This is a genomic window from Martinezella tropici, assembly GCF_008370325.1.
Taxonomy (GTDB): domain Bacteria; phylum Pseudomonadota; class Alphaproteobacteria; order Rhizobiales; family Rhizobiaceae; genus Rhizobium; species Rhizobium tropici_B.
Genome location: NZ_VNIP01000001.1, coordinates 112,739 through 226,489, shown reverse-complemented (window position 1 = coordinate 226,489; position 113,751 = coordinate 112,739). Strand labels below are relative to the sequence as shown.

At 61.1% G+C, this 113,751-nt stretch carries 111 protein-coding genes and 1 tRNA gene (2 of these 112 only partly in view); 58 read left to right on the top strand and 54 right to left on the bottom strand.

The window, feature by feature from the left end; all coding sequences use genetic code 11:
* On the top strand, positions 1-856 hold the 3' portion of the coding sequence (guaA, locus tag FP026_RS01115) for a glutamine-hydrolyzing GMP synthase (protein ID WP_149632804.1). Its footprint begins 707 nt before the window's first position; only the last 856 of its 1,563 coding nucleotides appear in the window; its start codon lies off the left edge, out of view; its stop codon occupies positions 854-856.
* A gap of 243 nt (positions 857-1,099) precedes the next feature.
* Here guaA and FP026_RS01110 read toward each other — a convergent pair whose 3' ends face one another.
* The gene (locus tag FP026_RS01110) at positions 1,100-2,005 is read right to left on the bottom strand and encodes a LysR substrate-binding domain-containing protein (protein ID WP_149632803.1); all 906 of its coding nucleotides are present in this window, start codon (positions 2,003-2,005) and stop codon (positions 1,100-1,102) included.
* Positions 2,006-2,128: 123 nt separating this feature from the next.
* On the opposite strand from FP026_RS01110, the gene FP026_RS01105 reads away from it, so the two are divergent.
* The 3 genes from FP026_RS01105 (at position 2,129) to FP026_RS01095 (ending at position 5,094) form a co-directional block, all read left to right on the top strand.
* On the top strand, positions 2,129-2,551 hold the full coding sequence (locus tag FP026_RS01105) for a DoxX family protein (RefSeq protein ID WP_149632802.1): 423 nt from the start codon (positions 2,129-2,131) through the stop codon (positions 2,549-2,551).
* A gap of 45 nt (positions 2,552-2,596) precedes the next feature.
* Entirely contained in the window at positions 2,597-3,469 is an 873-nt protein-coding gene (locus tag FP026_RS01100; RefSeq protein WP_149632801.1) for an NmrA family NAD(P)-binding protein, read from the top strand.
* Between the two features lie 422 nt (positions 3,470-3,891).
* Positions 3,892-5,094, top strand: coding sequence for a lipase family protein (locus FP026_RS01095; RefSeq protein WP_149632800.1), 1,203 nt, complete (start codon positions 3,892-3,894; stop codon positions 5,092-5,094).
* A 41-nt stretch (positions 5,095-5,135) separates the two neighbouring features.
* Here the strand turns inward: FP026_RS01095 and FP026_RS01090 are convergent, their stop codons facing one another.
* Positions 5,136-6,005, bottom strand: a complete 870-nt coding sequence (locus FP026_RS01090) for an SDR family oxidoreductase (RefSeq protein ID WP_149632799.1) — start codon at positions 6,003-6,005, stop codon at positions 5,136-5,138.
* 106 nt (positions 6,006-6,111) lie between these two features.
* Between FP026_RS01090 and FP026_RS01085 the strand changes: the two genes are divergently transcribed.
* Complete coding sequence (locus tag FP026_RS01085; protein ID WP_149632798.1) at positions 6,112-7,005, top strand: LysR family transcriptional regulator; 894 nt, start codon at positions 6,112-6,114, stop codon at positions 7,003-7,005.
* A 185-nt stretch (positions 7,006-7,190) separates the two neighbouring features.
* Here the strand turns inward: FP026_RS01085 and FP026_RS01080 are convergent, their stop codons facing one another.
* Positions 7,191-7,790 carry an NADPH-dependent F420 reductase gene (locus tag FP026_RS01080; RefSeq protein WP_149632797.1) on the bottom strand — a complete coding sequence of 200 codons (600 nt, stop codon included), beginning with the start codon at positions 7,788-7,790 and terminating at the stop codon, positions 7,191-7,193.
* A 41-nt stretch (positions 7,791-7,831) separates the two neighbouring features.
* Positions 7,832-8,566: an SDR family NAD(P)-dependent oxidoreductase gene (locus FP026_RS01075; RefSeq protein WP_149632796.1), complete on the bottom strand. Its 735-nt coding sequence runs from the start codon at positions 8,564-8,566 to the stop codon at positions 7,832-7,834.
* A gap of 268 nt (positions 8,567-8,834) precedes the next feature.
* Here FP026_RS01075 and FP026_RS01070 point away from each other — a divergent pair, with 268 nt between their 5' ends.
* Positions 8,835-9,731: a LysR family transcriptional regulator gene (locus FP026_RS01070; RefSeq protein ID WP_149632795.1), complete on the top strand. Its 897-nt coding sequence runs from the start codon at positions 8,835-8,837 to the stop codon at positions 9,729-9,731.
* A 316-nt stretch (positions 9,732-10,047) separates the two neighbouring features.
* On the opposite strand, the gene FP026_RS01065 is transcribed toward FP026_RS01070, so the two are convergent.
* From FP026_RS01065 to FP026_RS01050, 4 genes are all read right to left on the bottom strand, one after another.
* Positions 10,048-10,491 (bottom strand): DUF3224 domain-containing protein, encoded by a 444-nt coding sequence (locus FP026_RS01065; RefSeq protein WP_188112465.1) that lies wholly within the window; start codon positions 10,489-10,491, stop codon positions 10,048-10,050.
* Between the two features lie 85 nt (positions 10,492-10,576).
* Entirely contained in the window at positions 10,577-11,269 is a 693-nt protein-coding gene (locus FP026_RS01060; protein WP_149632793.1) for a DUF899 family protein, read from the bottom strand.
* A 149-nt stretch (positions 11,270-11,418) separates the two neighbouring features.
* Entirely contained in the window at positions 11,419-11,859 is a 441-nt protein-coding gene (locus FP026_RS01055) for a hypothetical protein (RefSeq protein WP_149632792.1), read from the bottom strand.
* A 231-nt stretch (positions 11,860-12,090) separates the two neighbouring features.
* Complete coding sequence (locus FP026_RS01050; protein ID WP_149632791.1) at positions 12,091-13,002, bottom strand: LysR family transcriptional regulator; 912 nt, start codon at positions 13,000-13,002, stop codon at positions 12,091-12,093.
* Positions 13,003-13,133: 131 nt separating this feature from the next.
* Between FP026_RS01050 and FP026_RS01045 the strand changes: the two genes are divergently transcribed.
* From FP026_RS01045 to FP026_RS01035, 3 genes are all read left to right on the top strand, one after another.
* Positions 13,134-13,475: a hypothetical protein gene (locus FP026_RS01045; RefSeq protein WP_188112464.1), complete on the top strand. Its 342-nt coding sequence runs from the start codon at positions 13,134-13,136 to the stop codon at positions 13,473-13,475.
* Positions 13,476-13,523: 48 nt separating this feature from the next.
* The gene (locus tag FP026_RS01040; protein ID WP_149632790.1) at positions 13,524-14,027 is read left to right on the top strand and encodes a hypothetical protein; all 504 of its coding nucleotides are present in this window, start codon (positions 13,524-13,526) and stop codon (positions 14,025-14,027) included.
* Positions 14,028-14,161: 134 nt separating this feature from the next.
* Positions 14,162-14,713, top strand: coding sequence for a GNAT family N-acetyltransferase (locus tag FP026_RS01035; protein ID WP_149632789.1), 552 nt, complete (start codon positions 14,162-14,164; stop codon positions 14,711-14,713).
* A gap of 36 nt (positions 14,714-14,749) precedes the next feature.
* Here the strand turns inward: FP026_RS01035 and FP026_RS01030 are convergent, their stop codons facing one another.
* Positions 14,750-15,313: a methylated-DNA--[protein]-cysteine S-methyltransferase gene (locus FP026_RS01030; RefSeq protein ID WP_149632788.1), complete on the bottom strand. Its 564-nt coding sequence runs from the start codon at positions 15,311-15,313 to the stop codon at positions 14,750-14,752.
* Between the two features lie 139 nt (positions 15,314-15,452).
* Positions 15,453-15,590 (bottom strand): hypothetical protein, encoded by a 138-nt coding sequence (locus FP026_RS30070; protein ID WP_188112463.1) that lies wholly within the window; start codon positions 15,588-15,590, stop codon positions 15,453-15,455.
* A 171-nt stretch (positions 15,591-15,761) separates the two neighbouring features.
* On the opposite strand from FP026_RS30070, the gene FP026_RS01025 reads away from it, so the two are divergent.
* Positions 15,762-16,436: a 2'-5' RNA ligase family protein gene (locus tag FP026_RS01025; RefSeq protein WP_348642296.1), complete on the top strand. Its 675-nt coding sequence runs from the start codon at positions 15,762-15,764 to the stop codon at positions 16,434-16,436.
* A gap of 9 nt (positions 16,437-16,445) precedes the next feature.
* Here the strand turns inward: FP026_RS01025 and FP026_RS01020 are convergent, their stop codons facing one another.
* Together FP026_RS01020 and FP026_RS01015 are read right to left on the bottom strand one after the other, a co-directional pair.
* Complete coding sequence (locus tag FP026_RS01020) at positions 16,446-18,083, bottom strand: SulP family inorganic anion transporter (protein WP_149632786.1); 1,638 nt, start codon at positions 18,081-18,083, stop codon at positions 16,446-16,448.
* A 103-nt stretch (positions 18,084-18,186) separates the two neighbouring features.
* Positions 18,187-19,101 (bottom strand): LysR family transcriptional regulator, encoded by a 915-nt coding sequence (locus tag FP026_RS01015; protein WP_246665201.1) that lies wholly within the window; start codon positions 19,099-19,101, stop codon positions 18,187-18,189.
* Between the two features lie 58 nt (positions 19,102-19,159).
* On the opposite strand from FP026_RS01015, the gene FP026_RS01010 reads away from it, so the two are divergent.
* The 3 genes from FP026_RS01010 (at position 19,160) to FP026_RS01000 (ending at position 22,752) form a co-directional block, all read left to right on the top strand.
* Positions 19,160-20,134: a quinone oxidoreductase family protein gene (locus tag FP026_RS01010; protein WP_149632785.1), complete on the top strand. Its 975-nt coding sequence runs from the start codon at positions 19,160-19,162 to the stop codon at positions 20,132-20,134.
* A gap of 260 nt (positions 20,135-20,394) precedes the next feature.
* A complete protein-coding gene (locus FP026_RS01005; protein ID WP_149632784.1) occupies positions 20,395-21,576 on the top strand; it encodes an MFS transporter in 1,182 nt (393 codons plus the stop codon).
* Positions 21,577-21,690: 114 nt separating this feature from the next.
* Complete coding sequence (locus FP026_RS01000; protein WP_149632783.1) at positions 21,691-22,752, top strand: M14 family zinc carboxypeptidase; 1,062 nt, start codon at positions 21,691-21,693, stop codon at positions 22,750-22,752.
* A 290-nt stretch (positions 22,753-23,042) separates the two neighbouring features.
* Here the strand turns inward: FP026_RS01000 and FP026_RS00995 are convergent, their stop codons facing one another.
* Positions 23,043-23,564, bottom strand: coding sequence for a MarR family winged helix-turn-helix transcriptional regulator (locus tag FP026_RS00995; RefSeq protein ID WP_149632782.1), 522 nt, complete (start codon positions 23,562-23,564; stop codon positions 23,043-23,045).
* Positions 23,565-23,718: 154 nt separating this feature from the next.
* Between FP026_RS00995 and FP026_RS00990 the strand changes: the two genes are divergently transcribed.
* The 3 genes from FP026_RS00990 to FP026_RS00980 all read left to right on the top strand — a co-directional run bounded on the left by FP026_RS00990 (position 23,719) and on the right by FP026_RS00980 (position 25,908).
* Positions 23,719-24,075, top strand: a complete 357-nt coding sequence (locus FP026_RS00990; RefSeq protein ID WP_149632781.1) for an ArsC family reductase — start codon at positions 23,719-23,721, stop codon at positions 24,073-24,075.
* Between the two features lie 9 nt (positions 24,076-24,084).
* A complete protein-coding gene (gene ybaK / locus FP026_RS00985) occupies positions 24,085-24,558 on the top strand; it encodes a Cys-tRNA(Pro) deacylase (RefSeq protein WP_149632780.1) in 474 nt (157 codons plus the stop codon).
* Between the two features lie 96 nt (positions 24,559-24,654).
* Positions 24,655-25,908, top strand: coding sequence for an aminopeptidase (locus FP026_RS00980; RefSeq protein WP_149632779.1), 1,254 nt, complete (start codon positions 24,655-24,657; stop codon positions 25,906-25,908).
* Between the two features lie 74 nt (positions 25,909-25,982).
* On the opposite strand, the gene FP026_RS00975 is transcribed toward FP026_RS00980, so the two are convergent.
* Together FP026_RS00975 and xseA are read right to left on the bottom strand one after the other, a co-directional pair.
* Positions 25,983-26,573, bottom strand: coding sequence for an NAD(P)H-dependent oxidoreductase (locus FP026_RS00975; RefSeq protein WP_149632778.1), 591 nt, complete (start codon positions 26,571-26,573; stop codon positions 25,983-25,985).
* The gene (xseA, locus tag FP026_RS00970) at positions 26,573-28,183 is read right to left on the bottom strand and encodes an exodeoxyribonuclease VII large subunit (RefSeq protein WP_149632777.1); all 1,611 of its coding nucleotides are present in this window, start codon (positions 28,181-28,183) and stop codon (positions 26,573-26,575) included. Before xseA ends, FP026_RS00975 begins: the two co-directional genes overlap by 1 nt.
* A 237-nt stretch (positions 28,184-28,420) precedes the next feature.
* Here xseA and FP026_RS00965 point away from each other — a divergent pair, with 237 nt between their 5' ends.
* Positions 28,421-28,648 carry a homogentisate export protein gene (locus FP026_RS00965; protein WP_149632776.1) on the top strand — a complete coding sequence of 76 codons (228 nt, stop codon included), beginning with the start codon at positions 28,421-28,423 and terminating at the stop codon, positions 28,646-28,648.
* 79 nt (positions 28,649-28,727) lie between these two features.
* Here the strand turns inward: FP026_RS00965 and FP026_RS00960 are convergent, their stop codons facing one another.
* Positions 28,728-30,581 (bottom strand): hypothetical protein, encoded by a 1,854-nt coding sequence (locus FP026_RS00960; RefSeq protein WP_246665200.1) that lies wholly within the window; start codon positions 30,579-30,581, stop codon positions 28,728-28,730.
* Positions 30,582-30,808: 227 nt separating this feature from the next.
* Between FP026_RS00960 and FP026_RS00955 the strand changes: the two genes are divergently transcribed.
* Both FP026_RS00955 and FP026_RS00950 read left to right on the top strand, forming a co-directional pair.
* Positions 30,809-31,822 carry a glycosyltransferase gene (locus FP026_RS00955; RefSeq protein ID WP_149632775.1) on the top strand — a complete coding sequence of 338 codons (1,014 nt, stop codon included), beginning with the start codon at positions 30,809-30,811 and terminating at the stop codon, positions 31,820-31,822.
* Complete coding sequence (locus FP026_RS00950) at positions 31,819-32,205, top strand: GtrA family protein (RefSeq protein WP_149632774.1); 387 nt, start codon at positions 31,819-31,821, stop codon at positions 32,203-32,205. The genes FP026_RS00955 and FP026_RS00950 overlap by 4 nt, the downstream gene beginning before the upstream one ends.
* A gap of 66 nt (positions 32,206-32,271) precedes the next feature.
* Here the strand turns inward: FP026_RS00950 and FP026_RS00945 are convergent, their stop codons facing one another.
* Positions 32,272-33,258: a Gfo/Idh/MocA family protein gene (locus FP026_RS00945; RefSeq protein WP_149632773.1), complete on the bottom strand. Its 987-nt coding sequence runs from the start codon at positions 33,256-33,258 to the stop codon at positions 32,272-32,274.
* A gap of 316 nt (positions 33,259-33,574) precedes the next feature.
* Between FP026_RS00945 and FP026_RS00940 the strand changes: the two genes are divergently transcribed.
* The 4 genes from FP026_RS00940 to FP026_RS00925 all read left to right on the top strand — a co-directional run bounded on the left by FP026_RS00940 (position 33,575) and on the right by FP026_RS00925 (position 36,652).
* Positions 33,575-34,144 carry an isochorismatase family protein gene (locus FP026_RS00940; RefSeq protein ID WP_149632772.1) on the top strand — a complete coding sequence of 190 codons (570 nt, stop codon included), beginning with the start codon at positions 33,575-33,577 and terminating at the stop codon, positions 34,142-34,144.
* Positions 34,141-35,139, top strand: coding sequence for a GlxA family transcriptional regulator (locus FP026_RS00935; RefSeq protein WP_149632771.1), 999 nt, complete (start codon positions 34,141-34,143; stop codon positions 35,137-35,139). The genes FP026_RS00940 and FP026_RS00935 overlap by 4 nt, the downstream gene beginning before the upstream one ends.
* A 104-nt stretch (positions 35,140-35,243) precedes the next feature.
* On the top strand, positions 35,244-36,194 hold the full coding sequence (locus FP026_RS00930) for an aldo/keto reductase (RefSeq protein ID WP_149632770.1): 951 nt from the start codon (positions 35,244-35,246) through the stop codon (positions 36,192-36,194).
* 14 nt (positions 36,195-36,208) lie between these two features.
* Positions 36,209-36,652, top strand: a complete 444-nt coding sequence (locus FP026_RS00925) for a GNAT family N-acetyltransferase (RefSeq protein ID WP_149632769.1) — start codon at positions 36,209-36,211, stop codon at positions 36,650-36,652.
* On the opposite strand, the gene FP026_RS00920 is transcribed toward FP026_RS00925, so the two are convergent.
* Together FP026_RS00920 and FP026_RS00915 are read right to left on the bottom strand one after the other, a co-directional pair.
* Positions 36,642-37,259 (bottom strand): hypothetical protein, encoded by a 618-nt coding sequence (locus FP026_RS00920; RefSeq protein ID WP_149632768.1) that lies wholly within the window; start codon positions 37,257-37,259, stop codon positions 36,642-36,644. The genes FP026_RS00925 and FP026_RS00920 overlap by 11 nt on opposite strands.
* Before the next feature lie 82 nt (positions 37,260-37,341).
* Positions 37,342-38,235 (bottom strand): LysR family transcriptional regulator, encoded by an 894-nt coding sequence (locus FP026_RS00915; protein ID WP_149632767.1) that lies wholly within the window; start codon positions 38,233-38,235, stop codon positions 37,342-37,344.
* Between the two features lie 127 nt (positions 38,236-38,362).
* Here FP026_RS00915 and FP026_RS00910 point away from each other — a divergent pair, with 127 nt between their 5' ends.
* From FP026_RS00910 to FP026_RS00895, 4 genes are all read left to right on the top strand, one after another.
* A complete protein-coding gene (locus FP026_RS00910) occupies positions 38,363-39,358 on the top strand; it encodes an aldo/keto reductase (RefSeq protein ID WP_149632766.1) in 996 nt (331 codons plus the stop codon).
* 255 nt (positions 39,359-39,613) lie between these two features.
* Positions 39,614-45,136, top strand: a complete 5,523-nt coding sequence (locus FP026_RS00905) for an alpha-2-macroglobulin family protein (RefSeq protein ID WP_149632765.1) — start codon at positions 39,614-39,616, stop codon at positions 45,134-45,136.
* 9 nt (positions 45,137-45,145) lie between these two features.
* Complete coding sequence (pbpC, locus tag FP026_RS00900; RefSeq protein WP_149632764.1) at positions 45,146-47,233, top strand: penicillin-binding protein 1C; 2,088 nt, start codon at positions 45,146-45,148, stop codon at positions 47,231-47,233.
* Between the two features lie 77 nt (positions 47,234-47,310).
* Complete coding sequence (locus tag FP026_RS00895) at positions 47,311-47,670, top strand: nuclear transport factor 2 family protein (protein ID WP_149632763.1); 360 nt, start codon at positions 47,311-47,313, stop codon at positions 47,668-47,670.
* Positions 47,671-47,914: 244 nt separating this feature from the next.
* On the opposite strand, the gene pheT is transcribed toward FP026_RS00895, so the two are convergent.
* From pheT to infC, 5 genes are all read right to left on the bottom strand, one after another.
* The gene (pheT, locus tag FP026_RS00890) at positions 47,915-50,338 is read right to left on the bottom strand and encodes a phenylalanine--tRNA ligase subunit beta (RefSeq protein WP_149632762.1); all 2,424 of its coding nucleotides are present in this window, start codon (positions 50,336-50,338) and stop codon (positions 47,915-47,917) included.
* Positions 50,339-50,354: 16 nt separating this feature from the next.
* A complete protein-coding gene (gene pheS / locus FP026_RS00885) occupies positions 50,355-51,437 on the bottom strand; it encodes a phenylalanine--tRNA ligase subunit alpha (protein WP_149632761.1) in 1,083 nt (360 codons plus the stop codon).
* Positions 51,438-51,762: 325 nt separating this feature from the next.
* A complete protein-coding gene (gene rplT, locus FP026_RS00875; RefSeq protein ID WP_149632760.1) occupies positions 51,763-52,167 on the bottom strand; it encodes a 50S ribosomal protein L20 in 405 nt (134 codons plus the stop codon).
* Positions 52,168-52,204: 37 nt separating this feature from the next.
* Positions 52,205-52,408, bottom strand: a complete 204-nt coding sequence (gene rpmI, locus FP026_RS00870) for a 50S ribosomal protein L35 (RefSeq protein ID WP_012759782.1) — start codon at positions 52,406-52,408, stop codon at positions 52,205-52,207.
* Between the two features lie 320 nt (positions 52,409-52,728).
* Positions 52,729-53,265: a translation initiation factor IF-3 gene (gene infC, locus FP026_RS00860; protein WP_181476247.1), complete on the bottom strand. Its 537-nt coding sequence runs from the start codon at positions 53,263-53,265 to the stop codon at positions 52,729-52,731.
* A gap of 277 nt (positions 53,266-53,542) precedes the next feature.
* On the opposite strand from infC, the gene FP026_RS00855 reads away from it, so the two are divergent.
* Together FP026_RS00855 and FP026_RS00850 are read left to right on the top strand one after the other, a co-directional pair.
* On the top strand, positions 53,543-54,355 hold the full coding sequence (locus FP026_RS00855; RefSeq protein ID WP_149632758.1) for an alpha/beta hydrolase: 813 nt from the start codon (positions 53,543-53,545) through the stop codon (positions 54,353-54,355).
* Between the two features lie 235 nt (positions 54,356-54,590).
* Positions 54,591-55,190: a transglutaminase-like cysteine peptidase gene (locus FP026_RS00850; protein ID WP_149632757.1), complete on the top strand. Its 600-nt coding sequence runs from the start codon at positions 54,591-54,593 to the stop codon at positions 55,188-55,190.
* Between the two features lie 122 nt (positions 55,191-55,312).
* Here the strand turns inward: FP026_RS00850 and FP026_RS00845 are convergent, their stop codons facing one another.
* Together FP026_RS00845 and mbfA are read right to left on the bottom strand one after the other, a co-directional pair.
* Positions 55,313-55,498 (bottom strand): hypothetical protein, encoded by a 186-nt coding sequence (locus FP026_RS00845; protein WP_149632756.1) that lies wholly within the window; start codon positions 55,496-55,498, stop codon positions 55,313-55,315.
* A 145-nt stretch (positions 55,499-55,643) separates the two neighbouring features.
* Entirely contained in the window at positions 55,644-56,627 is a 984-nt protein-coding gene (gene mbfA, locus FP026_RS00840) for an iron exporter MbfA (protein ID WP_112343533.1), read from the bottom strand.
* 258 nt (positions 56,628-56,885) lie between these two features.
* Between mbfA and FP026_RS00835 the strand changes: the two genes are divergently transcribed.
* Positions 56,886-57,353, top strand: coding sequence for a group III truncated hemoglobin (locus FP026_RS00835; protein ID WP_149632755.1), 468 nt, complete (start codon positions 56,886-56,888; stop codon positions 57,351-57,353).
* 16 nt (positions 57,354-57,369) lie between these two features.
* Positions 57,370-58,335, top strand: coding sequence for a CDP-diacylglycerol diphosphatase (locus tag FP026_RS00830; RefSeq protein ID WP_246665199.1), 966 nt, complete (start codon positions 57,370-57,372; stop codon positions 58,333-58,335).
* 291 nt (positions 58,336-58,626) lie between these two features.
* On the opposite strand, the gene FP026_RS00825 is transcribed toward FP026_RS00830, so the two are convergent.
* The gene (locus tag FP026_RS00825) at positions 58,627-59,541 is read right to left on the bottom strand and encodes an EamA family transporter (protein ID WP_188112462.1); all 915 of its coding nucleotides are present in this window, start codon (positions 59,539-59,541) and stop codon (positions 58,627-58,629) included.
* A gap of 96 nt (positions 59,542-59,637) precedes the next feature.
* On the bottom strand, positions 59,638-60,663 hold the full coding sequence (locus FP026_RS00820) for a histone deacetylase family protein (protein WP_149632754.1): 1,026 nt from the start codon (positions 60,661-60,663) through the stop codon (positions 59,638-59,640).
* Between the two features lie 317 nt (positions 60,664-60,980).
* Here FP026_RS00820 and FP026_RS00815 point away from each other — a divergent pair, with 317 nt between their 5' ends.
* Entirely contained in the window at positions 60,981-61,187 is a 207-nt protein-coding gene (locus FP026_RS00815) for an HAD-IA family hydrolase (protein WP_149633130.1), read from the top strand.
* A 10-nt stretch (positions 61,188-61,197) separates the two neighbouring features.
* Here the strand turns inward: FP026_RS00815 and FP026_RS00810 are convergent, their stop codons facing one another.
* Both FP026_RS00810 and FP026_RS00805 read right to left on the bottom strand, forming a co-directional pair.
* Positions 61,198-61,719 (bottom strand): GNAT family N-acetyltransferase, encoded by a 522-nt coding sequence (locus FP026_RS00810; protein WP_149632753.1) that lies wholly within the window; start codon positions 61,717-61,719, stop codon positions 61,198-61,200.
* Positions 61,720-61,737: 18 nt separating this feature from the next.
* Positions 61,738-62,310, bottom strand: coding sequence for a helix-turn-helix domain-containing protein (locus FP026_RS00805; RefSeq protein ID WP_149632752.1), 573 nt, complete (start codon positions 62,308-62,310; stop codon positions 61,738-61,740).
* Between the two features lie 171 nt (positions 62,311-62,481).
* On the opposite strand from FP026_RS00805, the gene lepA reads away from it, so the two are divergent.
* From lepA to FP026_RS00790, 3 genes are read left to right on the top strand one after another with little or no spacing between them, the layout of a single operon-like run.
* Entirely contained in the window at positions 62,482-64,314 is a 1,833-nt protein-coding gene (gene lepA / locus FP026_RS00800) for a translation elongation factor 4 (protein WP_149632751.1), read from the top strand.
* Positions 64,315-64,373: 59 nt separating this feature from the next.
* Positions 64,374-64,604 carry a type II toxin-antitoxin system CcdA family antitoxin gene (locus FP026_RS00795; protein WP_112508970.1) on the top strand — a complete coding sequence of 77 codons (231 nt, stop codon included), beginning with the start codon at positions 64,374-64,376 and terminating at the stop codon, positions 64,602-64,604.
* Entirely contained in the window at positions 64,604-64,903 is a 300-nt protein-coding gene (locus FP026_RS00790) for a CcdB family protein (protein ID WP_149632750.1), read from the top strand. Before FP026_RS00795 ends, FP026_RS00790 begins: the two co-directional genes overlap by 1 nt.
* Positions 64,904-64,905: 2 nt before the next feature.
* Here FP026_RS00790 and FP026_RS00785 read toward each other — a convergent pair whose 3' ends face one another.
* Positions 64,906-65,361 carry a GFA family protein gene (locus FP026_RS00785; RefSeq protein WP_149632749.1) on the bottom strand — a complete coding sequence of 152 codons (456 nt, stop codon included), beginning with the start codon at positions 65,359-65,361 and terminating at the stop codon, positions 64,906-64,908.
* Positions 65,362-65,455: 94 nt separating this feature from the next.
* Positions 65,456-66,190 (bottom strand): type 1 glutamine amidotransferase, encoded by a 735-nt coding sequence (locus FP026_RS00780; RefSeq protein ID WP_149632748.1) that lies wholly within the window; start codon positions 66,188-66,190, stop codon positions 65,456-65,458.
* Positions 66,191-66,413: 223 nt separating this feature from the next.
* Between FP026_RS00780 and FP026_RS00770 the strand changes: the two genes are divergently transcribed.
* Positions 66,414-66,707: a SelT/SelW/SelH family protein gene (locus FP026_RS00770; protein WP_149632746.1), complete on the top strand. Its 294-nt coding sequence runs from the start codon at positions 66,414-66,416 to the stop codon at positions 66,705-66,707.
* A 24-nt stretch (positions 66,708-66,731) separates the two neighbouring features.
* Here the strand turns inward: FP026_RS00770 and FP026_RS00765 are convergent, their stop codons facing one another.
* Positions 66,732-67,172 carry a BA14K family protein gene (locus tag FP026_RS00765; protein ID WP_149632745.1) on the bottom strand — a complete coding sequence of 147 codons (441 nt, stop codon included), beginning with the start codon at positions 67,170-67,172 and terminating at the stop codon, positions 66,732-66,734.
* A gap of 189 nt (positions 67,173-67,361) precedes the next feature.
* On the opposite strand from FP026_RS00765, the gene FP026_RS00760 reads away from it, so the two are divergent.
* Complete coding sequence (locus tag FP026_RS00760) at positions 67,362-68,783, top strand: phosphomannomutase (RefSeq protein WP_188112477.1); 1,422 nt, start codon at positions 67,362-67,364, stop codon at positions 68,781-68,783.
* A gap of 92 nt (positions 68,784-68,875) precedes the next feature.
* Positions 68,876-68,962, top strand: a tRNA-Leu gene (locus FP026_RS00755).
* A gap of 354 nt (positions 68,963-69,316) precedes the next feature.
* On the opposite strand, the gene FP026_RS00750 is transcribed toward FP026_RS00755, so the two are convergent.
* Positions 69,317-70,336 (bottom strand): phosphatase PAP2 family protein, encoded by a 1,020-nt coding sequence (locus tag FP026_RS00750; protein ID WP_149632743.1) that lies wholly within the window; start codon positions 70,334-70,336, stop codon positions 69,317-69,319.
* 206 nt (positions 70,337-70,542) lie between these two features.
* Between FP026_RS00750 and FP026_RS30710 the strand changes: the two genes are divergently transcribed.
* On the top strand, positions 70,543-70,671 hold the full coding sequence (locus tag FP026_RS30710) for a hypothetical protein (protein WP_281024439.1): 129 nt from the start codon (positions 70,543-70,545) through the stop codon (positions 70,669-70,671).
* A 48-nt stretch (positions 70,672-70,719) separates the two neighbouring features.
* On the opposite strand, the gene FP026_RS00745 is transcribed toward FP026_RS30710, so the two are convergent.
* Entirely contained in the window at positions 70,720-70,986 is a 267-nt protein-coding gene (locus FP026_RS00745; RefSeq protein WP_149632742.1) for a DUF982 domain-containing protein, read from the bottom strand.
* 381 nt (positions 70,987-71,367) lie between these two features.
* Between FP026_RS00745 and FP026_RS00740 the strand changes: the two genes are divergently transcribed.
* Complete coding sequence (locus FP026_RS00740; protein WP_149632741.1) at positions 71,368-71,550, top strand: hypothetical protein; 183 nt, start codon at positions 71,368-71,370, stop codon at positions 71,548-71,550.
* 123 nt (positions 71,551-71,673) lie between these two features.
* Here FP026_RS00740 and FP026_RS00735 read toward each other — a convergent pair whose 3' ends face one another.
* From FP026_RS00735 to FP026_RS00725, 3 genes are all read right to left on the bottom strand, one after another.
* Positions 71,674-73,593, bottom strand: a complete 1,920-nt coding sequence (locus FP026_RS00735) for a beta-N-acetylhexosaminidase (protein ID WP_149632740.1) — start codon at positions 73,591-73,593, stop codon at positions 71,674-71,676.
* 138 nt (positions 73,594-73,731) lie between these two features.
* Positions 73,732-74,508: an SDR family oxidoreductase gene (locus tag FP026_RS00730; protein WP_149632739.1), complete on the bottom strand. Its 777-nt coding sequence runs from the start codon at positions 74,506-74,508 to the stop codon at positions 73,732-73,734.
* A gap of 173 nt (positions 74,509-74,681) precedes the next feature.
* The gene (locus FP026_RS00725) at positions 74,682-75,545 is read right to left on the bottom strand and encodes a MurR/RpiR family transcriptional regulator (RefSeq protein WP_149632738.1); all 864 of its coding nucleotides are present in this window, start codon (positions 75,543-75,545) and stop codon (positions 74,682-74,684) included.
* 273 nt (positions 75,546-75,818) lie between these two features.
* On the opposite strand from FP026_RS00725, the gene FP026_RS00720 reads away from it, so the two are divergent.
* From FP026_RS00720 to FP026_RS00710, 3 genes are read left to right on the top strand one after another with little or no spacing between them, the layout of a single operon-like run.
* Positions 75,819-76,304, top strand: coding sequence for a hypothetical protein (locus FP026_RS00720; RefSeq protein WP_149632737.1), 486 nt, complete (start codon positions 75,819-75,821; stop codon positions 76,302-76,304).
* An 11-nt stretch (positions 76,305-76,315) separates the two neighbouring features.
* The gene (locus FP026_RS00715) at positions 76,316-77,791 is read left to right on the top strand and encodes a M81 family metallopeptidase (protein ID WP_149632736.1); all 1,476 of its coding nucleotides are present in this window, start codon (positions 76,316-76,318) and stop codon (positions 77,789-77,791) included.
* A gap of 1 nt (position 77,792) precedes the next feature.
* On the top strand, positions 77,793-78,908 hold the full coding sequence (locus tag FP026_RS00710; protein WP_188112461.1) for a D-TA family PLP-dependent enzyme: 1,116 nt from the start codon (positions 77,793-77,795) through the stop codon (positions 78,906-78,908).
* A 44-nt stretch (positions 78,909-78,952) separates the two neighbouring features.
* Here the strand turns inward: FP026_RS00710 and FP026_RS00705 are convergent, their stop codons facing one another.
* From FP026_RS00705 to FP026_RS00680, 6 genes are all read right to left on the bottom strand, one after another.
* On the bottom strand, positions 78,953-80,086 hold the full coding sequence (locus FP026_RS00705; protein WP_149632735.1) for an ABC transporter ATP-binding protein: 1,134 nt from the start codon (positions 80,084-80,086) through the stop codon (positions 78,953-78,955).
* 85 nt (positions 80,087-80,171) lie between these two features.
* Complete coding sequence (locus FP026_RS00700) at positions 80,172-81,401, bottom strand: extracellular solute-binding protein (RefSeq protein ID WP_149632734.1); 1,230 nt, start codon at positions 81,399-81,401, stop codon at positions 80,172-80,174.
* A 36-nt stretch (positions 81,402-81,437) separates the two neighbouring features.
* The gene (locus FP026_RS00695) at positions 81,438-82,295 is read right to left on the bottom strand and encodes a carbohydrate ABC transporter permease (RefSeq protein ID WP_149632733.1); all 858 of its coding nucleotides are present in this window, start codon (positions 82,293-82,295) and stop codon (positions 81,438-81,440) included.
* Positions 82,292-83,176: a carbohydrate ABC transporter permease gene (locus FP026_RS00690; RefSeq protein WP_149632732.1), complete on the bottom strand. Its 885-nt coding sequence runs from the start codon at positions 83,174-83,176 to the stop codon at positions 82,292-82,294. Before FP026_RS00690 ends, FP026_RS00695 begins: the two co-directional genes overlap by 4 nt.
* A gap of 13 nt (positions 83,177-83,189) precedes the next feature.
* Entirely contained in the window at positions 83,190-84,347 is a 1,158-nt protein-coding gene (locus FP026_RS00685) for a Gfo/Idh/MocA family protein (protein ID WP_149632731.1), read from the bottom strand.
* Positions 84,348-84,543: 196 nt separating this feature from the next.
* Positions 84,544-84,876 carry a hypothetical protein gene (locus FP026_RS00680; RefSeq protein ID WP_149632730.1) on the bottom strand — a complete coding sequence of 111 codons (333 nt, stop codon included), beginning with the start codon at positions 84,874-84,876 and terminating at the stop codon, positions 84,544-84,546.
* A gap of 257 nt (positions 84,877-85,133) precedes the next feature.
* On the opposite strand from FP026_RS00680, the gene FP026_RS00675 reads away from it, so the two are divergent.
* Positions 85,134-86,000, top strand: coding sequence for a glycosyltransferase family 25 protein (locus tag FP026_RS00675; protein WP_188112460.1), 867 nt, complete (start codon positions 85,134-85,136; stop codon positions 85,998-86,000).
* A gap of 40 nt (positions 86,001-86,040) precedes the next feature.
* On the opposite strand, the gene FP026_RS00670 is transcribed toward FP026_RS00675, so the two are convergent.
* Both FP026_RS00670 and FP026_RS00665 read right to left on the bottom strand, forming a co-directional pair.
* Positions 86,041-88,023 carry a polysaccharide biosynthesis protein gene (locus FP026_RS00670; protein WP_149632729.1) on the bottom strand — a complete coding sequence of 661 codons (1,983 nt, stop codon included), beginning with the start codon at positions 88,021-88,023 and terminating at the stop codon, positions 86,041-86,043.
* Positions 88,024-88,235: 212 nt separating this feature from the next.
* Positions 88,236-89,906 (bottom strand): GumC family protein, encoded by a 1,671-nt coding sequence (locus FP026_RS00665; protein ID WP_149632728.1) that lies wholly within the window; start codon positions 89,904-89,906, stop codon positions 88,236-88,238.
* Between the two features lie 192 nt (positions 89,907-90,098).
* Between FP026_RS00665 and FP026_RS00660 the strand changes: the two genes are divergently transcribed.
* The 12 genes from FP026_RS00660 to FP026_RS00605 all read left to right on the top strand — a co-directional run bounded on the left by FP026_RS00660 (position 90,099) and on the right by FP026_RS00605 (position 105,370).
* Positions 90,099-91,181 (top strand): glycoside hydrolase family 5 protein, encoded by a 1,083-nt coding sequence (locus FP026_RS00660; RefSeq protein WP_149632727.1) that lies wholly within the window; start codon positions 90,099-90,101, stop codon positions 91,179-91,181.
* A 105-nt stretch (positions 91,182-91,286) separates the two neighbouring features.
* Entirely contained in the window at positions 91,287-92,531 is a 1,245-nt protein-coding gene (locus FP026_RS00655; protein ID WP_149632726.1) for a hypothetical protein, read from the top strand.
* A 38-nt stretch (positions 92,532-92,569) separates the two neighbouring features.
* Positions 92,570-93,595, top strand: coding sequence for an acyltransferase family protein (locus FP026_RS00650; RefSeq protein ID WP_149632725.1), 1,026 nt, complete (start codon positions 92,570-92,572; stop codon positions 93,593-93,595).
* 212 nt (positions 93,596-93,807) lie between these two features.
* Positions 93,808-94,692 carry a formyltetrahydrofolate deformylase gene (purU, locus tag FP026_RS00645; RefSeq protein WP_149632724.1) on the top strand — a complete coding sequence of 295 codons (885 nt, stop codon included), beginning with the start codon at positions 93,808-93,810 and terminating at the stop codon, positions 94,690-94,692.
* 100 nt (positions 94,693-94,792) lie between these two features.
* Entirely contained in the window at positions 94,793-95,344 is a 552-nt protein-coding gene (locus tag FP026_RS00640) for a hypothetical protein (RefSeq protein ID WP_149632723.1), read from the top strand.
* A gap of 135 nt (positions 95,345-95,479) precedes the next feature.
* Positions 95,480-98,407: an aminotransferase gene (locus tag FP026_RS00635; RefSeq protein WP_149632722.1), complete on the top strand. Its 2,928-nt coding sequence runs from the start codon at positions 95,480-95,482 to the stop codon at positions 98,405-98,407.
* 512 nt (positions 98,408-98,919) lie between these two features.
* Entirely contained in the window at positions 98,920-99,114 is a 195-nt protein-coding gene (locus tag FP026_RS00630; RefSeq protein ID WP_112511403.1) for a hypothetical protein, read from the top strand.
* Positions 99,115-99,406: 292 nt separating this feature from the next.
* Complete coding sequence (locus tag FP026_RS00625) at positions 99,407-100,396, top strand: P1 family peptidase (RefSeq protein ID WP_149632721.1); 990 nt, start codon at positions 99,407-99,409, stop codon at positions 100,394-100,396.
* Between the two features lie 125 nt (positions 100,397-100,521).
* On the top strand, positions 100,522-102,051 hold the full coding sequence (locus tag FP026_RS00620; protein WP_149632720.1) for an ABC transporter substrate-binding protein: 1,530 nt from the start codon (positions 100,522-100,524) through the stop codon (positions 102,049-102,051).
* A gap of 87 nt (positions 102,052-102,138) precedes the next feature.
* Entirely contained in the window at positions 102,139-103,092 is a 954-nt protein-coding gene (locus FP026_RS00615; protein WP_149632719.1) for an ABC transporter permease, read from the top strand.
* Positions 103,089-103,955 (top strand): ABC transporter permease, encoded by an 867-nt coding sequence (locus FP026_RS00610; RefSeq protein WP_149632718.1) that lies wholly within the window; start codon positions 103,089-103,091, stop codon positions 103,953-103,955. Before FP026_RS00615 ends, FP026_RS00610 begins: the two co-directional genes overlap by 4 nt.
* A 23-nt stretch (positions 103,956-103,978) precedes the next feature.
* Entirely contained in the window at positions 103,979-105,370 is a 1,392-nt protein-coding gene (locus FP026_RS00605) for an amidase (protein WP_149632717.1), read from the top strand.
* A 21-nt stretch (positions 105,371-105,391) separates the two neighbouring features.
* Here FP026_RS00605 and FP026_RS00600 read toward each other — a convergent pair whose 3' ends face one another.
* A complete protein-coding gene (locus tag FP026_RS00600) occupies positions 105,392-105,871 on the bottom strand; it encodes an Lrp/AsnC family transcriptional regulator (RefSeq protein WP_149632716.1) in 480 nt (159 codons plus the stop codon).
* 124 nt (positions 105,872-105,995) lie between these two features.
* Between FP026_RS00600 and FP026_RS00595 the strand changes: the two genes are divergently transcribed.
* Complete coding sequence (locus FP026_RS00595) at positions 105,996-106,961, top strand: DMT family transporter (RefSeq protein ID WP_149632715.1); 966 nt, start codon at positions 105,996-105,998, stop codon at positions 106,959-106,961.
* A gap of 23 nt (positions 106,962-106,984) precedes the next feature.
* Here FP026_RS00595 and FP026_RS00590 read toward each other — a convergent pair whose 3' ends face one another.
* From FP026_RS00590 to FP026_RS00575, 4 genes are all read right to left on the bottom strand, one after another.
* Positions 106,985-107,224: a hypothetical protein gene (locus FP026_RS00590; protein WP_149632714.1), complete on the bottom strand. Its 240-nt coding sequence runs from the start codon at positions 107,222-107,224 to the stop codon at positions 106,985-106,987.
* 137 nt (positions 107,225-107,361) lie between these two features.
* Positions 107,362-108,216 (bottom strand): NlpC/P60 family protein, encoded by an 855-nt coding sequence (locus tag FP026_RS00585; protein WP_149632713.1) that lies wholly within the window; start codon positions 108,214-108,216, stop codon positions 107,362-107,364.
* A 16-nt stretch (positions 108,217-108,232) separates the two neighbouring features.
* Positions 108,233-108,577 carry a MarR family transcriptional regulator gene (locus FP026_RS00580; RefSeq protein WP_149632712.1) on the bottom strand — a complete coding sequence of 115 codons (345 nt, stop codon included), beginning with the start codon at positions 108,575-108,577 and terminating at the stop codon, positions 108,233-108,235.
* 372 nt (positions 108,578-108,949) lie between these two features.
* The gene (locus FP026_RS00575) at positions 108,950-110,341 is read right to left on the bottom strand and encodes a leucyl aminopeptidase family protein (protein WP_149632711.1); all 1,392 of its coding nucleotides are present in this window, start codon (positions 110,339-110,341) and stop codon (positions 108,950-108,952) included.
* A 166-nt stretch (positions 110,342-110,507) separates the two neighbouring features.
* On the opposite strand from FP026_RS00575, the gene FP026_RS00570 reads away from it, so the two are divergent.
* A complete protein-coding gene (locus FP026_RS00570) occupies positions 110,508-111,335 on the top strand; it encodes a tetratricopeptide repeat protein (RefSeq protein WP_149632710.1) in 828 nt (275 codons plus the stop codon).
* Positions 111,336-111,369: 34 nt separating this feature from the next.
* On the opposite strand, the gene FP026_RS00565 is transcribed toward FP026_RS00570, so the two are convergent.
* The 3 genes from FP026_RS00565 to FP026_RS00555 all read right to left on the bottom strand — a co-directional run.
* Entirely contained in the window at positions 111,370-112,014 is a 645-nt protein-coding gene (locus FP026_RS00565) for a LysE family translocator (protein WP_149632709.1), read from the bottom strand.
* Between the two features lie 142 nt (positions 112,015-112,156).
* On the bottom strand, positions 112,157-113,134 hold the full coding sequence (locus tag FP026_RS00560) for a type II secretion system F family protein (protein WP_149632708.1): 978 nt from the start codon (positions 113,132-113,134) through the stop codon (positions 112,157-112,159).
* A gap of 21 nt (positions 113,135-113,155) precedes the next feature.
* Positions 113,156-113,751 carry the 3' portion of a type II secretion system F family protein gene (locus FP026_RS00555; protein WP_149632707.1) on the bottom strand. 412 nt of this gene lie beyond the right edge of the window, so the window shows 596 of its 1,008 coding nt (coding positions 413-1,008); the start codon falls outside the window, past its right edge — the gene reads right to left on this strand; its stop codon occupies positions 113,156-113,158.

The following is a 113,751-nucleotide window of genomic DNA, read 5'->3' as shown; positions in this document are numbered from 1 at the left end:
CGTCGCCGCGCTGCTGATCCACGAGGCGGTCGGCGATCAGCTGACCTGCATCCTCGTCGACCACGGCCTGATGCGCAAGGACGAGGCGGCGGGTGTCGTCGCCATGTTCCGTGAGCACTACAATCTGCATCTGATCCATGTCGATGCTTCCGACCGTTTCATCGGCGAGCTGGAGGGTGTTTCCGATCCCGAGACCAAGCGCAAGATCATCGGCCGCCTCTTCATCGAGACCTTCGAGGAAGAGGCCAAGAAGCTCGGCGGCGCCGATTTCCTTGGCCAGGGCACGCTCTATCCCGATGTCATCGAGAGCGTTTCCTTCACCGGCGGCCCCTCGGTCACCATCAAATCGCACCATAATGTCGGCGGCCTGCCGGAGCGCATGAAGATGCAGCTCGTCGAGCCGCTGCGCGAACTCTTCAAGGACGAAGTGCGCGCGCTCGGCAAGGAGCTCGGCCTGCCCGATAGCTTCATCGGCCGCCACCCCTTCCCCGGCCCGGGCCTCGCCATCCGCTGCCCCGGCGGCATCACCCGCGAGAAGCTGGAAATCCTGCGCGAAGCCGATGCCATCTATCTCGACGAAATCCGCAAGGCCGGCCTCTACGACGCCATCTGGCAGGCTTTCGCTGTGCTCTTGCCGGTCCAGACCGTCGGCGTCATGGGCGATGGCCGCACCTACGAATTCGTCTGCGCGCTGCGCGCCGTCACCTCCGTCGACGGCATGACGGCGGATTTCTATCACTACGACATGGAATTCCTCGGCCGCGCCGCGACCCGCATCATCAACGAAGTCCGCGGCATCAACCGCGTGGTCTACGACGTCACGTCGAAGCCGCCGGGCACGATCGAGTGGGAGTGAGGGGGAAGGGGCGGCGGCAGCGTAGTTTGGGCGGGATTTTCGCTGCCGTGCTGCTATTCTGTTGACCCTTCGTCACTGGCTCGGAGGCTCTTCCATGTTCTCGGGCGGCTTGCAGAACCGATCTGCGTGCAATCTGCGGAGTATGTAAAGTGCCTTCAATGGGTGGCAAGGCTGTGGCGTAGAATGGCGTGCAAATCGGCGGGTCTGGTTTGCGCCCTCCCTCGGACGAAGATATTCGTCTCGCTATTCCAGATACGGCGCCAGCACATCTTCGATCCATTTCATGAATGCGCGGACTCGGCGCGACAGATTGTTCCGATGTGCTACAACGAGGGACGCGGCGATCGCCCGGCGACGAAAATCGGGCATGATCTCCACAAGCGCTCCACTCTCCAAGTATTGCCCAATCCCTAGGAGTGGCGCCTGAATCAGGCCAAGGCCGGCAAGGGCAGCGGCTTCGTAGGTCTGCGCGCTGTTGACATGTAGCGCACCTGGCAAGTGAAGCGTCGCGTAGCTGTCGCCGTCCGGATATTCCCATCCAATGGGTTTTGCGCCCAGCATCGTCGAAAAATGAACTGTCCGATGTTCCTGACGCTGGAGATCTTCTAGCGATCGGGGGACGCCATGGCAGGCCAGATAGGCGGGACTGGCGGCGTTGACCATGCGCAACACGCCCAACGGGCGAGCAATGAGCGTCTCGTCCCGGATGGGACCAAGCCGCAACACGCAGTCGAACCCCTCTTGAACCAGATCGACTTGCCGATCCGTACTCGACAGCTCCAGCTCCAACCCGGGGTGAGCCGCCATGAAATCCGGCAAGGCCGGCACGATCGTTGTGCGCGCCACCTCGGTCGGAAGATCGACCCGCAAACGCCCGCGAAGCGCCACCCGATCGCTTGCGAACATCGAGTGTAGGTCATCGACTTCAGCAAGCAGGTCGCGGGCGCGGGCATGAAATGCGCGGCCGTCCTCCGTCAACTGCACGCTGCGCGTCGTCCGATGCAAGAGCCTGACACCGACATCTTCTTCCAGCTTCCGGACCGCCGTTGAGGCCCTTCCCTTTCGGATGCCCAGGCTATCGGCTGCGCGGGTGAAGCTTCCCATTTCCGCTACCGTTATGAAAATGAGGATGGGTTCGAGATTCTGCATTTTCGTACCTCGGTATTGTTCCTCGTAGAGAGAACGGTGAGTTCGTTTTCACCTCGTTTATCATATTCAAGGCACACAGTAAGTTAAGCTCCGAATATGTGATCCCCCAGCGGAGAATGACAAATGTCCGAGACTATGAAGCTGCATCGGGTGCCAGAAGCTACGAACTTGCATCCCGCCGCGTGGGCGGGCCGGATAATGAGCATGTTTGTCGTTGTCGTTCTGGTGGCAGACGGCGCTATTCAGCTTTTCGCGCCAGCACAGATCGCGAGCATGTTGCAGGAAACCGGGTTTGCGATGGACCTGACCCGTATCGTGGGTCCAATCATACTTGTCTGCGCCATCCTTTACGCCATCCCGGCAACCGCCGTTCTCGGCGCGATCCTGGTGACGGGCTTTCTGGGAGGTGCCATCTGCGCCCATGTGCGCATCGGGGAGTTGGGGACGCCGCCGGAAATCATTTCCGTGCTTCTGGGCGCGTTGACATGGGGCGGCCTCTATCTGCGCGATCCCCGTATCCGGGCCATTCTGCCGCTCATCCATTGAATCAACGGGGGCATTGTTCTGTCCCTAAAAATCAGGAGAAAACGCATGTTTTTGGTAATGGGAATCACGGGAAAAGTGGGCGGCGCAACGGCAGAACATCTATTGGCCCACGGCAAGGAGGTACGCGCGCTCGTCCGCAATCGCGAAAAGGCGGCTAACTGGGCGAGCCGGGGCGTGGAACTGGTAGACGGCGATTGGAATGACTCGGCAGCCATCGAGCAGGCGCTCAAGGGCGTCGAAGGTGCTTTTGTTATGTTGCCGGCTGTCTGGGCGCCCTCGCCCGATTACAAGGAAGCAAAGGGCGTGATTGCGAACTATGTCGAGGCGCTCACCAAGGCAGCGCCGCCGCGGGTGGTTGCGCTTTCGTCGATGGGTGCGAACCGAACCAGCGGGCTCGGAATGATCACGGCCTTATCGCTTCTGGAGCAAGGCTTTCGAAACCTGAAATCCCCGGTCACCTTTGTGCGCGCTGGCGGATTCTTCGAAAACTTCCTCTACGGCTTGCAGGTCGCCAAGGGCGGAACGCTACCGGTCTACTACAATCCGACAAACCGGAAATCGACCATGGTCGCGACGAACGACATCGGCGCGGAGGTTGCAGCCCTTTTGAGCGGGCCAGCCTGGTCAGGGCAGCGCGTGACCGAGCTTGGTTCGATGGTCAGCGCGGATGAAGTCGCGGAGCAATTGGGTGAAGTCCTGAATCTCGACGTGAAAGCCTTTGCAGTCCCGCGTGCAAAGTGGGCCGAAGCGTTTGAGCAGTTCGGCATTCCGAAGGGCCACACCGGACCTGCCGAAGAAATGTTTGAGGCAGTGAATGCAGGATGGATGGACCTCGGAGCCGAGGGTACGGAGCACGTAGTGGGTACGACGCCCGCACGCGATGTATTCGCGGCGGCCCAGAAGGCCGCCAAGGCGTAAGTCGGGGACGGATCAGGCATGAGACGGGGACTGCCTGCTTCCGTGTATCGTTCAGGCTCTTGCCAGCCGTGACGGTCTTTTGCCGATGGGACTGATCGTGAAGGCATGTCTAAGAAGGTCGAAAATCGATCAATCGGTGCCGATAGTCGCCGAAATTTCCCTTTGAAATCAAGAGCGAAAATTTCTGACGGATCTTCGACACAATTCTTCGTCGTGCGCGGAGAAAATTTGCGTCGGTGGATCAATGCGTTACCATGGCTTAGAACAATCGAGTGGGAGTGAGGGAATACCGGATACTCTGGCGCACGCTAAAGGGGAAATAACGCAGGAGAATTATGCGCGCGTGGAGCCGTCCACACATACCCTCGCATCCGTGATACAGGCGAAGTATCCTAGGTATTCGTTCTTACGAGGAGGTGATCGTGCTTTCAAAAGGTATTGCCGCCTTGGCGATCGCCCTCGCCCTGCAGCCGTCGGTAGCGCAAGCTCGGCCAGGGTCGCTGATCTCAGCAGCGCGGATGGCGGACGCGCCGGCCAGTTTCCAGGCGTGGCGGATCCGCTACGAAACAACAGATGCCTCCGGGCGACGGACTGAGGCGACAGGCGTTCTAGTCTCGCCGCGCGGCAGCGCTGGTCGTCTGAAGCGCGACGTTATGGCCTGGGCTCACCCAACCGTCGGCATCGCCGAGGCGTGTGCGCCGTCCGCGCAACCCAATGTCCTTGAGACAATTCCAAACCTCGCCGGCCTGATTGCGCAGGGGTGGGTGGTGGTGGCGACGGACTATCCGGGCCTCGGGACGCCAGGACCGAACGCGTACCTGGTGGGCGAGGCTGAAGCCCGGTCGCTCCTTGACTCGGTGCGAGCGGCTCAGGGCCTGGCGCAAGTTGGGGCTGGAAGGCGCTTCGGAGTCTGGGGACTGTCGCAGGGCGCACACGCGGCACTCTTCACCGGCGAAGTTTCGAAGCGCTATGCGCCCGAGCTTGAGATCGTCGGTGTGGCGGCCGCTGCGCCTCCAACCGACCTCTCCGCCAACCTAGGCGGCGGCGTCAACCCGACCGTGCGGGCTGCGCTGACGGCGTTTGCGGCGCAGAGCTGGTCCGAAGTCTACGATGTCGACCTCTCCATAATCGCGCGTCCCGTCGCGCAACGCGTCATCCGGCGCCTTGCCGGCCGGTGCTCGAGTCCCGATCCGGCATTGCGGACCAAGATCGAGGTGCTGCGGCTGCGTCGCCAACTTCGCGATGTCGACCTCACCCTCATCGACCCGTGGCGCGGCCTGCTGCGCCGGAACTCTGCGGGGAGCGTCTCTGCTGGCGCGCCGCTACTGATCGCCCAGAGCGCGGGCGACCAAGTCGTGGCGCCCGCGGTCACCCGCAACTTCGTCGCTCGTGCGTGCAGTCGCGGCGAGAAGGTGCTGTTTGTGGCCGCCGGTGACGGTCCGCACGCTACGACAGCCAGTGTGACGGCGGCACAGACCATCTCATGGTTCGCAGGCCGGTTTGCCGGAAACCGGCGGCAGGAACAGGCGCGCGTCGCGCCTTCAGTTCAGACCTTTCCAGACCCGCCAGCGGATCAACGTGATTTCGCCGGCGGGTTCACTGGCACGATGGCGACCGATAGATAATGATGGTCTGCGGGGCGGGACGGGGTTGAGCTGCCAGATCCTCAGTCCACGGCAGCAATCTTGGTGGCAAACGCCCGGTAGGAGTGCAGCGGGCGGCCGAGGATTATGGTCAGTCGCTCGACGTCGCCAATCTCGGGGATCATGCCGTCGCTGACGTAGCGTTCCGCCATCAGGCGCATCTCATAGGCGGTCCACTTCGGCATGAAGCTTGCCATGTTCTGCTCGAATCCGCTGGGATCGTCGCCGCCGTAGACAACGGGGCGGCCGAGCAGGTCCGACCAGATCTTGGCCACAACCGGGCCGGTCAGCGTATCGGGACCGACCAGATTGATCGTTTCGATTGGCAGCTTGCCGGGAGCCCGGTCACGACGGATCAGCTCGATGGCGGCAACCTCAGCGATATCGCGGGCGTCCACCATGGCGACGCCTTTGCTGCCGATCGGCATCGGATAGACGCCGTGGTTGAGGATCACGTCCTTGATCATCAGCTCATTGTCGATGAAGTAGGTCGGGCGCAGGATGGTGGCGCTGAAGCCCATCTGCAAGAGCATGCGTTCGGCGCCGAACTTCACGGCGAAGTGCGGCACGTTCACCGCGCGATCGGCTTCGAACACGGAGAGATAGACGACGCGTTCGACGCCTGCCTCGCGGGCGATGTTGAGCGCGATGATCGCCTGGGCGAATTCGTCGCCGGTGACGGCGTTGAGCAAGAAGAGTGTGCCCACGCCCTTGAAGGCGCTGCGCAGGGCATCGATGTCGAGCAGATCGCCCTGAGCGACTTCGACGCCGGCCGGGACATTGGCCTTCGAGGGATCGCGGGTGAGCACGCGGACCCTTGCACCGCGCTTGACGAGTTGATCGACGACGTGGTGGCCGACGCGGCCGGTGGCGCCTGTAACGAGAATGGTCATTGCGGTTACTCCGGTTGGGGTGTTCAGTTGACAGTCATCAATTTAATGATCCACATTGATCTCGATAGACGCTCTATTTGGACTCACTGTCTCGTTGGTGGAACACATGGATCTGCTCGCTCTCGCCGATTTCAATCTGGTCGCCCGCCATGGCGGGTTCGGAAGGGCTGCGCGTGCAGCCGGCCGTCCGAAGGCAACCTTGTCGCGGCGGGTGGCCGAGCTGGAGGCAAGTCTCGACCTGCGCCTGTTCGAGCGCGGCGCACGGACGCTGAAGCTGACGGAGGAGGGGCGCGCACTCTTCGAGCGAACGGGCACGCTGCTGACGGAACTTGACGAAACGGCGAAGGCTATCGCTTCAGGTGGACATAGCCCCCGAGGCCGGTTGCGGATCAGTGCGCCCTTGCTGTTCTCGCAGACGGCGTTGGGAAAGCTTGCAGCAGGATTTGTCCGGAAATATCCCGAAGTTCAGCTTGAGATCACGACGGAAGACCGAGCCGTCGACATGATCGAGGAAGCCTATGATGTGGTCATACGCGTGAATCCGGAGCCGGATGAAAGCCTTGTCGGGCGCGTCTTCCTTCACGATAGGCTTGTCGTCGTGGCAAGCCCCGAGCTGCCGCGCCCGGCAGGCAGCAATGCCGTTCCCTCTGTCTCCCGTGGGGCGATGGCCCAGGCTGAAACATGGGAGGTCACAAGCTCAGCGGGAAAATTTCGCCTTGAGGCAAGGCCGGTTCTAAGCGTTTCCTCGTTCATCATGGTTCGCGATGCCGTCCGCGCCGGCGCGGGCGCGGCGCGTCTACCCCTATCGCTTGCCGGCCCCGATCTGGCCACAGGCCGATTGATCAGCTGGGGCGAAGTGGAAGGATTTCAGACCGCCCTTTGGGCGCTCTATCCGACCCGGCGGCTACTCAGCCCGCGCGTGTCGGCATTTCTCGACTATCTTAAGGAAGCTTTCCCTCGAGGAACACCTGACGAACTTGCCGCCTATATCGAACGATGAGCGGAGGCCCGGCCGTGGAGGCTGGTGAAACGGCTGCTGCGTCCCCCGCTCTTCGAACGGCGCCTATACGCCGTCAGGCCCAATCTTCGCGACTTTGTGGCCTTCAAATATTCGGTCGCGCGCTGCTCGAAGACGTCAGCGCGCAACCAGTTCTCGGCGTCGATCACACGGTCGTGGATCGATTATTACTGCTCCTTCTTGAATAAATCCTGGAAGATGAGCTGGCCCCAGGTGCGGCCGCGTGCGTGCACTAGCGCGCCGCCCTCGTTGAGCCTTCCCAGCTTGACGGGTGCGAACCCGAGTTGTTTGGCCAAGGCTGCCACGGGAGCGATCGCGTCCTCGTCGTCGCTCGACAGAAAGACGACCCGGTGGCCGCCCTCGACGACCGGATCGGCAGCCAGAGTGGCCGCAACCAAATGATTGAACCCTTTGACAAGCTTGGCACCGGTGAACGCCTTCGCGACGAAGGCGGAGGACGGGAGACCGTCCAGCTCTTCAGGGACTGGAAACGCGTTCGTCGCGTCGATGACTGTCTTGCCTTTCCAGCTCGGCAGGGCCTTCGCAACCTCCCGATGCTCCCCGAACGGGACCGCCAAGATGATCGTGTCGGCCTCGAGTGCATCCCGCAGCGACTTGGCGACGACCATAGGTCCAATCGCCTGAGCCTGCGGCGCCAACGCCTCGGGTGGCCGGCGGCTCGCAACAGTTACGTCGATGTTTTTACGGGCGAAGGCGTGGGCGAGGGCCTGGCCTATCCTACCGAATCCTATAATCGCATAGCTCATAGTGCTTCTCCAATCCGTGGTGATATTGATTCCCCGGCCTTTCAGATGGCCGAGAAGCCGCCGTCGACAGACAATTCCAGCCCATTCACGAAGCTCGAATCGTCTGAAGCAAGAAACAGCGCGGCCGTCGCAATTTCCTCAGGACGCCCCATCTTTCCCCGCGGGATCAGGGATTCGAACATCTGCTTCGCCTCCTCGGTGAGAACCTGGTCCTGCATCGGTGTGGCGATCGGCCCCGGGTGCAGCACGTTCACCCGGATATTCCTGCCCTTCAGCTCGTTGAGCCACCCGCGTGCGAATGCGTGCAACGCCGCCTTGCTCGCCGCATATACGCTGTAACCAGGAAAACCTTTGAGCGAAGCAACTGATCCGGTCATGAAGATCGATCCGCCATCGTTGAACAGCGGCAACGCCTTCTGCACCGTGAACAGCGTGCCGCGTGTATTCAGGCCGAAAGTCGCATCGAAATGCTGCTCGGTAATCTCGCCCAGCGGGACGGCTTCGCCCGTGCCGGCGCTCGCATACAGGATGTCGATTTTGCCCTTTTCCCGCTTGACCGTATCAAACAGGCGGTCGAGGTCGTCGAGATTGGCCGCGTCGCCACGCACGCCGGTCACGTTCCGGCCGATCAGCTTGACAGCCTCGTCCAGCGCCTCCTGTTTACGGCCTGTGATGAAAACATAGGCGCCTTCTTCAACGAACCGCTTGGCGCTCGCCAGCGCCATGCCGCTCGAGCCACCCGTGATGACCGCAACCTTACCTTCAAGCTTTCCCATGACTTCTCCTTTCGTGGTGTCGGGACAGCATCTGCCCCCGAGAACCTCGAAATGGGTCCGCCGGCGTCAGTTGTTGAGTGCGGAAGCGCGCACATCGGTGGTGCAAAATCGATCCGGCTGGACGACTGACGCCAGCCGCGACGATCGGTGTCCGCCGTTCGGAATTGGGCCGCGCTAGTCGACATAAGCTATGATGAGCCCACCCACTGCTGTACGATGCCTTAGTTACGGGCTTTGGAAGGCGCACCGCATGGTGCCGGATTGCACCATGATCGACTGGGATGACATTCGCTATTTTCTTGCCGTGGCGCGCGGAGGCTCAGTGCGGGCTGCCGCCGAGGGCCTCGGGGTATATCACTCGACCGTGCTGCGACGCATCGCACAGCTTGAGGAACGCCTCGGGGCGCAGATGTTCGAAAAGCTGCCTTCGGGCTACCGCCTGACGGCTGCGGGTGAGGAGGTCCTCGAGCTCGCGAACCAGATGGAAGCGTCGTCGCACCAGCTGGAGACGCGCGTCTTCGGTCGGGACCAGAGCGTGCGCGGGCTTCTACGAGTGACGTTGGCTCCGACCCTTGCGACACATCTGCTCATGCCGGACCTCGCCGATTTCGCGCGTCTGCATCCGGACATCGAGGTGGACATCGTGTCGTCCGGCGAGCTGGCAAATCTGACCAACCGAGAGGCCGATGTCGCGATCCGCGTCGTCTATGACCGCAAAACCCTGCCGCTCAATCTTCACGGCCTGAAGGGACCGGAGCTGTTCGGCGGCGTCTACATGTCCCGCGATCGACTGGCCGCATGGCGTGCGGGCGCGCCTGATCCCATCCGGTGGATCGTCATAAGCATTCATGGGGTACCGGACTGGGTCAGCGAGGGTGAGGTTCGCACGACGGGGGTTCCGTTCAGGACAGCGGACCCCGAGGCGCAGATCGTTGCTGTCCGACAAGGGCTCGGGATCACGACACTGCCGTGCTTCGTCGGAGATGCCGACCCCCTACTGGTGAGGGTGCCAGGCACCGATCTGCACATGTACGGAACGCTCTGGCTTCTCACACAGGGCGAGACACGCAAGACGAAGCGCGTGCAGCTCTTCACGGAGTTCATATCCAGCAAGCTCGCCGCTTACGCTCCGCTTCTCGCGGGGCTGGCCTTATCGCGCGACTGATGCGCAGCAAGTCGCCGATAATGGTAGACAGCCGCGTGACGGTCTTTTTTGAGAACTGCCGGTACGGCTCGGTCGGCGGTCGTCAGAAGGAGGATGGCTTTTCCCAGGCCGCCTCTTTGCCTCGCTGATTCACGAGCTCGTGTGTCATGACGCATGGGTGGTTTGAGCCACCGCTGGCGTGCTCGGATCTGCCCACATTGAAAATCGCAATCGTAGACTGATATCGTCCAATCCGGCCAATTTCCCTCGAATCGATTGTCACCCGACATGCCGTTCTACCATACCAAGGAAAACGACCTCGACTTCGCCGATGGCATCATTCGAACCAATAATCCAGCGTTCCGTCGGACCCTTTTCCAAAGTGTCCTTCAAAGCCGCCCTCGCCGCGCAGCCCGGAAAGATCACCTGTCCCCGATCCGGGAACGACAAACCACGCTGCCTTGATCTTGCCGTTCTCGACGATTTCCGAGCCTTGAAGCACGAAGGTGCCGTGGCGTCCGCCCAGTCTCCCACGGAAACGCTGCACGCTGACGAGGCTGGCGGATCGATCGGCACCGAGGACCTGCAAAGCCCGAACCGTTGATTCGCCATCGATATCTCCAGTGAAAGTTTCGGTCAGGCGGACCTCCACCAACGCCGGACTTGCGGTGCGGTCGTAAGGCTTGGCGTCGGAGTCCTGAACGGTGATCTTCGTCCTGGCCATTGTGCGCGCAAGCACCCGAGATTGCCCGATCGGATCAACAGAGTCCCGGCCGTTCATTTGCGCTTCCCTTTCACAATGTCGCCGTGGCATGACGAAACGTTATCCCCCTCAAAACAATCGAGCGGGAGCAGGCGCACGGTGTTCAATAGCTCAGCTTTGGGTACCAGTCCGTGCCGCGACCGGCGGGTGTGAGGTCGAGGATCGACCACAACGACGCGATGTCGGGCGCGTCTCGCGGGTCCTGCCCCGGATCGGCCATTTCATTCGTCATCCCGCTTGCCCAGAACAGCCGAACCTTGTGGCTGTCTCGCTTGAATACGACCAGCGCCGGATTCTCGCTGCCGTCCTCGTTGATGAGCCCGAGATCGTTGGCGTAGTCGTCGCCAACGGTTTGCACGAAATCGAGGTCTTGCCACCCGCGTTCGGCCGCAAAGGCAAGCTGACGTTCGACTGGCGAGCGGCCCAGGATTTTTAGCGCGACCCGCTGCTTGATGTCGGCCGCATTGCCGTTCACCGCACCGAGCCAGTTGGTGCACATCGGGCATGGCCGCTCGCGCTGCGGCCCATACATCCAGAAATAGGTCACCAACGCATCGTGTTTGCCGAACAGCTCTATCAAGCTGACCTCCGCGCCATTTGCCTCTTTGAATCGGTAGTTCTTATCGATCACTGGGCCGGGCGGCAGCGCGCGGCGCTGCTCGGTTACTCTCGTAAGATGACGGCGGAGCTCTATCTCCTCGGCCAGCAGCGCTTCACGCGCTTCGCGAAATTCGGAACTTTCGCCTGGAAATGGCGTCTTGGCTTTTTGGGCGAGTGCGGCGGCAGGTGTCAACATGTGGACCTCCGTGATGCATTTCAATCACTGAGCTTCAAACGATCCGGTGGGGATCAGGTTCCGGAATGAATATGAGATTCCTTGGAAGTGCCCGATCGCCAAATCAAGCGAATCGGGCACAGCCAAAGAATGACGAACGGGTTGGCGCCTTACTTCACGGTGATGCTCATACCGCTAATATCGGCGTTGACCTGCAGGCCGACTTGCCGGCCCGTCAGCTCGAGCTGGGCGCCCTTGTCATTGGTCATGACGATCATCTGGGCACCTTTGCCGATCGCGCCGCCGCCGCCCGCTGCACCGTAGACGCCGCTGACATCCCGGGCGCGACGAATGTGGCGCACGGTACCGCTGAAATAGGTCTTGGAAGCACCGAAGGCGAGGCCGCCCGAGATGCCGCCGATCGAGACGGGATAGCGCCGGCCATGGAAGGTCAGCGTACCCTCCCCTCCGGAGCCACCAACAAAGAAAGCCGCCTTGTAGACGGCAAAACGGATCGTGCCACTATCGGCATGCGCGGCGCTGGCAAAGCCAATCCCCGCGGCGGCGATGGCGGCAACCGCGACTGAACGAAATCCAGACGAAATCTTCATGATGAGATGTCCCTTAAGAACGCCGCTTACCCAGCCGGCCGGGAACGACATCAGCGTCGTATCAAAGTTAAAGATAAACGATCTCGCACGACCTTTAGTTCCAAAGCAAGGTAATAACAAAGCGTTAGAACCTATCTAAATAGCAGGGCGGAAACGGGGGCAACGGCACTGCCTTCCACCCAGGAAGACACCGAATATTGCATGACGTCTTCCTTTCTCGATGCACGCAGCCTAAGACTTGCGGCGTTTGACGTGGTCGACGAAGGCCCGCAATTTCGGCATCATTTGATGGCGGCTGGGATAGTACAGAAACATGCCCGGCGCCATGGGTGCGAATGGCTCCAGAACACGCTCGAGCTTGCCTGCTTTGACCAGGCTGGCGGCGATCGGCTCGGGCACTTGCGCGAGCCCCATATCTTCCGCCGCCGCACCAAGAATGGTGGGAAAATCGTGCGCGATCAGCGGGCCCGAGACGATCGCTTCGATCGACTTGTTGTTGTCAACAAAGGACCAAGGCGCGATCGACGCGTTTGAGCGGCGCATGCGCAAGCATGCATGCTGGCGCAGATCGTCGATATGCTCGGGCCTTCCCTGCCGGCGCAGATATTCGGGGCTGCCGACGACCACGAGGGGGAAAGGCGGGGTCAGCCGAACCGCAACCATGTCCGCGGCGATGAACTGGCCGAACCGGACGCCGGCATCAAACCCTTCGGCGGCGATATCGACCAGGTCCGCGCTTGCCGCGATCTCCACCTCGATCTCGGGATAGGCCTGGCAAAAGGATGCGATCAGCGGCTCCAGCAGGATCGGCACCACCGCCTGCGGCACCGTGAGGCGCAATAGTCCGGCGGGCCGCTGACCAAGGTCGCGCGCGCCATGGCTTGCGGCGACAAGCTCCTCGAACGCAGGCTTTGCACGCGCGTGAAATCGCTCGCCGGCCTCGCTCAGGCCGACACTGCGTGTCGTGCGGATGAAAAGTGCCGCGCCGATACGCGTCTCGAGCGTCCGCACCGCCTGGCTGACTGCCGATGGCGTTACCCCGAGCTCCGCGGCCGCTTTGCGAAAACTGCGGTGCTGGGCAACACTCAGGAAGGCCTCGACGCCATCGAGTGCACCCTGCCTGACTGTGAAGTTCTGCTTCATAACTCGTCGACATTATCGAGAATAGTCGCTCGTGAAAAGCAACCATATGTTTGAGTTGTAAATCAGGACGTCGCCGAAACGAGACCGTGAAAACGATCTGTAGCCGACCCACTCTCACAGGAGCTGCTTCCATGACCCATCCAACCCCTGCTCAGACACAGGCCATCTCGCCCGCAACCACCGGGATAATGATCATCCTTACCGTGAAGGCGGACGTCACACGCGAACAAGTCATGACCGTCATGCCCGCTGAAATCCAGCAGACGGTACTGCTCTATCTCAGCGGAAAGATTCGCGAATGGTATTCGCGGGGCGACGGGCGCGGAGCCATCTTCCTGCTGGATTCCAGGGATGTCGCCGAGGCGCAGGCGATCATGGAGGACCTGCCCCTAGCCAGGCAAAATCTCATGGACCACGAATACATCGCAATCGGCCCGCTTTGGCCGCTCCGCTTGCTCATGGCCAATCCCTGAGCACCCGCAGATATCGAAACATATCCACAAACATAAGGGAATCCGAGCATGCCACCGGACTTCAATCTTCCATTCGTTCTCAGCGTTGCCGGCGCCTTCCTGACAAGTTGGGTGGTGGCTTACGTCTATGTCTGGCCAGCGGTTCGTGCAATGCCGCGCCGTGAGGCGCTGAGACTTCTCGCGGCTTTCCATGCGTTCAGGTTCCTGGGGATGAACTTTCTGGTATCCGGATTCGTATCGCCTGAATTGAGCCCGGATTTCGCCAATCAGGTCGCATGGGGCGATCTCATCGCCGCTGTTCTCGCGCTCGTTTCAATGGCCGCAGTTTCCTGGCGGTGGCCGATCGCGGTTCCGATTGTCTGGATATTCAATATCTGGGGAACCATGGATCTTCTGAACGCCTATTACATGGGCATAACAAGGATCGGAAATCCCGGCCTCTTTGGCGCCGGCATTTATATACCTGCGCTTTACGTGCCGTTGCTGCTCGCCAACCATGGCCTCGCCTTCGCAATTCTATGGCAGAAAAGAGCATTGGAACAAGCGGCATGACGCGACGGAGGACCGCGATTCGGCCACTACGCCTTACTGGATTTCGTGTATGAATAAAAATAACCGGAAGGGCGCAAGGTCTAGCCGGATGTCTGCAGCAGATTTCCCAACGCCTAACCCAAAGAGTGACCTGAATGAAACCCACGCTCTCGCCGCCGCGACTGGAAACCGAACGGCTCATTCTCACGGCGCATACGCTCGATGATTTCGAACCGCTTGCCGGCATGTGGAGCGATCCTCTGGTCGTGAAGCATATTTTCGGCAATGTCGTATCCACTTCTAGGGAGTCATGGATGCGGATGCTGTCCTATCACGGCCTCTGGCCGCTGCTGGGACATGGCTATTGGGCAATCCGCGAGAAATCGTCAGGCCGATATGCCGGCGATCTCGGTTTTGCCGATTTTCATCGGATGATGGAGCCGGCGATCAAGGGCATTCCCGAGGCCGGCTGGGCATTGGCGGCGTGGGCACACGGCAAGGGCTTTGCCACAGAGGCGCTTGCCGCTGCCCTTGCCTGGCTCGACGAGCAGCCGCGATTTAATCGCAGCGTCTGCCTGATCTCGCCCGATAACAGGGCCTCGATCCGAGTCGCCGAAAAGGCGGGCTATCGCGATCCGAGACCCACCCGCTTGAACGACAAGGACACGTTGTTGTTTTCCCGCGCCCGCCGGGCAGCGGAAGGATAGAACGAGCCGGACCAGATCATTCGTCCGGCTGGACGCTTAAAATCCAAGCGACTGCTGCACCGGCTTCGGCGGCGCGAGCTGGACGCCCTCCAGCTCCAGCATGCGCGCCTTGGCATTCGAGCCGCCGGGCGCCGAAAAGCCGCCGATCTTGCCGCCGGCCGCCAGAACACGATGGCAGGGAATGATCAGCGCCACCGGATTCTTGGCCATGGCCTGGCCGACATCCCGCGCGGCCTCAGGCCCCGCGCCAAGCTGCTTGGCCAGCGTCCCGTAGGTGGTGGTATGCCCCCAGCCGACCTGACGGGCAGCATCGTAGATCTGCTTGAAAAACGCATCCTGCTCGCCAAGGTCGAGCGTGACGCCCGAGAAGTCGATCTCCTCGCCCGCGAAATAGCGCTTCACCTTGGCGACCACCTCCGCCACCTCGGGCGTCGGCGTGCCTGGCTGCGCATTCGACAGGCGGCGCCGCAGCAGGCGCTCGGTCGCTCCGGCATCCTTCGTCGGCAATTGAAAGCGCAGGACGCCGACATCGCTCCACGCGATGCCGCAAAAGCCACCGGCGGTTTCGAAGATCAGGTAATTCTGCCTTGTCTCACTCATGACGAAAGCTCCTGTGTTTCCACTTGTCATGAAAATCGTCCTCGGAAGCGTCGAATTCAACCCGATTCTTGCGAAGATCGGCAATTGCCACTGTTTTAGTGACCGCGGAGCGACCGTGAGACCTTAGCTGGCAGGCGTATCAATATCCGCCGCCGGCCGGAGAGGAATTCTGTGTCATGCCGCTGCCGGAACCGCTGCCACCGGTCGTGGAACAAGAAGCGATACCGAGGCCAATGAGTGCGAGAAACAGGGCGGTGAAGACTGATCTGGTGAACATGGCTGACATTCCTTGTTGGCGAGAATGGGCACGAAAGCCCGAACCTGGAATGAACGGATCAAGCCGACCTTTTATTCGATCGCATTTTTGAAATGAGATCCGCTCGTCGTTGGGATCGCGAATCTGACAAATGTTCCCTATTTGTTCTTGATTTAGCGATTGCGCTGTCCTATGCTCCTGATAATCCAAAACAGGAGGAGGCAAAGCGATCGAGCTTTGAAGCGACCCATGAAGAACAATGGGCAACTCTCGCTCTATTTCAGCGGCGGATCGTGTAGCCGGACATCAACGCCAATCGATCAATGGCCAATCAGCGAACTCTATTTCGCTGTCCTTCCCGATCCGGAAACCGCAGCACGGAGTTTCAAGCTCGCGGGCAACTTCCATCGGCAATACCGTTCTTTCGCCAAACCACGACGCGCTGATCTCCTTCATGTGACACTCTTTACGATTGGCTCGTTTCGCTGCTTGCCCGAGGAGATGGCGTTTGCAGCGATGGAAGCTGCCTCGAGGGTTAGGAAGCCATCCTGCCCCGTGGTTTTCGATCGGGCCGTCGGTTTCGGCAATGGCGATAATCGCCCGCTTGTTCTATGGAACAAGGATGGGAACGCCGAACTCAAGGCGATCTACCAAGAATTGGTCGATGCCATGCGGCTCACCGGGATTACGCCGGCGAAAGAAAAGCCTGTCGAACCGCATATGACGCTGCTCTATCATGGGCAGCTCGTTCCCGACATCATGCTTGAGGAACCCGTGAGCTGGACAGCGAAAGACTTCGTCCTCATCAACAGCCTACAGGGTCAATCAATCCACCAGCATCTTTGCTATTGGACGCTGCGCGACTGAGAGGGACGTTCAGGCCTTTGGCCCGCGGCCATCCATCACCGCCGCCACGGCATCGTCGACGCTGAAGCTGCAGCGGTGCTCGACGTCGGCAACACCTGCGGCCGTCATGAGATCGCGAACGCGGTCATGCACGCGGGCAAACTGGACGCGCAGACCCCTGCGCTGCATGGCGCTGTCGAACTCCATCAGGGCGTCCATTGCCGTGCTGTCGATATCGGAGCTTTCTTCCAGGCTGAGGATAATCGCCCGCAAGCCGGTTTCGCCACGGCTGCCCGACAGGATCTCGCCGAAGATCGTATCGGCATTGCCGAAAAACAGGGTTTCGCCCGGGCGCCAGATGGCAATGCCGGGTATTTCGGAGGCATCGTCATGCCTGCCGACATCGATGAAGTCATGGCTGTTGTTCAGCCGACCCAGGCGCGCCACATGCGGCGAAGTCAGGCGATGCATCATGGCGGCGAGCGAGAGTGCGATCGCCAGCAGCATGCCGTTGAGGACGCCGAAGGCCAGCACGCCGACAGCGGCACCCAGCGCCACATAGAAATCGCGATGCAGGCGGCGCAGGCGCAGGATCGGGCCGGGGTCGAGCGCATGGGTCAGAGCCGCGATTACCACGGCGGCCAGCACCGGCTCGGGCAGAAGCGCAACGAGCGGCCCGGCGCAGGCAATCAGGATCGCAAGACCGATCGCGGCAAAGACGGTGGTCGCCCGCGTCTTCGCCCCCGCCGCCTCGCTGGCGAAGCCGGCGGAAAAACCCGCACCGACCGGCATGCCCTGGACGACGGCGCTGGCAATATTGGCGGCACCGAGCGCACCAAGCTCGCGGTTGACCTCCAGCGTCTCGCCGTAGCGCAGCGCCAAGGCCCGCATCGTGCCCCAGGATTCGGCAAAGAGGATGAGGACGAGCGGCACGGTGAACTGCACCAGGCGTGAATAGGCGGCCCAGCCGGCATCCGGCAGCGACGGCCATTGCGGCAGGATCTCGATAGGGCCGACCAGCTTGACGCCGTAGCCCTCCAGGCCAAAGAGGTAGGAGGCGAGGATGCCGGCGGCGAGCACGAGGAAGGCGCCGGGAACGCCCGGCAGCCGCTTCAGCAGCAACAATGCCGCCAGCGCGACGACGCCGACGGCAACGCTGATCGGATTCCATTGCAGGACCGCGCCGAAGAGCGCTGCCGCATAGGTGAGAATGTTCGAACCCTGCACGGGTACGCCGACCAGGATCGGCAGCTGGTGCAGGATGATGGTGATTGCCAGTCCCAGCGCGAAGCCCCGCAGCACCGGCCGTGAAATAAAGCCGGTGATGCCGCCGAGGCGCAATGCGCCGGCAACGACGAACAGAATGCCGGCAAGCATCACGGCAACAGTGGCAAGGCCCGCCTTGACCGTGGCATCGCCCGGAACCACCGCCAATGTCGCGGCGAGAATGGCGGCCGACGAGGATGTGGGAGAGACGATGGCAAACCGGCTGCGGCCGAATATGGCATAGACCAGGCATCCGGCAATGCCGGCAAGAATGGCCCGATGCGGCGGCAAGCCGGCAATGCCTGCGTAAGCGACCGCTTCAGGCAGCATCAGGCCTGCAACCGATATGCCCGCGACGAGATCCGCCCTGTCCATCACGAACCAACTGCCCAGCTTCGTCATCGATCACCGACCGTAGGTATGGCCCATCCATCTATGGCCACTCATCTATGGATAGAGATTCGCCGCCGGGCTGCAACAGGAAAATACAAGTCGGAACCTGGCCTTAGGCAGCTGTCTCCGCGCCGCCGCGTAACGGGCAGCTTCGACCGATGATGTCGCTGACGAAATCCATCACCGCGCGGATGGCCGGCGAACGGCGCAGATCAGGATAGGTAACCAGCCAGAGGTCTCGCGTGGGTGATGGAACAGCGACCGGCAGGCGCGTCAGCCCCGCTTCGCTATCGCCCAGAAAGGCTGGAAGCGCTACGACGCCGAGGCCGGCGCGGGCTGCCTCTAGCTGGCCGAAGACATCGGTGGCGCGAAATACGATCGGGCGGCCTTCCAGCAGGCTGCGAAGCCAGGTCTGCTGCGTCAGATGCTCCATTGCCGCATCGTAGCCGATGAAGACCCACTCCTCCTCGCGCCTTTGCGCCACGGTCGGAATGGCGTAAAGGCCGAAGCGCATGACGCCGATACGCCGAACCAAGAGATCGCTCTCTTCCGGCCGCGTCATACGCACGGCGATATCGGCCTCTCCGTAGTTGAGCGCGGCGCGGCGGGTGACGCCGGCAATCGTCAGGGTGATGTCCGGATGCTCTTCACGAAAGAGTGCCGCTTTCGGGGCGAGAAGATGGGCGGCGATCGATGGCGGCGCGCTGACCTTGACCGCGGCGGAAAGCCCGGCGACGGCGCTCTTCGAATAGCGCCTGATCGCTTCGACATTTTCCTCCATTCCCGCCACCAGTTCGGCAATGGCGCGGCCGTCGGCCGTCAGGGGCGAGGTGCGCGGCCGCCGATCGATCAGGCGCAGATCAAGCGAGCGCTCCAGCGCGGCAATACGGCGGCCAACCGTTGCGTGATCCACGCCAAGCTCCCGCGCCGCCGCGGAAAGCGAGCCGGTTCGTGCCAGGGCGGCAAAGTGAAGAAGGTCCTGCCAGTCGATCATCGGTGCATTATTGCACAGATACGGTGAGTTCATACCGAATTTATTCATGTCGATGTTTATGGTCAAAGATCTCCTGAAAGGAGACTTCCGCATGCCCCTAGCGATTGCCATTACCGGCCCCGGCGGCCCTGAAGCCATGAAAGCCGTCGATCTCCCCGTCACAGAGCCAGGTCCCGGCCAGGTCCGGATCCACCAAAGCATCTCAGGCGTCAACTTCGTCGATATCTATGTCCGTTCCGGGCTCTATCCGCTGCCGCCGGGCCAGAGCGTGCTCGGCTTCGAAGGCGCCGGCGTCGTCGAGGCCCTTGGCCCCGGTGTCAGCGAGCTGAAGGCGGGCGACCGCGTCGCCTATATCGGCCATCCACTCGGCAGCTATGCCGAGGTGCGCACGCTATCGGCCGCCCGGCTGGTGAAACTGCCCAATGGCGTCAGCGAGCGCGTCGCCGGCAGTACCATGCTGCGCGGACTGACGGCGCATATGGTGCTGCAAAAGGTCTATCCCGTGAAAGCAGGCGAATGGGTGTTGGTTCACGCCGGAGCGGGCGGCCTCGGCCAGCTTGTCACGCGCCTTGCCAAGCGGATCGGCGCGAACGTCATCGCGACGGTCGGTTCCGAAGCCAAGGCTGGTTTCGCCTACGAGGCCGGAGCCGACGTGGTTCTCCTGCACACATCCGAGGATTGGGTCGTGGAAACGCGCCGCATCGCCGATCGCCGTGGCGTGCATCTTGCCGTAGATGGGATCGGCGGCACCATGCTGTCGCAGACGTTTGCCGCTGTTCGTCCTTTCGGAATGGTCGCAAGCCTCGGTCAGGCGGCCGGGCCCATCCCGCCGATCCAGATAGAAGAGCTGACCGCTCCCCGCGCGATCGGCCTGTCTCGCCCGAGCGTGCTGACCTATGCCAACGATCCCGAGCTCTATCGCCAAGGCACGACCGCGCTGATGGCGGCTCTGCAGGACGGGCTCATCAACCCGATCGGCGCCGAATACAAGCTGAAGGATGCGGCGAAAGCTCATGCCGATCTCGAGGCGGGACGAACGACGGCGAGTGTCGTCTTGACGATGTAAGGCCTTTCAAGCGGGGCCTGCAAACCGGCCCCGCTTTCCCAATGCTCGGCTTCGGTTCCCACGCACAATCGATTCATCCCGTCAATCGCTTTTGCTGCAAGGCAGCAATTCGTTGACCACGCCCGCTTTTGCCTGATACCGGTTATTTGTGGCGATGCACGGCCCTCCGGCCGCCACCGTCATGGCTATCCGATACCAAACCCCGTTCCTTCGTGGCAAACAGCATGGATATCGTTATCGATGTCCGCAGGCGATATCCCGTGAACACTGCCTCTCAGACCATCCGGTCCACCTCCACCCTATCCCTGCTCTCGATCGTCGCGCTGACATTCTTCGGCTATGCCGCCATCGGTCTTCCGCTCGCGGTTCTGCCGACCTATGTCGATAGCGGCCTCGGCTTCGGCGTCGTCTGGGCCGGCATCGCCGTCAGCACGCAATATGTGGCAACCATCCTCAGCCGGGCGCAAGTGGGGCGGCTCTGCGATCAATATGGGCCGCGCCGTTCGGTCTTTCTCGGGTTCCTCGCTTACGGGCTTTCCGGCGCGCTGACGATCGCCTCTACGTTTACGGTCCACGTTCCGATGGCGAGCCTTGCCCTTCTGCTGGCCGGCCGGCTGGCGCTCGGCATCGGCGAAAGCTGGGTGAGCACCGCTGCGATCACCTGGGCGATCGGCCTGATGGGATCGCGCGAAACCGTCCGCATCATCTCGTGGAACGGCATCGCCACCTATGGCGGCATTGCACTCGCCGCTCCGTTCGGCGCCTGGCTGCAGGGGCAATATGGCTTCTTCACCATCGGCGTCGTCACCATTATCCTTGCCGTTGCCGGGTTCCTGCTGGCACAGACCCGTCCGCCCGTTCCGGGCGTGAAGGAAAAGGGCATCGGCACGGGTCAGGTTCTCAGCCGCGTCGCGCCGTACGGCGTCGCGCTTGCGCTTGCCTCGAGCGGCTTCGGCGTCGTCATGGCCTTCGTCGCGCTGTTCTTCCATAGCCGCAACTGGGACGGCGCTTCGTTCGCCCTGAGTGCTTTCGGCCTCACCTTCATGGGCGTGCGTCTGGGCCTCGCGCAGGCAGTCGCCCGCTTCGGCGGTTTGCCGCTGGTGCGCATCTCGCTCGTCATTGAGATCATCGGCTTGGCAACGCTTGCCCTTGCACCCTCACCGACCGTTGCCATCATCGGCGCGGCCCTGGCCGGCGCGGGCTTCGCGCCCGTTTTCCCAGCACTCGGCAATGAGGCGATGGAGCGCATCCCGCCGCAGAACCGTGGCGTCGCACTCGGGCTCTATTCGATCTTTCTCGATGTCTCGCTCGGCTCGACCGGACCGATCGCGGGCCTTTTTGCCGATCATCTCGGCTATGCCGCCCCCTTCTCCTTCGGCGTCGGTGCGGTCCTGCTCAGCCTGATCCTGAGTTTCTGCCTGCGCAGAAACCGCAATCTCTGAAGCCGTTTTCACCGTTCACCCCAATCCTGATTCCGGCGCGCAACGACAAACGGTTGCGGTCTGCGGGCAAGACTTGGTAAGCGTCTTTCACCATTATCCGCAGGAGGCCCGCCCATGAACGTCACCGAAATCGTCATCGAAGGCGATACTGCGGGGATCGCCTGGCGATTGCCGGTTCTGCATTTTGCCGGCAACAAGGCGGATGCGCCGAAGATCTACATTCAGGCGGCATTGCATGCCGGTGAGCTGCCCGGCACGGCCTTGGTGCATTTCCTGTGCGAGCGTCTGCGGCAAGCGGAAGCGGCAGGCGCGATTGTGAGCGATATCGTCATCGTGCCGCATGCCAATCCCATCGGCGCGGCGCAATCGCACTTCGGCGAGATGCAGGGCCGCTTCGATCTGGGCTCGCGCACCAATTTCAACCGTGATTTCCCGCTGATCTCGCTTCGCGACCGCGATCTCCTCATCGAAAACCTGGAACGCTATCCAGCCGTCGACCGGCTGAAACGTCAGCTGATCCACATGGCGCTTGGTGCCGATCTAGTGATCGATCTCCACTGCGACGATGAATCCCTGCAATATGCCTATATCGACGAAGCCTTCTGGCCGGAGGCTTCCGATCTTGCCGCAGCGCTGAAGATGGATGCTGTTTTGCTGTCTGATGGCGAAAGCTCGGCTTTCGAGGAGGCCGTGAGCTTCGCCTGGAAATACGAAGTGCCCGGTGAAAAGAAGGCAAGGCTGCCGGGCAAGCTTTCGGTGACGGTCGAGTTGCGCGGCACCCGCGATGTCTATCCCGAGATGGCAAAGGAAGATGCCGAAGGGCTCTGGCGCTTCTTGGCCGCGCGCGGCGCAGTGCAGGACGAAAGCGTGACGCTCGCCGCGTTCGATGGCCCGGCCGTGCCGCTCGACAATGTCGAGATGATCCGCGCACCACAAGCCGGCACCGTGCTTTTCCATCGCAATATCGGCGAGCGGGTCGAAGAAGGCGATCTGCTGGCGACCATCATCACCAAGCCCGGCATGCCCGATGGGACCATCGATGTCCACGCACCGCAGGCGGGCTTGATCGTGACCCGCGTCTCCGACCGGCTGGTGCGTCGTCGCGGCGACCTGATGAAGATCGGCGCTGATAAGCCGAGTTCGGTTGCCCGCAAACCAGGAACACTTGAGGATTGATTTCCTCTAGCGGCGATCGATCACCTTGCAGCGCATGGTGAAGGCGATCGCCGCTGATTCCCTGAGAAGAATGCCTAAGCGACCAATGTGATATAGCGCGCTTGCAAGAGTAGCACGACAGATACCCATTAGCCGGGCAAGAATTGAACGATTTTCCATCACGATCATGCCTCCGATCGAATTGATGCAGGCAATGTTCAGATCATCGAAGGCAGCAACTACCGTCCTTCGAAATATATGTATGCAGTGTGCATATATATTATGATGATGTCAAGACCCCTATCCCGGGCCTATGTCATGAAGGCAATCGGGCAGCGATCCTGGTCGCAGGCGCCCTGATCGCAAACGCGGCAGACCACGTCCTGGTCATCGCCGAGATCGACCAAGGCCGGCAGCAGCTTTTCGACCAAGTGGCCAAACTGCCCCCTCTCCTCTGGGCCTAACACGTCAAAAGCCCGATGGATGACGGCCCGGCGGGCGGAGAGGCTTCTGTCAAAGAGCAGGCGGCCGTTCTCCGTCAATTGCAGTGCGCGGGCACGCTTGTCACCCTCGACACCGCCCGCACGCAGCACGAGACCGGACGCCACCAGCTGATCGACCAGGCGCACCGTGGCGGAATGGGAAAGCGCGATCATTCGGCGTAGGGTCTCGATCGTCAGCCCCGGTTCGGTCCCGATTTGAACGATTGCGGCGGTCGCGCTCGGGCCAAGGCCGGTTTCATCGACAAAGGCCTTTTCCATCTTGTCCACCAGAGCAAGGCTCATGGCGCCAAAGAGGTTTTCCAGCCGCAATATTTCCTTGTCCGTCGCCATGCTCCAACCCGCGCCATAAATATGCATGTTGCATATTTATGCGATTATCGCTGGCAACTGCAACGGGCGAGAGAACCGCTTCCCCATCCGAGCGGCTTTCATCCGCCTTTATCCGCATGCTATGCGCTATCAGACAGCAAAAGACGGATTCGCCATGACGATCACCATTTACGGCATCAAGAACTGCGACACGATGAAGAAGGCCCGCACCTGGCTCGAAAGCCATGGCATTGCCTATGATTTCCACGACTACAAGGCCGTCGGCATCGATCGGGATCATCTGGAGCGCTGGACGAAAGACGCCGGCTGGGAAGTCGTGCTCAACCGCGCCGGCACCACCTTCAAGGCGCTGCCGGAAGCGGATCGCATCGACCTTTCGAAGGACAAGGCTATTCAGCTAATGATGGCGCAGCCCTCTATGATCAAGCGCCCGGTGCTGGAAGCGGACGGCAAATTGCTGGTTGGATTCAAACCGGATATTTATGCAGCCGCATTCGGCAAGGCCGCCTAGAGATAAGCCATGTCCAAGACCACCCGCGCGACGCAAGTGCTGACCCAGGCGAAAGTCGCCTTCACGGTGCATGCCTATGATTACGATCCGAATGCGGAGCGTGTCGGCCTGCAGGCGGCGGAAGCACTCGGCGAAGAGCCGCATCGCGTACTGAAGACGCTGATGGCGGAGGTGGACGGCAAGCCGGTCTGCGCCGTCGTACCCTCCGACCACGAAGTCAGCATGAAGAAACTCGCTGTAGCCTTCGGCGGCAAGTCGGCGGCCATGATGAAGCCTGTCGATGCCGAGCGCCTGACGGGCTATCATGTCGGCGGCATCAGCCCCTTTGGCCAGAAGAAGCTCGTCCCCACGGCGATCGAGGCGCAGGCGATGACCGAGGCCTATGTCTATATCAATGGCGGCCAACGCGGTCTGCAGGTGCGGTTGAATCCACAGGATGCATTGGTTGCCCTGAAGGCCAAAGCTGCGCCGCTGATTGCCTGACGATCTTTCAAAGTCGGACAAACCGCCTTCAATTTTGCCGCAAACCGGTCTAAGTCTTCAGACCATTCTTTCGATATCAGCCAAGCAGGTTTCGTCATGACATCAGCCTCCCCCAACCATTATCCCGTCGATCACGCCAAGCTGGAAAAGCTTGCGGAAGTAGCCGTAAGGGTCGGGTTGCAGCTGCAGGCAGGCCAGGATCTGCTGATGACGGCGCCGGTGGCGGCGATGCCGCTGGTGCGGCTGATCACGCGTGAGGCCTACAAGGCCGGCGCCGGCCTCGTCTCCACCTTCTATTCGGACGAAGAGACGACGCTTGCCCGTTACGAATACGGCCAGGATGTAAGCTTCGACCGTGCAGCGACATGGCTTTACGAGGGCATGGCCAAGGCTTTCTCCAACAATACGGCCCGCCTCGCCATCGCCGGCGACAATCCGATGCTGCTTTCCAACCAGGACCCGAACAAGGTGGCGCGCGCCAACCGCGCCAATTCGGCCGCCTACAAACCGGCGCTGGAAAAGATCTCGAATTTCGACACCAACTGGAACATCGTCTCCTATCCCAACGCCTCCTGGGCGAAGCTGGTCTTCCCGAACGATCCGGAAGCAATCGCGGTCGCCAAGCTCGCCAAGGCGATCTTCTCGGCCTCGCGTGTCGACGTCGAAGATCCGATCGCGGCATGGGCGGAGCACAATGCCAATCTGCACAAGCGTTCGGCCTGGATGAACGGCCAGCGCTTCGCCGCCTTGCATTTCCAGGGACCGGGCACGGATCTGACCATCGGCCTGGCGGATGGCCATGAATGGCACGGCGGCGCTTCCACGGCCAAGAACGGCATCACCTGCAACCCGAACATCCCGACCGAAGAGGTCTTCACCACGCCGCATGCGCTGCGCGTCGAGGGCCATGTCTCATCGACGAAGCCGCTGTCGCATCAGGGCACGCTGATCGACAATATCCAGGTGCGCTTCGAAGGCGGCCGGATCATCGAAGCCAAGGCGACGCGTGGCGAGGAAGTGCTGAACAAGGTGCTCGACACCGACGAAGGTGCGCGCCGGCTCGGCGAAGTGGCGCTGGTGCCGCATTCCTCACCGATTTCGGCGAGCGGCATCCTGTTCTACAACACGCTCTTCGACGAAAACGCCTCCTGCCATATCGCGCTCGGCCAGTGCTATTCCAAGTGCTTCGTCAATGGAGCCACGCTCAGCCAGGAACAGATCAAGGCGCAGGGCGGCAATTCCAGCCTGATCCATATCGATTGGATGATCGGCTCCGACAAGGTCGATATCGATGGCATCAATGTGGATGGCTCGCGCGTGCCCGTCATGCGCAAGGGCGAGTGGGTGTAAGGACGCTTGGACATTCGAATGCGATCGCGCCGCGGTATTCTCGCCGCGGCATATTTTTGGCTAGAAGCGTAGAATCAGATCGCCGCCAGGGCTTTCCTGATACGGGCGAGATGGGCCTTGCGTCCGGCTTCGGTGACGCGGTCCATATCGTGCAGCGCCAGCATGCGGAAATTCAGCCGCTTGGCGCAGAAGGCGGCGATGCCGCGCTTCAATAGGCGCCGCACCGGATTGCCCATATAGAGATGCACGATCCACCACGGCGAGCCGGTCGTCGTCAGCGCCCAGAACAGGCGGATATTGGTGAGCTGCGGCACGATGCGCCCGCCGGCGGGATCGTGAGTGAAGGCAACGCCGGGCGCAAAGGCGCGATCGAAGAAGCCCTTGAGAATGGCCGGAAAATTGAACCACCATTGCGGAAAGACCAGGATCAGTCCCTCGGCCGCTCGTAACCGCGCGACGATGGCATCAACATCGGACGTATCATAGGGCTGGTCGAAATAACCGCGCCGCTCGGCCTGCGAAAGACGGGGATCGAAGCCCTCGCGATAGAGATCGAGCAGATCGACCTCATGCCCGCCGGCGGCAAGCGTCTCCTTCACAGCCTTCGCCACGGCGGCGGCGAAGCTGTCTTCCAACGGATGGGCCAGCACGAGCAGGATGCGCATCAGAAGAGGCTTCCCTGTTTCGGCGGAGCAGCAGGCTCGGCCGGCTTGGCCGCGCGCTTCTTCGCAGGCGGAGTGCCTGACGCGGATGAAGACGGCGGGGTAGCATCATCGCCGGTGACCGCGCCAACGCGACCATCCGCGAATTCGATCGAGATGGCAGCGCCCGTCGAAAGCGCGGCCGCCAGCGAAACCGGGCGGTCGTCTTCGTCGCGCACGACGGCATATCCGCGCTTCAGGACATTCTTGTAGGAGAGCGACTGCAGAATTCGCTCCTGTGCAGTAAGCTCGCTGCGCGCTCGGGTCAGCTGATGACGGATGGCGGTATCGGCGTGGCGGACGAGGCTGCCAAGGCGGTCGCGAGCCCTCCCCGTCTGCGCTTCGAGACGCGATGGCAGCGTGGCGAAGACGGCATCGGCCCGTTCGATACGGGCACGGGAACGGTCGAGCATACGCTCGATGGTCCGCTCCGCACGGGTCATGCGCTCACCCAATTGCTGGCGGCGCTCGGCGATCCGGTTCGACAGGATATCCGGCCGCAGCTGCGAGGCCATACGCTCGAAGGAGCGACGCTTGTTCAGCGTGTTCAGCTCCAGCCCGCGGCCGAGGCCGGCGGCCGCCTCATCGAAACGGCGGCGCGGCAAAGCCAGGATCTGGTCGAGCGAAGGCAGGGCACGCAGCAGCGCGCGCACCGCCTGCCGCCGCTGGTCCATCTGTCTCGTCATTCCGCCCTGCAGCCTAGCGGCAAGGCTAGCAAGCTGCGCCTCCAGCTCGGCCTTGACCGGAACGGCTATTTCGGCAGCACCCGTCGGCGTCGGAGCCCGCACGTCGGCGGCATAGTCGATCAGCGTCCAATCGGTCTCGTGGCCCACGGCCGAGATCAACGGAATATCGCTGCCTGCAGCGGCGCGCACCACGGCCTCGTCGTTGAAGCTCCAGAGATCCTCGAGGCTGCCGCCGCCGCGCGCGACGATCAGCACGTCGGGCCGCGGGATCGGGCCACCGGGCGCAAATTCATTGAAGCCGCGTATGGCGTTCGCCACCTCGTCGCCCGAGCCCTCCCCTTGCACTTTCACCGGCCAGACCAGCACATGCACGGGGAAGCGATCGGAGATACGGTGCAGAATATCGCGAATGACGGCGCCCGTCGGGGAGGTGACGACGCCGATCACTTTCGGCATAAAGGGAAGCCGGCGCTTGCGCTCGGGATCGAAAAGGCCTTCGGCGCCCAGCTTGCGCTTACGCTCCTCCAGCAGCGCCATCAGCGCGCCCGCGCCGGCAGGCTCCAGCGTCTCGATGACGATCTGATATTTCGACGAGCCCGGAAAGGTCGTGACCTTACCGGTCGCAATGACCTCCATCCCCTCCTCGGGGCGGAATTTCAGCTTGGAAAATGTGCCCTTCCAGATCACCGCATCGATGCGCGCCCGGTCATCCTTCAGCGAGAAATAGGCGTGTCCCGAGGAATGCGGCCCGCGATAGCCGGAGATTTCCCCGCGCACGCGCACCTGATCGAACGCATTCTCGACCGTGCGCTTAATCGATCCGGACAATTCCGAGACGGAGTATTCCGTCAGGTTCGAAGGCGAATCATTCTCAAAAAAGCTGCTCATGTCCTCCTTCTACCCGATGTCGCGGTAAATGCGGAGCATGATGCATACCCCTTAAGCCTGAATCGATCGAAGGAACGGATTGTGCGCATACTTGAGGTGCCTCCGCCTCCTTGCGTGTCCCATAAAGAGTTCGGAGCTTATCGCTTCATCAAACGTTAACCCTGCTGACAAAGCCTTTCTTAGCCATCCATGCGTAAACCTGTGCAAACTGATTCTTGGTAAAGAGGATATGGAGCGATGATATTCGCGACCGCCACGATCATCGGAATTGTCGCCGGCCTGCAGCGCACGACGATCGGCGCGCTGCTCGGCGTGGCACTGGTGAGCATCGCCTTCATGGCAGCGGTCGCGATGTCAATCGTTCCGCCGCCGCTGACGACGCTGTTCATCGCGCTCGGCGGCTACAATCTCGGCTTCATCGGCTATCTGATTACGGCCGACATGATGGAGCAACGCCGCGCCTAAAGCGTGTAGCGACTTCCTGTCTGAAATGACGCGAAATGGAGCGGTCTAGAGATACCGCGAAAAGTTGAACAGCTCCAACTCAATCCTGCGGCTTGACGCGGTACAACTGCACATCCGATTCCGTCGGCGCCGCAATCGGCTCCAGGTAAACAGGGACACGCCCGGCGCTCAGCTGGGCATAAAATCCCTTCGGCGCCCGCTCGCTTATAAGTTCCACCTGCGGATCACCCTTGCAGAAGGCGACAATCGTCACCTTTGCCTCACGCAAAAGCGCTTCTGCGTGTTTCGGCTCCGCAAGGCCGATATGCAGCTCGGCCAGCATCCCGTCGGGATCGCGATGATAGGGGCCGGAGAGGGCGCGATGGGGCGTGAAGCGCAAGATCGGCGCTCCCATGTTAGAGGCTGCGGCGACGACCCCGGGCTCAAGTCCCGCGATCGGTGCCAAGGCCTCCCGTGAGGCGCAATTGGCAGCCTCCTCCGCCTTGGCCGGTGTCGCGACCGTAAAGCCGTTGATGATCCCCTTGCTCGCAAGCGCGCCGCCCACGGCCCAGACTGCCGGAACGGAAGCCAATATCGTCACTGCGTAAAGTAGAACGGAGCGCAGATTTCTGGTATCGGCCATGTAGCTTTTCCGCAGCTCGGCGATCGCCAACGCCAATGGCGGGATGGCCAGCAGATTGGCAAATTCTGCGCCGCGCACCTGCACCAGCGTAATCATCCAATTGATCGCGATCAGAGCCATCAGCATTGCATGGAGGCTCGCACGATTGCCCCGCAGGATACGAGCTGCACAAATGAGCATCGCCAGCAGACCGGTCGCATAGAAGGCACCGAGCGTATCGGGCTGCCTGTGGGCCACCGAGATGATCGACTGCGCCTCGGTCACCCTGCTGAGCCAGAAATCCATGAGCATGGGGTCGAGATCGGCAAGCGGATTGCGCAGGCATTGCTGCGCGAGCGCAACCGTCGTGGCGAACACGAACGCGCCATTGACCGCGAGAATTGCAATGCGCCACGGCCGCGACAGACGGCTGGCAAAGAGGGACGACAGGAGAAGCCCGACGCAGCCGGCGCTGGTGATGGCATAAAAGCCAAGCGAGAGATTGTCGCAGGTAACAGTCGAATAGAGGCGCGGCGGCACCAGCGAGAAAAAAGCGGCGCTGACGGCAATCGTCAGCGTCAGGGCAAAAGCCTTCGCAGCGGGTGCGAAGTCTTCACCCTTCCAGGCCCACAGGCAGGCAACCGACATGCAGGCAACGGCGACGAAGGGTGTGGTCTCCGCGCCGATGCCGAGCTGGACGGCAAGGGCGATGGCGGCGATGGCGAAGTTGCGCGGCCGATAGGTCTCATCGGCGAGCATGGCGACCGTGAGGGCGACGAGGCCGAGCTGAACATTGTCGTGATCGATGGAGCCCGGCACGAAGCGCGGCGAGATGACCACGAACAAGGAGGTCAGGATCAGCGAGAAATGCATGCCTTCCGCGCCGGCAATGCGACGGCCCGCAAGGCCCATGAAGAACATCAACGGCAGGATGAGCGTCAGCGGCCAGACGGTCAGTGCCGCCGCTTCGGCGCCTTCCGGCGAGACGAACATCCGGAAGAAGAGGATGAGGCTTGCAATCGGCAAATCGATGAAACGCGACCAATGCATCAGCGTACCGCCCTCGAGGCCGAGGCGGTACTGCATCATGTCGAACCAGCCTTGGCCGGCGAGGAAATCGCGCACTTCGACGAGACGCATCGCATCGTCATTGTCGGGGCCCACATAGTCCGTCAGGTGACGATGAATGACGAGCTGCGCGATGATGATGACGACGGCATAGATGAGCGCAACCAAGGCAGGATGAGACCAGTGCCGTGGCGCCGTCTTCTCTGCCGCTCCGGCTGCCTCGGGCGGCATTGCCAAGCTCTGCGCCATATCGATGAACCCCATGCTGGAATTATATTCGAGGCGATACGCTAGCGGCTGCGCATCAAAAAACAGTAAAGCGCCTGTGAGCCGCCGAATTCTTCACGATAATGTTTTTCGCGGAGCCGGGATCCCGCCATTTTTATTGCGCAGCCATAGGGTCTTATTAACAGCCAGCGGGATAAGCTCTCGTCCGGATCGTCCATCAGGCCTGAACTTGACTTTACGCGTAGGAACAACCGGCCAAGACCATGTGGAATGAGAAGCTGAGCATCGCCGTCCTTCTGCCTTGCTACAACGAGGCCGCGACGATCGGAGACGTCGTGCGCGGTTTCCGCAAGGCGCTGCCGCAGGCGACGGTCTACGTCTACGACAACAATTCGACCGACGGCACGGCGCTGCACGCGATGCTCGCGGGCGCGACCGTCGTGCGCGAGCGCCGGCAGGGTAAGGGGCATGTGGTGCGGCGCATGTTCGCCGATATCGAGGCCGACATCTACGTCATGGCCGATGGCGACGGCACCTATGCGCCGGAAGACGCCGAAGAGCTGATCCGCACGCTGCTGACTGAGGGATCCGACATGGTGGTCGGCACCCGCCGCAACGTTCATAGCGATGCCGGACGGCAAGGTCATGCCTTCGGCAACCGCATCTTCAACTGGCTCTATCGTACCATTTTCGGGGCCGATTTCACCGACATCTTCTCCGGCTACCGCGCCTTTTCGCGCCGCTTCGTCAAGAGTTTTCCGGCCGTGTCAGGCGGCTTCGAGATCGAGACTGAAATGTCGGTGCATGCGTCGCGGCTGAAGCTGCCCGTCAGCGAACTGGAGCTCGAATACGGCCGGCGGCCGGAAGGATCGCACTCGAAGCTTTCCACCTTCCGCGACGGCTGGAAAATCCTGTGGATGTTCGCAATGCTGATGAAGGAAACGCGGCCTTTCGCTTTCTTCGGCATCCTGAGCGCCGTTGCCATGGAGCTCAGCATCGGTTTCGGCATTCCGGTCCTTGTCGAGTATTTCGAAACCGGGATGGTGACGCGCATGCCGAGCTGGGTGCTCTCCGTGGCGCTGACGATGATCGCCTTCATGCTGTTCACGGCCGGTTTGATCCTCGATTCGGTCGCCCGCGCCCGCGCCGAACAGCTGCGCATCCACTATATGAGCCTCGCCAAGCCGGCGGCGCGCGAAAACGGCGACGATCAGACGGTCTATATGGCGGAACTTGAAAAACCGGCAAGCCGGAAGAAAAGGGCCAAGGCTGCATGAAGAAGCTCTTTCGCTTCCTGATCGCCGGCGGTGTCGGCTTCGTCGTCGATGCCGGCGTGTTGCATCTGTTGCTGTGGTTCACGCCTTTCGGCCCCTTCGTCGGCCGGGCCATCTCGATCCCGAGTGCGCTGCTTGCCACCTGGTTTATCAACCGCAACTTCACCTTCGGCCGGTCCCATCGGTCGCTGGCGGCTGAAGGCTTCCGCTACGGTTCGGTCGGCCTGACCTCGGCCCTCTTGAACTATGCCCTGTTCAGCTCGCTGCTGATGGCGGAGCCGGCGCTGCGGCCCATCATCGCCCTGACGCTTGCTTCGGCGGCGGCAACGGCGTTCAGCTTCTTCGGCTATTCACGCTTCGTCTTCCGCCACCGGCAAAACTCTTGACGCAATTCCAGGAAAAGTGCCTAGCGGTTTTCCGTCCGGAATTGCGTAAGAAAATAAGGAAGCCTATCAGACCGGCTCCCAGCCATCCTTCTCGCTGGCGCGGTAGATGGCGTCGATGACCTTCTGGTTGAGCTTCGAGCTTTCCAGGGACACGACTTCCGCACCCTGACCGAGCGCGGCGGATGCGAAGGCCTCCGCCTCGCGCCTGTACTGGCGGCTGTCGGGGAAACGGAAGATCTGCGATTCCGAATGGCCGCGATTGGTCAGTTCCAGCTCTTCCGCTCCGTAGCGATCGGCATTGAAGGGCGACTTCACCTCGATGAAGCCCTCGGTGCCGTGGAAGACCATGACTTGCCGATTGGCCATCTGCGTCGAGATGTAGAAGGTCAGTTCGAAATCGCCGAAGTCTGCCTTGACGCTGGAATAGATGTCGGTGCCGAATTCCGGGTCACGCTCCGTCACCGCCTGAATGCGCAGAGGCTCGCGGCCGGTAACGAAACGGGTACTGATCGTCGGGTAGACGCCGATATCCGGCAGGCCGCCGCCGCCAAGCGCCGGAATATTGCGCATGTTGCCGGCATCGCGATTGAAATAGGTGAAGGCGCCCTGGATGTGGCGCAGGCGGCCGATGGCGCCATCGGCAAGCAGCGAGCGAACCTTCCGCCAGACCGGCGCGTAGGTGACCATATAGGCTTCCGTCACCAGCACCTTGTTGCGGTCGCGGGCGGCGATCAGGCTGTCGATCTCATCCGCCTTGAGCGCGATCGGCTTTTCGCACAGCACATGCTTGCCGGCATCGGCAGCCTTGATCGTCCATTCGACATGCTGAGAGGTCGGCAGGGGGATATAGACGGCGTCGATCGTGTCGGAGGCGAGCATCTCCTCATAGGAGCCGAAGGCATGCGGCACGGAGAAGCGGTCGGCCATCTGCCGGGCGCGGGCGAGATCGCGGCTGGCGATCGCCGTCACGACGCAGTTTTCCGCATCCTGAATGGCGGGCACGACCAGATCGCGGCCGATCTTCGCGGTCGACAGAATTCCGAAACGCAGCATGATCTTTCTCCTGAAGCATCGTCCCGAAGCAGACGGCCGCATGGCGATGATCGCGACATGGCCTTTCCGGCGGGATCCTTTGTGAACATGGGTGGGTCGAGCGAAACGGGCCATTTCGCTCTGGACGAAACCAGCGCCAACTTATTCGGCCCTTGCCGATGGCGCAACGCCCGAGGCGGCCCGCGAGTGCGAACGCAAGAGCATGACGACCATCATGCCATGTCCATATTTGTCCTCTTTCTGTCTGTCAGATGGCTTTCGAAGCTTTCAAGCGACGCCTAATCTCGGCTATCCTTCAAGCACAGGAGATACGAAAATGTCCCATGCGGATACCGCACTGCTCGTCATCGATGTCCAAGAATCCTTTCGCCAGCGCCCCTATTGGCGAGCGGACGATCTGCCAGCCTTCGCCAGCCGCCTGCAGGCCCTGATCGACGGCGCCAAGGCGAAAGGCATTCCCGTCGTCCAAATTTTCCATGTCGAGGACGGCGACGCGCATTTCAGCCTCAAGAGCGGCTTCGTTCGCAAGCTCGATGGAATCTCGCTGGAGGCCGATGCCGTATTCCACAAGCGCCGCCATTCGGCGCTCGTCGGCTCGGGCCTTGATGTCTGGCTGGTGGCAAACGGCATCCGCAAGGTGATCGTTTCAGGCATTCGCACGGAACAATGCTGCGAGACGACGACCCGGCACGCATCCGACCTCGGCTATGATGTCGACTACGTCACCGAGGCGACGCTGACCTTCCCGATGACGCATGCCTCGGGCACGGTGTTCAGCGCCGACGATATCAAGAAGCGCAGCGAACTGGTGCTGTCTGGCCGTTTCGCCCGCATCGCAACCGTCGAAGAGGCGCTTACGGGCGCATCGATCCGGAGTGCCGCATGACCCAAAGCGATCGGCGCCTCCATCGGCGGATCATTCCCGTCTACGTCCTCCTGCCGCCCTATACGCTGCTGATGGATGTGGCCGGGCCGGTGGAGGTGTTGCGTCGCGCCAATATCGAACAGGACGATGTCCTGTTCGATTATCAATTCGTCGCCGCCCAACCATCGCAGACGACCTCGGTCGGGCTGACGCTTGCCGATCTCCAGCCATTGCCTGATCGCATTCCCGATGGCGCCTATGTCATCCTATCCGGCAGCGTCACGCCGCCTGACGATGCCGAGGATATCGAACCGGAGCTCGTCACGCTTGCGAGCTGGCTCAAAGACGCGATCCGTCCGGGCATCACCCTCGTCACCATCTGCTCCGGAGCGGTACTCGCCGCCCGGGCCGGCCTGATGGACGGTTACGCCTGCACCACGCATGCAGCCTGCCTCGACGAAGTCCGGGAATTTGCTCCGACGGCCAGGGTTCTCGACAATCGGCTCTATGTCGAGGACCGGGACCGCTATTCGAGCGCCGGCATCACGACAGGCACCGACCTGATGCTGCATCTCGCTTCCAAGCTGACCTCACCGGTGACGGCGCTAACCATTGCCCGGCACATGGTGGTCTACATGCGCAGAACCGGCGCCGAACCGCAGCTCTCGCCCTGGCTCAGCGGCCGCAACCATGTGCATCCCGCCATCCATCGCGTTCAGGATGCGATCATGGCCGATCCGGCCCATGGCTGGTCGCTTTCCGAGCTTGCCGGCATCGGCGCAATGAGCGCGCGGCATATTTCGCGGCTGTTTCAGGAGCATGCCGGCCTGTCAGTAACGGCCTATGTCAATCTGATGCGCGTTACGCTCGCGCGTGACGTGCTTGCCAATTCGCGGCTGGATATGGAGCGCGTGGCGGAAAAATCGGGCTTCGCCTCTCCGCGGCATATGCGGCGCGTCTGGTCGAAATATAACGCGCTGCCACCGAGCCACTATCGGCGCTCGGCCACCGAATAAAGAAATCGTTAGTGGCCTTCGCGACGAAAGGCCGGTAGCCTGCCTTGTCTCTCCCCTCCGGCGCCCTTCGCCGGTCCGCCTCTCAAGTGACTTGGAGAAATATCATGGACATGCGCAAGCTTGGACGAACCGATCTGTTTGTGGCCCCCATCGTGTTCGGCGGCAATGTCTTCGGCTGGACGGCCGATGAGAAAACCTCCTACGCACTGCTCGACTCCTTCTTCGACGCCGGCTTCAACACGATCGACACGGCCGATGTCTATTCCCGCTGGGTTCCCGGCAACAAGGGCGGCGATTCCGAGGAGATTATCGGCAAGTGGCTGAAGCAGGGCCGCGTTTCGCGCGACAAGGCGATCATCATCACCAAGGTCGGATCGGAGATGGGTCCGGGCAAGAAGGGCCTCAAGGCCGATTACATCATCGAAGCCGCCGAAGCCTCGCTAAAGCGACTGCAGACCGATCACATCGATCTCTATCTGTCGCACTGGCCCGACCCCGAAACGCCGCATGAGGAATCGCTTGCCGCCTATGCGAAGCTGAAGGAGCAGGGCAAGATCCGCCATGTCGGCTGCTCGAACCTCGATGCGACCCAGCTCCAGGCCTCGCTGGATGCCGCCGCTAAGGCCGGCTTGCCGAGATACGACGTACTTCAGCCCGAATATAATCTCTACGCCCGCGACAGCTTCGAGGGACCGCTGGCGGATCTCTGCGTCAAAGAAGACATCGGTGTCATCACCTATTTCAGCCTCGCCGCCGGTTTTCTGACCGGCAAATACCGCACCAAGGCGGATACGGAAGGGCGGGCGCGCGAGAACCGGGTTGCCGCCTATCTCGACGACAAGGGCCTGCGCATTCTCGCGGCGCTCGACAAGGTCGCTGCCGAAACCGGCGCAAAGCCCGCCGAGATCGCGCTTGCCTGGCTGCTGCGCAAGCGCGGCGTCACGGCTCCAATCGCCAGCGCGACTAGCCTCAGCCAACTCGACGCGCTAATCAATTCGGCGAAGCTTTCGCTTTCCGATGACGCCATGCGCCTGCTCGATGAAGCCGGCCAGTAGATAGAGGCCGGCCGATGACCGTGACGATCCGAGACGCCAGACCCGACGACGAAGCGTGCTGGCGCGCGCTATGGGACGGCTATCTGGCCTTCTACGGCGTCACTGTCGCGCCCGACATCACCGATGCGACCTGGCGCCGGGTCTTCGATCCGGCGTCGGCGATCTTCATGCGCGTTGCCGAGGTCGATGGCGAGGTGAAGGGGTTCACCCTCAGCCTTACGCATGAGGGCACATGGGTGCGCGCACCGGACTGCTATCTGGAAGACCTGTTTGTCGATGAAAGCGCTCGGGGCCGCGGCGTCGGCCGGGCACTCTTGGACGATCTCGTCGCACTCTGCAAGAAGAACGGCTGGGCTCGCCTTTACTGGCATACCGAAGAAGGCAATGCGACCGCCCGCAAGCTCTATGACAGCTACGTCGAGAGCGACGGGCATATTCGCTATCGCATCAGCTTCTGAGCTTCGGGAAACCCTCATAATGGGCGGAGTGATCGCCCTCCCAGTTGGCCATGCCCGGCTTGGTCAGCATGCCGCGCGGACCGACAAAGCTCTGGATGGTCCGCTTCGGGCGCTCGTGCCACTGGATGTTGAAAGCCCATAGTTTCGGGAAGAAGCAAAGCGACGCGTAGGGCAGATGATCGTGGATCCACCAGGCAAGCTTCTGCCAATCCCCCTCATGGCTGTGGTGATCGATCAGCCAGGGCACAACGATGCAGACCGCCGCGCCCATGCAGCCGTCGAGATCGCGCATGTCCCAGATGTGGTGCGCGGCGGTGTGGGGATTGGTCGAGCAGTTCAACCCGTTCTTGTTGCCGAAGGCGTTGACTTCGGGCGAACGATAGCCGGAGCGGATATGTAGCCGGCCAAAGGTCGCCTCCAACGGCTCCAGCAATTCCTCGCAAAGCCTGCGGCCGGACTCGATCGCCAGATCCGGATCCTCGGGGAGATTGGGAATGCGATAGAAATCTGATATTTCCGAGTGCAGGAAATCGCGAAAGAAGAAGTTCTTCGACAGCCTGACGCGGCCGAGATCCTCGAGCCCCTTCATCGATCCCGGTTTTCTCATCGCGGCAACCCCCTTCTCAAATCATCGATCAATCGAGACGAGTTATGGCATTGCCGCCACCCGATTTCTGTCAGCAGTCGCTTCAAGGCCCCGTATATTTGAAGAAATCGATAAAGGCTCTGAGCGCCGGACGCATCTGCCGGCGGCTTGGATAATAGATGCAGAAGCCCGGATAGGGCGGACACCAATCCTCGAGCACGCGGATGAGCTTGCCTTCGGCCAGTTCCTGCCGCACGCGAATGTCGAAGAGATAGGCGAGCCCGGCGCCATTGAGAGCGGCCAAAACGCCTAAGCGATCCTCGATTACGATCAGAGGGCCATCGACGGCAACGATCAGCTCGCGGCCATCCTTCTCGAACTCCCAGCGATAAATCGAGCCATCGGTGAATCGCCGCTTGATGCAACGATGATGGACGAGATCGCGCGGATGCAGCGGCTTCGGATGTTTTTCGAAATAGGCCGGGGAGCCGGCAATCACGGTGCGGATGTCGGGGCAGACCTTCACCGCGATCATATCCCCCTCGATACTCTCCTCCAGCCGGATGCCGGCATCGTAGCCCTCCTTGACGATATCGCTGAAGCCGTCCTCGTTGGCGATTTCGAGCGTGATATCGGGATAGGTATTGAGGAAATCACCGATGCGCGGCGCCATCAGCAGATCGGAGGCAAAACGCGGCGCGGTGATGCGGAGATTGCCGGCCGGGCGGCCGCGGGTCGCAAGCGTATCCTCCAGCGCGATATCGATTTCCTCCAGGGCCGGCGCCAGCCGTTGCAATAGCGCCTGCCCCTCCTCGGTCGGGAGCACGCTGCGCGTGGTGCGGGCAAGCAGCCGCACGCCGAGGCTTTCCTCAAGGCTGGAGACGGCGTGGCTGACTGCCGATGGCGCGATCGACAATTCCTTGCCGGCTGCACGAAAGCTGCGATGGGCGGCGACGGCGGCAAAAACCGCAAGCTGAGAGAGTTGTGTCCTGTTCATTGATCTAAATTATAGAACAACCTATAAGGATTTGCATGGATTTTCATTCATTGTCCGGAACCTTAATTTGAGCATGTCGGCAGCGGAAGTGACCGCCGCCGCTCCATAAGCTCAAAAGGAATAGATCATGAAAACCCGCAGGCTTGGTAAGGATCTCACCGTTTCCGCCGTCGGACTCGGCTGCATGGGCATGAGCTTCGCCTATGGCCCGACGGACGAGGACGAATCCGTCAAAACGCTGCATCGCGCTGTCGATCTCGGCGTAACCTTCTTTGACACCGCCGAAACCTATGGCCCCTTCACCAACGAAGAGCTGCTCGGCCGCGCGCTGAAGCCCGTTCGCGATCGCGTGGTCATCGCCACGAAATTCGGCTTCAAGCTCGATCATACGAAATCGGGCCTCGCCGCCATGTTCGGCGTCGATAGCCGGCCCGAACATGTGAAGGAAGTCGCTGAAGCTTCGCTGAAACGGCTCGGCACCGATGTCATCGACCTCTTCTACCAGCATCGCGTCGATCCGAACGTGCCGATCGAAGACACGGTCGGCGCCATGGCAGAGCTGGTGAGAGAGGGCAAGGTGCGGGCGCTCGGCCTTTCCGAAGCCGGCTCCGCCACCATCCGCCGCGCCCATGCGGTGCATCCGATCGCCGCCCTGCAGAGCGAATACTCGCTGTGGAGCCGCGATCCGGAAGAAGATGTGCTTGCCACCTGCCGCGAACTCGGCATCGGCTTCGTGCCCTACAGCCCGCTCGGCCGCGGCTTCCTGACCGGCGCGATCCAAAAGACGAACGATCTTGCCGCCGACGATTTCCGCCGCTCGCTGCCACGCTTCCAGAGCGAAAATTTCGATGCCAACGCGGCTCTCGTCGCAAGACTTCAGGCGCTGGCCGAAGAAAAGGGAGTCACGGCAGCACAACTGGCGCTCGCATGGGTGCTGCGTCAGGGCGAGGACATCGTGCCGATTCCCGGAGCGCGCAAGCTGCACCATCTCGAGCAGAATGCAGCGGCTGCCGATATCGCGCTGTCGCCGCAAGAGGTGAAGGAACTCGGCGGCATCATCTCGCCCGAAACGGTGGCCGGCAAGCGGTATACCGATGCCTCCCTGGCGATGACGAATATATGACAAATGGGCCACTCCTTCCGCCCACGCGAAGACATCGGCCGTAAAGGCCGGTGTCATTTTGGGACCGAAAAGAAAAATGAAGCATCACCGAGGGGCGCGCCGAACATGCGAATCGCCTGAATTGCAGGCTTTTTCAAACTTCTAGGTTGATCGTCATAGGCGCGAAGCTCAAGCAGAAGCTCGACGCTCGGTTGACAAACGGGTCCGAAATTTGAAGATTGCCGCCATCAAAAACGGACAGCGTTGGGGGGACTTATGTCTAAGCGCGCGTTTCTCGGCTTCTCTGCTTTTCTTCTCGCCACTTTCGCCTCTCTGAACCCTTCCGCCGCCGCCGACGTCAAGCGCCAGGTGGTGACCACGAAGGACGGCGATTACTTCGGTTTCGATCTGCGCACCGAGCAGAACGTGACGCTGGACCAGTGCTCCGCCTCCTGCATCGGCGATAAGTCCTGCAAGGCCTTCACCTACAATCCGAAGGTGAAGTGGTGCTTCATGAAGTCGGACTTCAACCAGCTCAACAGTTTCCCCGGCGCGATCGCCGGCAAGATCGTCGAGACGGCCGCCACCACCGAACCGGATATCGGCGCTGCCCCTGCCCTTTCCTTCCTCTCCGACAATTTCGTCCAGAGCGCGCGCGATGCAAAGAACACGCTGACGCTCGGCAATGAGCTGAAGGGCCAGGGCGTCGAAAGCCTGATCGCGCTCGGCCGCATCGAGCTGACCTCCGGCAACGTCAACGATGCCCTGAACGCCTTCCAGGGCGCACTTTCGCTCAATCCCGACAATGGCGATCTGTGGATCGAGATGGCGCGCGCCGCCAATACGATCACGAACGATACCTCCGTCGCCACGCGCGCCGCCTATGCCGCGCTCAACGGCTACCAGCTGACCCGCACGACGAGCAGCCGTGCCGATGCTCTCGCGGTGCTTGCCGAGGCTTTGAAGAATGCGCAGAACTATCGCCCGGCGCTCAATGCCTACAAGGCAAGCCTCGGGCTCACCAGCTCCGCCGCTGTCCAGGCCGCCTATAACGATCTTCTGGCACGCCAGGGCTTCCGCGTCACGGGCAATACGCTCGACAACGACAATGCCTCGCCCCGTGCCTGCGTGCAGTTCTCCGAAAAGCTGGTAAAGAGCGGCACCGACTACACCCCCTTCGTTACCGTCAATGGCGCCGCGGCGAAGGGCGTCGATGCCAAGGACAACCAGATCTGCGTCGAGGGCCTGGAATTCGGCCAGCACTACCGTATTTCGCTGCGCGCCGGCCTGCCCTCCTCCGTGGATGAGAACCTCGCCTCGCAGGTCAATGTCGACGTCTACGTCAAGGATCGTACGGCTTCGCTGCGCTTCACGGGCGACAATTTCGTCCTGCCTTCGACCGCACGCCGCGGTATTCCGATCGTTTCGGTCAATGCCACCACGGCCAATCTCAAGCTCTACCGCATCGGCGACCGCAATATCGCGCAGCTTCTGAACAATTCGCAGTTCCTGACGCAGGTGGACAGCTACAGCGCCCAGACCATCCAGGACACCAATGGCGAGCTGGTCTGGCAGGGCTCCATCGAGATCAAACAGGAACTCAACAAGGAAGTCGCGACCAGCTTCCCGGTGGACGAGGCGCTGCCGAAGCGCAAACCCGGCGTCTATGTGCTGACGGCGGTTGCACCCGACAGCGGCGGCCACGAATGGGACCCGCAGGCGACGCAGTGGTTCGTCGTTTCCGATATTGGCGTCACCACCTATGCCGGCACCGACGGGCTGAATGTTTTCGCCCGCTCGCTCGGCAGCGCCAAGCCGCTTGCCGGCATTCAGCTGCAACTTCTCGCCAAGAACAACGAAATCCTGGGGACCGCCAAGACCGACGACAACGGCCGCGCCGTCTTCAGCGCCGGCCTGATGCGCGGCACGGCTGGCATGACGCCGGCCGTCATCACAGCTGAGAATGGCGACCAGGATTATGTCTTCCTCGACATGACGCGCGCCGGCTTCGATCTTTCCGACCGCGGCGTATCAGGCAGAACCGCGCCCGGCGCGATCGATCTGCTGACCTGGACCGAGCGGGGCATCTACCGCGCCGGCGAGACCGTGCATGCGTCCGCCCTTGCCCGCGATGTCAGCTCGACGGCGGTCGATAACCTGCCGCTCACCTTCGTCTTCCTGCGCCCGGATGGCGTCGAGGACCGCCGCATCGTCACCGACGGCGGCAAGCTCGGCGGCTACAATGTCGACCTGCCGCTGCAGCAGACCTCGATGCGCGGCACCTGGACGATGAATATCTATACCGACCCGAAGGGTTCCTCCATCGGCTCGCAGACCTTCCTCGTCGACGACTTCGTCCCGGATCGCATTGAATTCGACATGAAGAGCGACGCCAAGGAAATCGAAGTCGGCCAGCCGACGCCGGTCAATGTCGATGGACGCTATCTCTATGGTGCGCCGGCCGCCGGCCTCACTCTGGAAGGCGAAGTGACGCTGAAGCCGACGCGCCAGAGCGACGCCTACAAGGGCTATCAGTTCGGCCTCGCCGACGAGGGTGCCGGCAAGGCAAACGCAAATAATGACGACGACGACAGCAGCGGCGGCGACAGCAAGGCCGAGAGCACGCAGGTACCGCTCGAAGACCTGCAGGCACTGGACGAAAACGGCAAGACCACCTTCAACGTCACGATCAACGACACGCCCTCAACCACGCAGCTGCTGAACGCCAACATCACCGTACGCATGCAGGAAGCCGGCGGCCGCGCCGTCGAGCGCTCGCTGACCCTTCCCGTCAAGGCAGACGGTCCGCGCATCGGCATCAAGCCGGAATTCGATGGCGATCTCGGCGAAAATTCCGTCGGCAACTTCCATGTCATCGCCGTCGACGCCAACGGCCAGAAGCAGGCCATGCAGGGCCTGACCTGGAAGCTGCTGAGCGTCGAGCGCAATTATCAATGGTATCGCGACGGCAGCAGCTGGAAATACGAGCCGATCATGTCCACCAAGCAGGTGGCGGTCGGCACGATCAACGCGACGACAGACGGCGCGGCGATTTCCATGCCTGTCACCTGGGGCCGCTACCGGCTCGAAGTCTCCACGGCCGATGCGAACGGCCCGGAATCGAGCGTCGAATTCAACGCCGGCTGGTATGTCGCCTCCACCTCGACGGAAACGCCGGATGCGCTTGAGATCGCGCTCGATAAGGAAAGCTATCATGTCGGCGATACCGCCAAGCTGAAGGTCACCTCGCGCTATGCCGGCCAGCTGATGGTCACCGCCGGCTCGGAAACGCTGATTTCGGTCACCAATGCCGATATCGGCGCCAATGGCGGCGAAGTCGATATCCCCGTCACAGCCGACTGGGGTGCCGGCACTTATCTGACCGCGACCCTCTTCCGCCCCGGCGAAGCCCAGGAAAGCCGTATGCCGATGCGCGCTATCGGCATCAAGTGGGCGCCGGTCGATCCCGGCGAGCGCAAGCTGCAGATCAAGATCGACGCCCCGCAGAAGACGCTGCCGCGCCAGCCGCTGAACATTGGCCTGCAGGTTTCAGGCGCAGGCGCCAATGAGGACGCCTATGTCACGATCGCCGCAGTCGATGTCGGCATCCTCAATCTCACGCGCTACCAGCCGCCGGCACCGGACGACTGGTATTACGGCCAGCGTCAGCTCGGCCTTGAAATCCGCGATATCTACGGTCGCCTCATCGATGGCTCGCTCGGCGCGACCGGCAAGCTGCGCACCGGCGGCGACGGAGGGCAGGCAGCTCTGCAGGCAAGCCCACCGAAGGAAAAGCTGATCGCCTTCTTCTCCGGCCCCGTCAAGCTCGATGCCAATGGCAAGGCGAATGTCAGCTTCGACATTCCGCAGTTCAACGGCACGGCACGGCTGATGGCAGTCGCTTGGTCGAAGGCCGGCGTCGGCCACGCGACACAGGACGTGATCATCCGCGATCCCGTCGTCATCACCGCAAGCCTGCCGAAGTTCCTGGCACCTGGGGACAAGGCCAACCTTCGTCTCGATGTCGCCAACACCGACGCCCCCGCCGGCGAGTACGCGCTCGCGGTCACCGGCAACAGCGCCGTGACCGTGGACGCAAGCGCCACCCAGCAGAAGATCAACCTGCAGACCGGCGGCAAATACAATATCACGCTGCCGCTGACCGGCGGACAGCCGGGCGACGGCACGGTTTCGATCAAGCTGTCGAATGCATCGGGCATGTCGCTCGATCAATCGGTCGATATCCCGGTTCGCCCGGCGCAGCTTCCGGTCACCGAACGGCGTGTCATCGCGCTTGCCCCTGGCAAGAGCCTGACCGTCAATGCCGATCTTCTCGCCGACAGCGTGCTGCCCGGCGCCTCGGTCAGCGTCAATGTCAGCCGCTCCAGCGCCTTCGACGTGCCGGCGCTGCTGATGAGCCTCAGCCGCTATCCCTATGGCTGCGCGGAACAGACGGCGAGCAGCGCCATGCCGCTGCTCTACTTCAGCGACATGGCGATCAAGAACGGGCTTGCTGACGATACCGATATCCGCAAGCGCGTGCAGGACGCCATCTATCGCGAAATGTCCTACCAGTCCTCGACCGGCAGTTTCGGCCTCTGGAGCCCTGGCTCTGGCGATCTCTGGCTAGACGCCTACGTGACCGACTTCCTGACCCGCGCCCGCGAGCAGAAATACAACGTGCCGGATCAGGCCATGGTGCAGGCGCTGGAAAACCTTCAGAATGCGCTGAGTGCCAATACCAACGTCAAGGATAACGGCAACGAAATCGCCTATGCGCTCTATGTGCTGGCGCGCAACAAGAAGGCCTCGATCAGCGATCTGCGCTACTACGCCGACACGATGCTGAACGACTTCCCGACGCCCTTGTCCAAGGCACATCTGGCCGCGGCTCTCGCGCTTTACGGAGATGCACAGCGCTCGCGCAACATCTTCTTGGACTCGTTGCAGATGTCGCAGAAGGCGGCGGTCACCAAGGTCAGCTTCGTCCGCTCGGATTACGGCTCGTCGCTGCGCGACGGTGCCGCCGTGCTGGCGCTCGCCGCCGAAAGCCGCCCAGTGCCGCCGATCATTCCCGAACTCGCCAGCGTCGTCGCCAAGGACTGGCAGACCAAGACATATACCAGCACGCAGGAACAGACCTGGATGCTGCTTGCTGCCCGTGCCCTGCAGAATGGCGACGATGGCCTGACACTCGATGTCAATGGTGCTGCCCATAGCGGCACCTACATGGCGCAGATGTCAGGCGATGCGCTGATGGGCCATCCGCTGACCGTTACCAACACGACGCGCCAGCCGCTTTCGGCTGCGGTGACCACCGTCGCGGCTCCGGTTGCGCCGCTGCCGGCCGGCGGCAACGGTTTCAAGATCGAGCGCAAATACTACACGCTCGATGGCGAAGAGGCGAATGTCAGCCAGGCACAGCAGAACGAACGCTATGTCGTCGTACTGCATGTGACCGAGGACAATGACTGGCCTCAGCGCCTTCTCGTGACCGATCTCCTGCCCGCCGGCTTCGAGATCGACAATCCGAGCATCGTCAACAGCGCACAGTTGTCGAACTTCGACTGGCTCAGCGAAATTCAGCCGGCCCATGTCGAATTCCGCAACGACCGCTTCGTCGCCGCCTTCGACCAGGGCTCAGGCGCAGACCGTGACATGACCTTCGCCTATGTCGTGCGCGCCGTTACCCCCGGCGTCTACGATCATCCGGCCGCAAGCGTCGAGGACATGTATCGTCCGCAGTTCTCGGCCCGCACGGCGATGGGCCGCATGGAGGTGCTGGGCGCCCAGCAGTAAGAAGCAGAAATGAAAGCGCGGTGGAAAATTGCGATCGGCCTTGGAGCCACTGCCGTCACAGTGGTGGCGCTGGTCTTCGGCCTTGCGGCCGCGGACCGCGCCTATCCGCCGCCGCTCGACAATGCCCATGTCGTTTCGGCCGAGGTGCTCGACGCCAATGGCGATCTCCTGCGCGCCTTCGCCACGCCCGAGGGGCGCTGGCGGCTGAAGACCGGTGTTGCCGATGTCGATCCGCAATTTCTGCGCATGCTGGTCGCCTATGAGGACCGGCGCTTCTACGATCACCACGGCGTCGATCCCATGGCAATCGGACGCGCCTTTCTGCAGCTCATCACGCATGGTCGCATCGTCTCCGGAGGTTCGACGCTCTCCATGCAGGTGGCGCGCCTGATCGAGCCGCGCAGCGAGCGCTCGATGACGGCGAAGCTTCTGCAGGTCATCCGCGCCATCCAGATCGAGCGGCGGCTCACCAAGGAACAGATCCTCGATCTCTATCTCACGCACGCGCCTTACGGCGGCAATCTGGAAGGGGTCCGCGCCGCGAGCCTTGCCTATTTCGGCAAGGAGCCGCGGCATTTGACCGTCGCGCAGGCGGGCCTGCTCGTCGCGCTGCCGCAGCTGCCGGAAAAGCGCCGGCCGGACCGCAACCTCGTTGCCGCCCAGGCCGCCCGCCACCGCGTGCTCGAGCGCGCGGCCGTCGCTACCATCATCGGCGAAGGCGAAGCAGAACGCGCTTCGCTATCCTCTATTCCGGCTCAGCGGCGGCAGCTGCCGGCCTATGCCGCTCATTTGGCCGAGTTGGCGCTCCGCAAGCAACCCGGCGTCATCAGGCACAAGACAACGCTGAGGCGCGATGTTCAGCAGGGTCTGGAAGCCATTGCGGATGCCGCTGCAAAACGGCTCGGGCCGAAGGTGTCGGTGGCCATGATCATGGCTGACGCCAAGACGGGCGAGATCATCGGCGAAGTCGGCTCGGCCAATTATTTCGATTCCTCCCGCACGGGCTGGATCGACATGACCCGCGTGCTGCGATCGCCCGGCTCGACTCTAAAGCCCTTCATCTACGGCCTCGCCTTCGAACAGGGCTATGTGGCGCAGGAAACGATCATCGAGGATCGCCCCGCCGATTTCTACGGCTATCGCCCGCGCAATTTCGACATGAGCTACCAGGGCGATGTCAGCGTGCGCCAGGCGCTGCAGCTGTCGCTCAACGTGCCGGCCGTGCGCCTGCTCGATGCCGTTGGGCCGACCCGGCTGCTGGTGCGTTTCCGCCGCGCCGAGGTGAAGCCGAAGCTGCCGCCGAACGAGGCGCCTGGCCTTGCGATCGGCCTCGGCGGTGTCGGCGTGACGCTGAAGGATCTCGTGCAGCTCTATGCCGGACTTGCCAATCGCGGCAAGGCGATGCGGATCGGCGATGGCGTTCAGGACGAGCCAGGACCGATCGACGGCGAACCGCTGATGGAGCCGATCGCGGTGTGGAACATCACCGACATTCTCTCGGACATCATCGCGCCGCGCGGCAGCAAGCAGCTCGGCATCGCCTACAAGACCGGAACCAGCTACGGCAATCGCGATGCCTGGTCGATCGGCTATGACGGTGCGCATGTGCTCGGCGTCTGGGTCGGCCGCCCGGACAATGGCGCCGTGCCGGGGCTGGCGGGCTATGTTTCGGCCGCGCCCATCCTGTTCGAGGCCTTCGCCAAATCGGGCGTTGCCATAACCCCCTTTCCTTCCGCTCCTATGGGCGCGGTGCGCATCGCTCCGACCGAGCTGCCGATCAGCCAGCGGCGCTTTTCCGTGACCGCCGCCGGGCTGCTGGCGGCGTCCAGCCGCGAGCCGGCGCCGCAGATCGTCTATCCGCCGGAAGGCGCGCGCGTCGATCTCGGCGCAAGCAGCGGCAGCAACGAGATCATGCCGCTGGCGCTGAAGCTGCAGGGCGGACGGGCGCCATTCCGATGGCTCGCCAACGGCAAACCGCTGCCCGACATGTCGCGCCGCCGCACCAATCAGTGGACGCCCGACGGCGCGGGCTATTCGACGCTGACCGTCATCGATGCGGCGGGACGCGCGGCAAGCGTGCGGGTTTTCGTGGAATAGGTCGATTTCAGGCGCGAGTTTTGCGAGCCAGACCCACCTGTGATAGTTTATCGGATACTCAAACGAGGAATGACGAGATGTCGGAAGAGCAGGCAATCCGTGCGGTTGTTCATCTCTATGTCGATGGCATGGCATTCGCGAACGAGCCGGCGCTGCGCAAGGCGTTCCATCCGCGGGCTGATATCATCGGCAATTATCAAGGCGCGGTGGAATGGATGACGCGGGATGAATTCATTGCCGCCATCGTCGAGCAAGGCAGCGCCCCGCCGGACACGATACCGCTGATGGAGATCGAGCTGATCGACATCGAAGGCGATGCGGCCAGCGTCAAGGTCGTCGACGAATTCGCCGGCATGCGGTTTTCGGATTATCTTTCCCTGCTGAAGATCGACGGGCGGTGGAGCGTGGTGAACAAGGTGTATCACCTGCATCGGTAGATGATGCGACACTGAGTATGCCGAGCCTCTGATACCCCCTCTGTCGCTGTCGCGACATCTCCCCCACAAGGGGGGAGATTGGTGGGAGTATGCCGCTCATCCTCGTTAAAGCAGAAACCTCGGTTTCAACAGATGCGATGTCAACTTGAGGCGAAAGAGCGCCGCGAGTTACCAATCTCCCCCATGTGCGGGAGATGTCGCGAGAGCGACAGAGGGGTGCTGCACCCTCCGCGAATTCAGCAGCTTACCCTCTCAGTACCCCACCCGTCGATTTCGTGACATTCGCCACGATCTTCTGCGTGAGCGCCTCGAAATCCTCATCGGTCAGCGTGCGTTCGGCCGGCTGGATCTGAACCTCGATGGCGATGGACTTCTTGCCTTCGCCAAGCGATGCGCCCTCGAAGATGTCGAAGACGTTGACGCCGGTGACCAGCTTGCGGTCGGCGCCGACGGCAGCGCGGACGACGGCGCCGGCTTCCACCGACTTATCGACCACGAAGGCGAAGTCGCGCTTGACGGCCTGGAAGGGAGAAAGCTCCAGCGCCGGTTTGGTGCGGGTCGCCTTCTTCTTCGGCTCGGGCATGGCATCGACATAGACTTCGAAGCCGGCGAGAGCGCCGGAGACATCAAGCGCTTCCAGCGTCTTCGGATGGAATTCGCCGAAATAGCCGAGCACGACCTTCGGCCCCATCTTGATGGTGCCGGAACGGCCAGGGTGATACCAGGCGGGGCCGCCCTGCTCGATCTGGATATTGCCCATCGGCAGGCCGCAGGCCTCGATGACAGCCAGAGCATCGGCCTTGGCATCGAAGACATCGACGGGCTTGCCGCCGCCCTTGGCGGCGTTCGACCACATGCGGCCGGCGCCGACAAGCGTTGCCGTACCGCGACGGATACCGCCGGCGACGCGACGCTGGCCTTCGGGCGTGTCGTTCTCATAGGTGCCGGAGACTTCGAAGATCGCGACGTCGCCATAGCCCTTGTCGGCATTGCGCTGCGCGGCCGACAGCAGCCCGGGCAGCAGCGAGGGGCGCATGTCGGACATGTCCGATGCGATCGGATTGGCAAGCTTCAGCGCGTTGGAGCCGCCGCCGAAGAGCTTGGCCTGGTCTTCGGAAATGAAGGACCACGTGACGGCTTCGAGCATGCCGCGCGAGGCGAGCGCCCGCTTGGCAGCGCGGGTGCGGATCTGCAGCGTCGTCAGGATCTTGCCGTTGACGGCGGCATGGCTGGCGAGCGGCTGCGGCTTGATGTTGTCGACGCCGTGAATGCGCATGATCTCTTCGACGAGATCGGCCTTGCCATCGACATCCGGGCGCCAGGAGGGAACGGCGACGGAGACACGCTCGCCCGAGCCGGAAACCGAGAAGCCGAGCTTCGTCAGGATGGATTTGCTCTCATCGGCCGAGACTTCGAGGCCGGTCAGGCGCTTGACCTCCGACAACGGGAAATCGACGACCTTGGCCTCATAGCCCTTGTAGCCTTCGACGCGAGCCTTGGCGGCTGTGCCGCCACAGCTGGTCAATACCAGCTCGGTCGTACGTTCAAGGCCGGGCACCATATATTCCGGATCGACGCCGCGCTCGAAGCGATAACGCGCATCGGTGATGATGCCGAGGCTGCGGCCGCTCTTGGCGATGTTCATCGGATCCCAGAGGGCCGACTCGATCAGTACGTCCGTGGTGTTCTCGTCGCAGCCGGAATGCTCGCCGCCCATGATGCCGCCGATCGACTCGACGCCGTTGTCATCGGAGATGACGACATTGCTGGGGTTGAGCTTGTATTCGCGCTCGTCGAGCGCCAGCACGGTTTCGCCATCCCTGGCGCGGCGCACCATGAGATTGCCCTTGACCTTGGCGGCGTCGAAGACGTGCATCGGCCGGCCTTGATCGAAGGTCATGTAGTTGGTGATATCGACCAGCGCGCTGATGGGGCGAAGGCCGATGGCGAGCAGCCGCTGCTGCATCCACTTCGGGCTCGGGCCGTTCTTGACGCCGCGCACGAGGCGCAGCGCAAAGCCGGGGCAAAGGCGCGCATCATCCAGATCGATCTTGAGCTCGGTCGTCGTTTCGCCTTCGATCGCGAAGGAGGGCGTGCTGCGCGGCTTCAACGTGCCGAGGCCGGAGGCGGCGAGATCGCGGGCAATGCCGTAGACGCCGGTGCAATCCGGGCGGTTCGGCGTCAGGTTGATCTCGATCATCGGATCGTCAAGCCCGGCATAGGCGGCAAAGCTCGTACCGATGGGCGCATCTTCCGGAAGGTCGATGATGCCGTCATGGCTGTCGGAGATTTCCAGCTCCTTTTCCGAGCACATCATGCCACGGCTCTCGACGCCGCGGATGTTGCCGATCGCAAGCGTCACGTCGATGCCGGGGACATAGGTGCCGGGGGCCGCGAAGGCACCGACGAGCCCGGCGCGCGCATTCGGAGCGCCGCAGACGACCTGAATGGGCGCACCGCTGCCGGTATCGACCATCAGCACCTTCAGGCGATCGGCCTGCGGATGCTTTTCGGCAGAGAGAACCTTGGCGATGACGAAGGGCTTGAACGCCGCCTTGTCGTCGACCTCTTCCACTTCCAGCCCGATCATTGTCAGGCGGGCGCAAATCTCATCGAGCGTGGCGTCGGTTTCCAGATGCTCTTTCAGCCAGGAGAGTGTGAATTTCATGTGTTTCATCCCTTCCTTACGCGCTCAGGCCGCCGAACAGGGTCGGCATGTCGAGCGGGCGGAAGCCATAGTGGTTCATCCAGCGGACATCGGCATTGAAGAAGTCGCGCAGGTCGGGCATGCCGTATTTCAGCATGGCGATGCGGTCGAGGCCCATGCCCCAGGCAAACCCCTGGTATTCGTCCGGATCGAGGCCGCCATAGCGCAGCACATTCGGATGCACCATGCCGCAGCCGAGGATTTCCATCCAGTCGGTGCCTTCGCCGAACTTGACGATCGGGCCAGAGCGGTCGCACTGGATATCGACCTCGAAGGAGGGCTCCGTGAACGGGAAGAAAGACGGGCGGAAGCGCATCGTCACATTGTCGACCTCGAAGAAGGTCTTGCAGAATTCTTCGAGCACCCAGCGGATATTGGCGACGTTGGCCGTCTTGTCGATGACGAGACCTTCGACCTGATGGAACATCGGCGAATGCGTGGCGTCGCTGTCCTGACGGTAGGTCTTGCCGGGGATGATGATGCGGATCGGCGGCTTTTGCGCTTCCATGGTGCGTATCTGCACCGGCGAAGTGTGCGTGCGCAGCACCTTGCGCTCGCCCTTTTCATCCGGCTGGAAGAAGAAGGTGTCGTGCATCTCGCGGGCCGGGTGCCCTTCCGGGAAGTTCAGCGCCGTGAAGTTATAGTAGTCGGTCTCGACATCGGGACCTTCGGCGATCGAAAAGCCCATGTCGCCGAAGATGGCGGTGATCTCGTCGACGATCTGGCTGATCGGGTGAATGCGGCCGCGCTCGGCCGGCGAGGAACGGACTGGCAGGCTGACATCGACGGTTTCGGCTTTCAGCTTCGCCTCGATCGCCGCGTCGCGTAGCGCGCCCTTGCGTTCATTGATCGCGTCAGCGACGGAATTCTTCAAGGCGTTGATCGCAGCACCGCGCGTCTGCCGTTCTTCCGGCGACATCGAGCCCAGCGTCTTCAACAGTTCCGAAACCGAGCCCTTCTTGCCGAGCGCGGCGACCCTGATAGCCTCGATCGACTGCTCGTCGGTCGCAGCCGCCACTTCGGCCATAAGTTGGGTTTCAAGCGTTACGAGTTCCGTCATCTGGTCCTGCCTTGCGGACCACGGCCATCGGGCACTCAGTCCACGGAATAATTGGTAAACGCATGCATCAGAAAGCTTGTGGCAACGATGAAGCGCTGGAGATCACTACCCATGTGCACGCAGCCAATCAACCGGGCAAATGACAAAAACACGCCGAGAATGCGGTCCTTGGCACTTCCCGCCCGACGAGCGACCCGTTTTTCGGGTCTCGCCCAACAGGACAGCCTGACACGGTGGAAAAGCGTATGCTGCAAAACACAAAACCCGCGCCGGTTTCGCCAGCGCGGGTTTCATAATGAATTTACGAAAGACGTGCGAGGCAGCGTTAGTTAACGGCTGCTTCGAACTCGTTCTTCGTGCCAGCTTCCTTGAGGTATTCGAGAGCCTTCTTCGAAGCAGCAACGAGTGCACCGAAAGCTTCCGGCTCATGGATTGCCATGTCGGAGAGAACCTTGCGGTCGACTTCGATGCCAGCCTTGTTCAGACCGTCGATGAAGCGGCCGTAAGTCAGGCCGAATTCGCGGACGGCAGCGTTGATACGCTGGATCCAGAGGGCGCGGAAGTTGCGCTTGTTGACCTTGCGGTCGCGGTAAGCGTACTGCTTCGAACGGTCGACGGCGGCCTTGGCGGTACGGATGGTGTTCTTGCGGCGGCCGTAGAAGCCCTTGGCTGCCTTCAGAACCTTCTTGTGCTTGGCGTGGGCGGTAACGCCTCTTTTTACGCGTGCCATGTCATGATCTCCTTAGTCTATAGCGTTACGAATAGTCTTAGAGACCGTTCGGCAAGTAGTTCTTGATAACCTTACGGCCATCTGGTTCTGCGAGAACCATGGTGCCGCGGGCATCGCGAATGAACTTGTTGCTACGCTTGATCATGCCGTGGCGCTTGCCAGCAGCGGCTGCCTTGACCTTGCCGGAGGCGGTGATCTTGAACCGCTTCTTGGCAGAGGACTTCGTCTTCATCTTGGGCATTTTGCTACTCCTTCGATGCTTCCTGGCGCGCTTTTTTTCTAAAAGCCTTCCCACAGGTCCGGACAGGCCGGGCTGTAACAAGGTGCCGGAGCGTTTGTTGTTGAACTGCGGATCCGGTGACGAACCGCTCCGCCAGCATTCTGAACTGCCACGGCATGCCCTGCCGGTCAGTTCGGACGCGCGCTTATAACCGCACTTGCCTCAGAGTGCAACGGGCCGAGCGCGTGAATCTTTTCAGATCGATGACAACGCGCAACCGCACCGCAAAAAGGAAAAGCCGCCCAATGGGACGGCTCCGACCTCTTATTTCAACCTGCGCCTCACTTGGGCGCAAGTACCATCATCATCTGGCGGCCTTCGAGCTTGGGTTCGGCTTCGACCTTGGCGATCTCGAGCGTATCTTCCTTGACCTGCTGAAGAAGCTTCATACCGAGTTCCTGGTGAGCCATTTCGCGGCCACGGAACTTCAAGGTCACCTTCACCTTATCGCCTTCCTCGAAGAAACGGCCGATCGCCTTCATCTTCACCTCATAATCATGGGTGTCGATGTTCGGGCGCATCTTGATTTCTTTGACTTCGACGATCTTCTGCTTCTTGCGCGCTTCGGCGGCCTTCTTCTGGTTGGCGTATTTCAGCTTACCCAGGTCGAGGATCTTGCACACAGGCGCATCAGCATTGGGGGAAATTTCCACCAGATCGAGACCGGCCTCCTCTGCCATTCTCAATGCCTGGTCGATCGGCACAACGCCCAAATTCTGGCCGTCAGCTGTAATGAGCTGAACTTTGGGAACGCGAATTTCCCTGTTGGAACGTGGCCCGTCCTTTACGGGCGCATCGGTTTTAAAGGGTCTGCGAATGGTCGTATTCTCCACGAATTGTTTCGGATAGCTGCAGCCTCTCACTCCCCGTCGGCGCAACTGACGGAAATGTCGTAAAAGCTGTGTTGAAGTCAATAGCATGACAGCAGGAAAAAAGCACCTCCCGCGTGTCAGGAGAGTGTCACGGGAGCGCAGATGCGCCAAGGACACAGTATCGTTCCCGAATAATATAGAAACCCTTGCGCAAAGATCGAGGATTTTTCGGGTCACGCAAACGCGAATCTGTTCTATAGGGCAGAAAATCCGGGAGTTTTTCATGTCCGAGACAGCCGCAGCCATCCAACCGACCCTTCTTCCCGTTGGTACGGGCGAGAACGAACGCCAGATCGCCGTCGTCCAGCGTGCTGCCGGCAAGGGTGCCAAGAACGTCAGCTTCGTCTGGCTCTCCGGCTATCGATCCGACATGAGCGGCACCAAGGCGGTGGAGCTGGATGCGCTGGCGGCGCGACTGGGGCTCGGCTGCATCCGCTTCGACTATTCCGGCCACGGCCAATCCGGCGGCAAGTTTACCGACGGCACGATTTCGCGCTGGCTGGAAGAGGCGCTTGCCGTCATCGACCATACGAAGCCGAATAAGATCGTTCTTGTCGGCTCGTCGATGGGCGGCTGGATCGCGCTGCGGCTCATCCAGGAATTGCGCAAGCGCAAGAAGGCGGCCGCCGTTGCCGGCCTAGTGCTGATAGCACCCGCTCCGGACTTCACCATCGATCTCATCGAACCCAATCTTTCCGAGGTGGAGCGGCGATCGCTGGAGGAACGCGGCTATTTCGAGGAGCCTTCGGAATATAGCCCCGAGCCGAACATCTTCACCCGCGCCCTTATCGAGGACGGCCGCACCCATCGTGTGCTGACCGGCATCGTCGAGACCGGCTGCCCGGTACACATATTGCAGGGCATGCAGGATGCCGACGTGCCCTTCGCGCATTCGTTAAAGCTCGTCGAGCACCTGCCGGCAGACGATGTGGTGTTAACGCTTGTGCGCGATGGCGACCATCGACTGTCGCGCCCCCAGGATCTGGAACGCATGCTGACCGTCGCCCAAACCTTGGCTCTGCATAATACGCCATAATAACAAGCAGATACGAGCGAAATACCTCAAGCGCCGCATCGCTGCCGGGGCTATATCTGCGCGCGCTTCCATAATCATAAGAGGCATGGAATTGTGGCAACTATCCTCTGGATTGTGCCGAAATTAACCATGTGAGCCGGTTCCGGCGTTAACACTTAAGTAACGATTGACTTCCCACGTCCCCCTACATTAACAATTTGTTAACAAATGCAGGGACGATACAAGGATAGTGGGCGTGCGTATTAAGGGCGTATTGATTGCCTTCGCTGCTATAGTTGCGATGTCGTCGTCGGCTGTGCCGGCGCCTCAGCAGAGCGCGTCGATGACGGTTGGCAACGTGACCTCCCAGCCGATCGGGCACTACGATTTCTGCCAGAGACATGCCGACGAATGCGGCCCGACCCGCAATGCCGGTCCCCTCGACATGAACGCCGCCTCATGGGCGCTGGTCAGCCAGATCAATCTGCGCGTCAACAAGACCATCCAACCGGCAACGGATATGGAAGTCTATGGCCAGGAAGAATATTGGGAATATCCGAAGACCGCCGGCGATTGCGAGGATTTTGCCCTGCTGAAGCGCAAGCTCCTGATACAGAGCGGCATTTCCGCCTCGAACCTGCTGATGACGGTCGTGCGCAAGCCGGATGGCGAGGGCCATGCGGTGCTGACCCTGCGTACCAAGCAGGGCGATTATATCCTCGACAACCTCGAGGACCAGATCAAGGTCTGGAACAAGACCCCTTATTCCTACCTGAAGCGTCAAGCGAGCTTCAATGCCGGGCGCTGGGTTACCATCGAAAACGGCAACGACGTTCTGGTCGGCGCCGTCAAGTAAGCGTAAAAGCAAATTGCATCACGCAGCAAGGCCGGCCCATCGGACCGGCCCTTCGCTTTTCATCATGTGGTAAGAACACTCCCTACCCTGCGGTAGGGACGAATTAGCTGTCACCACGAACGTCAACTGTTCTTATGGCTCTGCTGGCCTGCCTTGACGTGTTGCTCGTGGGTGCCGCCGCGGGAGCCGCCAGAGTGCTGCTCGCGAGTGTTGGTGGACGAAGCATTCCTGGTGTTGTTCTCCATATTCTTGTGGCTCTGCTGGCCAGCCTTCACATGCTGCTCGTGGGTTCCACCTTGGTTTGCCATTGGATCGTCTCCTTTGGTTTGCTGACGAGGCCAAGAGCGGCCTCGTGTTGCTAACCGACGGCGGCGGCAGGCGTTCCGAATTTTAACATTTCGTGAAGATGGATTATCTCCGCCCTACCCAAGGAGACAAAAGATCACCCATACCTCACCCATTCCCGATCAGAATGCCGGCCCCAAGCACGAGCGAGCCGCCAAGGACGACCTGGAAGGCCGCGCGCAGGAACGGCGTTTCCATATATCTGTTCTGGATGAAGGCGATGGCCCACAGCTCGAAGAAGACGACGACGGCGGCGGTGATCGTCGCGGTCCAGAAGTGCGGGATGAGATAGGGAAGCGCATGGCCGAGACCGCCAATCGCCGTCATGATGCCGCAGGCAAGGCCACGCTTGATCGGCGAGCCGCGGCCGGAAATCTTGCCGTCGTCATGTGCCGCCTCGGTGAAACCCATGGAGATGCCGGCGCCGACAGACGCCGAAAGACCGACGAGAAAGGTCTGCCATGTCTGCTGCGTGGCGAAGGCGGCGGCGAAGATCGGCGCGAGCGTCGAGACGGAGCCATCCATCAGGCCGGCAAGGCCCGGCTGCACATAGGTCAGCACGAACTGACGGCGCGCCTGAGCATCCTCCTCCTGCTTGACCGTCTCCGGCGTGTGCTTGTCGCCGAGCATGCGGGCAACATCTTCATGCCCCTGCTCGGCCAGCGCCAGATCGCCGAGAAGCTGGCGTGTCGAGGCATCGGAAACCTGCTTGGCGGCTTCGACATAGAAATGATAGGCCTGCTGCTCCATCGCCTCGGCCTCATCGCGCATGGCATCGAGCGAGAGGTTCTTGCGCAGCCAATCCGGCTTGCGCTCGTAGAATCCTCGGACGTGCTCGCGCCGGATGAGCGGAATACGCTCGCCGAAACGCTGGCGATGCATGTCGATCAGTGTCTTGCGATGTGTATCCTCGACCTCGGCCATATCCTCGAAAACCTTGGCCGACTCGGGGAAATTGGGGCGCAGGATATCGGCATAGGCGAGATAGATGCGCGAATCGTCCTCTTCGGCAGCGATGGCGATGGCGAGGATCTCCTGCTCGGACAGGGAGGTAAAGGAACGTTTCGACGGGCGGAATAAGCCTAACAGCATCAGAGCAGCCTCATAAATTTAGAATTATTCTAATTTTAAATTGTGCCATTACGCCGGTCAAGCGCGCAGGCGCCATAAGGAGCGTAAATCGTGTCGGAGAATTCGCGGGCTGCGGCGAAAGTCCACGGTCAAAAGCGAGATGATTTTGACAGAATGCCGCAACGCTTGCATGACGGCTTGGTTATGACAGCGAATTGCATACATAGGGGAGCGAAAGCTGGTCGCCGCGATATCCCGCCGGCGCGCCCGGAGACGATTATGGAACAGGAACTACAGGCCCGTACTGCGCATCTTGCCGGCATCCGCGAAAAGGCCGAGGCGGAAATGGCTCGCATGGGCATCGACACCGCATTCATCGACAGGCTAGTCGATACATTCTATGGCCGCGTGCAGGCGCATCCGCAGCTCGGGCCGGTCTTCGACGGACGGCTTGCCGGGCGCTGGCCCGATCATATGGAAAAGATGAAGCGCTTCTGGTCGTCGATCGCTTTCAAGAACGGCGCCTATGGCGGCAAGCCGGTACAGGCGCATCTCGGCGTCGAAGGCATGGCCGCCGAGCTTTTTCCGGAATGGCTGGCGCTTTTCTCGCAGACGCTTGCCGATATCGCACCTTCCGCTGAGGCAAGGGACTGGTTCATGGCGACGGCCGAACGCATTGCCAAGAGCCTGACGCTCTCGCTCTTCTATAATCCGGCACTGGATGATCCCGCGAGGAAGACCGTTTAAGGCACTTCGCGGACAAATGCGCGGCTCGACGATGCCGCCGACCACGGTGACATCGTTATGGCAAGTTTGCGCCATAGCCGGGCCATCGCGGTATTTCAAGTTCAACATTTTCTGTTTTGCCAGACAGGGCTTCTGGAAATATCAGTGTGTTAATAAGATAAACCGTCATGAGAAGCAGGTTTTCGGGAATGATCGGCTCGTCAGCAGGAAATCGAAATCACACATGAAGCACCGGCTTGTCGTTCTCTCTATCTCTCTCGGCATCGCCGTCGTCATCATGAGCTCGTTCGCCAGCCGCTCCGCTCTGGGGCTGGTCGTCAAGGCCTGCGAGGTCAACTCCGCCCTGACCGGATCACCGTATCCATGCCTCAAGATAGTTCAGGCTAAGGACCTGTTGTCTTCCTACGTCGTTCTTCGCGAGCCGGCAGACAAAGAGCGAACCATTCTTGCGCCGTTGGCCGATGTGCCCGGCATCGAAGATCCCCGACTTCTTGCGGCGGACGCACCGAACTATTTCGATGCCGCTTGGAAAGAGCAAGCCGACGGACTGGGCCTGCATACCTGGAAAGAGTCGCCCCAGAATTTTGCCCTGGCGATAAATGCTGCCAATTGGCGCACCCAGGATCGGCTTCATATCCACATGGGGTGCGAGACGTCCCGCTTTCGCACGTTGCTGAAGACCCATGCGACAGAGATTGGAAGCAGCCGGTTTACAAACTTGAGGACGAAGGCCGGTTGGTGGGCTACATTCCAGACCGCCGATGACCTTTCGAATTTGAACCCGTTGAAGCTTGTCGCGGACGGTGTGGATGGTGCCCGCTCGAATATGAAAAACGTCGTGGTCGGCGTCTTCGGCTCGACATCGCCAGATGGGCAGCATGGCTTCTATATTCTGGCGAGAATCATGGGAGCAAACAAAGTCCGCGGGTCCGCAGAGGATATGATCGATCCCAAGTGTGCACTGGACGATGCGGCACGATAGGGATGGGCGAGCTTTTTGGATTTGAGTTCGTGGAGAGGGCCTACACCCCCCTCTGTCCCTTTCGGGACATCTCCCCCACAAGGGGGGAGATTGTTGGGAGTATGTGGCACGCTCATCCAAATCTAAAAGGTTCAGCGTCTATAGCTTCGATATTTGATTGGGGCGGGAGGATTCCGCGAGTTACCAATCTCCCCCCTTGTGGGGGAGATGTCACGAAGTGACAGAGGGGGGTGAAGAGGCTCGGCATACTCAGTAACCAACCAATCGACCGACAAACCAACCCGCCGCCAATCAGCCTTTCGCAGCAAAAACCGTTGCCCCGATGCTGGCGGAAACGACGAGCGCCGTGCCGAACATCTGCGATGGCGTCATCGGTTGCGCCAGGATGACGAAGCCGGCGAAGGCGCCGATGGCGGGCTCGAGGCTCATAAGGATGCCGAAGGATGAGGTGGGCATGCGCCGCAGCGCCACCATTTCCAGCACATAGGGAAGCAGCGGAACGAGCAGCGCCAGCCCGGCTATTTCGAGGAGGCCGAAACCTGTCAGGTGTGGAACGGCGGAGGCATAGCCGAAGGGGGTCGAAACAACAGCGGCAACCAGCAGCGACATGGAAAGCCCTTCCAGCCCCTGGAAGGCATTGCCGACCTTCTTCGTCAACAGGATATAGCAGGCCCATCCCGCCCCTGCACCGATGGCAAAGAGGATACCGGGGAGATTGCCGACCCACTCTTCGCCATCATAGGCCAGCAGCAGGACGCCGACAGCCGCGAAGACGGGCCAGAGAAGCTGGCGGCTCAGCCCCAAGCCGAGGGTTGCGACCAGCAGCGGCCCGAGAAACTCGATGGCGACGGCAAGACCCAGCGGAATGCGTGCAATCGCCGAGAAAAAGGAAGCCGTCATAAACGCCGATACGGAGCCAAGCGCCAGCACGCCGAGCCATTGCGAGCGGCTGTAGCTCATGATCTTCGGGCGGACGATGAGCGCCAGTGCAATGGACGCGAAGACGAGCCGCAGCCAGGTCGCACCGGCCGGCCCATAGGCGTTGATGATCGGAGCCGACAGGGCCGAGCCGAATTGGATTGACGACATGGACATGACGCACATCAGCACGCCGGCGGCAATGCCGCCGCTCGATGGCGCAACATCCGCATGCGGCATCAGCGCCGTGCCGCCATCCGTACCACTCTCGATAAGCTTCTGATCCATGACCTCTCCCATTGCGCGGATTTTTAGAGGTCTGGCCTAATGCTGGCAAATTCAAACTTTTCATGCTGCGATCAGGTGCTTTGATGCAAGAGCCTCTCAGGCTTCGAGGCCCTTCAGCACATTGGCGACGTTGAGACCGATTTCCGGCACGCCGTAACCGCCCTCCATGCAGGCAAGAACGGGTAGCCCTCCGGCGGCGATGCGCTCGCCCATGCGAATGAAATCCTGCGAGGTCAGCTTGAAGAAGGAGATCGGATCGCGCTCGAAGGTGTCGACGCCGAGCGAGAGCACGATCGCCTCCGCATCGAACGCCCTGATGCGGGAAAGCGCGTCGTCGAGTGCCGCCGACCAGACTTCCCAAGGCGTGCCGCGCGGCATGGGGTAATTGCGGTTGGCGCCAAGGCCATCACCCTCGCCCTCCTCATCGGCATGGCCGAGGAAATAGGGGAAGGCATGGATAGGATCGCCATGCAGCGAGGCGGTGAAAACATCGCCACGCCGGTAGAAAATATCCTGCGTGCCGTTGCCATGGTGGAAATCGACATCAAGCACGGCAACCTTGGTCGCGCCATGATCGCGCAGCCGCTGCGCGGCAACGCCGGCATTGTTGATGAAACAATAGCCGCCGAAGAGATCGAAGCCGGCGTGATGGCCGGGCGGCCGGCAAAGCGCGAAGGCAAAGCGATTGCCGGCGTTCAGCCAATCGGCGCCGGTCAGGGCGCAGCGCATCGAGGCGAGCGCCGCCTCATAGGATCCCTTGGTGATCGAGGTGTCGGCGGCATTGGCATAATGGCCGATCAGGCCGACGATATTGTCAGGCACGCGCTGGCTGGTGCGCCTGACGGGAAAGGAGTTGGCGATTGCTTCGCCCTTATAGCCAGCGGCGACCCAGCGCTCCCAGACCACACCGAGAAAATCGAGATAGGCCGGATCGTGAACCTTGCGCGCCGTCTCCAGCCCATGCGCTTCAGGCGCAACGACGTCGGTAAAACCAGCCTCCCTGACGGCGGCAAGAATCCATTCGGCGCGGAAGGGTGCCTCGAAGGGTGTGACGAGCTGACCATCATGCAGCTCGGTCTTGGCATCCCTGAGCTTGTGATCCTCCGAGTAAATGACCCGCATGTCTGCCTCCTCCGTTATCTTGCCGGAGCAAAGGCTTACATGCATCACGCCCGAGAAAAAAGGGTGACATGCAGCCTTGAATGTCTCAGATACCCCCCTCTGTCGCTATCGCGACATCTCCCCCACAAGGGGGGAGATCGTTGGGAGCTCGCTACGATCCCCAATTAGTACGATGCGCTTCAGTCTCCTCGGGTACAATATTAGTGTGAGGCAGGTCGATGCGGCGGGTTCCCAATCTCCCCCCTTGTGGGGGAGATGTCACGAAGTGACAGAGGGGGTTAAGCACCTCCACGAGCTCCAAGGCAGGCGCATCGCTCATTCACCCTGCCGCCCTCGGCCATCAGAAGCCTGCGACAGAGTTCTTCCGGCTGGCGACCGAACGTGTCGGGCTTCCCGCCAGCGAGATCGGCTTCATCGATGATGTCGAGGCCAATATCGAGGCCGCGCGGCAATTCGGCTGGAAGGCGATGCAATGGACGTCAGGCCTCAAATTACAGGATGCCATTGCCGCCTTTTCGACCTGAATTGCCCCGCTCAGGCGGCGATACGCTTATAGAAAATGGTCGTGTCGCAAAACCCGCCCTCCGGCCATAGGGCATAATCCGGCACCACGCCGACGCGCTGCCAGCCGAGGCGTGGATAGATCGCCTCCGCATCGCTCCCCGTCGCCGTATCGAGTACGAGCAAGGTCTTGCCGATACGGGCTGCCTCGCGCTCCGCCGCCTCCATCAGGAGCCGCGCGAGACCCTTGCCCCGCGCAGACCTGTGCACCAGCAGTTTCTTGAGATCGCCGCGATGCGGCTGGTTCGGCATCTGCGCGGTACCCACCTGCACCGTTCCGACAACCCAGCTCTCGATGACAGCGACGAGAAGCAGCGTCGCGCCGCTTTCGACGCTATCGGCAACGCCTTGCCAATAAGGCATGGCATCCGCCGGCCCGTAAGGCTGCATGAAACCGACGGAGGCGCCGCTGTTGACGCAATCGGCAAGCACGTCGCAAAGATCGGGGAGCATATCGCGAGCGTCAGCAGCGGAGAGAAGACGAATATCGGTCATGAAAAAGATCCTTGGAGCTTATGAACGGCCGCGATCGAGGATGACGCTATAGCGCGCCGGAACCTCGCCGGGATTATGGAAGGCATGGCCGTCGCCAACGCCCATGAAGAGACAATCGCCAGGCATTAGGCGATGAGCGACGTCACGATGCGTCACCTCCATCTCGCCTTCGAACAGCCAGACATGCTGGGTCATGCCGGCGCTTGCCGCGTTCGGCGGGAAGATGACGCTCGCACCGGCCGGGAAGATGACTTCGACGACGTCGACTTTCGAGCTCGTTCCCGGCGGCGAGACGGCGCGTCTGACATAGCCGGTCCCCGGGTCGCGCCAGATCGCCTGCTGATCCCGGCGCGCAAGCGGCGACACCTCCTCATCCTCCTCGGCAAAGAAGGCCGAAAGCGAAAGACCGAGTGCCGCGCAGAGCCGCGACAACAGCGAGGCCGTCGGGCTCGCCTCCGCACGCTCGATGCGCGAGATCATGGCGCGGCTGACGGCCGAGGCATCGGCAAGCTCATCCAGCGTCAGGCCACGGGCGATGCGCAGCTCCTTGATGCGCGCGCCGATCGCCAGTTCCAGATCATCATCCGCCATTATCAATGTCTCACGCTTCAAAATTCCACTATATAAGAAATACACGATCACATGATGGAATCAAGTGCGCTTCGACTTTCATCGATGGCCGGCTGGGAAAGGCTAACGTAACGTGAAGATAGCCGCCAAAACCCCGCTTTTCCGCTTTGCGGCGCGGGGCGGCGCTGCTATATGGCGCGCATGAGCACCAATTCCACCACTCCGCTTTCGCATATCCGCAACTTCTCGATCGTGGCCCATATCGACCACGGCAAATCGACGCTGGCCGACCGCCTGATCCAGACGACGGGCGGCCTTGCCGAACGCGAGATGTCGGAGCAGGTGTTGGACAATATGGAGATCGAGCGCGAGCGCGGCATCACCATCAAGGCCCAGACGGTGCGCCTGCACTACAAGGCCAACAATGGCGAGACCTATATCCTCAACCTGATCGACACGCCCGGACACGTCGACTTCGCCTATGAAGTCTCGCGCTCGCTGTCGGCCTGCGAGGGATCGCTGCTTGTCGTCGATGCGTCGCAGGGTGTGGAAGCGCAGACGCTCGCCAACGTCTATCAGGCGATCGACAACAATCACGAGCTCGTCACCGTCCTCAACAAGATCGACCTGCCGGCGGCTGAACCCGACCGCATCAAGGATCAGATCGAGGAAGTGATCGGCATCGACGCCTCCGACGCCGTATTGATTTCGGCCAAGACCGGGCTCGGCATTCCCGACGTGCTCGAAGCCATCGTCCATAAGCTGCCGGCGCCGAAGAGCGCGGGTGGCGAAAAGGCGCCGCTGAAGGCGCTGCTGGTCGACAGCTGGTACGACACCTATCTCGGCGTCATGGTTCTCGTGCGCATCATCGACGGCACGCTGACCAAGGGCCAGACCATCCGCATGATGGGCACGGATGCCAAATACCAGATCGAGCGCGTCGGCGTTCTCACGCCGAAGATGGTCGCCGTCGACAGTCTCGGCCCCGGCGAGATCGGCTTCATCACCGCCTCGATCAAGGAAGTGGCCGATACCCGCGTCGGCGATACCATCACCGAAGACAAGCGCCCGACCGCCCAGGCGCTGCCGGGCTTCAAGCCGGCGCAGCCCGTCGTCTTCTGTGGCCTCTTCCCCGTCGATGCCGCCGATTTCGAAGACCTGCGTTCCGCCATGGGCAAGCTGCGCCTCAACGACGCCAGCTTCTCCTTCGAAATGGAATCCTCGGCCGCTCTTGGCTTCGGTTTCCGCTGCGGCTTCCTCGGCCTGCTGCATCTGGAAATCATCCAGGAACGCCTGGAGCGTGAATTCAATCTCGATCTGATCGCGACGGCTCCTTCGGTCGTCTATCAGCTCACCATGACCGACGGCACCGAGATCGAGCTGCACAACCCGGCCGACATGCCCGACGTCGTCAAGATTTCCGAATTCCGCGAGCCGTGGATCAAGGCGACGATCCTGACCCCGGACGACTATCTCGGCTCGATCCTGAAGCTCTGCCAGGACCGCCGCGGCGTCCAGACCGAGCTGACCTATGTCGGCAATCGCGCCATGATCACCTACGACCTGCCGCTCAACGAAGTCGTCTTCGATTTCTACGATCGCCTGAAGTCGATCTCCAAGGGCTATGCCTCCTTCGACTACAGCCTGACCGACTATCGCGAGAGCGACCTCGTCAAGATGTCGATCCTCGTCAATGCCGAGCCGGTGGATGCGCTATCGATGCTCGTGCACCGCTCCGCCGCCGAAAAGCGCGGCCGCGTCATGTGCGAGAAGCTGAAGGACCTTATCCCGCAGCACATGTTCCAGATCCCGATCCAGGCCGCCATCGGCGGGCGCATCATCGCGCGCGAGACGGTGAAGGCGCTGCGCAAGGACGTGACCGCCAAGTGCTACGGCGGCGACGCCACCCGCAAGCGCAAGCTGCTCGACAAGCAGAAGGAAGGCAAGAAGCGCATGCGGCAGTTCGGCAAGGTCGAAATCCCGCAGGAAGCGTTTATTGCCGCATTGAAGATGGGGGATGAGTGAGGCTCTTCCCAACGACAAATTATGCGCATATAGTTTGCGCATAATTTGAGGAATGCCTCATGACCCAAGCGACGCGAAAAGCTGCAAATTTGTCTCTCGACGAGGGGCTCGTTTCAGATGCCCGTGAACTGAAAATCAATATCTCACGTGCAGCCGAAGATGGCATAGCGCGCGCCATCAAGGCTGAGCGTGAGCGCCTATGGCTTTTGGAAAATGCTGAAGCGATCGACCAAGCCAATGCCTATGTTGAAAAACACGGCCTGCCATTTGGAAAATACCGGCAATTCTGATGGCGAGGTTCCATGTCTATCGCCTGAAACAAAGTCGAATTCTCGCGTTAGACCTTCAGTCTGATTTGCTGGAGAGACTAAGTACGCGGATGATGGCGCCACTACTCCGCGCGGAGGAAGTGTCTATGCCAATGGCACGGCTCAACCCGCAATTTACTATCGCTCGCGAGCCGTACATCATGGCGACCCAGCTGATGGCAGCTATATCGCTTACCGAAATCGGAGAATTGGTTACCGATCTCAGTCCGCACGGCGATCAGATTACCGCCGCGACCGACTTTCTTTTCCAAGGCTTCTAACTTCAGTTTCCTGCCATATACTCCCCGATCAAACCCTCATACTCCTCCATCGCGGGCAGCGCGGAATAGCTGTGCTTGGCCGGCGTCGTCACCCATGGCAGCTTTTCGCTCGTCCAGGTCTCGATGAAGGGCGTGAACCAGCTGACGTCATTGAGCACGGTAGCGCGGACATTGACGAACCAATCGACGCCGTCCAGCTTTGTGAACAGCCAGCTCATGCAATGCGGGCAGAAATAGTGATGGATGACATCACCATGCAGGCCGCCGATAACGGGCTCGCCCTGCGTCACCTCGAAACCCTCGGTGGGGATGGCGGCGCTCAGCGAATAGGGGCCGGCTGTCATGCGCTGGCAGCCTGTGCAATGGCAGGCCATGGTGAGCAGCGGCTTGGCATTGATCTTCAGCCGCACCTGTCCGCAACGGCAGCCGCCTTCACAAGGTAGTTTCAGCGTGCTCATGATGGCATCTCCTCCTATTTCATAGATTTTCGACGCGCGGCACATCACCATCGGATCCGCAAGCCTTCTAATGCCTGGAAGCCTCCCGCGATCCTCACGCTTCCGCAGCCTGCGGAAACTCCATTTGTGCTTCTATCGTGCGCACCCAGGCCCGCGCAATGGCAAGACCGGCCGTCTCGGCCGCAGCGGCGTGCCTGGCGACAAGCTCCGGATAACTCTCAAGCCAGCCGGGCTCCTTGCGCTCGATGGTCTCCTTGAATTCGTCGCGCCAGCGGTCGACCACGGCAGCATTGGCTTCGAAGTGGAACTGCGTGCCATAGGTGGCGCGGCCGATGCGGAAGGCCTGGTTTCGTGTCACGCTATTGGTCGCGAGGCGCGTGGCTCCATCAGGCAAGGTAAAGGTATCGGAATGCCATTCAAAGATGGTGAAGTCGTCGCCGACATCGGCGAGCAGAGGATCCGCCTTGCCTTCGTCGGTGACGCCCACTGCCTTCCAGCCGAATTCATGGGCGGTGCCGAGAAGATTTTCCGCCTCATAGGCACGCGCGAGAATCTGGCTGCCGAGACAGATGCCGAGCACGGCCTTGTCCTCGCTTTCGAAGCGGCGCATGAGCTGCGCCAGCTCGGGCAGATAGGGATGGGTGTGATCGTCGCGGGCGCTCTGCTCGCCGCCGAGTACGACGAGCGCATCGTAGAACGTCGTCTCCCTGGGCAGCGCTTCGCCGCTCCACGGGCGAAACCATTCAACCTCAGCCCCGGCCTCTTCGAGCGCGATGCCGAGAGCGCCGAGCGGGGTGTTCTGCGTATTCTCGATGATGGCGACGCGCATTCCGATGATCCCCGAACATGTTACCGGGAGAGATGAGCATGAGCCGGTGGGAGAGGCAAGTGGCCAGAGCGTTTCAGCGCTCCACGGAGATGCCGAATCGGCGTTGCCATCTGCCCTTGCGCAATTCCGGACGGAAAACCGCTTCGCACTTTTCCTGGAATTGCTTTGGCTTGCAGCCGGGTAAAGTTGAGCATAAATGTCAGCAAACAACGAGGACTCTGCGATGAGCGACAAGCCCAGGATCACCATTCTCTATTGCACCCAATGCAACTGGCTTTTGCGCTCCGGCTGGATGGCGCAGGAACTCCTGCAGACCTTTACTGACAGTCTCGGCGAAGTGGCGCTGATACCGGGCACCGGCGGCGTCTTCGAAATCCGCATCGACGGCGAGCTTCTATGGGAGCGCAAGCGCGACGGCGGCTTCCCGGGGCCAAAGGAGCTGAAGCAGCGGGTGCGCGATGTCATCGATCCCGAGCGCGACCTCGGCCATACCGATCGTACATCGCTGGAAAGCTAAAACGACCCTTGTGCCGCCGAGCCGTCAGTCGAAGGGCGCGCGGCACGGCTGAAAGCCGCGATTGATCGTGGAATAGAGGTCGGTGCCGGGATTATACGTCCGGTAGCGCTCAGCGCACCATGTCTGATGCCGCATGCGCTGCTGGGCCGGCGAAGGATAGACCGTCCTCGGCGGCGTATAGGTTTCACGCGGCGGAATCTGAATTCGCGGAGCGTCGTAGCGGTTCACCCCACCGGTATAGGGCGGCGTAATCGGTAGCGGCTGGCCGGGGCGAGTGTAAAACTGCCGCTCTCCGAAGCCGAAGCAGCCTCGGGAATCGCAGATGACGGAATTCGTGCCGCGCGGCGGAATGACGATCTTCGGGGAATTCGAGGCGGCGGCTGCAAAATCCGCAGCAAAACCCACCTGGGCCAGCAAGCCGAGTGCGAGAACACATCCGGGCGCGATCCTGCCGAAAACAGTCATGATAAACTCCTATCCACTCTTCCGCGAAACCGCATCCTTTTCGCGGCGGCTGTTACCTATCTGGGGTCGCAGACAAGGCAAAACCAGTGCTACCGGCTCTCGCGGGCAACTGCTCGCGATCAGTTGATCGTCGGCGTCGCTTGCTCCATAACAGCCCGATCATTGCAAGGGAGATTGCCTGTGAGCAGCTTGAAATTCGGAACCAGCGGCCTTCGTGGCCTATCCGCAGACCTCATCGGACGGGCATCCGCTCTCTATGCCACGGCCTTTGCCCGCTATCTGCTAAAGAGCGGTCGTGCCAAATCAGGCGATCTCATCCTGGTCGGCCGCGATTTTCGCGAATCGAGCCCGGCTATCTCCGCCACCTGCATCGGCGCGCTGAAGCGCGCGGGCCTGACACCGATCGACTGCGGCACCCTGCCGACGCCGGCGCTCGCGCTTTATGGGCTTCAGCTGAAAGCGGCCTCGCTGATGATCACCGGCTCGCATATCCCCGCCGACCGCAACGGCATCAAATTCTACCGGCCGGACGGCGAGATCGACAAGCGTGACGAGGTGGCGATCAGCGAGGAAGCTCTGGCGATCGGCGATTCCGTTCTCGACGAAGCGCCAGCAACGGCAGAAAATCGCACGGCGGAGACCGAGGCGCTGTTCCTGGAACGCAACAAGGGCCTGCTGCCATTAGGCAGTCTCGCGGGCCTTACGATCGGCGTCTACCAGCACAGCACGGTCGCGCGCGATCTTTTCGGTGAGGTACTGACACATTACGGCGCCCGCGTCGTGCCGCTCGGCCGCTCCGAGAGCTTCATTCCGGTCGATACCGAAGCAGTCTCGCCCGAGACGATCCGCCTCATGAAAGGCTGGGCGCCGGAGCACGGCCTGGACGCCATCGTTTCGGCCGATGGCGACGGCGACCGGCCGCTGGTGGCGGATGAAACCGGCGAGCCGCTGCGCGGCGACCTGCTCGGCCTCATCGCCGCAAACTTCCTCGGCGCGCAAGTGGTGGTGACCCCGGTCACGTCCAATTCCGGCATCGAATCGGCCGGCTCCTACTCCGTTATCCGCACCCGCGTCGGCTCGCCCTATGTGATCGCCGGCATGGATGAGGCCGTTGCCGCGGATAAGGCCAATGTCATGGGCTTCGAGGCCAATGGCGGTACGCTGACGGCCAGCCGCTTCCATGTCGAGGGCAAACCCTTAGAGCCGCTGCCGACGCGCGACAGCTTCCTGCCGATCCTGGCGACGCTTTATGCCGCGGCGAAAGCGGGCAAGCCGCTTTCGGCCGTTGCCGGCAGCTACCGCCTGCCCTTTGCCGCCGCCGACCGCCTGGAGAATTTTCCGGTCGAGACCAGCGCGGCGCTGATGGCCTATCTGCGTGCTTCCGATGCCAATCTAGCGGATTTCCTGAAACCAATCGCGACCGTCGCTTCCAAGAGCGATATCGACGGGCTCAGGGTCACGCTTGTGGATAACCGAATCATCCATTTCCGCCCTTCCGGCAACGCGCCGGAAATGCGCTGCTATGTGGAAGCATCGAGCGAAAGCGAGGCAAAGACCCTGCTGGAACAGGGACTTGGCCTCATCAGCGCATGGGCTGCAGCCCGGGTTTAACCCGGGCTTCAACCGCTTTTTTCGCGATTGACACTAAAACTTCAAAAACCCTGTTGACACCGGACGGCCACCCCCTTACATGCGTGTCCGTCGCCCAGATGGCGGAATTGGTAGACGCGCCAGCTTCAGGTGCTGGTACCCGAAAGGGTGTGGAGGTTCGAGTCCTCTTCTGGGCACCATTCCATTTTTTCAATCGGTTTCATCCGATACGGATTTGTTCGAATCCGTACTTTGAACCTATTGATATCCCCGGTAAAATCGGAAATCTGTATATCAGGTTGTTCAATCCGTTTCATCAGATGGATTGCAACCACTACCAAGCCATGGCTCCGAACACTACACTGGCTTCGTCGGCTAAATTCCGAGCCGCGCCTCAGGTTCACATCGCTTTAGCAAGAATAGGTGAAAAGAACTACAGGCTCACCGATTCGTTCGGTCTCTACCTGCCAGTGGAGCCTCGGGCACGAAGCGTTGATGCTATGATTACGAGCGCGACGAGAAGCGGAAACCGCCCCCAGGCGAATATCTGAAAACTAGCTCACCATGTCGCTCAATTGCCAGCGCCAGATTCTCGATACTTGGCCTGTGCCGTACCAAATTATGCTGACCACTATGAGCGACAGAACGCTATCCGAGACGTAATGCCAGCCGGTATAGACCGACATGAAGGCTATTACGGCAAAGAAACTCCATGCAATGATGCCCAACCAACGGTTCAGGCTCGTCAGAAAGAAGGCATTTAGTGCGGCAACCGCAACATGAATGCTCGGCATGGCGCTGATGCCACTACCAAGATAAGGCTGCCCGCTCTCATAGGCCAGGAACAAATAGTTTGAGGTCAGCCAGGTATCCATGGCATCGCCTTGACCCCGTAGGATAGTGTCGAGATCAGCGAAACGATCACCACCGTAGATCCGGTCATAGAAGATCGGGCCGACTGACGACAGGGCCGTGGCGAGGACTGTCCCGCAAATGATCAGTGTCAGAGCGTGGGCGAGCAGGTATCTGGCACCGCGCTTCCGATCCGACCAAAGGCCAATGAAGACGAACATAGCGAACCACATCACCTTCCAAGTGACTTCATATTGGAACGCCAGAACGAGAAGCATCGGCCTGTTGACCATCATGTGGCTGAAGAACCATACGTCCGCGCCAAAGATCGTTCGGTCCATACTGGCCAGCAGAGGATCAGCATAGAAAGGCTTGATTTCAGGGATCGCGATCTTGAAGGTGGTGAAAGCCGTCAGGAACAGCAGGAAGCCCAGAACGACAGCTGTCATCTGCAACCCGTCGTTTCGAAGAATGCGTAGCGCGCGCCGCAACGGGGCCATCTTGTCCGTCAAAATGCCTCCGGCAATGACGCCAGCGAATGAAATCATCGGGATGCAGATAAGGAATGTCTGCGCATAGATGCCCAGCAAAGTGAAATAGCGGAAGGGCCAGGCGACCGCAGCGAGCCCGACATACAAAGAGCAAATGCAGAAGAGAATGATCCAGCATCGGCTCGCACTGTTTTGTGTTGTCATCGCGATCGAAGTAGGTTGACCAGACATCAAATCAAACTTCCCAATTCAGCCAGCAAACCATTATCATAGGTTGTATTACCAATTGGTTGTTATCGTCACTTCCTGCCCTGGCTTGCGAGTGGCTTCCCTTCGTGTATCGCGTGCGCGTCCACGGCCAGCCTTTCAGCTATCTTTAAATCGTTGACTGGCGAAGAAGAGATCGACCTAATAGGGGGAACCTTGGGGGATTTTGAATGGACCACAAGAGCGACTGGTATGATCTGATCGTCGGCAATGGCAACGTCAACGAGGGGCTCGGGAGGATGATGGGCTTCATCCTCGCTGTTATCGTGATCCTTGCCCTGATCTTCTGGATGATCTGACCGTTTCCGGCCCGGACGCAACGTCCTTCCCCAGGGCTTCATATCGATCTAGTGAAGACTTCCCGAGTCCGGCCTGACGCTAAGTCCGGCCTCTTCTGCTGCTTCCAGGAAAGCCCTCCGCGATTGCTCGGCGGAGGCCCTGCCGAGCACGGCATCGAGGCATACCAGTACGGCCTCGTCCACGGCAGGTCCGCCGCTTACCGGCCACTCGTCGCTCATGCAATTGGCCGCATCGAGCGCGTTGGTTATGATCGCATAGCGCCCGGCGCCGCCGAGATCGACTATGACGGGGTTGTTCCAATCACCATATTCCATCGTCACGCCTCCTCAACCGTTGAGCGCTATCAATGCTGCGATCAGAAACGATCCGGTGCCGACGCATGCGGCTATCGTGGTATAATAGTCCATGAAATCAACTCCTCTCCTGACGCCATGAGGCGATAACGGGAGCGGTGGCGAGATGTTCCTGGGCTGTGGGCGCGCCGTGAAGATTTTCCTGGGGCTTCATCGGCTCAGGCCCGATGCAGGACGCGGCCCGCCTGCTCGATGCCTCTTTCCCATGCCTCAGGCGCCGATCGATCCCATCTGCGCTTCCCGCTATGCGCAAACCTCCATCCCGCTACGGCGCTAGCTCCCGCGCTCCCAACTGGCTAGTTTTTGAAGCAGGGAGGTGAGACGAATAAGGGGAACAACAAAATGAACCACGTCTGCAATCTGCTCTGGCTTGCCTTCAGCGTCGCTCTTCTCTTTGCCGCATTGAACCGGCGGCTGGTCGGGGATTACGTCGCCATGTGGTATCTGCTCGTCATCACCGCCATGACAGTGATGGCCTGGGCGGGTTTCTTCCCGACCGATATGGCGACCTTGCGGGCGGGGTAAAACGCTTCGGCGCGATGATCGTGCAATCCTGTTGGCCGTTGCCTTGATCGCTGCCAGACACGAAAAAGCCGCCGAAAATCTATCTCGGCGGCCTGAAGCGTGATCGAAGGTCGGGCCGACCCTCTAAAGCTTCGGGCTCAGCGGGACGATGGCGGCAAAGCGCAGCCAATCCTTCTGCGCCTTCGGCGTCCAGGCGGCCTCGGCGATGGCCGGCAGGCGCGGGAAGACCAGACGGTTGAAATAGTCGCGGGAGACGAAATTCTCCTGCCAGATGCAGGCCTGCACGCCTTTCATCAGATGCTTCAGCTCATCGGGGAAATCGCCCTCGGCCTCATAGGCGTAGGAATGGGCAGGCGGCACCGTGCCCGCCCAGCTCGCGCCCGGCTCCTGCCAGGCATCGGCCTGCACCATGTCGAGATAATAGGCTTGGCCCGGCGTCATGACGACTTCATAGCCCTCACGTGCAAGCTCGATGCCGACCTCGGGCTTTTCCCAGGCCATCAGCAAGGAGCCTTCCGGATCGACACCGCCGCCATGGGCGACCTCGTTCCAGCCGGCGAGCTTGCGGCCGCGTTCGTTGAGCATGGCCTTGATACGCTTCAGGAAATAGGACTGCAGCCCAAACGTCCCCGAAATGCCCTCCTGCTCCATCAGCTTGCGTGCGAGCGGCGAGGCGAGCCAGGACCCGTTGGCGACCTCATCGCCGCCGATATGGATATATTCGGATGGAAAGAGCTCGACCATTTCGTCGAAGACTTTGCCGAGGAATTCATAAGTGAGCTCGATCGCCGGATTAAGCGCATTGTTCGGGAAACCTTGCACGGAGTGATAGCTATCCGGCGCCTCCTGCCCATCGGTCAGATCAGGCAGGGCAACGAGAGTGGCGGTGCTGTGGCCGGGAATGTCGATCTCGGGGATGACTTCGATGCCGAGCGCCGCGGCGTGGGCGACGATATCTAGGACCTCAGCCTGCGAATAGAAGCCGCCGATCGGCTCGGCGGCGTTGCCGAGTTGCGGCAGCAGCGGCTCGTCCGGTCCGCGCAGCACGCCCGTGGTGGTCAACTGCGGATAGGCGCGGATCTCCAGCCGCCAGGCCTCATCATCTGTCAGATGCCAATGGAAGATATTGAGCTTCAGCCAGGCGAGAATGTCGAGCAGGCGCAGGACATCGTCCTTGGGGGTAAATTGTCTGGAAACGTCGAGATGGCAGCCGCGCCAGCCGTAACGCGGCCGGTCGGCGATCACGCCGGAAGTCGGGAAGCGGAATTTGCCGGGCTCGCGCCGCGCGCCATCGAGAAGCTGCGCCAGCGTCGTCAAGCCATAGAGGCGGCCCGAAGCGGCGGAGAAGGAAAGCACGACTTCATCGCCGGAGAAGGAAAGCTCATAGGCTTCGCGGGCAAGTGCCGGCCGCTCGATGAAACGCAGCGCCCGGCCCCCAGGCGCGGCAATGAGGCTGAAGGCGATGTGATTGGAAGGAAAGAGACGGCGGAACAGCGCCTGCGCGGTGGCAAGCGCCTGCACGCTCGCGGCATCCGTTCCCTTGGCCGGATAGAGCGCGACCGGAAAGTCTTCACCTGGCTTGACATCGATCTTTGCCGGCCAGGGCTGGATCGCATAGGGAAGCTCCAGCCGGCCTTCCGGCAGCAGCGCCGGCGGCGGCTCGCTGGCGCGATCGGCCAGCAGGAGATCCGATGTAAAGACAGTAACATGCGTGCCATCTGCCAGCGTCACATAGGCGGATTTGGCGCCATCGGTGCAGTGCCGCGCGCTCCTATGAAGTGCCGAGACAGTGAAGGTCCAGCTCCCTCCGGGCGCGATAGACACGCCGGCTGGCGGGGCGAACTCATGAAAATTGGCGTTGCGGCGCACGAAGACGGCATTGTCGCAGGCTTGCGGATCGACCAGGCGCGTCAGCGTCGTATAGGCAAGGCGAAAATTCTCAAGAGGCGCATCCGAGAAATTGAAAAGCGTCAGGGTCAGCCGACCATGCTTTCCACCCTCGGGAGACCAGGTGTTTTCGAGATGATAGGAGGACGGCTGCATCATGTTCCCCTTTTGGCAGTGCACGTCAGAGCATGATGCCGAAAAGTGTGAGCGGTTTTCGGACGACATCATGCTCTGCTCTTTTGGTTCTAGGGCGGATTCAGATTTTAGGTCGGTTTGACCTAAAATCATCCGACCCTAGTAATGTTCTGATTGGGAGAAGGTGTGGGCGAGTTCCGCCTGCCCCGCCGTCAGGCCGCAATCGACAGGCAGGCAGACGCCAGTGATCGCCGAGGCGAGCGGGCTTGCGAGGAAGGAAACAGCATTGGCGACATCGACGGGATCGACCACGCGCTGCAGCGCATACCAGCGCTTCGCCTCTTCAAAGACATTCGGATTGGCGGCGGCGCGCGCTTCCCAGGCCTGGGTGCGGACCGTGCCGGGCGCCACCGCATTCGCACGGATGCCGAACTTGCCGTATTCCACCGCGACCAGCCGGGTGAAATGCAAAAGCCCGGCCTTGGCGGCGCTATAGGCCGGATGACCGAAAACGGCCAGGCCATTGACGGAGGCTATATTGATGACCGACCCCTTCGACGCCTTCAGCATGTCCTCGACAGCACGGAAGCAGAGGAACGCCGCCTCGAGATTGAGGGCATTGTCGGCGCGCCATATGGCGGGCGTCGTATCGTGAAGACTGACGGCGCGGGCGGCACCGGCATTGTTGACCAGCGTCTTCAATCCGCCCAGTCCCGATGCTGCCTTGGCCATGGCGGCAACATCGCCGTCGCTGGTGATATCCGCTTTGAGCGGCACGAAGCGCTCCACCGGACCGAGCGCCTGCGCCGCCGTCTGCACCGCCGCCTCGTCTATATCGACGAGCAGGATGACATCATGGTCATCCGCCAGCCGCTTTGCGATGGCACGGCCGATATCGCCGGCCGCCCCTGTGACAATGGCAACGGATTTGCTCATATGGTTTCCTCTAATTCGTTCCCGAGCGGACGTTGCCGCTCCTTATTGTTGTTTGTCGGTAACTCCAGACTAAAGCGCGTCGCGATCTTTCAGATTCGCTTCCCACGCTTTAGGTCTTTGATTTTGCGCATGTCGTTGTCGCAAAACCGCTGCGCACTTTTGCGCGACATGCTTTAGTCCCCGAGAAGCTGGCGATCGTCGCCGTCGCGATGGGTCACGAGCTGTTGCTTGATGCGGCGCAATATCACCGTCGCTTGCGGCTGGATGCGATGGGCGACCAGACTGGCGAGAATGTCAACCACGGCAAGATAGGCGATGCGCGTCGACGTCGGCCGATAGATATTGTCGCCTTCCGGCAGGTCGATCGGCAGCGTGATATCGGCAGCATGCGCCACCGGGCTTCCGCTCTGCGTCAGCGCAATGGTCGGCACCTTGGCTTCGCGCGCCAGCATGAAGGCGCGCACCAGCTCGGCATTGCGGCCAGAGAAGGACGAACCGATCAGCACATCCGCCGGCTTGGCGGCGGCCGCCATCATCAGCTGCATGCTGTGGTCGGAACTTGACGTAATCCGCAGGCCGAAGCGGAACAGCCTGTTCTGCAGCTCGTTGGCGATCATCGAGGAATTGCCGCCGGAGCCGAAGGCGTAAATCATCTCGGCGCCGGCAAGCCGGTTTGCCGCCTGCTCGATGGCGGCGACATCCAGGCCACGATGCAGCAGGAAAAGTGCGTTCTGCGCCTTAGTAATAATGTCCTGGGCAACGTCGGCCGGCGCTATGCTCTTCGGCTCGGGCTTCAGATAGCGCATGCCGACATAGGCCGTCCGCGCCAGCTGCACCTTGAAATCGGAAAAGCTTTCGCAGCCGAGGCGACGACAGAAGCGCGTCACCGTGGGCGGCGAGACGTCCGCCTTGCCCGCAAGCTCGATGATGGAAGCATTAACGGCGAATTCGAAATCGTTGAGGACGATATCGGCGATGCGGATTTCCGATTGCGAAAGCCGGCCCCTCTCGTCCTGCATGGTCGTGAAGATATCCATCAGCCCCCCTTGTCGCAGTTTTCCAAACGTTTGACACGTAGTAAGCGACGCAATCCATCGCAATCTCGTCATTCCCGCCTTTGCCTGTGGACAGGCTTGCAGGCGGGCGCGCGTTGCCATTCGTCCCCATCAGGCAGAAACCTTGACGTGTGACGGCCGCCATGCGGTTCCTGCAAATTATTTTCTTGATGCGTTGACAAGTGACCATAGAAAGCGGAATTTGACCAGCGAAAATCGAAAATCGTGAAAAGAATTTAAATGACGGCGGTTACAATGCGTGATCCTTTCAAGAATCCTTTCCCTGCCGGCGACGTCGCGCGGCACTCGATCTGGGAAATGCTCGTTTCGCGCGATATCGACGCTTTTCTTGCCGCCGATTGGTCGATGGTATCGGGCGATTTCGTCGAAGAGGGATTCATCGGCATCGACGGCCGCGGCGAAATCAGCCCCGACGAGTGGCGCCTCGCTTTCCCGACGCTATCCGCCTATCGCGACGAGTGGCTGCGCCAGGCGCGCGACTTTGCCACGCAGTCCTTCGCCGAGGATCCGCGCACGGCCATTTTCACCACGACGACGCTCGAAGACATCGAGATCGAGGGCGACATGGCTCTCGTGCGCAAGAAGTTCGACGGCAGCCTGAAGAAGTCGGATGGCGGCATCGACGTGTTGAAGTGGCAGACGCTTTACTATTGCCGCCTGCATGAGGGACGCTGGAAGATCAGCGGCTTTACCGGTTATCTGCCGAATCCCATGGAATAGAGGCGACGGCGTTGCGCATTTTCACTGCGACCTTCGCGACCGAGACGAACACCTTCTCCCCCATCTGCATCGACCGGCGCGCTTTCGAAGCCTCTCTCTATGCACCCCCCGGCATGCATCCTGAAACACCGACCCTCTGTTCGGCGCCGATCACCGTGGGACGGCGCATCGCGGCGGAAAAAGGCTGGGACGTGATCGAGGGCACCGCCGCCTGGGCCGATCCGGCCGGGCTGGTGAACCGCCGGACCTATGAGGAGCTGCGGGACGAGATCCTCGACCAGCTGCGGGCGGCACTGCCGGTCGATGCCGTCATTCTCGGGCTGCACGGCGCCATGGTCGCGAATGGTTACGAGGACACGGAAGGCGATTTCCTGTCGCGCGTCCGCGAGATCGTCGGGCCTGATACCCTCGTCTGCGCCGAGCTTGATCCGCACAGCCATCTGACCGGGAAACGCCTCGCGGCCGTGAATTTCCTCGTCTATTTCAAGGAATTCCCGCATACGGATTTCGTCGATCGCGCCGAGGATCTCTGGCGCATCGCCATCGATACGCTGGAAGGCCGTGTCAAGCCGGCCATGTCAGTGTTCGATTGCCGCATGATCGACGTCTTTCCGACATCGCGCGAGCCGATGCGCTCCTTCGTCGACAAGATCATGGCGATGGAAAAGAGCGACGCCGACATCCTGTCGATCTCGGTCATTCACGGCTTCATGGCCGGCGACGTGCCGGATATGGGCACGAAGCTGCTCGTCGTCACCGATAATAAGCCGGATAAGGGTTCTGCTCTCGCCCGCGACCTCGGGCTGGAGCTCTTCTCCAAGCGCGGCACCTTCATCATGCCGCAGATCGATGAGAAGCAGGCCGTAAGCCAGGCGATGGCTGCAACCTCGGGTCCGGTCGTGATTGCCGATCTCTGGGACAATCCCGGCGGCGGCACGGCGGGAGACGCCACGGTCGTGCTGCAGGAACTGCTCGATCGCGGAGCCACCGACACGGCGATCGGTACGATCTGGGATCCGATGGCCGTGCAGATCTGCATGGCTGCCGGCGAAGGCGCGGAAATCCCGCTGCGCTTCGGGGCGAAATCGGCACCGGGCACGGGCAATCCCATCGACGGCCGCGTGAAGATCGTCCGCCTCGTCACCAATGCAGAGATGCGCTTCGGCGAAAGCATAGCCCCCTTCGGCGATGCCGTGCATATCCAGCTCGATGGTATCGACATCATCCTGAATTCGACGCGGGCTCAGAGCTTCGATCCGAGCCTGTTTTCCGTGATGGACATCGACCCCGGAACCAAGAAGATCCTGGTTATCAAGTCGACCAATCACTTCTATGCGTCCTTCTCCAAGATCGCCACGCAGATCCTTTACTGCTCGGCGGGAACACCTTATCCCAACAATCCGGCGCACACGCCCTATCATCGCGCGCGTAAGGACATCTGGCCGATGGTTGCAGATCCCTTTGCAGAAGAACGGAAAGGTGCCTGACATGGCCCATCACATCGCTCATGACATCGCCTCGGAGATCAGCCCCAAGCCCGGCGACCGGATAGAAGAGCTTTCGACGCCGCGCCCGATCATCGATGAAGACCGGCTGGCGGGCAACATTGCACGCGTGCAATCCTACATGGATGCTCACGGCCTAAACTTCCGCCCGCATATCAAGACGCACAAGATCCCCGCGCTCGCGCAGGCGCAGGTCGCCGCCGGTGCCAAGGGCATCAACTGCCAGAAGATCACCGAGGCGGAAGCTTTCGCCGATGCGGGCTTCGAGGATATTCTTATCACCTTCAATATTCTCGGCTGGGAAAAACTCGCACGTCTTGCCGCTTTGAACGAGCGCATCAGCGGGCTGAAGGTCGTTGCCGACAGCGCCGTCACGGTCGATGGCCTTTCCCATTGGTTCGCCAGCCGCAAGCCGCTCACCGTGTTTGTAGAATGCGACACCGGCGGAGCGCGCTGCGGCGTACAATCGCCCGCGGAGGCTGCCGCTCTCGGCAAGCATATCGCAGGCAAGCCAGGCCTCAACTTTGGCGGCCTGATGACCTATCCGAAGCCGGACAACGCCGCCGCGACGCAGGAATTTCTGTCGGAAGCCGTAAAGCTCCTGAAGGCCGAAGAGGTCGAATGCCCGATCGTCAGCAATGGCGGCACGCCCAGCCTCTTCGAGGCACATCTCGTGACCGCGGCCACGGAGCATCGTGCCGGCACCTACATCTATAATGACCGTTCCATGGTGCGTGCGGGACATTGCCGCGAAGAGGATTGTGCCATGCACATCCTCGCTACCGTCGTCTCACGGCCGACGGCAGATCGGGCCGTCATCGATGCCGGTTCGAAGGCGCTCACCTCGGATCTTCTCGGGTTTGCCGATTATGGCCAGGTGGTCGGCTATCCCGACGCCGTCATCAAGGGACTTTCTGAGGAGCACGGCGTCATCGACCTGTCGAAGTGCAGCGGCCCTCGCCCGCAGATCGGCGACAAGATCCGCATCATCCCGAACCACACCTGCGTCGTCTCCAACCTCTTCGACCAGATGGTGTTTCATCGTGACGGCGTGGTGACGCGTGTCGAGGACGTGGCGGCTCGCGGCCTGGTCTGGTAGGCGTCTCCGCACCCGCCCTCGTGGTTACTTCCGGGCCGCTCCCGTCAAGAAGCGGCCTGATTCAGCAATTCCATGTCGATTTCGGTCAATTCCACCCGCCGCTCGAAAGCCTGGCCGCTCTCGTCGAAAAGGTGGCAGTCACCGACACCGATGCCGGTCTTGAGCGGCACATCCATGCGGATGGCGGCGCTGCCAGGCAGGGTCGCGCAGAAATTCTCGTCGATGCCTTCCGCGGCGGCGTAGGCGACGGTCTGCGCGCCAAGACGCTCGACAACGTTCGGAACGATTGTCAACGTCAGGTCGCCGCCGGCAAGCTGCACGTGTTCGGGCCGGATGCCGAGCGTCAGCGCCTTGCCGACGACGCCCTGGCGCGGCGTTACGGGCAATACGGCCTTCTGGCCCTTGTGATCCACCTCCACCCCCGCGTCGCTGACATTGGTGCAAATGACGGGCAGGAAGTTCATCTTCGGGTTGCCGATGAAGCGGGCGACGAAGGTATTTGCCGGCTTGTGATAAAGCTCCAGCGGCGCGCCGACCTGCGATATCTCGCCGGCATTCAGCACGACGATGCGATCGGCCATGGTCATGGCTTCGACCTGGTCATGCGTCACATAGATCATGGTCGCCTGCAGCTGGCGGTGCAACTTTGCCAGCTCGATGCGCATGTCGGCGCGCAGCGCGGCATCGAGGTTGGACAGTGGCTCGTCGAAGAGGAAGATCTTCGGCTCGCGTACGATGGCTCGGCCGATGGCAACGCGCTGGCGCTGGCCGCCGGACAGCTGACCCGGCTTCTGTTGCAGGCGCTGATCGAGATGGAGGATGCGCGCGGCATGTTCGACCTTGGCCTTCAGCTTGTCTTCCGGCATCCTCTCCACCCGCAGGGGGAAGGCGATGTTCTCGAATACAGACATATGCGGATAGAGAGCATAGGACTGAAAGACCATGGCGATGCCGCGCTTAACGGGCGGCAGATCATTGACGCGGGCGCCATCAATCTTGATGTCGCCGCTGGTCACATCGTCGAGACCGGCGATCATGCGCAGCAGGGTGGACTTGCCGCAGCCGGACGGACCGACGAAGACGATGAATTCACCGTCCGTTACGTCGAGCTCGACGCCCTTGATGACCTCGAAATGACCATAGAATTTTTTGACCTGATTAAGGTGCAGCTTTCCCAAACTCTGTCTCCGCGCGGCGCCGCCATATGGCGGGCGGGGCTCGAAAGGCCGCGCGAAAAACGCGCGGCCCGGCGACTTGCAGATTTTACTTATACTGCTCGAGATCCGCAGCCGCCTTTTTCAAGGCGTCCGCCGGCTGAGCCTTGCCGGTTACGACCGACTGGACCATCTCGATCATGACATTCTGGAAGCCCTTATAGTCCTTGAACAGCGGCTCGGGACCACCATAGGCGATGCCATCGATGAACGGCTTCCAAGACGGATCCTTCTTGACGAACTCGTCAACCATCGGAGACGGGCGCAGCGGCGTGAGGCCGGCACCGCCCTGGAGTTCGTATTCGCCCTGCGGGCCGGGAGACGTGATGAACTTGGCGAATTCGATCGCCTTGTCCTCGACGCCGCTGCCCTTGAAGACGGCCAGGCTGTCGGTGATGAGCAGCGTGCCCTGGCCCTTGGCCGAAGGGCCGAGCGGCAGCGGCGCGACGCCCCAGTTGATCTTCGTTTCCTTCAGACGATACGCGGCACCCGAACCCGCCTGGAGCATGCCGACCTTGCCGTCCAGGAAGATGGCGCGCATTTCGTTCTGCTCGTAGGCCGTGGGGCCCTCGACGGAGTAAGGCGTAATGTCCTTATAGGCCTGAAGGGCAGCCAGCACTTCCGGGCTGTCGAGAACGATCTTGTCACCGTCGATGACCTTGCCATTGTTGGTGTAAACCCAGTGCAGGAACTGATGCATGGTGTTGTCGAAGGTCTTGGCCGACAGGCCATAGCCGGGGGTGCCGGTCTTTTCCTTGATCGTCTTGGCGTCGGCGATTTCCTCGGCCCAGGTGGTCGGCGGCTTTTCCGGATCGAGACCTGCCTGCTTGAACAGGTCCTTATTCCAGTAGAGTGCCTTGGTCGAGAAGGCGATCGGTGTGCCCCATTGCTGACCATCGATAGTAACAGTATCGACGATGCCCGGATAATAGGTCTTCTTTTCGTCATCCGTCATCGGGATCGGAACGATCAGATCGTTTTCCGCGAACTGCTTGAGCGTGCGCGAACCGACATAGGCCATGCCGACCGGCGTGCCTGCTGCAGCCAGTGTTGTCGCCTTATCCTGGCACAATTCCCAGCCGACGAGTTCTGGCTTGACGGTCCAGCCCGGATTCTTGTCTTCCCACTGCTTGATGTACTTCACATGGATCGGATCGATGCTGTCACCGCAATAGATCCAGCTGATCTCCTTGTCGGCAGCTTGGGCGTTCACGGCGCCAAGTGCGCTGGAGCCGAGCAAAGCAAAGGCAAGAAGCCCTGTCTTGAAATGGAATGTCACGTTTAAGCTCCCGTTCTCTCTGGTGGTTGATTTGTTTTATTGCTTCACCGCGCCGGCGGTCAGACCGCTGACGAGATACCGTTGCAGGAAGAAGATCACGACCAGAGCCGGCGCGATGCCGACGAAACTTGCGGCCATGAGTTCGTTCCAGACGACCTCCTGCCGGCCGAAATAGGCAAACAGCCCAACCGGCAGCGGCATGTATTCCGTCTTTGAATTGAAGGTAAGCGCATAGATGAACTGCTGCGCATAGGCCTCGATGAACGAGGAAATCGCCACCACGATGATACCAGGCATGGCGATCGGCAGGATGACGCGGCGCAGGGTGTAGAACTGGCTTGCACCGTCCACATAGGCCGCTTCATCCAGTTCGCGCGGAATGCGCCTGATATAGGTATGCAGCAGCCAGATGCCGGTCGGGATGATGAAGGCGACGCCCGGCACGATCATGGCGAAATAGGTATTGAGCACGCCGAAGGAGCGCATGAGCCGGAACAGCGGAATCAGCAGTACGGCGCCGGAGAACATCTTGACAGCGAGAAAAGCGCCGAGCAGCAAGCCGGCGCCCTTGAATTCGAAACGTGCGAAGGCATAGGCCGCCGGCACCACAAGGATCAGCACGATGATGGTGATCGTGCCGGAAATCAGAAACGAGTTGAAAATGTACCAGCCGAAGCCCGGAACGCTGGTCCACATCGTCCGATAGGCCGTGAACGAACCGTTTTCCGGAATGAAATGGTAGGGCGACGAGAATAGCCGGCTGAGCGGCTTCAGCGACACCAGGAACCCTTCGATGAAGGGTGCCAGCACGAAAATCAGGAACAGCAGGATTCCGGCATAGATGCCGATGATCTCGTACCATTTGTAGCGATTGATCATGGCGGGCTGGCTCATCGCTTGGCTCCTACGGAAAAGCGGCTGGTCAGGCGGAAATAGGCGAGGCAGAAGAGCGACAGGAAAATGCAGATCAACACGGCGCGCGCGGCACCCTCACCATATTTGTAGGAACCGATCGCGGTGCGATAGGTGTCGATGATCATCGTCGTCGTCTCGCCGTTCGGGCCGCCACGGGTCAGGATCCAGATGATGTCGAAGGAATTGAAGGTCGAGATCAGCGACAACATCGACATGGTGACGAGTGAAGGCACCAGCAGCGGCAGGGTGATGCGGCGAAAACGATAGAAGCGGCCGGCACCGTCGGTCCAGGCGGCTTCATAGAGATCGTGCGGGACAGCCTGCATCGCCGCCAGCATATAAAGCGTGACCATCGGCACGCCGATCCAGACGTCGGTGACGATCGTCGCCCAGAAGGCCGAGCTGCCATAGGCCAGGAATGCGACCGGGCTGTCGACGATGCCGAAACGCTGCAGCAGGCCTGAAATCATGCCGAACTGGCCATTATACATCCAGCCCCACATGAAGATGCCGATGGCCATCGGCACGATCCAGGGCGGCATGGTCAGGATCCGGAAAAGCGCCCTGCCCGGAACCGCCGAATTCAGCAATGACGCGCCCAAGGTGCCGATGATCATCTTGATCGACACGGAAAAGAACGTCCAGATGAAGGTGCGGACGATGACCGACGCGAATGTTTCGTTGAAGATCTTGCCGTAGTTCTCGAAACCGACCCAATTCGTCACCTTCTTCAACGACGCATCGGTGAAGGACAGGATGACGGTGTCCACCAGCGGATAGGCGACGATGACGGTGACATAGAGAAGAGCCGGAAGAAGCAGGATCCAGGCGAAGATGACTGTGCTGCGTTGAACACCCATCTTGCGCCCCTCCTCAGGCGGCTCTTGAATAGAGCGCTTCGTCGAACTCGTCCCAGATCGGTCGAAGATCCACGACGGCCTTCTTCATGCGCGCCTCGTCCATCGAGAGCGCCAGAATGCCCGCTTCCAGCGCATTCAGCGTCGAAACCGGCAGATGCTGCCCAGATTTGACATGCGCGATGATATCGGCGGCCATCTGCTCGTCGGCGCCATAATGCTGCGAAAGCGTGGTGGCCGCGTAGGTCTTTTCGATCACCTTCTTACCCGTAAGCATCTCATGGACATTGAAATAACCGCGAATGAAATCGCCTTCCGCCATACCGCGCGAGCCCATGATGGCAAAGCGGCGGAACTGATCCGGCACGTTCAGATTGGTGTGAAAGTTCATGCCGACGCCATTGGCATATTCAACGATCGCCACCTGGTAGTCGATGATGTCGCCGTCACTGTCGAAGACCTTGTCCGACCCCATCCAGCCGCTCGGCTTGCGATGGAAAAGCTCGAGATCGTTGATGCCTTCCCTTGCGGGATCGTTTTCCGGGATGAAACTCTTGCGGCCGCCGAAGCTTGCGACCCTCTCCGGTCGCGCACCGACCACGCCATTATAAAGATCGAGGTCGTGGCAGCATTTCTCCAGCATGAAACTGCCGGAATAGTGCTCGTAGCGGCGCCAGTCTCGCATGAAGAAGGCGCCATGATAGGGCTCGATGTGCTCGGCGGCCTCGATGGAAACGACATGGCCGAGCTTTCCCTCGGCCTGCGCGACCAACAGATCGCGGTACATCGGCGAATAGCGCAGCACGAGACCGACCATCAGCCGCTCATGCCCGAACTTCGCCATCAGGTGGGCAAGCTCGATACTGTCCTTGATTGTCGTGACGATTGGCTTTTCGCAAAAAATCTTGAGGCCGGCCTCGAGGCCGATGCGGATGTGATCGAGATGCATGTGGTTGGGCGAACCGATCATCAGCAGATCAATTTTCTCGTTGGCAATCAGCTCCTGAGGCGTCGCATAGGCCTTTCCGGCTGATATGCCCTGCTCGAGCAAACCGGGCAGGCCAGCGGGTTCCGGATCGACATATCCGGCAATCTCGAAGCTTTCGTCGATCGCCTTGAAGACATAGCCCAGATATCCCAGGCGGAATCCCAGCCCTATGATTCCCACTCGCATGCTTTTATGTTCCCATTACGTAATTTATTTTCGTAAGCTTGGGGCAAATTTTCGCATTCGTCAACGACGTTCGCGCATTTACTCCAAAACATGAAATTCATTTTCAGTTTATCGCCTAAAAAAGCGCAGCCCTTCAAGGATGAGGCTGCGCGCGATTTGACTGGATTGCTGCTTATTTCGGCAGAGCCGGACGCTATTATCTGTCCGGGCCGTTATATTGCCAGTATTGATAGTTCGGTTTTCTTGTGCTGCTGGAAATCACGCCATCCTGGTCGCAGACGTAACCGAGGCGCGGAAGGCTCCGGTAAAACAGGCCTTCGCGGAAATAATCCGAATGCAAGGTGGTCGTGCGGCATTGAAATTTCTCGTCAGCCGCCATTTTTGGCGCAGTTACGCCCGGCAGGTTCTTGTAAGGATAGACGGGAGCTACATATGGCTTCGGGAGAAGCGGGTTCTCGGCAAAGGCAGGCATAGGCATGAGACCCGCCAGAAGCAGCGCAGCAATGGCGATTTTCGATTTGGTCAACATGACTTACGACGATCCTTTACCCATACGAATGCAACACTTCAGCGCCCCGTGGTCTGAATATAATGACGCCGCTGTTGCGCGCCAACACGCCGCCCGTCGAAATCGTGTTCAAATGATCGTTCGGGCGCCGACGGAAACTCGTTCACGCTACGTTACACCAAATAAAATGCTTTTATCCACGAATACAACATGGGCGTGCAGCCGGCATTTGCGACAAGTCATAAGCATGTTATATAGTAGTAGAAATGTCTTCTTAGTTGCTGTCGCCACGATTTCTGTTTGCAGGAGTAACAGTCATTCTCGAACAGATTAATCGTATCCCTCGCCTTGTCGACCCTGACATTGCTGACGAAGCCGCTCAGCAGCTTCGCATCTATGTCATCAACCTCGACCGGTCGCGCGAGCGTTGGGAGCGCCTATGCAGCCAGGCGGTGGAATACGACCTGGACATCACGCGTATTCCGGCCGTCGACGGTCGCGCGATCGCGGAGCGCGATCGCATCGATTTCCATCCGAAGTCGTTCATCTATCACAATGGCCGCAAGCTTCTGCCCGGCGAATACGGCTGCTATCGCAGCCATCTGCTTGCTTTGGAGCAGTTTGTCGCCAGCGGCGACAAGATGGCCATCATCATGGAAGATGACGTCGAGCTCAATGAGCGGCTGATCCCACGCGCGATCGCAGCCATGGAAAGCGTTCAAGGGGCGCGCCTCGTCAAGCTCGTCAACCATCGCCTCGTCGGCTTCAAAGCGATCTGCGAAACTACCGAAAACGATGTCGTCGGCCGCTGCATGCACGGCCCGCAGGGGTCGGCTGCCTGCTATGTCGTCAACCGCAAGGCCGCCAAGAAGCTGCTAACGACGCTGAAGCCCATGCTTCTTCCTTATGACGTCGCCCTTGAGCGCGGCTGGTCGACCGGCGTGGAAACCTTCACGACATTTGAAAATCTTGTCGACTTCAGCCCGCACCGCGCCGCCACCACCATCGGCAAGCGCGTTCACTATCGCGCCGTCAAGCGGCATTTCCTGTTGCGGCTGACGGCGCATTGGTTCCGTACATGCGACCAGATGCGCCGCTGGCGCTACGCCGTCAAGGAAGCAGCGGCGAGCTTGAGCGAACGCTGAGCTTGATAGAACCGCCGCCGTTCAATTCCTCAAACTGCATCTATAGCTGCGCGACATTGTCGAGATTCGGCTGATCGACCGTCAAGTCCGTCTCGCGCTCCCGATAAACGAGATCGACCACTTCGCTGCTGGGCGCATAGCCGGAGACGAGCTTCTGCAGCAGCGCTCTGGCAAGGGGGATGTCGTTTTTCTCCAGCGCCGCCTCCAGCGCTGCAAGCCGCTTCGACAGCTCCGGCCAGGGCAGGAAATCTTCCTTCGCCTGCATGATGCGCGGATGGGTGGTCGGTTGCGGGTTATCGCCGATCAGAAGTTCCTCATAGAGCTTTTCGCCAGGCCTCAAGCCGGTGATTTCCAACTCGATGTCGCCTTCCGGCTCATCCGCATCCCGCACGGTCAGACCGGACAATTCCACCATGCGCCGGGCGAGATCGGCAATGCGCACGGGCTCACCCATGTCGAGCAGGAAGACGTCGCCGCCCGCCGACATCGCGCCTGCCTGGATGACCAGCTGCGATGCCTCGGGGATGGTCATGAAGTAACGGGTGATATCGGGATGGGTCAGCGTGATCGGCCCGCCATCGCGAATCTGCTGGCGAAACAGCGGCACGACCGAACCGGAGGAGCCCAGCACGTTGCCGAAGCGCACCATGGCGAAATTGGTGCTGTCGGTACCCGGTTTGCGATCGGCATTCATCGCCTGCAGCACCATTTCCGCCAGGCGCTTGCTCGCGCCCATGATATTGGTCGGACGCACTGCCTTGTCGGTGCTGATGAGGACGAAACTCTCGACGCCATGATCGCGGGCGGCTTCGGCCGCTATCAGCGTTCCCAGCACATTGTTGCGGATACCCTCGACGGGATTGTACTCGACGAGCGGCACGTGCTTGTAAGCGGCGGCATGATACACAGTCTTCGGCCGCCATGCTTCCATGATCTGCCTGAGTCGCTGGCCGTCCCTGACGGAGGCAAGAAAGGGGATGATGCGTACATCGGCATGGCCGGCGGAGGCTGCCGATTTCTCCAGCTCGCCGTGAATGGCATAGAGGGCGAATTCGCTCTGTTCCACCAGCAAGAGCGAGGACGGCTCGTTCTTCAGGATCTGACGGCAGAGCTCGCCGCCGATCGAGCCGCCGGCTCCGGTCACCATGACCACCTTGCCGCGTATGTTCTTCTCGATCAGGGCGCGGTCGGGGGCGATCACATTGCGGCCGAGCAGGTCCTCGATATCCAGTTCGCGCAGATCCGAGACCGCAACACGACCCTGGGCGAGCGCGGTCAGATCGGGCATGGTCCTGACGGTCACGCGCGCCTTTCGCATGCTTTCGAGGATTTCATTGCGCCGTTGCCGCGTGGCATTCGGCAAGGCAAGCAGCACGCCCTTGATATCGCCCGAGACCACGAGCCCCGATAGATCGGCTGGAGCGTAGATCGGCAGGCCGCCCATGATGCTGCCATGCAGGTTGCGGTCGTCATCGAGATAGCCGACGACATTCAGCTCGGCGCTATTGGCAAGCGCGCCCGTAAGCTGCCGTCCCGAAGCGCCGGCGCCGTAGACCAGAACCTTGGCAAGCTGATTGCGATTGAGGAGCCGCTGATAGGCATTGCCGAGCCAGTAGCGCGTCCACATGCGCGACAGGCCGATTGCGATCAGTAGCAGCAGCGGCTGCAATATGCCGACCGTGCGCGGCACGCCCGGCACGCTGATCGCGGTAAAAATCGTCATGAAGGCGAGCGCATAGATCGCGACCGCCTTGACGACGGTCACGAAAGCCGAAAGGCCCGCATATCGGAAAATGGCGCGATAAAGGCCAAGGACGATGAAGATCGGTATGGCGACGAGCAGGGAGACGATGGCCGGCAGCCATTCGACGCCTTCAAGAATGACCCAATCGTCGAGACGCAGACAATAGGCGAACCAGACCGTGAGCACGCAAAGGCTGGCATCGACCAGCAGCGCCAGCGCACGCTTGGTCGAGCGCGGCAGCGCCAGAAATGGCAAAACGAGTTTATCAGCGGGCACCATCGGTCAGTTTTCCTCGGCGCCAGTCATCGGAGTAGCGCACCGCTTTTCTCGCATAGATTGTCTCACAAAGTACCATACGACCCCTAATGACTGTATCGCGCGTCTATTCGCAAGATCCAATCATTCCCAGAGCCGATTTACATTTAGAACAGCCGGCGCGCAATTGCATCCCCGATCCTGAAGAAGCCCTGGCGCAAAAGGCGGAAAAGAGCTCATTTGCCGAAATAGCCGCGGATGACGGGGTGCCGAAACAGGCCGAGGAGGATGGCAAAAGCCATGCCGAGGCCCGCACCGAACATCGCGCCGGCGATCAGGCCCGCGACCATCATCACCTTCCGGCTAGGCCCATCCGCCTTCAGCGGCGGTTCGGCCTCTGAGATCACGCGAATATTGCTTTGCGACAAATCCTGGGCGTCGCCGGCCTGGCCGGACCGCTTCAAGAGCGATTCATAGAGATCGCGGGCAGCAGTCGCTTTGCGCTGCAGCTCGTTCAGGCCGACCAGCTTGCCCGATGTGTTGACTTGCGAGGCTTTCTGTACCGCAAGTTCCTTGGCGATATCCTGCTCGGCCTTCTGCGACTGTTCGTAGTCGGCGCGGGCCGAGGTCATCTGCCGCTGCAACTCGGCCCGGATTTCCACGCCAAGGCTTTCCAGGGAGGATTTGGCGGCGAGCAGGCGCGGATGACGGGCGCCAAGCTGGCTTTGAAGGCTGCCGACATTGGCGGCTAGCGCCGCATATTGCTGCCGCAGGCTGCTCAATGCGTTCGACGTCGCCCCGGAGGAAGGATTGTTGGAAACCACATCCTCGAAGCTCAACTTGCCGGCCGAGTCGGCACGGGCTTTCGCCTCGATCGTCTTCTGCTGGGCGGTGACCAGCATGTCGTTCAGCGCGGTCAGGCGCTTGTCGGAAATCAGATTGCCTTCGACAGCCACCATGTCATTGTCGGCACGATAGGTTTCGACGGCTTTCTCGGCTGATAGTACCTGCCGGCGCAGATCGTCGAGACGGGAGTCCAGCGCGGTATTGCTGCTCTTGTAGCTGTTCGACGCGGCCTTGCTCTCTTCTTCCATGAAGGAAGCCACGAGCTGGTTGGCAATTCTGGCCGATTTTTGCGGATCGCCGGTCGTCACCTTCGCTGTTACGACATAGGTGCTTGCCTCGCGGGCGATCTGCACGGCTTTCGCGAGCGCGGCGGCCGCGACATATTTCGCCGCCTCGCCGCTGGCGCCGCCATCGAACTGCGGATCCTGATCGAGCTTCAACGCATCGACGACCCGGCCGAGCACCTTGCCCGAAGACAGGATCTGCGTCTGGCTGTCGATCATCGTCGTGATCAATTCCGGCGCCGTGGGAGCCTGCTGGGCGGAATCGGAAGCGCCGACCGGGCGCGGATCGAAGTAGAGACTGGTTTCAGCCGTAAATTTCTGAGGTATCAGCGGAATGATGGCCGCGCCCAGCACGGCGCCGGCGCCGGCGAGGGCAAGGACCACGAGCTTCTTCGCCCAGATTGAGGCAATGGCCGAGCGCAGATCGAGCAACGGCACATCAGCCATCGCTGCGGGCACCGGCGGTGCGGCGGCACTCGGCGGCGTGGCAATTGTGGCGGCTTCCACTACCGGGGCAACGGCGGCAACCGGCTCGGCCGCGGGCTGCGGTCTTGCATCGGGCTGAAATTCGCGCGGCGGCGGCTCGCTCTTGCCTGCGCCATGTGTCGCCGTGTCGATCGGCCGAACAGCCGCGGCGGGCTCGACGCCGGAAACGAAGTCGCGCGGACGCAGCACCGGGCTGCGCGAACGCAGGCCCTGACGGTATCCGTCAGACGGCTCGATGCCGCGCCAACCCGAAAGTTGGTCCGATCGCTTGTTTCGTTCCATGGAGCTCATGCCAGGCTTTCTACGCTCCGCAGACCTGTTGCGCCCAGCGGATGCAAGGAGTTTAGAAATGTTTGGCTAACGGAACATTAAGGACACTCGGAGGAAGTCGAGGCAGCGGCAACGGCTGCGCCTCTCATTCATCATTGTTCAACGGGACCAGCCTTATGAAAACAGCGCCTTCACCGCCAACAGGAGCGTGCAATGACCGGACCGATGACGAGATTGCTGCATCGTGCGCTTGCCGCGGCGGTGGCCATTGCGTCCATTGTCGCGCAAGCCGATGATGGCTTTGCCGCCTCGCAGCTCTGTTATCGCGGCATCAATCTTTCCGGCGCCGAATATGGCGACCGCGACGGGGCGCTCGGCATCAACTATACATATGCCTCGGAAGAGACCGTGCGCTATTTCGCGAACAAGGGCATGAATATCGTGCGCCTGCCCTTCCGCTGGGAGCGCCTGCAGCCGGTGCTGGGGCAGCCTTTCGACGGCGCGGAGCTGCAGCGGCTGAAGGATGCCGTCGATCTCATCCAGAAGCATGGCATGGCCGTGCTCCTCGATCCGCACAATTTCGGCTATTACGACAAGACCCAGCTGACGCAGGCGCCTGCGACGGATCTTGCCTTCGGTGACTTCTGGGCACGGCTGGCGATCGAATTCGCCAACCGCAAGGGCGTCCTCTTCGGCCTGATGAACGAGCCGCACGACATCAAGGCGCCCGACTGGCTGGAGGCGGCCAATGCGGCCATCCGCAGCATCCGCACCGTCGGCGCGCGCAACCTTATTCTCGTGCCCGGCACGAACTGGACGGGGGCGCATAGCTGGTCTGCCGACGTTCTGGGCGGCGGTGCCAATGGCACGGTCATGCTCGGCATCAAGGACCCGCTCGATTTCTACGCCTTCGAATTCCATCAATATCTCGATGCCGACAGCTCCGGCACACACACCGCCTGCGACGGCAGCGACAGTGCGCAAAAGGGATTGCTTGATGTCACGGACTGGCTGCGCAAGAATGGCAAGCGCGGCTTTCTCGGCGAATTCGGCGTGCCAGGCACCCAGCCATGCCTCGACGGGCTGAAGGCCGTCTTCGGCATCATGGCTGATAATAGCGATGCGTGGCTCGGCTGGAGCTATTGGGCTGCGGGCGAGTGGTGGCCGGCGGAGGAACCATTGAACGTGCAGCCGCGCAACGGCAAGGACCGGCCGCAGATGAAGACGATCACGGCCGCCATTGGCAAGAAGGCGCCCCTGGCGCCGAGCTGCACGGTCGTGAAGCCGGCGGGCTGATCGACGGTGAGAACCCGCGGCGCAAGCAGGCGGTTGGCGCTTTGTCGCGAATCATGAGACTGCTATCGTTGCGCCGGCCAAAGCATGCGGCAGCCCGGACAACAGATGAGAAGTCTTTCCGATAAACAGCGCATCGATTATCCGATCCTGGCGATCACGCTGTTTTCGGTGCTCTACAACTGCATCCTCGCCTATATCAACCACAACATCATGCCGCTTTCGGTCTCGCATGTCGTGCTCTGCGAAGGCCTGATGATGATCTCCAGCGTGGCTTTCATTCTGAAAAAGGGGATCTACGAGGAAGATCTGCCGATCGTCCTTTTTCTCGTCTTCACGCTGGTCATCACCATCTACATCACCGTTTTCAATCGCCTGACCTTTATCGACCAGTTCCGCAACATCCTGATCATCTTCTGTTTTGCCGGCATCGGCAGCTGGGCGAGCGAGCGAACGGTCAGGCTTGCCTTCCGGATCGCCTGCGCGGCGGTGCTGCTGTTCCTTGTCTGCGAAGTCGTCAGCACGCCCTTCTATGTCAGCCTGTTCCATCCCGGCGAATATTTCGAGAACACGCGCGGGATCAAGCAGGCGAGCTTCAACTCGACCGGCCTCTTTGCCAATGCGCTCGGTTTCCAGGGCCGCTTCTCCTTCGGCCTCATCGATCACCGCTCGTCCTCGATCTTCCTGGAGCAGGTGTCGCTCGCCAATTTCTGCGGCGTCATCGTCATCTACCTGCTCTCCTTCTGGCCGAAGCTCGCCCTGCTCGAAAAAGCCCTGTTCATCTCGACGGTGCTTTTGATCCTGCTCACCAACGATACCCGCACGATGTTGATCTTCTCCTGCGTCAGCATCGCGGGTTATTTTCTGTTTCCGAAGATCCCGAAGGCTTTCAGCCTTATCCTGATGCCGGTCATCATCCTGGTCGGCTTCTTCGTGCATTTCATGAAGCCGGACGAGGTCGGCGACAATTTCACCGGGCGCGTCGGGGTCACGATCAAGAAGATGCTGGAGCTCGATATCCAGTCAGTGCTCGGCCTGTCGATCTCGCGTATCGGCGAATTCGCCGACAGCGGCTACGTCTATCTTATCTACGGATCGACGATCTTCGGCCTGATCGTCTTCTGGCTCTTCGTCTGCCTCTATCCCGCGGGAAGGACGGCAGCGCAAAGACGCTGCGCGCATTCACTCTCTCTTTTCATTTTTCTGAATATGATGATCGGCGGTACGGCAATCTTTTCCATCAAGATCGCCGGACTGCTCTGGCTGCTCGTCGGTTACATGCGTGTTTCCGACAGACCGCGCGCCGTTCGGACGCAGTCGGAGACCCTAAACGAAAGCAGAGTGCCGGGCTGACCAGACATCATGTCGGCACCGGCCGCGTGAGGATCGGGATGCTTGTTCAGCTGCAGTATCTGCGTGCCATCGCTGCACTCATGGTCGTCTATTTTCATTCGGTGCTGCAGGTGCCGAAGGTCGATCCTGGCTTCCAGACGGTTTTCCATCTCTTCGGCGAGACCGGCGTCGACATATTCTTCGTGCTCAGTGGCTTCGTCATGTGGCTGACCACGGCCGGGCGTGAAATCCGTCCGCTGGATTTCTACCGGCGCCGCATTCAGCGCATCGTGCCGCTCTATTGGCTGGCGACGCTGTTTGCCGCCAGCGTGGCGCTGGTGGCTCCGACGCTGCTGAAGTCGACGGTCTTCGATCTTCCGCATCTCATCGCCTCCCTCTTCTTCCTTCCATGGCGCAATCCGGCCGATCCAACGCTGACCGTCCCCGTCGTCGTGCCGGGATGGACGCTGAACTACGAGATGTTCTTCTATCTCGTCTTCGGCCTGCTGCTGCTCGTGCGCGAAAAATGGCGCTTTGCCGCGCTGTTTGCCGCGATGACCGCGATCATCGTCGTCTGCCGTGTCCTCCCTGGCGATACGACCGCCGCCAAATTCTATAGCGATCCGATCATCTACGAGTTTCTGGCGGGCGTGCTTCTCGCCAAGCTCTATCTCGACAAAATCCTCTTGCCGCAGGCCGTCGCCTGGCCGGCGCTAGTGATGGGATTCTCGTTCCTGCTCATCAACGAAACGCTCTGCGATGCCAGCATGCGCGCCTACATGTGGGGCATCCCGGCCGTCGTTATCCTGTACTCGGCCGTCTCTATCGACTTCTCGAAGCTCCCGGTCATCGCCACGCTGAATTATCTGGGGGATGCCTCCTACAGTATCTATATCACCCACGCCTTCACGCTCGCATTGCTGCGTGTCGTTTGCGTCCACCTAAATATCGACATTCTGGCAAACGCGCCAGTCTTCGTCACCGGCTGTATCCTCTGCTCGGCGATCGGCGGCGCCATCGTCCACGAGCTGACGACGCTCAGCCGCTGGCGAAAATGGAGACGGAAGCGCGCAGTCGCCGCGTGACTATCGTCCTATCAAATTCGCGCTCCCTATGAGATTCGCGCCGTCTTCTCTCGGGACGACGGGGATACGCGGCTGGACGGCGCAATGGGAACGGAATTTTCCGCCGCCTGTCATAAGCTTTGCCCCACGTTCGGATCGGGGACACTTTTCCCTGCCGGCCGATTGCGATAAGCGAGCGGGCGAAGATTAAGCCGCTTTACGAGGGAAGAGACATGACGAGCTATGTATTGACAGTGACGTGCAAGTCGACGCGGGGGATCGTCGCGGCGATCTCGAATTACCTGGCCGAGCAGGGCTGCAACATCGTCGATTCCAGCCAGTTCGACGATCTCGATACCGGCATGTTCTTCATGCGCGTCTCCTTCATCTCCGAAGAAGGCGTCGGCGGACCGGCACTCGCCGAAGGCTTCAAGCCGATCGCCGAGAAGTTCGCCATGGTTTCAGAAATCCACGATGCCAAGAAGCGCATGAAGGTGCTGCTCATGGTCTCGCGCTTCGGCCATTGCCTCAACGATCTGCTCTATCGCTGGAAGATCGGTGCCTTGCCGATCGACATCGTCGGCGTCGTCTCCAACCATTTCGATTACCAGAAGGTCGTCGTCAATCACGACATCCCCTTCCACCACATCAAGGTGACGAAGGACAACAAGCCGCAGGCCGAAGCCCAGCTCCTGGATCTGGTCGAACAGACCGGCACCGAGCTCGTCGTGCTCGCCCGCTACATGCAGGTTCTGTCGGATGCGCTGTGCCGGAAGATGTCGGGCCGCATCATCAACATCCACCATTCCTTCCTGCCGTCCTTCAAGGGCGCCAACCCTTACAAGCAGGCCTATGAGCGCGGCGTGAAGCTGATCGGCGCGACAGCGCATTATGTGACGGCCGATCTCGACGAGGGTCCGATCATCGAGCAGGACACGGCGCGCATCACGCATGCACAATCGGCCGACGATTACGTCTCGATCGGCCGCGACGTGGAGAGCCAGGTGCTGGCCCGCGCCATCCATGCGCATATCCACTTCCGCACCTTCCTCAACGGCAACCGCACCGTCGTCTTCCCGGCAAGCCCGGGATCCTATGCATCCGAGCGCATGGGGTGAGGCGCGAGCGCGCAATCGCAGCTGGCTCCCTTTTCTTTTTGCCCCGAAGCACGATTTGATACCGCCGGTATCGAATCGTCCCGGAGATCAAGGAGAGGACATGTCATTCCATCGCAATGGAACGCTGCTGCTGGCGGCGTTCCTCCTGTGGGCTCCGGCATCTCATGCTGCGACCGAAGAGCAGGACCCCTCCAAGATCGATCTCGCCAAGCTGATCGAATGCACGACCTATGACGTGCCGAGCTACAACGAATTCGCCCTATGGCTGACCGGGCCGGAAAGCGCCAAGGCCATGAAGCTATTCGGCATCAGCGAACTGCCGTCAGACAATCCCTTTCTGCGGGAATTCCAGCTTTCAGCACCCTTGACCGTCTTCGGACGGCAGACGAGCAGGATTGCCTTCGCCTCCACCGGGCCGCTCGCCGTGCTCGACGAAGCCGATCCGCATGCCCTGGCGAAACAGCTCGGCGTGACGGCTGCTGTCGACCGGCCGAACAAGTTCCTCGGTGAAAAGGAAATCCTGTCGCGCAAGGACCAGCAGGAAAATTCCGACACCGTGCTTCACACCCGCATCTCATTGAACGTCTCGACCGATGAGGCTCATCCGGGCAAGACGCTCGCCGGTTGCAGCTATTCCATCGAGGTCGAGTAGGCGATCATGCCTGGCCGGCTGCATTCGGCGGCCTATCTTTCCGCTCATTGCGCGACCACCCTATCTGTTTTGGGTAATTTTCTTTAAGATGGAATGGTTTAGTGTCGATGCAAATGAACCGTCCGGGGGGATGCCATGGCCGACGCCGCGCTTGTGAATCGTATGCAACTGCCGAGACCGGACGTGACGCCCGAGGAAGCAGCGGAAATCCTGTATGCGCATTACGGCTTGAGCGGGGCACTGACGGAGCTCGGCAGCCAGCAGGATCGCAACTACCGTATCGATGCCGGCGACAATGCCTATGTGCTGAAGATTTGCCGGGCTGAATATGAGCTGGTCGAGCTTGAGGCGCAGAATGCCGCTATCCGCCACCTGCATGCCAAACCGGATTCCCCGCGCGTGCCCGAGATCGTGCCGGCGCTGAACGGCCGCGACATCCTGACCATCACCCTCCGAGAGCAGGATTACCTCGTCCGGCTGCTCGGCTTTCTCCCCGGCCAGACGCTGACGCGGCGCAAGCATCTGCCGCCGGCTTCAGCCGCCGGGCTCGGCGCGCTCTCGGCCCGGCTTGCCCGCGATCTCGCCGATTTCGATCATCCCGGCCTTCACCGAAGCCTGCAGTGGGATCTGCGCCGCGCAGGACCCGTGGCGGTTCAGCTCCTGTCGGCCATTACGGACCATGAAGCGCGCGACCGCATCGCCAAGGCGATGGTGGCCGCCGTCAAGCGCATCCAGCCGCTTGCAGGCGATCTACGCGTCCAGCCCGTGCATCATGACGTCACCGACGACAATGTCGTCAGCCATCCCGATGCACATGGGCAGCTTGTGCCCGATGGCGTCATCGATTTCGGCGACATCATTCAGGGCTGGCTGGTGGGCGATCTTGCCGTGACCTGCGCATCGCTGTTGCATCATGCGGAAGGCAATCCCTTCCATATCCTTCCAGCCATCAAGGCCTACCATGCCATCTACCCGCTGGAAGAGGTCGAGGCCAAGGCGCTGTGGCCGCTGATCGTCGCGCGCGCCGTCATCCTAGCCGCCAGCACCGAACAGCAGCTCGCCATCGACCCGGACAATGACTATGTGCGCGGCAACCTGGATTTCGAACGCGAGATTTTCGATGTCGCGACCGGGGCACAGCCTGACGTGATGGAGGCCGCAATCCTACGGACGATCGGCTTCGGCGTCGCCCCGATCGCCATGGAAAGCTGGTCGCCGCTGCTGCCCGACATCGATCCATCGCAGATCGCCGCGATCGATCTTTCCGTCACCGGGTCGGATTTCGCCGACGGCAACTGGCAAAAGCCCGACATGGATTGGCGGCTACTTGCCCAGACGGCAATGACATCAGGCACAGCCGCAACCCGCTATGGCGAATTCCGCCTGTCCCTCGCCGCTCCGCTCAACATGGCGCCGCCGCAGAATTTCGCCCTGCATTGCGATATCTGCCTGCCGGCCGGCGCTACAGTTGCGGCCCCCTTTTCCGGCCTTCTGCAACGGCAGGGGCACCACCTCGTGCTCGCCGGCGAAGACATGAGCCTTCATCTGGACGGCGTCGAAAGCACTCTCGAGGATGGAGCGGCTGTCGAACAAGGCGCGACAGTCGGCACGATCGGCAGCGAGGGTTCGGCGATCGGAGGATTGCGCGTGCAGCTTTGCCGCGTGCCCAATCTCGTACCGCCGCTTTTTGCGGCAGCGGATCAGGCGGACGGCTGGTCGGCGATCTGCCCTTCGCCCGCGGCCCTTCTCAACGCCGCCTGCGAAGCGCCGAGACCGGATGCATCCGCGCTGCTGTCATTGCGCAATGCCCGCTTCGCCAAACCGCAGAAGCACTATTACGAGCTGCCGCCGCAGATCGAACGCGGCTGGCGCGAATTCCTGTTCGACACGCAGGGGCGCTGCTACCTTGACATGGTCAACAACGTGACGATCCTTGGCCATGCTCATCCGCGGCTGACGGAGGCGATCGCGCAGCAGTGGTCGCGGCTCAACACCAACTCCCGTTTCCATTATGCCGCCGTCGCCGAATTTTCGGAGCGGCTGGCGACGCTCGCTCCGGAAGGGCTTGACTGCGTCTTCCTCGTCAACAGCGGCTCGGAAGCAAACGATCTCGCGATCCGCCTTGCCTGGGCGCACACGGCCAAGAGGAACATGCTTTGCCTGCTGGAGGCCTATCACGGCTGGACTGTCGCGAGCGACGCCGTCTCCACCTCGATTGCCGACAATCCGCGGGCGCTGACGACACGGCCGGACTGGGTGCATCCCGTCCTGTCGCCCAATACCTATCGCGGCCCATTCCGCGGCCCCGATTCTGCGCAAGGCTACCTCAACGACGTCGAGGCGAAACTGAAAGCCATCGACGATAAGGGCGACGGCCTCGCCGGCTTCGTCGCGGAATCGGTCTACGGCAATGCCGGTGGTGTCGCATTGCCGCATGGCTATCTTGCCGGCGTCTATGACGCCGTCCGACAACGCGGCGGTCTTTGCATTGCCGACGAAGTACAGGTTGGCTACGGGCGGCTCGGCGAGCACTTCTGGGGCTTCGAAACGCAAGGCGTCGTGCCTGATATCATCACCATTGCCAAGGGCATGGGCAACGGCCATCCGCTCGGCGCCGTCATTACCCGTCGAGAGATTGCCGATTCGCTGGAGAAGGAAGGCTATTTCTTCTCCTCCGCCGGCGGCAGTCCGGTCAGCTGCGTCGTCGGCCTGACCGTTCTCGATGTCCTCAAGGACGAGAACCTGCAGGAAAACGCCCGTGTCATCGGCGACCGGCTGAAGGCGGGGCTGATCGCTTTGATGGATCGTTTCCCGCTGATCGGCGCCGTCCATGGCACGGGGCTATATCTCGGTGTGGAATTCGTCCGCGACCGGGAGACACTGGCGCCGGCCACGGAAGAGACGGCTGCGATCTGCGAACGCCTGCTCGACCTTGGGGTCATCATGCAGCCGACCGGCGATCACCTGAATGTGTTGAAGATCAAACCGCCGCTCTGCCTTGCGCCGGAGAGCGCCGATTTCTTCGTGAAAGCCCTGGAGACGGCGCTCGCGGACGGTTTTTGATACGCCCTGGAGCGCCGTTAACCATTGAGGTGTTTTAGCGGCGCACGAATTTTAATGCCGCAGGGGCATTGTCGAATCTCGCGCCAGTTCCTATCTGTCTGTCGGTGATCGGCGAGCCATACCGACACGGGTAGCAATGCGAAGGCATTTAACACAACCTTCCCCGCAACCCGCCAGGCTCGGAATTTTATTTTCCTGATCGTCGATATTTTGACATCTTTCGGAATATGTTTCTGAAGATGAAATCGCTATTATCCACTAATACAGTAGATAATAGTTCACCCAATCGCGGTGCTCCGTCATCGGAGCTCCAGCAAGTACAACGCCAACTGAGGAAGTGACATGCTGAATACTAAAGTCATCGCTTCGATCCTTCGGCGGTCCGTGCTTGGCAATGACCGCTCGGGCGCACTCTCCCGCCCGCGCTGTCGAATGTGACGTTCGTCCTCCCTACCGGAATCAAACAGTCAATTCGCCATATCTGCGCGTGAGTGCGCAGTGGGAGTCTATTTATGAAGAAGCAAGTTATCGAATACGCCGGCGTTCCCGTCGGCATCGTCGTTCCCGACCAGGATCGGCTCAAGTTCATCGCTGTCAAATACCATGTCCATGATCTGGACGAGCAGCGTTTCAGAAACGCGGACGAAGTGAAGCTTGCGATCCGCGATCTCCTCTCCCGCCAACAAGCCAAGCCAATCCATGTTTGATGGATCGGCTCGCCTACGCTTTTACCCAATTCAATTACCCGCCCTCGTGGTTCGAGACGGCCTTGCAGGCCTCCTCTCCATGAGGGCTGGTCTTTCGCACTAAGCCCGCTCGTCGACACTCCGTCGATTCGCCGCATTCTCTCCGCTCTCATGGTGAGGTGCGCAGGCTGAAAGCCGAAGCCTCGAACCATAGGCGCGGCCCCGGCGCCCGCAAACCCATCTTGTCTTTTCCCCCTCTTTACGGTCCTATCGCCATGACGACCTCGCGCTCGAAACGGCGAAGGATTTTTCATTGGCTGATCATCTCAATCTTCTGACCGATGTCGAAGGCGTCGCCGTCGGTCACGCCACCGATCTTGCCCTCGGCTCCGGCGTCACCGCCATCATCTTCGATGAGCCGGCCGTTGCATCCTGCACCGTTCTCGGCGGCGCGCCGGGCGGGCGGGATGTGGCATTGCTGGATCCCGCAATGACGGTGGGTACGGTGGATGGGCTCGTGCTTTCCGGCGGCTCGGCCTTCGGGCTCGATGCCGCCGGCGGCGTGCAGGCGGGCTTAAGGGACATCGGCCGCGGCCTCAAGGTCGGCGATGCGCTGGTGCCGATCGTGCCGCAGGCGATCCTGTTCGATCTCATCAATGGCGGCAAGAAGGATTGGGGGCTACACTCGCCCTATCGCGATCTCGGCTACGCAGCCTTCAAGGCAGCGAACAAGGGCTCCTTCGGGCTCGGCACTGTCGGCGCGGGAACCGGTGCCACGACGGCAACGGTAAAGGGCGGGCTCGGCTCGGCAAGCGCCGTCAGCAGCAAGGGATACAGGATCGCCGCCATCGTCGCAGTTAATGCGCTTGGAACTGCCACCATCGGCGACGGCCCGCATTTCTGGGCGGCGCCCTTCGAGGAGAACGGCGAATTCGGCGGCCTCGGCATGCCGCAGGTAATCGATTCACGCCTGCGTTTAAAGGGCACCAACATCACTGCCACGACCATCGGCGCCATCGTCACCGACGCCCAACTGACCAAGGCGGAAGCGCATCGCCTGTCTATCTGCGCTCACGACGGATTTGCCCGCGCGCTTTTGCCGACGCATCTGCCGCTCGATGGCGATACCGTGTTTGCAGCCTCCACCGGCAAGCACGCCCGTGACGACATGCCAAGCTTCATGGAACTCTGCCACCTCGCCACTATCGTGATGGCGCGCGCGATCGCCCGCGGCGTCTACGAGGCAACGGCATTGCCGATCGAGGGTGGGCAGCACGCATGGCGGGATCGTTTCGGCTGGTAACAACAGATCTCACCGCATAAGCACAAATTTTCGGAATTGTGTGTGCGTGTGCGAGATGACACTATCATGAAAAAGGCCGTGTGTCGGAGGAAAGCCGAGCTCGCGGACAATGCAAGGGAACAAAGATGACGAAGTTTTCACGCCCGAGGCTGGGCGACGTCGCGCGCCGGCTTGCCTTTGGTGCTACAGTTTCTGCCGGCCTGCTACTGATGGGGCTGACCCCCGCCGAAGCCGCGAAGACGACGCTCAATCTCGGCATGAGCGTCGAGCCGACAGGGCTCGATCCGACGATCGCCGCCCCGGTCGCGATCGGCCAGGTCACCTGGCAGAATATCTTCGAAGGGCTGGTTGCCATCGACCAAAACGGCAAGATCGTGCCGCAGCTTGCCAAGAGCTGGGAGATTTCGCCCGATGGGCTGACCTATGCGTTCAAGTTGCAGACCGGCGTGAAATTCCATGACGGCCAAACCTTCGATTCGGCGGCCGCCAAATTCACGCTTGACCGGGCTCGCGGCGCCCAATCCGTCAATCCGCAGAAGCGCTTCTTTGCAACCATCGCCTCGATCGACACGCCGGATGCGGAAACGCTGGTGCTGCATCTTTCCTCGCCGACCGGCAGCCTGCTCTATTGGCTCGGCTGGCCGAGCTCCGTCATGGTCGGACCGAAATCCTCCGCCAACGACAAGACAGCGCCCGTCGGCACCGGCCCGTTCAAATTCTCCTCCTGGACGAAGGGTGACCATGTCGACCTCGTCAAGAATCCCGATTACTGGAACAAATCGGTCGACGTGAAGCTGGAGAAGGTGACCTTCCGCTTTATCGCCGATCCGCAGGCGGAGGCCGCCGCACTCAAGGCCGGCGATGTCGATGCCTTTCCGGAATTCGCCGCGCCTGAGCTCATGAACTCCTTCGAGGGTGATACCAGGCTGACGACCAAGATCGGCAATACCGAGCTCAAGGTCGTGGCCGGCATGAACAACACGCGCAAGCCCTTCGACGACAAGCGCGTGCGCCAGGCGCTGATGATGGCGCTCGACCGCAAGACGATCATCGAAGGCGCATGGTCGGGTCTCGGCACGGCGATCGGCAGCCACTACACGCCGAACGATCCCGGCTACAAGGATCTGACCGGCACGCTGCCCTACGATGCCGCCAAGGCGAAGGCGCTGCTGGCCGAAGCCGGCTACCCGAACGGCTTCACCTTCACCATCAAGACGCCGCAAATGGCCTATGCGCCGCGCAGCACCCAGGTGATGCAGGCAATGTTTGCCGATATCGGCGTGACGATGAATATCGAGCCGACGGAATTCCCGGCGAAATGGGTGCAGGACGTCTTCAGCGGCCACAACTACGACATGACCATCGTTGCCCATGCCGAACCGCTCGATATCGATATCTATTCGCGCGATCCCTATTACTTCAACTACAAGAACCCCGATTTCAATGCGCTGATGAAGAAGATCCAGCTCACCGCCGATCCCGCCGAGCAGAACAAGCTCTATGGAGAGGCGCAGAGCATTCTTGCCGAGGATGTGCCGGCCCTCTTCCTCTTCGTCATGCCGAAGCTCGGCGTCTGGGACAGGAAGCTGAAGGGTCTCTGGGAGAACGAGCCGATCCCTTCGAACGTGCTGACCAACGTCTCCTGGGAAGATTGAGCTCTTTTGCCTGCAGGCGCGGATGGGCGGATCGCTTCGCCCGCCGCAAATCATTTCGATGCCGGCTTGATCGGCCACGGACATGCTATGATCGTATTGCTCACCCGCCGGATTTTCGGACTGATCCTGACGCTGATCGCAGTCTCGCTGCTGGTCTTTGCCGTCATGGCGCTGCTGCCGGGCGACCCGGCCGCCATCACGCTCGGCACTTCGGCGACACCGGAAACACTGACGGCGCTTCGGCATGAGATGGGCCTCGATCAACCTTTGATCATCCGCTACGGGCAGTGGCTTGCCGGCGCGCTGACGGGCGATCTCGGCAGATCCTATACATATGGCGTACCGGTTGCCGGCCTGATTGCCGAGCGGCTTGTGGTCACCCTGCCGCTCGCCGCTCTTGCCATCCTGCTCTCCGTCCTCGCCGCCGTACCGCTTGGCGTCGCGGCAGCCGCCAAGCGGTACGGCTTCTTCGATATCCTCGCAACGCTGTTTTCTCAGACAGGCATTGCCGTGCCGGGTTTCTGGGTCGGCCTGCTGCTGGTGCTTTTGTTTGCCACCTCGCTCGGCTGGATGCCGGCCGGCGGCTTTCCCGGCTGGAGCAGCGGCGCGTGGCCAGCCCTGAAATCGCTCGTGCTGCCCGCCATCGCCTTGGCCCTGCCGCAGGCGGCAGTGCTGACAAGGGTCGCGCGCGCCGCCGTGCTCGACACGCTGCATGAGGATTTTGCCCGCACCGCGACCGCCAAAGGCCTGTCGCGCAGCCGCGTGCTCTGGGGGCATGTGGTGCCGAATGCGCTCGTGCCGGTGCTGACCATTCTCGGACTGCAGTTCACCTTCCTGGTTGCCGGCGCCGTGCTGATCGAAAACGTCTTCACCCTACCCGGCCTCGGCCGCCTTGCCTATCAGGCGCTCAGCCAGCGCGATGTCATCGTGCTTCAGGATGTCGTGCTGTTCTTTGCCGGCCTCGTCATCGTCGTAAATTTCCTGGCGGATCTTTCCTATCTCGCCATCGATCCCCGACTGCGGGCGGGAGGAGCACGATGATTACAGCCGAAGCCAGAGCTGCGGCCCGACCCTCTCACCGTCGTTTTCGTATGCTGCTACGGGCTAATCTCATGGTTGGCGCGCTGATCATCCTTGCGCTTGTCTGCCTCGCCGTCATCTCGCTGTTCTGGACGCCGGTGCCGCCGGCGAAGATGCAGATCACCCATAAGCTGCAGCCGCCCTTCGGCTTCGGCCTTCTCGGCACCGATCAACTCGGCCATGACGTCCTGTCGATGCTGATGGCCGGCTGCTGGAATTCGCTGTCGATCTCCGTTTCTGCCGTCGCGATCGGCGGGACGCTCGGAACGATCATCGGTGTTTCCGCCGCCGCCGAACGCGGCCTGTTCGAGGCGCTGGTCATGCGCGCCTGCGACGTGATCTTCGCGCTGCCACCAATCCTTTCGGCCATGATCCTCGGCGCATTTCTCGGGACCGGGCGCTCGACGGCCATTATCGCTATCGCGGTCTTCATGGTGCCGGTCTTTGCCCGCGTCGCGCTCGGCTCGGCCCTGCAGGCCTGGAGCCGGGACTATGTGCTGGCGGCGCGCGCGATCGGCAATACGCAGCTCGCCATCACGCTGCGCCATGTCCTGCCGAACATCATGGGCAGCATCATCGTCCAGGCGACGATCCAGCTCGGTCTTGCGATCCTGACCGAGGCCGGGCTTGCCTTCCTGGGTTTGAGCGTGCCGCCGCCAGCACCGACCTGGGGCCGCATGCTGGCCGACGCGCAGACCTATTTCCACGTCGCGCCGTGGCTGGCCCTGCTTCCGGGCCTTGCGATCGCGCTCACCGTCCTAGGCTTCAACCTGCTCGGCGACGGGCTGCGCGATCTCCTCGACCCCCGCGAGGCGACACGCTGATTGAGACATAAAGAGTATAGATCATGACCGAACCGACCGATCTTTCCATCCGAGACCTCAGGCGCAAATTTGCCGACAAGAGCCTGTCTCCCAGCGAATACTGGCTGTCGCTGGAACAGCATATCGAGGCATGGGAGCCGACAATCGCTGCTCTCTATGCCTATGATCCCGAGAATGCCCGCAGGCAGGCGGCCGCCTCCACGGAGCGCTGGGCGAAGGGCGCACCGCTTGGGACCTTGGACGGCATTCCGGTGACGCTGAAGGAGCTGATCGCCACCAAGGGCCAGCCGGTGCCGCTCGGCACGGCCGCCGTCGAGCTTGTTCCTGCCGCCGAGGACGCGCCGATTGCCGCCCGCATGCGCGAGGACGGCGCGGTGATTTTCGCGAAAACCACCTGCCCCGATTACGGCATGCTTTCCTCCGGCCTCTCCAGCTTTCACAAGCTCAGCCGCAATCCGTGGGATCCCAGCCAAAATCCGGGCGGCTCCAGCGCCGGCGCGGCAGCCGCCGCAGCAGCCGGCTACGGACCTCTGCATATCGGCACTGACATCGGCGGCTCGGTGCGGCTGCCGGCGGGTTGGACCGGCATTTTCGGCTTCAAGCCGAGCCATGGCCGCATTCCGGTCGATCCCTATTATGTCGGCCGATGCGCCGGGCCGATGACCCGCACGGTCGAGGATGCCGCCCTCTCCATGGCGACGCTGTCGCGTCCGGACTGGCGCGACGGCACCAGCCTGCCGCCGAACGAGATCGACTGGATGGATCTCGATATCGACGTCAGCGGCATGAAGATCGGCCTGATGCTGGATGCCGGCTGTGGACTGCCGGTCGATGACGAGGTGCATGACGCGGTCATTGCCGCTGCCAGGCGCTTCGAGGAAGCGGGCGCCGTCATCGTCGACGTCGCGCCGGTGCTGACCCGGCAGATGCTGGATGGACTCGATGTCTTCTGGCGCGCGCGGTTCTGGGGCGACATCATGGGGTTGAGCGAAGAACGCCGCAACTCGATCCTGCCCTATATCCATAGCTGGGCAAAGGGCGGCGCCGATGTCAGCGGCGTCGATGCCGTTCGCGGCTTCAACCAGACGATCGAGATGCGCAAGAGCTGCGGCAGGCTCTTTACGGAAATGGACGCCGTGCTTTCGCCGACCAACCCGATCGTCTCCTACCCCGCCGAATGGGCCTCGCCCACCAACGACCCTGCGCTGCCCTTCGAGCACATCGGCTTCACGGTTCCATGGAATATGTCGGAGCAGCCGGCCTCGTCGATCAATTGCGGCTTCTCCCGCTCCGGCATGCCGATCGGCCTGCAGATCGTCGGCCCGCGCTTCGGCGACATGCTGGTGCTTCGTCTCTCCAAGGCCTTCGAGGACTGGTCCGGCGGCGTGACGAACTGGCCGAAGCGGCCGGGATGAACAGCACGTAAGGACAGCCGGTTAATCCCGCGCCAATGGCACGGAAAGACCGACCTTCACCCGGTCCATGGCAACGAGCGATTTGAATTTCGTGACATTCGGATTGTCGTAGAACAGACGCCGCGTCAGCGCCTCATAGGCGGACATGCTGGCCACGACGACGACAAGCACGAAATCGGCTTCGCCGGTGACCTGATAGCATTGCTGAACTTCCGGCGCCTCCAGGAAGCTGCGCTTTATCGCATTGATCAGGTCGTAACGCTCGTTTGCGATATGAACCTCGACGATGATGGTGATCGGCAAACCCATCGTTACCGGGTCGATGACGGCGATATTTGCCTGAATGACGCCGCTCTCCTGCATGCGCTTGATGCGCCGCTGCACGGCAGGCGCCGAGAGATTGATCAGTTCACCGATCTTGCGCTGCGGAACGGTGTTGTCCTTCTGAAGAAGATCGAGAATCGCCAGGTCGAATTCATCGAGATCGGTGGGTTTGCGCATTTCAAAACATCCTTACCGCAAAGAGGAAACAAAATTGCATGGAAACCGTCAAAATGGAGCCAAATACTCTTTCCGCATGTACTAGCTTTGCGCCACACATCACCTGACTTGCAAAGGCACGAGAATGTCACAGCCGGATACCGATTACGATACGGGCGCCGCGGATCTTGGCGAGAGGGCGGGTTCAAACCGTCATGCAGTCGGCAAGACGAGCTCCGATGCCTCGAAAGGGTTCCTTTTCGGGGTCGTGGCGATGCTCCTTGCGGCACTGGCCATGAGCATTTCCCCAAGCCTCGTGCGCCTGGCCGACGTCGGACCTTTCGCCAGCGCATTCTGGCGCGTCTTCCTGGCGCTGCCCATCCTCTGGATCTGGATGCGATATGCGGAGGCTTCGGATGTCACGGCACCTCGCGCCAGCTTTACGCTGCCGACCATTCTCGCCGGCATCGCCTTTACGGGTGACCTGTTCTTCTGGCACCTCGCCATCATGCGGACGACGATCGCCAATGCCACGTTCTTTGCGACCATGGCACCGCTCTGGGTCGTCATCTTCGGCTGGCTTCTTCTGCGGCAGAGGGTCGATCGCACCACGCTGATCGGGCTTCTCGTCTGCCTTGCCGGTGGCACGGCGCTGGTGGCGCAAAGCCTTGCATTCAATCCGAGTCGCGCTGTCGGCGACGCGCTGGCCATCATCACCGGCGCCTTCTTCGGCCTTTATTTTCTGGCGGTCGGCGCGGCGCGCCCAAAAACGAATGCAGCACGCGTCACCTTCGAGCTCAGCATCATAACCTCGGCGATCCTGTTTCTCGTCGCCTTCTTCTTCGAACCGCGGATATTGCCGCAGTCGATCTCGGGATGGTGCGTGCTTCTGGCGCTGGGTCTCATCAGCCATGCCGGCGGACAAGGCCTGCTTTCGGTGGCGCTCGGACGATTGCCGACCGTTTTCTCCTCGCTCGTCATTTTCCTGGAATCGATCGCAGCCGCGCTTTTCGCCTGGTTCCTGTTCGGCGAAAACGTCACGCTGATACAGGCCCTCGGCGGCCTCGTCATCATCGCCGGGATCTGGATCGCCCGGCCGCGCACGCCGTAAACCGACCGTTCGGGTGCCGTCGCCTACAAGGTAGCGGCACCCTTTTCTTTGATGTCGGCGTGAAGATCGTGCAACGCCTTCTCGATCACCCGCAGATCATCCTGCAGGCCATCATCCGCACTCATCGAGCTTTCGCTGCCGGCGCGCTGGATGGCCCGAGCCTCGCTCTGCAACTCGCGCAGCCTGTCGACCTTGCCGCTCTTGCGCATGTGGCTGTCGAGCAGAATATCCCGGACCGTCTTTTCCATTGCCGTGATGGGCATGTGTGCTCTCCTCTCGATAGGATATCTCGATCAAAGAGATAACGAGCGAGAGAAAGAGCGGTTCCAGGGCACTGCAACTCTTTGAAATGCTGCATAATTTTCTCCTTAAAACGATTCCGATTTAAGGAATTATGCAGTCAGTCGACGAAACGGCGATAACCCGTCGGCTGTTCGTAGAGCCAGCCGATGCGCTCGACGGCAGCGGCAAAATTCTCGCGAGCGACGGTCATGGTGTGTCCGTTGGCGTGGACGATGGTTTCCGGGTCTTCCATGATGGCGACGTGGCCCTTCCAGAAGACGAAATCGCCGCGCTTCAGTTCGTCGCGAGTAATCGGCTGGCCGAGGCCAGCGGCTTGCATGTCTGTATCGCGTGGTGCTGCGCGGCCCGTCATCGACAGCGCCAGTTGCACGAGGCCCGAGCAATCGATGCCGAGACCTGAGCGGCCGCCCCAGAGATAGGGCGTCTCGATAAAGCGCAAGGCGACGTCGACGAAATCGCCGCCCCGGTTGTCGCCGATCGGCTGGACATGCTTGGCGAAGATCGCCGTGCCGTCCTCCAGGACGACATAGTGATTGCCGCGCGCCTCTGCCGGGCCGGTCACATGCACGAGGCTGCCCATGGAGAGGATTGCGGCATGCGGCTTGCGCAACTCCGGCTCGGGATAGAGGAAGGTGCGTTGTGGAATGACGATATGGGTCGGCGCGGCCGCGCCTTCCTTGATCGCCGTTTCCGGGAGATAGCCGACATAGCCGTCGGAGAGTGCCTTTACCCAGCACCAGCCATCGCGGAGTTCGAAAACCGTGACCTCCTCGCCCATCAAAAGCTCGGTATCGATGCCCGAAGCAAGATCCGGCTTGGGCCGGAGCGCGATGACCGGTACCGTGACGCGTGCGCTGCTGCCGTCGACGAAGCGCTCGGCCTCGACTTTACCTTTAAGAGAGGCCTCGGCGAGATCGGGCCTGAAAGCATTGAGGCGGCGGTCGAGCGTCATGACGAAATTCCTGAGGTTACAGTTTGCGGCCGTGCTCGATGACGAGATCGCCGAGTTTTTCAAGATAGAGCGCGCCGGTGACCGTACGCTTAATGATGACGTTGCGGCGATCACGCTCGTCGCGCACGCGATCGACCAATCCCATCACGCCCATGGTGTCGAGCGCCCGGGTGATGACCGGCTTGGTGACGCCGAGCGTCACGGCAAGGCCACGCACGGTATGCGGCGGCGGCACGAGATAGATCTGAAGCAGGATCGCCATCTGCCGCAAGGTCAAATCGTGATCCTCGCGGCGCACTTGAGCGAGCGTCACGCCATGCCAGAGGCCGAGAGCCTGCGAGGCAGAGAGTTCAAGCGGCAAGGGCAACCCCGAAATTCGTTACGCTGCCGTTCCAGTTTCGGCCAAGATCGTGGCGGTTTCAAGGGGTGTGTAGGTGCCATTCGATCCAGTGGAAGAAAATGCGCGGCAATATGGCCCGTAAAACTCGAGGAGAGTGTACCCCCTCTGTCACTTCGTGACATCTCCCCCACAAGGGGGAGATCGTTGGGAGTTTGCCGCTCGTCACTCGTAAAACAATGGGCTGCAAGTTCGGCAGACTCGATGTTTATTTGAGCCAAGAACACCCCACGAGTTACCAATCTCCCCCCTTGTGGGAGAGATGTCGCGGCAGCGACAGAGGGGGTTCAGAGGTTCGGCATATTCAAAAGCCCACCTACCTGCAACAACAGCGACCTACCGCACGCTCTGCCTGATGTGATGATACAGCGCCCGGATCGCCTGGGCCTCGCCGCCGCCCGGCGAATGCGGCCGTTCGCTCTGCGCCCAGCCGTAGATATCGAAATGGACCCAGCTCGGCGTCCTGGTCACGAAGCGCTTGAGGAACAAGGCTGCCGTGATGGAGCCGGCCATGCCGCCTGATGGGGCATTGGTGATATCGGCGAATTTCGTGCGGATATCCTTGTCGTAGCCCATGTAGAGCGGCATGCGCCACAGCGGATCGTCCGTTTCCAGGCTCGCCTCTGTGAGATCATGTGCCAGATCATTGTCATCGGTGAAAAAGGGCGGCAGGTCGGGGCCGAGCGCGACGCGGGCAGCACCTGTCAGCGTCGCCATGTCGATCATCAGGTCCGGCGCGTCCTCATCGGCATAGGCAAGCGCATCGGCCAGGATCAGCCGCCCCTCGGCATCGGTATTGTCGATCTGCACGGTGAGGCCCTTGCGGCTCCTATAGATATCACCGGGGCGGAAGGCGTTGGACGAAATCGAGTTCTCGACGACGGGAATGATGACACGCAGGTCGACCTTGAGCTTGGCGTCCATGATCATCAGCGCCAGGCCCATGACGTTCGCGGCACCGCCCATGTCCTTCTTCATCAGCAGCATCGAGGAGGAAGGCTTGATATCGAGGCCGCCGGTATCGAAGCAGACGCCCTTGCCGACCAGCGTGATGCGGCGATGCCCCTTCTTGCCCCAGCGCAATTCCAGGAGACGCGGCGCATCGGCGCTCGCACGTCCCACAGTATGCACGAGCGGAAAATTCTCCTTCAGGAGATCATCGCCGATGATGACGGACATTTCCGCCTTGTAGTGTTCGGCAAGCGCCCGGAAGGCAGCTTCGAGCTGCTCCGGCCCCATATCGTTGGTTGGCGTATTGATGAGATCGCGCGCCAGGAACACGCCGGCGAGCTGGCGCTTGATGTCGGCGGCGTCGGCATCGCGCGGGATCATCAGCGTCGGCGCCGGCGCCTTCTCGGACTTGTAGCGCTCGAAACGATAGCTGCCGAGGCCGAAGCCGAGCGAAAGCCGGTTCGCCGTCAACGGCGCCGTCTCGACATGCCAATCGCCTGCCGGCAGGCTGCGCGCGAGCCTTCCCGTCAGGAAGGGCTGTTCGGACGGATTGGAGCCGAGCCCGAACAAGGCCCCGCCCAGATGCCCGTCGGCCGTCGGGATCAACAGCAGCGAGCCGCTTTCCGCCTTGTAGCCGGCCCTGCGAGCCCAATCGAGCGCGATGGGATCGATGGTGCCGGTCTCGATATGTGCCGGGGTGACGGCAAAGATCGGCAGCGTCGCACCACCCTTCGAATTAAAGGGCGTCGCACGCTCGATGTATTGGTAGGGGGCCATGACTATCCTTTGACGATGATTTCAGAGAATCGGGAACTTCAGGGAATCGAGAGTTAACCGTCTGTTAGGGTTAACAGATTATTGCTGGAGCGAACATTGCGTCGAACCTTTCCCTGTTCCGATTCTAGGCCTCGCGCAAGATTTAAGGAATTCAGGGATAAGCGAAATGCCCGCCGTTTCAACCGCGTCTTTATTTAGAACCCTTCTTTTCCGGGGCGCTTCTGCAGCACTTCTGGCGCTGGCGCTCGCAAGCTGCTCGACGACCGGAAAAGACCGGATGACGACCGGTTCGGTCCCCAAGACATCGAACTCCCTCGACACGATGAACGGCGCTGATCTGGCGCGGGCAACGGCCGCGTATGGCAAGGCCTATGACGCCAATCCGAAAGATCGCGACGCCGGGGTCAACTATGCCAATGCCTTGCGCATAAGCGGCCGCAACGACCAGGCGCTCGCCGTCATGCAGCAGGTGGCAATCGCCAATCCGACCGATCGCGGCGTACTTGCCGCCTACGGCAAGGCACAGGCGGCGGCGGGCCAGCTGGACGCAGCGCTGTCGACCATCGACCGCGCGCAGCTGCCGGACCGGCCGGACTGGCGCCTGGTTTCCGCGCAAGGTGCCATCCTCGACCAGCTCGGGCGCTCCGCCGATGCGCGCGCTAAATATCGCGACGCGCTGGTGCTGGCACCCAACGAGCCGACCATTCTTTCCAATCTCGGCATGTCCTACGTGCTGACCGGAGACCTCAAGAACGCCGAGAACTACCTTCGCTCGGCCGTTTCGCAGCCGGCCGCCGACAGTCGCGTGCGACAGAACCTGGCGCTGGTCGTCGGCCTGCAGGGCCGCTTTGCCGACGCGGAACAGATCGCGCGCCAGGAGCTGACGCCGCAGCAGGCCAACGCCAATGTCGCCTATCTCAGGGGCATGCTGGCGCAGCGGAATTCCTGGCAGAAGCTTGCCGCCAGCGGCGACGCCAAAAAGGCTGTCGAATAAATACGGTCAAAGAAGCGCTCGGCCACCTCGATCCTCAACGCCAGAGATGACGCGGCAAGCCCTCGGCCACCAGCCGCGCTCCGAGCGCGCCAATCACGACGCCGGCCACGCGGTCGATCCAGAGCTTGGCACCAAGATAGATTGCGCGCGGGCGGTTCGACGAGAAGGCGATCGTCACCACCGTGTACCATCCGACTTCGACCAGAAAGACCGCCGGCGGAACGGCAGCCAGCAGCCACGGCGCAGGAGCCGCCGGCAGGAGGGCTGCAAAGATACTGCCGTAAAAGATGGCGGTCTTCGGATTGCTGAGCTGGGTCCCGAGCGCAAAGAGGAAATTGCGCGCTGCGCCCGCTGCCTTCGGCGTCGCAGGTGAATCGATCGGAAGGTCATGCGCCGCGCCGCGCCAGATGCGGATGCCGACATAGATCAGATAGAGACCGCCCAAGACTTTCAGCGCCAGATACAGCCATTCGACCTTCATCAGCAGGGCGCTCAAGCCGAACAGGGCCAAGGTCGCGAAAATGACGCTGCCTGTCCCCATGCCGAAAGCTGCGGCAAGCCCCGCCTTTCGCGAGCGGGAAACGGCAATACGGGAGACAAGCACGAAACTCGGACCGGGACTGACGGCCCCGATGAAGACTGCGGCTATAACGCTCAGAAACACTGCCATGGACGACATGCGGCACCTCCCGATATGGCTGGACATCCTTGTCACCGGTGGGCGGCAGCCTCCAGGGCATGCCGAGGATTTCCGCTTCCGGCTGTCTGCGACCTCGGATCGAAGATTAATCATGTCCACACGCGGCAGGCAAGGCGATGGATCAGAACTTGTCCATGGCCTGGATGATCGCCGGACCGAGAATGACAGCCATCAAGACCGGCAGGAAGAAGATGATCATCGGCACAGTCAGCTTCGGCGGCAGGGCGGCTGCCTTCTTCTCCGCTTCGTTCATGCGCTCGTCGCGGCCTTCCTGCGCCATGACGCGCAGCGCCTGCGAGAGCGGTGTGCCGTAGCGCTCGGCTTGGATGAGCGCCTGCGTCACCGATTTGACGAGCTCGATCTGGGTGCGGGCGGCAAGATTGTCGAAGGCCGTGCGGCGATCCTGCAGGAAGGAAAGTTCGGCCGTCGTCAGAACCATTTCCTCGGCGAGCGGCGGGGACTGCTCGGCCATTTCCTCGGACACGCGATGCATGCCAGCTTCGATCGATATGCCCGATTCCACGCAGATCAGCATCAGGTCGAGCGCATCGGGCCAGGCGCGCTTGATCGACTTCTGGCGCTTGGTCATCCGGTTGGAAACATAGATATTCGGCGCATAGAAACCGAGATAGGCGGTGCCGATGACGCCGAGCAGGCGGATCGGCAGGGGCTTTGCGGCAAACCAGCCGAGAACGAACACCAGCACGATCGCAGCCGCCAGGAACAGGAACGGCAGAAAGAACCGCGCAACCAGAAACATGTTCAACGCGTTTTCGGACCGCAGACCAGCGGCCCGCAGGCGATTCATGGTATTGGCATCAACCAGCGCGTTTCGCAGATTGAAGCGCTCGACGATCTGCCGGGCGTTTCGATTGTTATGGCTGCGCAGCGATGCCTTGCCGGCATCGGCACTCAGACGCGCCCGTTCGCGTGCGCGGATCTGCTCGCGCTCCGTCGATACGGCCTTCATGCGCTTGTTGAGATCGCCGCGCTCCAGCAGCGGCATGGCGATCGTATAGAAGGTGGCAAAAACGGCAATGGCAACGACGACAGCGAGAAGGGTGCCGGGATCGGTCAGCTTGGCGGCCAGATCGGACATAGGCTACGCGGCTCCTTCCGCTCAGATCTCGAAATTGACCATGTTGCGCATGATGAAGATTCCGAACGACATCCAGATACCGGCTCCGAGCAAGATCAAATGGCCGCGCGGATCGGTGAACAGGATCATCATGTATTGCGGCGACGTCAGATAGACGAGCAGCATCACGATGAAGGGCAGCGCGCCGATGATGACGGCGGATGCCTTTGCTTCCATCGACAGCGCCTGGACCTTCGCCTTCATTTTCTTGCGGTCGCGCAGCACCTTTGCGAGATTGCCCAAAGCTTCCGACAGGTTGCCGCCGGCCTGGGCCTGAATGGTGATGACGATCGAGAAGAAATTCACTTCCTGCAGCGGCATTTGGTTTGTCATGCGCGCGCAGGCTTCGGACATGCTGAGACCGACCTGCTGCGCTTCGACCACCCGGCGGAACTCCGACTTGACCGGATCGCGTGCCTCGGCGGCCACCAGCCGCACCGCATCGTTGAGCGGCAGGCCCGAGCGAAGGGAGCGGGTGATGAGATCGAGCGCGTTCGGAAATTCTTCGAGAAATTTGTTTTGCCGGCGCTTGATGAGGAAACCGAGAATCCAGCGCGGCAGGCCGAAAGCGACGGCAA

Bases quoted from the DNA above. Each gene is read 5' to 3' on its own strand.
- FP026_RS00950 (WP_149632774.1), top strand. From the start codon at position 31,819: ATGAAGAAGCTCTTTCGCTTCCTGATCGCCGGCGGTGTCGGCTTCGTC.
- FP026_RS00805 (WP_149632752.1), bottom strand. From the start codon at position 62,310: ATGGCGGATGATGATCTGGAACTGGCGATCGGCGCGCGCATCAAGGAG.
- FP026_RS00975 (WP_149632778.1), bottom strand. From the start codon at position 26,573: ATGCGCATCCTGCTCGTGCTGGCCCATCCGTTGGAAGACAGCTTCGCC.
- FP026_RS01070 (WP_149632795.1), top strand. From the start codon at position 8,835: ATGATCGACTGGGATGACATTCGCTATTTTCTTGCCGTGGCGCGCGGA.
- FP026_RS00795 (WP_112508970.1), top strand. From the start codon at position 64,374: ATGACCCAAGCGACGCGAAAAGCTGCAAATTTGTCTCTCGACGAGGGG.
- FP026_RS00605 (WP_149632717.1), top strand. From the start codon at position 103,979: ATGACCGAACCGACCGATCTTTCCATCCGAGACCTCAGGCGCAAATTT.
- FP026_RS01020 (WP_149632786.1), bottom strand. From the start codon at position 18,083: ATGACGAAGCTGGGCAGTTGGTTCGTGATGGACAGGGCGGATCTCGTC.
- FP026_RS00990 (WP_149632781.1), top strand. From the start codon at position 23,719: ATGACGATCACCATTTACGGCATCAAGAACTGCGACACGATGAAGAAG.
- FP026_RS01000 (WP_149632783.1), top strand. From the start codon at position 21,691: ATGAACGTCACCGAAATCGTCATCGAAGGCGATACTGCGGGGATCGCC.
- FP026_RS01035 (WP_149632789.1), top strand. From the start codon at position 14,162: ATGAAACCCACGCTCTCGCCGCCGCGACTGGAAACCGAACGGCTCATT.
- FP026_RS00770 (WP_149632746.1), top strand. From the start codon at position 66,414: ATGAGCGACAAGCCCAGGATCACCATTCTCTATTGCACCCAATGCAAC.
- FP026_RS00590 (WP_149632714.1), bottom strand. From the start codon at position 107,224: ATGCCCATCACGGCAATGGAAAAGACGGTCCGGGATATTCTGCTCGAC.
- rpmI (WP_012759782.1), bottom strand. From the start codon at position 52,408: ATGCCCAAGATGAAGACGAAGTCCTCTGCCAAGAAGCGGTTCAAGATC.
- FP026_RS00960 (WP_246665200.1), bottom strand. From the start codon at position 30,581: ATGGGGTTCATCGATATGGCGCAGAGCTTGGCAATGCCGCCCGAGGCA.
- FP026_RS00725 (WP_149632738.1), bottom strand. From the start codon at position 75,545: ATGGATATCTTCACGACCATGCAGGACGAGAGGGGCCGGCTTTCGCAA.
- FP026_RS00640 (WP_149632723.1), top strand. From the start codon at position 94,793: ATGTCATTCCATCGCAATGGAACGCTGCTGCTGGCGGCGTTCCTCCTG.
- FP026_RS00635 (WP_149632722.1), top strand. From the start codon at position 95,480: ATGGCCGACGCCGCGCTTGTGAATCGTATGCAACTGCCGAGACCGGAC.
- FP026_RS00895 (WP_149632763.1), top strand. From the start codon at position 47,311: ATGTCGGAAGAGCAGGCAATCCGTGCGGTTGTTCATCTCTATGTCGAT.
- FP026_RS00570 (WP_149632710.1), top strand. From the start codon at position 110,508: ATGCCCGCCGTTTCAACCGCGTCTTTATTTAGAACCCTTCTTTTCCGG.
- FP026_RS01040 (WP_149632790.1), top strand. From the start codon at position 13,524: ATGCCACCGGACTTCAATCTTCCATTCGTTCTCAGCGTTGCCGGCGCC.
- pbpC (WP_149632764.1), top strand. From the start codon at position 45,146: ATGAAAGCGCGGTGGAAAATTGCGATCGGCCTTGGAGCCACTGCCGTC.
- FP026_RS00945 (WP_149632773.1), bottom strand. From the start codon at position 33,258: ATGCTGCGTTTCGGAATTCTGTCGACCGCGAAGATCGGCCGCGATCTG.
- FP026_RS00665 (WP_149632728.1), bottom strand. From the start codon at position 89,906: ATGAGCTCCATGGAACGAAACAAGCGATCGGACCAACTTTCGGGTTGG.
- FP026_RS00600 (WP_149632716.1), bottom strand. From the start codon at position 105,871: ATGCGCAAACCCACCGATCTCGATGAATTCGACCTGGCGATTCTCGAT.
- FP026_RS00660 (WP_149632727.1), top strand. From the start codon at position 90,099: ATGACCGGACCGATGACGAGATTGCTGCATCGTGCGCTTGCCGCGGCG.
- FP026_RS00995 (WP_149632782.1), bottom strand. From the start codon at position 23,564: ATGGCGACGGACAAGGAAATATTGCGGCTGGAAAACCTCTTTGGCGCC.
- FP026_RS00845 (WP_149632756.1), bottom strand. From the start codon at position 55,498: ATGGCAAACCAAGGTGGAACCCACGAGCAGCATGTGAAGGCTGGCCAG.
- FP026_RS00750 (WP_149632743.1), bottom strand. From the start codon at position 70,336: ATGTCTGGTCAACCTACTTCGATCGCGATGACAACACAAAACAGTGCG.
- mbfA (WP_112343533.1), bottom strand. From the start codon at position 56,627: ATGCTGTTAGGCTTATTCCGCCCGTCGAAACGTTCCTTTACCTCCCTG.
- FP026_RS01010 (WP_149632785.1), top strand. From the start codon at position 19,160: ATGCCCCTAGCGATTGCCATTACCGGCCCCGGCGGCCCTGAAGCCATG.
- FP026_RS00610 (WP_149632718.1), top strand. From the start codon at position 103,089: ATGATTACAGCCGAAGCCAGAGCTGCGGCCCGACCCTCTCACCGTCGT.
- FP026_RS00630 (WP_112511403.1), top strand. From the start codon at position 98,920: ATGAAGAAGCAAGTTATCGAATACGCCGGCGTTCCCGTCGGCATCGTC.
- FP026_RS01065 (WP_188112465.1), bottom strand. From the start codon at position 10,491: ATGAACGGCCGGGACTCTGTTGATCCGATCGGGCAATCTCGGGTGCTT.
- FP026_RS00910 (WP_149632766.1), top strand. From the start codon at position 38,363: ATGAAAACCCGCAGGCTTGGTAAGGATCTCACCGTTTCCGCCGTCGGA.
- FP026_RS00680 (WP_149632730.1), bottom strand. From the start codon at position 84,876: ATGTTGACCAAATCGAAAATCGCCATTGCTGCGCTGCTTCTGGCGGGT.
- FP026_RS01015 (WP_246665201.1), bottom strand. From the start codon at position 19,101: ATGAACTCACCGTATCTGTGCAATAATGCACCGATGATCGACTGGCAG.
- FP026_RS00855 (WP_149632758.1), top strand. From the start codon at position 53,543: ATGTCCGAGACAGCCGCAGCCATCCAACCGACCCTTCTTCCCGTTGGT.
- FP026_RS00695 (WP_149632733.1), bottom strand. From the start codon at position 82,295: ATGAGCCAGCCCGCCATGATCAATCGCTACAAATGGTACGAGATCATC.
- FP026_RS00560 (WP_149632708.1), bottom strand. From the start codon at position 113,134: ATGTCCGATCTGGCCGCCAAGCTGACCGATCCCGGCACCCTTCTCGCT.
- FP026_RS01025 (WP_348642296.1), top strand. From the start codon at position 15,762: ATGCTCCTGATAATCCAAAACAGGAGGAGGCAAAGCGATCGAGCTTTG.
- FP026_RS00690 (WP_149632732.1), bottom strand. From the start codon at position 83,176: ATGGGTGTTCAACGCAGCACAGTCATCTTCGCCTGGATCCTGCTTCTT.
- FP026_RS00595 (WP_149632715.1), top strand. From the start codon at position 105,996: ATGTCACAGCCGGATACCGATTACGATACGGGCGCCGCGGATCTTGGC.
- FP026_RS00955 (WP_149632775.1), top strand. From the start codon at position 30,809: ATGTGGAATGAGAAGCTGAGCATCGCCGTCCTTCTGCCTTGCTACAAC.
- pheS (WP_149632761.1), bottom strand. From the start codon at position 51,437: ATGACGGAACTCGTAACGCTTGAAACCCAACTTATGGCCGAAGTGGCG.
- FP026_RS01030 (WP_149632788.1), bottom strand. From the start codon at position 15,313: ATGAGTGAGACAAGGCAGAATTACCTGATCTTCGAAACCGCCGGTGGC.
- FP026_RS01105 (WP_149632802.1), top strand. From the start codon at position 2,129: ATGTCCGAGACTATGAAGCTGCATCGGGTGCCAGAAGCTACGAACTTG.
- FP026_RS30710 (WP_281024439.1), top strand. From the start codon at position 70,543: ATGGACCACAAGAGCGACTGGTATGATCTGATCGTCGGCAATGGCAAC.
- FP026_RS00620 (WP_149632720.1), top strand. From the start codon at position 100,522: ATGACGAAGTTTTCACGCCCGAGGCTGGGCGACGTCGCGCGCCGGCTT.
- FP026_RS00905 (WP_149632765.1), top strand. From the start codon at position 39,614: ATGTCTAAGCGCGCGTTTCTCGGCTTCTCTGCTTTTCTTCTCGCCACT.
- FP026_RS00925 (WP_149632769.1), top strand. From the start codon at position 36,209: ATGACCGTGACGATCCGAGACGCCAGACCCGACGACGAAGCGTGCTGG.
- FP026_RS00940 (WP_149632772.1), top strand. From the start codon at position 33,575: ATGTCCCATGCGGATACCGCACTGCTCGTCATCGATGTCCAAGAATCC.
- FP026_RS00765 (WP_149632745.1), bottom strand. From the start codon at position 67,172: ATGACTGTTTTCGGCAGGATCGCGCCCGGATGTGTTCTCGCACTCGGC.
- FP026_RS01090 (WP_149632799.1), bottom strand. From the start codon at position 6,005: ATGACCATTCTCGTTACAGGCGCCACCGGCCGCGTCGGCCACCACGTC.
- FP026_RS00710 (WP_188112461.1), top strand. From the start codon at position 77,793: ATGGCCCATCACATCGCTCATGACATCGCCTCGGAGATCAGCCCCAAG.
- FP026_RS01075 (WP_149632796.1), bottom strand. From the start codon at position 8,566: ATGGGAAAGCTTGAAGGTAAGGTTGCGGTCATCACGGGTGGCTCGAGC.
- rplT (WP_149632760.1), bottom strand. From the start codon at position 52,167: ATGGCACGCGTAAAAAGAGGCGTTACCGCCCACGCCAAGCACAAGAAG.
- FP026_RS00835 (WP_149632755.1), top strand. From the start codon at position 56,886: ATGGAACAGGAACTACAGGCCCGTACTGCGCATCTTGCCGGCATCCGC.
- FP026_RS01100 (WP_149632801.1), top strand. From the start codon at position 2,597: ATGTTTTTGGTAATGGGAATCACGGGAAAAGTGGGCGGCGCAACGGCA.
- FP026_RS00585 (WP_149632713.1), bottom strand. From the start codon at position 108,216: ATGACGCTCGACCGCCGCCTCAATGCTTTCAGGCCCGATCTCGCCGAG.
- FP026_RS00565 (WP_149632709.1), bottom strand. From the start codon at position 112,014: ATGTCGTCCATGGCAGTGTTTCTGAGCGTTATAGCCGCAGTCTTCATC.
- FP026_RS00575 (WP_149632711.1), bottom strand. From the start codon at position 110,341: ATGGCCCCCTACCAATACATCGAGCGTGCGACGCCCTTTAATTCGAAG.
- FP026_RS00615 (WP_149632719.1), top strand. From the start codon at position 102,139: ATGATCGTATTGCTCACCCGCCGGATTTTCGGACTGATCCTGACGCTG.
- FP026_RS00810 (WP_149632753.1), bottom strand. From the start codon at position 61,719: ATGACCGATATTCGTCTTCTCTCCGCTGCTGACGCTCGCGATATGCTC.
- purU (WP_149632724.1), top strand. From the start codon at position 93,808: ATGACGAGCTATGTATTGACAGTGACGTGCAAGTCGACGCGGGGGATC.
- lepA (WP_149632751.1), top strand. From the start codon at position 62,482: ATGGCGCGCATGAGCACCAATTCCACCACTCCGCTTTCGCATATCCGC.
- FP026_RS00785 (WP_149632749.1), bottom strand. From the start codon at position 65,361: ATGAGCACGCTGAAACTACCTTGTGAAGGCGGCTGCCGTTGCGGACAG.
- FP026_RS01060 (WP_149632793.1), bottom strand. From the start codon at position 11,269: ATGTTGACACCTGCCGCCGCACTCGCCCAAAAAGCCAAGACGCCATTT.
- FP026_RS00830 (WP_246665199.1), top strand. From the start codon at position 57,370: ATGCGCGGCTCGACGATGCCGCCGACCACGGTGACATCGTTATGGCAA.
- FP026_RS00930 (WP_149632770.1), top strand. From the start codon at position 35,244: ATGGACATGCGCAAGCTTGGACGAACCGATCTGTTTGTGGCCCCCATC.
- FP026_RS00740 (WP_149632741.1), top strand. From the start codon at position 71,368: ATGAACCACGTCTGCAATCTGCTCTGGCTTGCCTTCAGCGTCGCTCTT.
- FP026_RS00915 (WP_149632767.1), bottom strand. From the start codon at position 38,235: ATGAACAGGACACAACTCTCTCAGCTTGCGGTTTTTGCCGCCGTCGCC.
- FP026_RS01045 (WP_188112464.1), top strand. From the start codon at position 13,134: ATGACCCATCCAACCCCTGCTCAGACACAGGCCATCTCGCCCGCAACC.
- xseA (WP_149632777.1), bottom strand. From the start codon at position 28,183: ATGAGCAGCTTTTTTGAGAATGATTCGCCTTCGAACCTGACGGAATAC.
- FP026_RS00825 (WP_188112462.1), bottom strand. From the start codon at position 59,541: ATGGATCAGAAGCTTATCGAGAGTGGTACGGATGGCGGCACGGCGCTG.
- FP026_RS00745 (WP_149632742.1), bottom strand. From the start codon at position 70,986: ATGGAATATGGTGATTGGAACAACCCCGTCATAGTCGATCTCGGCGGC.
- FP026_RS00720 (WP_149632737.1), top strand. From the start codon at position 75,819: ATGCGTGATCCTTTCAAGAATCCTTTCCCTGCCGGCGACGTCGCGCGG.
- FP026_RS00920 (WP_149632768.1), bottom strand. From the start codon at position 37,259: ATGAGAAAACCGGGATCGATGAAGGGGCTCGAGGATCTCGGCCGCGTC.
- FP026_RS00730 (WP_149632739.1), bottom strand. From the start codon at position 74,508: ATGAGCAAATCCGTTGCCATTGTCACAGGGGCGGCCGGCGATATCGGC.
- FP026_RS00735 (WP_149632740.1), bottom strand. From the start codon at position 73,593: ATGCAGCCGTCCTCCTATCATCTCGAAAACACCTGGTCTCCCGAGGGT.
- FP026_RS30070 (WP_188112463.1), bottom strand. From the start codon at position 15,590: ATGTTCACCAGATCAGTCTTCACCGCCCTGTTTCTCGCACTCATTGGC.
- FP026_RS00935 (WP_149632771.1), top strand. From the start codon at position 34,141: ATGACCCAAAGCGATCGGCGCCTCCATCGGCGGATCATTCCCGTCTAC.
- FP026_RS00685 (WP_149632731.1), bottom strand. From the start codon at position 84,347: ATGCGAGTGGGAATCATAGGGCTGGGATTCCGCCTGGGATATCTGGGC.
- FP026_RS00820 (WP_149632754.1), bottom strand. From the start codon at position 60,663: ATGCGGGTCATTTACTCGGAGGATCACAAGCTCAGGGATGCCAAGACC.
- FP026_RS01055 (WP_149632792.1), bottom strand. From the start codon at position 11,859: ATGAAGATTTCGTCTGGATTTCGTTCAGTCGCGGTTGCCGCCATCGCC.
- FP026_RS01085 (WP_149632798.1), top strand. From the start codon at position 6,112: ATGGATCTGCTCGCTCTCGCCGATTTCAATCTGGTCGCCCGCCATGGC.
- pheT (WP_149632762.1), bottom strand. From the start codon at position 50,338: ATGAAATTCACACTCTCCTGGCTGAAAGAGCATCTGGAAACCGACGCC.
- FP026_RS01050 (WP_149632791.1), bottom strand. From the start codon at position 13,002: ATGAAGCAGAACTTCACAGTCAGGCAGGGTGCACTCGATGGCGTCGAG.
- FP026_RS00980 (WP_149632779.1), top strand. From the start codon at position 24,655: ATGACATCAGCCTCCCCCAACCATTATCCCGTCGATCACGCCAAGCTG.
- FP026_RS00670 (WP_149632729.1), bottom strand. From the start codon at position 88,023: ATGGTGCCCGCTGATAAACTCGTTTTGCCATTTCTGGCGCTGCCGCGC.
- FP026_RS01110 (WP_149632803.1), bottom strand. From the start codon at position 2,005: ATGCAGAATCTCGAACCCATCCTCATTTTCATAACGGTAGCGGAAATG.
- ybaK (WP_149632780.1), top strand. From the start codon at position 24,085: ATGTCCAAGACCACCCGCGCGACGCAAGTGCTGACCCAGGCGAAAGTC.
- FP026_RS00790 (WP_149632750.1), top strand. From the start codon at position 64,604: ATGGCGAGGTTCCATGTCTATCGCCTGAAACAAAGTCGAATTCTCGCG.
- FP026_RS00965 (WP_149632776.1), top strand. From the start codon at position 28,421: ATGATATTCGCGACCGCCACGATCATCGGAATTGTCGCCGGCCTGCAG.
- FP026_RS00655 (WP_149632726.1), top strand. From the start codon at position 91,287: ATGAGAAGTCTTTCCGATAAACAGCGCATCGATTATCCGATCCTGGCG.
- FP026_RS01080 (WP_149632797.1), bottom strand. From the start codon at position 7,790: ATGAGCTATGCGATTATAGGATTCGGTAGGATAGGCCAGGCCCTCGCC.
- FP026_RS00780 (WP_149632748.1), bottom strand. From the start codon at position 66,190: ATGCGCGTCGCCATCATCGAGAATACGCAGAACACCCCGCTCGGCGCT.
- FP026_RS00650 (WP_149632725.1), top strand. From the start codon at position 92,570: ATGCTTGTTCAGCTGCAGTATCTGCGTGCCATCGCTGCACTCATGGTC.